Source organism: Streptomyces sp. NPDC021562 (assembly GCF_040640875.1).
GTDB lineage: Bacteria > Actinomycetota > Actinomycetes > Streptomycetales > Streptomycetaceae > Streptomyces.
In genome coordinates, this window is the sequence record NZ_JBFACN010000014.1 from 114731 (window position 1) to 230073 (window position 115343).

The window sequence follows — 115343 nt, forward strand, 5'->3', positions numbered from 1 at the left end:
GGCCGGCCGCCGCGTGCCCCGGCCACGGTCCTGGTCACCGCCCCGCCCGGGTACGCGCTCCGGCTGGCCGGGGACGCGGTGGACGCCTGGCGGTTCGAGAGCTGGGTCGGGCGGGCCCGCACCGCGCCGGCCGAGGAGGCCCGGCGGCTGCTCGCCGAGGCGCTCGGCTGGTGGCGGGGTCCCGCCTTCGCCGAGCACGCCGACGAGGAGTGGGCCGGCGCGGAGGTGGCCCGGCTGACCGGGTTGTTCGCCGAGGCCCGTGAGCTGGCCGTGGCCGCCGATCTGCGTACCGGCCGTGCGGCCCAGGCCGCGGCCGACGCCGAGTCGCTGGTTCTGAACAGCCCGCTGCGCGAGGAGGGCTGGCGGCTGCTCGCCCTCGCGCACTGGGCCTGCGACCGGCAGGGCGAGGCGCTCACCGCGCTGCGCCGCGCCACCGCGGTGCTGCGTGACGAACTCGGCTGCGACCCCGGACCGGCCCTGCGGGAGCTGGAGCGGGCCGTGCTCGACGGGCGCCTCGATGTGCTGCGCGCCGCGGTGCCCGAACCGGTCACCGCCGTGCCCGCGCACGCCGGGCGCGCCCTGTTCGTGGGCCGGGCGAACGAACTGGGCGCGGTGGCGGCGGCCGCGCGGGCCGCGCGGCGGGGCGGCGGGATCGTGCTGGTGACGGGCGAGGCCGGGGCGGGCAAGTCCGCGTTCCTCGACCGGGCGGCGGACCGGCTGCGGCAGTCCGGCTGGCGGGTGGTGATCGGCCGCTGCCCCGAGTACGAGGGCGCACCGCCGGCCTGGGCCTGGGTGGAGGCGCTCGGGGCGCTCGCCCGTGAGGTGCCCCCGGTCCGGCCCGGTGAACTGGCGGTGCTGCTGCCGGAGCCGGAGGGAACGCCCGACGCCGACCGCGACGGGACCACCGACCGCGACGACACCACCGGCCGTCCCGGGGCGCCCGGCCGTGACGAGGCCACCGTCGGCCGGTTCCGTATGCACCGCGCCTTCGCGGCCTGGCTGCGTACCGCTGCCGCGCAGGCCCCTCTCGCCGTCCTGCTGGAGGACCTGCACCGCGCCGACGCCGAGACCCTCGCCCTGGTCGAGGCGGCGGCCGCGGTGACCGGGGTGCCGCTGCTCGTCGTCGCCGCGTACCGGCCCGCCGAGGTCGGCGAACACCTGCTGAAGACCCTCGCCCAGCTCGCCCCGGCCGCCCCGCACCGGATCACGCTCGGCGGGCTGCCGCCACGGGACACCGCCACCCTCGTCGACGCCGTCTGCGGGGCGCCCGTGGATCCGGTGACCGTCGCGGCACTGGCCGAACGTACCGGCGGCAATCCGTTCTACGTCCTGGAGAGCGCCCGCCTGCTGGCCGACGAGGGGGCGCTGGTGGCGGTCTCCGAGGTCCCGCAGGGGGTACGGGACGTGCTGCGCCGGCGGCTCGGCCTGCTGCCGCCCGCCGCCCGTTCCGTCGTCCGGCTCACCGCCGTGCTGGGCCTGGAGGCCGAGGTCGCCCTGCTGGTCGACTGCGCCGAGGCGGCGGAGGAGGAGGAGGTGCTCGAAGGGCTCGACGCCGCGCTCGCCGCCGACCTGCTGACCGAACCCCGTGCCGGGCACGTCCGGTTCGTGCACGCCCTGGTCCGCGACACCGTCTACGCCGACCTGTCCGGCGCCCGGCGCTCCCGGCTGCACGCCCGCGTCGCCCGGCTTCTGCGCCACCACCGCCCCGGGGAACTCGCGGCACTCGCCCACCACTTCGCCCGCTCGGGCAGCGCGTCCGACGCCCCGCTCGCCGTCGACTACGCGCTGCGGGCCGCCGAGGCCGCCGAGCGGCGTTACGCCCATGACGTCGCCGTCGCCCTGATCCAGCAGGCGATCGACACGCACACCGCGGCGAGCGGCCCCGACACCCCGCCCGACCGGCTGATCGAGCTGCTGGTACGGCTGCTGGGCGCGCAGGTGCGCACCGGGGCCACGGACGCCGCCCGCCGCACCCGGCAGCGCGCCGTGGAACTGGCCGAACAGGCCGACCGGGGGGACCTGGTCGCGGCCGTCTACGGCGCCTGGACCGAGCCCGCGCCCTGGCGCAGCCGGCTCGAAGGCCCGTACGACCGGACGACCGTGGCCCGGCTCGAACAGCTCGCGGCCGCGCCCGGACCGGACGGCCCGACCCGCGCCCGTGTCCTTCAGGTGCTGGTCGACGCGGTCGCCGCCGACGACGCCGCCCGGGCCGCGCAGGCGGCCCACGACCAGTTGGCGCTCGCCCGCGCGGACGGCGAACCCCGGCTGCTGGCCGCCGCGTTGATGACCTCGGCACGGCTGCTGCCGCCCGAGACGCGGGCCGCCACACGGCCGCCGCTCACCGCCGAACTGCGGGCCCTCGCCCGCGCCCACGACCTGCCCGCCTACCGCTGGGTCTGCGAGCACCTCGACGCGATGACCGCCGGAGCCGCCAACGACCCCGCCGCCGTGCACCGGCACACCGCCGAGGGCCTGGCCCTGGCCCGCCGCTACCGGCTGGTGTGGGCGCAGGGGCTCAGCGCGGCGACCCGTGCGATGCTGGCCGCCGTCGACGGGCGTTTCGAGGCGGCCGACGCCGACTACGCCGAGGCCGACGCCCTGCTCCAGCGGGTGGGCGCCCACCATGCCGCCGGGCTGCGCACACTGGGCCTGATCACCATGCGGCTCGCCCAGGACCGGGTGGCCGAGATCGAGCCGATGGTGCGGGCCGTGTACGAGTCGGCGGGTGACCCGGTCGCCGTGGCGCACGCGCTGGTCCTGGCGCGTCTGGGCAAGCTCGACGAGTCCCTGGCCGTACCGGTCGATCCGGAGCCGCGGCGCGACCATCTGCACGGCCTGGAGCTCGACTTCCGGGCGCAGCTCGCGGTACTGCACCGGGACCACGGTGCGGCGGCGGCCCTCCTCGGGCATCTGGTCCCGCTGCGCGACCAACTCGCCGGGGCGGCGGGCGCGGCGTACGCGAGCCGGCCGCTCGCCCACGCCCTCGCCGACCTGTACCGGCTGCTGGGCGAGGACCGGGCGGCGGCCGAGGCCTACGCACTGGCCGAACGCACCGCACTCGCCTGGGGTTCGGCCCACCTCGCCGAAAGCGCCCGCCGCGCGGCGACCCACCTGTCGGAGTCCCGAGCCGGCCGCCGCACGTTCCCCACCTGACCGACGCCACACACCGACGACGACCACGTGCCCGCAGTCCACGGGCCGCCGGGTCCCGACCCACCGGGACGACCCCGCCCATCCACCCGCCCGCGAACCCGCCCACCCGCACGCGCGGCCCCATCTCCCGCCCGCCGTGACCGACGCCCGGCCGCCGTTGTCGGCGCCCGGCCGAACGTGCGGCCGGACTGGCCCCACCCTCCGCCACCGAGGCCCACCCCCACGCACGGCCGAACCCGCCCGGCCGCCGTGACCGACGTCCGCCCGCACGCGCAGCCGAACCCGCCCGGCCGTCGTGGGCGGCGTCGGGTGCGCGGGTGGGGTCAGGTGCCGAGGGCTGCGTCGACCACTGCCTTGGCCTCCTCCTGGACCTGGGCCAGGTGCTCGGGGCCCTGGAAGGACTCGGCGTAGATCTTGTACACGTCCTCGGTGCCGGAGGGGCGGGCCGCGAACCAGGCGTTCTCCGTGGTCACCTTGATGCCGCCGATCGCGGCCCCGTTGCCCGGGGCCTCGGTGAGCACCGCGGTGACCGGCTCGCCCGCCAGGGTCTGCGCGGTGACCTGGGCCGGGGAGAGCTTGGCGAGCAGCGCCTTCTCCTCACGGTTCGCGGGGGCGTCGATGCGGGCGTAGGCGGGTTCACCGAAACGGGCGGTCAGGTCGGCGTAGTGCTCGGACGGGGTCCGGTCGGTGACGGCCGTGATCTCGGAGGCGAGCAGGGCGAGCAGGATGCCGTCCTTGTCGGTCGTCCACACCGAGCCGTCCCGGCGCAGGAAGGACGCGCCGGCCGACTCCTCGCCGCCGAACCCGATCGCACCGCTGACCAGTCCGTCGACGAACCACTTGAATCCGACGGGCACTTCCACGAGCCGGCGGCCGAGGTCGGCGGCGACCCGGTCGATCATCGAGGAGGAGACGAGCGTCTTGCCGACACCGGCGTCCGCCGCCCACTGCCCACGGTGGCGGTAGAGGTAGGAGATGGCCACGGCCAGGTAGTGGTTGGGGTTCATCAGACCGGCGTCACGGGTGACGATGCCGTGCCGGTCCGCGTCGGCGTCGTTGCCGGTGGCGACGCGGTACTGGTCCCGCTTCTCGATCAGCGAGGCCATCGCGTACGGCGACGAGCAGTCCATCCGGATCTTGCCGTCCCAGTCCAGCGTCATGAACCGCCAGGTGGGGTCGGTGTACGGGTTGACCACGGTGAGGTCGAGACCGTGCCGTTCGGCGATCCGGCCCCAGTAGGCGACGGAGGCCCCGCCGAGCGGGTCGGCGCCGATGCGCAGCTCGGAGGCCCGGACCGCGTCGAGGTCGAGGACGCTCGGCAGGTCGTCGACGTAGACGCCCATGAAGTCGTACCGGCCGGTGGTGTCCGCGGCGAGCGCACGCGCGTAGGGGACGCGCCGTACGTCCTTCAGGCCGCCCGCGATGATCTGGTTGGCGCGGTCCTGGATCCAGGAGGTGGCGTCGGAGGCGGCGGGGCCGCCGCTGGGCGGGTTGTACTTGAAGCCGCCGTCGGCGGGCGGGTTGTGCGAGGGGGTGACCACGACGCCGTCCGCGAGACCGGTGGTGCGGCCCCGGTTGTGGGTGAGGATGGCGTGCGAGACGGCCGGGGTGGGCGTGTAGCCGTCGGCGCTGTCGATCAGGACGGTCACGCCGTTGGCGGCGAACACCTCCAGGGCGGTGACCTTGGCGGGTTCGGACAGGGCGTGGGTGTCGGCACCCAGGAAGAGGGGCCCGTCGGTGCCCTGGCCGCTCCGGTACTCGCAGATGGCCTGGCTGGTGGCCGCGATGTGGTCCTCGTTGAACGCGGTCGTCAGCGACGACCCGCGGTGTCCCGAGGTGCCGAACGCCACCCGCTGGGCGGGGTCGGACGGGTCGGGGTGCAGCGCGTAGTAGGCCGTGACCAGCCGGGCCACGTCGACGAGGTCCTCCGGAGCCGCCGGCCGGCCCGCTCGCTCATGCGGCATGAGTCCATTCCTCCGCTGTCGTTGCTCGATCACTCACCGCCCATCTTCCCTTGTCAGCGGTGACGCACGCGCGCGCGGGGGCCGTTTCACCGCCGACCGGTGGGCCGAACGCGCGAGGGCCTCCGGACGGTTCCGGAGGCCCTCGCGTCTCGTGGGTCGGTCAGTGCGCGGCGGGCACGGTACGCCGGGCGGCCGCGGCCCTCGCCGGTTTCGGGTTGAGCTGCCGCTCGGCCAACTCGCCGAACAGCAGGCCGAATCCGCTCCACAGCACCACCTGGATGGCGAGCGCCGAGAGCCGGAACCGCCACAGCAGGGTGGCCGGGAAGTCCTTGGGGACCTCGTTGACCACCGGCAGGAACTGGTACGCGAGCCCGATCACGACGACGAAAGCGGTCACCGCGACCACGGTTGCCCACCAGGTGCCGAGGCTCGCCCGCAGCCGCTTGCCGAGGAGGGTGGCGGCGACCGCCAGCAACACGCTGAGCAGCATCATCAGGAAGTACAGCGTGGTGCGCTTGCCGATGGTGTCCGCTTCGCCCACCGACGGCGGGTTGGCCGGGTACTTCAGGAACGGCACCACGTACACGGCGAGCAGCGCGCAGCCGGACAGCAGCAGCGCGGTCGCCCGGGGACCGAACCGGCCGACGCGGCCGAGGGCGAAGCAGTAGGCGAGGGCCGCGATGCCGCCGAAGGCGACCCCGTACACCAGGACACCGGTGGCGAGGCCCGCGGTGGACTGGAGGGAGCGGGAGACGACGACCATCTCGTGTTCGTGCGTGTGGGCGTCCTCGAAGCCGATCGCCTTGTCGACGTAGGGCTCGCCGAGGAGGTAGGCGGCCACCAGGGCGAGCAGCCCGGCGGCGAGGCCGGCGAGCATGCCCCGCACCAGGAGGTTTCGTACCGTTGCGGAGTTCATGGGCTGGACGGCGTCCCTCGCGTCAGTGGCAGGGGAAGCCGAGCAGGTGGCGGGCGTCGTGCACCCACTCGTGGACGTCCGTGCCGCTGAACACGGAGGTGGCGCCCTGCTCGGCGCCGACGAAGTAGAGCAGGACCAGCATCAGGATGCCGAAGAAGACCGCCCAGGGAGCTATCGCGGACAGCGGCAGCTTGGCGGGGACGGCGGGGGTGGTGGCTGTCGGCTGGGCGACGGTCTGCGCCATGGCAGAACCTCCTCTGGGAGTTCGCGTCCCATCTCGGTGGTGCACAGGACGACAGCCACGGGTCTGACTCGCAAGGGCCCGGGGGCTCTTGCATACAGTGGCGCGACCGTGCCGGATTCCCACCGGCTTCCGTCTCGCTGTCGTCGATACCGGACAGACCGTACCGCGTGTCGGAGGGCCGGCCAAGACCGCGTGACCAGGCGTGATCTTCCTCTCGCGCCCGCTCCGGTCCCGTCGGGGGCCTCTCAGGAGCGGGCCAGGCCCAGTTCGCGTGCGCCGAGCGGGGCGAAGAAACGGTCGACGTCGGCCTCGGTGACCTCGTCGAGGGTGGCGGGGGACCAGCGCGGCGCGCGGTCCTTGTCGACGACCTGGGCGCGGATGCCCTCCACCAGGTCAGGGGTGGTCAGGGCGGCGCAGGAGACGCGGTACTCCTGGTCCAGCACCTGCTCCAGGGTGTCCAGTCGCCGGGCGCCGCGGAGTGCGCGGAGGGTGACCTTCAGGGCCGTCGGGGACTTGCCGAGCAGGATGTGCGCCGTCTCCTTCGCCGCCGCGTCACCGTGTGCGAGCAGCCGGCGGACGATCTCCTCGACGGTGTCGGCGGTGTAGCAGGCGTCGATCCAGGTGCGGTGACCGGCCAGTTCCCCTTCGGCCGCGGGCCGTTGGCGGCGGGCGACCGCCTCGGCGACGGGCAGTTCGGCGAGGTCGGCGACGAACGCCTGGAGCGTGCCGGACGGCAGGTGGTGGTCGGCGAGTCCGCACAGCACGGCGTCGGCGGCGCCGATCCCGGCCCCGGTCAGGGCGAGATGGGTGCCCAGTTCGCCGGGGGCCCGGCTGAGCAGGTACGTGCCGCCCACGTCGGGGACGAAGCCGATGCCGGTCTCCGGCATGGCGATCCGGGAACGCTCGGTGGCGATCCGGACGCGGCCGTGCGCGGAGATCCCCACCCCGCCGCCCATGACGATGCCGTCCATGACGGCGACGTACGGCTTGGGGTAGCGGGCGATCCGGGCGTTGAGGTGGTACTCGTCGCGCCAGAACGCGGCCGCGGCGGTGCCGTCGCCGTCGCGGGCGTCGTCGTGGACGGCGCGGATGTCGCCGCCCGCGCACAGGCCGCGCTCCCCCGCCCCGGTGATGACGACGGTCTCGACGGCGGGGTCGTGCTCCCAGTCCGTGAGGGCTTCGGAGATGCGCTCCACCATCGGGTGCGACAGCGCGTTGATGGCCTTCGGCCGGTTCAGGGTGATGTGTGCGGCCCGTCCCTCGACGTGCAGCAGGACGGGTGCTTCGGCGCCGGTCATCCGGACACCCCGGTCAGGCCACGGGCCATGTCGACACGCATGTTCTCGTCGGTTCCTTCCACAAGCTGCCGGAGACGTCGCACTCGAACGATCCTCTCGCGCCGGGTCCGAGAAGCCCTCCCGGATGCCGGGTGAACCGGCAGGGAACTCTTGGTCATGGGTTTGTCTGGACGGCCGTTCGAGTACAGAGGGCTGCCTACCATGAGGCGATCACGAACGGTACGAAACCCGGGAGCTCGGGATGGTGTTGTCCGGCCTCACGCGGAGGTCGTCGCGTCCCTGGGCGGTCGTCGGTGTCACCGTCGCGTGCCTGACGGCCGGGGTGCTGGCGCTCACGCACGGCTCACGCCCGGCGCACGCCGACCCGTCCGCGCTGCCGCACACCCCCGTGGAGGTGTCCCCCAGCCGCTGCGGACGCGGGTGGACCACGCCGGTCTCCGGTGTCCAGGTCTTCGACCTGCACAACCCGACCGACGGTGCCGCCGAGGTCCTCCTGGAGGACCCGAGGAGCCAGGCCGTCTACGGCGAGGTCGAGGGCATCGGCCCCGGCACCACCCGGGAACTCACCGTGCGCCTGGGCAGGGGCGCGTACGCGTTCAAGTGCGTGCCCGACGACGCCGACGCCGTCACCGGCCCCACCGTGCGCATCGGCGGGGGCCGCAGCGGGCCGGCCGCGGCCCCGGTGACCGAGCACGACCTGATCCCGCCGGCGCTCGCCTACCAGAAGTGGGTCGGCACCGGCCTGTCCGAGGTCGTCCGGCTGACCACGGGTCTGCGGGACGCGGTGGACCGCGGCGACCTGGCCGCCGCCCGCACCGCCTGGCTGCCCGCCCACCTGCAGTACGAGCGGATGGGCGCCGCGTACGACGCCTTCGGCGACGCGGACCGGGCGATCAACGGAACGGACGCGGGGCTGCCCGGCGGGGTGCACGACAAGGACTTCACCGGCTTCCACCGCGTCGAGTACGGCCTGTGGCACGGCGAGTCTCCCACCGGGCTGCGGGCCCCGGCGGCCGCCCTGCTGAAGGCGGTCACCGCGCTGCGCGACGACTGGGCGGGGACCCGCATGGACCCGGCCCAGTTGGGACTGCGGGCACACGAGATCCTGGAGAACACGGTGCAGTTCGAGCTGACCGGCCGGACCGACTACGGCAGCGGCAGCAACCTCGCCACCGCCCGCGCCAACCTGGACGGCACCGAACAGGTGCTGGCCCGGCTGCGTCCGGTGCTGGCCGGCCGGTACGCGGGTCTGTCCGGTCTGCGCGGCGCGTTGGACCGGGCCGGCCGGACGCTCGACGGTTTCGGGCACGACGGCACCTGGACACCGCTGGACCGGCTCAGCCGCCGGCAGCGCGAGGACGTCGACGCGGTCCTCGGCGACCTGGTGGAGCGGCTGGCCCCGGTGGCCACCCTGTGCGATCCCCGGAGGACGGTGTGAGCACCGAGGAGAGGACGGGCCCGAGCGGACTCGGCCGCCGCGGTTTCCTGCGGGGTGCGGCCCTCACGGGAGCGGGGCTGGCGGCCGGGGGCGCCGCGGCCCCGGCCGCGGACACCGCCGCCTCCGCCGCCCCGGCCGTCGCACCCTTCCACGGCCCCCACCAGCAGTCCGTGACCGCACCGCCCCGGCGCACGACCGTGTTCACGTCCTTCGACGTCACCGCCGAGGGCCGGGCCGACCTCGCCGACCTGCTGCGCACGCTCACCGACCGGGCCCGTTTCCTGACGTCGGGCGGCACCCCGGACCCGGTCGGCATCACCGCCCCGCCCGCCGACTCGGGCGTCCTGGGCGGCCGCCTTCCGTCCGGAGCCCTGGCGGTGACCGTCGGCGTCGGCGCCTCGCTCTTCGACGACCGGTTCGGCCTGGGCAGGCTGAGGCCGCGTCGGCTGACGACGATGCCCGCCTTCCCGGACGACGACCTCAGGCCCGAGTGGTGCCACGGCGACCTCAGCCTCCAACTGCACGCCGACGACACCGACACGGTGCTGCACGCGTTGCGCGACATCGCCCGGCACACCCGCGGTGGCATGCAGGTCCGCTGGCGGCTGGACGGCTTCTCCAGCCCGCCCCGGCCGTCCGGCACCCCGCGCAACCTGTTCGGCTTCAAGGACGGCATCGCGAACCCCGAGACCACCAGTGCCCGTGAGATGGACCGGCTGGTGTGGGTGGGCAGCGGCACGGGCGAGCCGGAGTGGACGGCGGGCGGCAGCTACCAGGTGGTGCGGCTGATCCGGATGCTGGTGGAGTTCTGGGACCGGGTCTCGCTCGGCGAGCAGGAGCGGATGTTCGGCCGCTCCCGCGAGTCGGGGGCGCCCCTGGACGGCGACGCCGAGCACGACACCCCGAAGTACGCCGACGACCCCAAGGGGGACGTGATCCCGCTGGACGCGCACATCCGGCTGGCCAACCCGCGCACCACGGCCACCGCCGACCAGCGGATCCTGCGCCGGGCCTACAACTACGACCGGGGCATGGACGCCAACGGCAACCTCGACATGGGGCTGCTGTTCAGCTGTTACCAGCAGGACCCGGCCCGGCAGTTCGAGACCGTGCAGAAACGACTCGCCGGGGAACCCCTGGTCGACTACGTCTCACCGTTCGGCGGCGGTTACTTCTTCGCGCTGCCCGGCGTGCGGGACACCGCCGACTGGTACGGACGCGCGCTCCTGACCTGAATCGGTCAACACACGGTCAAGACTTGGCCCAGCATCCCTGACCCGGTGTTCATCCGGCCGCCATCATGACTCCGCCGCGACGCCCGGCAACGGGCGAAGCATCCCTGCTCGTACGACGCAGTGACGTTCATGCCCGGAGGGTGAACCAGCATGGCCAGCACAGGAAGACGAACGGCGATCAGGAGCCTCGGGGCTCTCGCGGGGGCCGCCGCGCTCACGGTCCTCGGGGGTACCGCGCCCAGCTGGGCCGCCGTACCCGCCGGGCACCCGGACGGGACGTCGACCACGACGCCCGTCAAGCACGTGGTCGTGCTGTTCGACGAGAACATCTCGTTCGACCACTACTTCGCGACCTACCCCAAGGCCGCGAACACCGACGGGACGAAGTTCACGGCGGCGAAGAACACCCCGAAGGACGTCGACACCCTCGCGCGCGCCGGGCTGCTGACGAAGAACCCGAACCAGTACCTGCCCAAGCGGCTCACCCCGGCGCAGGCGATGACCTGCGACCAGAACCACTCCTACGGTCCCGAGCAGCTGGCCTACGACGGCGGCAGGGCCGACCGGTTCGTGCAGAACACCGAGGTCGACAAGTGCTCCGGCGGCCTGTTCGGCGAGCCCGGCCTGGTGATGGACTACTACGACGGCAACACCGTGACCGGGCTGTGGAACTACGCCCAGCACTACGCCCTCAACGACCGCTCGTACAGCTCGGTCTACGGCCCGTCCACGCCCGGCGCGCTCAACCTGGTCTCCGGTCAGACGCACGGCGCGGTCTCGGTGGACCCGGCCACCGGCAAGCAGACCCCGACCCCGGACTCGTACGCCATCGCGTCCCCGAACGCCAAGGGTGTCGGCACCGTCGTCAACGACCCCGACCCGGCCTTCGACGACTGCTCCGACAAGGACCACACCAGCACCAGCGCGCTGGCGGCGCTGCGGGGCAGGAACATCGGCGACCTGCTCAACGCCAGGAAGGTGACCTGGGGCTGGTTCCAGGGCGGCTTCCGTCCGTCCACGGCCTACGCCGGCACGTCCGGCTCCCACGCCAAGTGCGACACCACGCACACCAACGTGGGCGGCGCCTCCGTGGTCGACTACAGCCCGCACCACAACCCGTTCTCGTACTACCGGTCGACGGCGAACCCGCACCACGTGGCGCCGAAGAACGTGAACGAGATCGGTCACGACGGCCAGGCGAACCACAACTACGACCTGAGCGACTTCACCGCGGTCGCCAAGGCGGGCAAGCTCCCCGCCGTCAGCTTCCTCAAGGCCGGTGCGTACCAGGACGGCCACGCCGGCTACTCCGACCCGACCGACGAGCAGCACTTCCTCGTCAACGAGATCAACACCATCCAGAGCTCGCCGCAGTGGAAGTCCACCGCGATCATCGTCGCCTACGACGACTCCGACGGCTGGTACGACCACGCCTACGTCAAGCCCCGCAACGGCTCCAAGGACACCACGGTCGGCTCCAACGGCAAGGCCCTCGACAGCGCGGCCTGCCAGTCGGGCCCGGCCGCGTCCGGCGGCTACGCCGACCGCTGCGGACCCGGCACCCGGCAGCCCCTGCTGGTCATCTCGCCCTACAGCAAGGTGAACAAGGTCGACCACACACTGACCGACCAGGCCTCGATCACCCGGTTCATCGAGGACAACTGGCGCACCGGCCGGATCGGCGACCACTCCTTCGACGCCACCGCGGGCTCGCTGACCGGCATGTTCGACTTCAGGCACCCGAACGACAAGCAGGTCCTGCTGAAGTCCGACGGCTCGATCAGGTCCGTCGGCCCGATCCGGCACGTGGCCGCGGTCAGCACGCGGATCACCCCCGGCCCGGCGATGGTGGACACCGCCGCCACGACCGGATCGGGCGAGTTCCCGACGCTTCCGGTGGGCCTCGGGGCGGGCGCCCTGGTGGCCGCGGGCGCCACGGGCACCTACCTGACGCTGCGCCGCAGGCAGCGCACCAGCGTCTGACGCCCACCGCGTCCTGACCCGCTCGGCACGGTCCGCCTCCCCGGACCGTGCCGAGCGGCGTTTCCGCCCGCCGGGGCAGCGACGGGTCCGGGGACGGCACGAGCCGCCTGCGGAGCGTCGCCGCACAGCCCGCGCACGGTGGATACGATGATCCCCGGAACGGACGCCGACGGCGCGCGGCATCGCGCTCCCGCTCGGCCCGGGCACGACGCGAAGGGCGGGGCACGATGGCGGGCGGTGCGAGCGTCGCGCTCGACGACCCGGTGGGCACTTCGCTGCGCGGACGGCACGCCGGGCTCGCCCGTCGGCTCGGCCGGGCCGCCACTTCTACCTGCCGGACGTCGCGACCTTCTGCGCACTGCCCCCCGACCCGGGCCCGGCGGACTGGGCCGACCTCGCCCGGCTGCTGGGCCGGGACGCGTTCGCGGACCTGTTCAGCAGCCCGGCCACCCCGCCGCCGGACTGGGCGCAGGTCTTCGTCCTCCAGGGCCGGCAACTGGTCTGGGCCGGCGACGGGCCGCCCGCTCCCGCCCGCGACCCGGCCGCCGCCGGCGTGGTCGAGCTGGGTGCCGACGATGTGCCGGAGATGCTCGACCTCGTCGCACGGACCCAGCCGGGGCCGTTTCGGCCGCGCACCCGTGAACTCGGCACCTACCTGGGCGTCCGTGAGCACGGAAGGCTGGTGGCCATGGCGGGGGAAAGGCTGCGTCCGCCGGGCTGGACCGAGATCAGCGCGGTCTGCACCGCCCCCGAGGCCCGCGGCCGCGGCCACGCCGCCCGCCTGGTGAGCACCCTCGCCGCCGCTGCCCTGTCCCGCGGCGACCGCCCCTTCCTGCACGTCGCCGAGGCGAACACCGTCGCGATCAGGCTCTACGAACGGCTGGGTTTCACGAGCCGCGCGCAAGTCACCTTCCGGGGTTTCCGCACGCCCTGAACCGACGCCCGCGGTGTGCCGCGCCCCGGGGGTGCCGTCCGCTCGGTGTGCGGTTGTCGTCCGCCGTGCGGCACGGGATGCTGAGGGGGCACGGAGGGAAGCGGTGCCATGGATCGTTTTCCGCATGCTGCCGACGTCGACTTCCACAGCCCCCTGGACCTCTCGAAGGCCGCCGCCGCGGTGCTGGACGCCGAAGGCCGCGTCTGCGGGTGGGGCGTCTGCGCGCAGCGCCTGCTCGGCCACGCGCCCGAGGACGTGCTCGGCCGGCCGGCCGAACGGCTGCTGGCGGCGCCCGGACAGCGGGTGTCGCCGCTGTGCCGGGCGGACCGACCGCGCGGCACCGTCCTGGACCTCTGCCACCGGGACGGACACACCCTGCGCGCGGCCGTGACGTTCAGCCCGCTATCGCACCAGGGCACCGCCGCGACCGTCGTGGTCGCCGCGGAGCTGGAGACGCTGCGCGCCTGGGAGGCACAGCTGGCCCTGCTGCAGGGGATGACGACCGAGTCGTCCGTCGGGCTGACCATCTTCGACACGGACATGAAGGTCGTCTGGGGGAACGCCTCCACCGACCAGGAGCTCGCCGGGGTCGCCCAGTACGTCGGCCGGCCCGCCTCCGACCTGTTCCCCGAGGGCGAGTTCATCTCCCGCCACCACCCTCCCGACGAGGACCAGGTGATGGAGCACGTGCTGACGACGGGGGAACCGATCCTCGGCATGCACTACCGCGGGCGCGCCCCCGCCGACCCCGTCCGTGAGCACGTCTGGTCCTGTTCGTACCACCGGCTGGTGGACGCCCGGGGCGAGCCGCTCGGGCTGTTCGAGGAGTCCCTGGACATCACCGACCGCTATCGCGCCCAGGAGCGGCTGTCCCTGCTGGTGCGGGCGGGCAAGCGGATCGGTGCCTCGCTCGACGTGCGCCGCACCGCCGCGGAGCTGGCGGACGTGGCGGTGCCGCAGCTCGCCGACGAGGTGCTGGTGGATCTGCCGCCCGCGGTCATCGAGGGACGGCAGCCGCCGACGGGCTCCGCGCCGGGGCACAGTCTGCTGCGGATGCACGGCCGGACCCCGGAGGAGTTCCGGACCAGCCCCGTCTCCTATCCGCCCGCGTCACCGCAGGCGCAGAGCCTGGCCACCAGCCGCCCCGTCCTGGACGCCGGCCCGGCGGGGGACGGGTCCGCCGCCCGGCGGACCAGCCTCTACGTCCCGCTGCTCGCCCAGGACGCCGTCCTCGGCCTCGCCACCTTCCGGCGCAGCAGCAACCCCGACCCGTTCGGGCCCGAGGAGCAGACCCTCGCGGTGGAGCTGGCCGAGCGGGCGGCCGTCGGCATCGACAACGCCCGCCGTTACACCAGCCAGCACGCGGCGGCCCTGGTGCTGCAGCGCAGTCTGCTGCCGCAGCGGCTGCCGGAGCAGAGCGCGGTCGACGTGGCGTACCGGTATCTGCCCGCCGACAGCCGGGTGGGCGTGGGCGGTGACTGGTTCGACCTGATCCCGCTGTCCGGGGCCCGGGTGGGGCTGACCGTGGGGGACGTGGTGGGCCACGGGGTGCACGCGGCGGCGACCATGGGCCGGCTGCGTGCCACCGTGCGGACGCTGGCCCTGCTGGACCTGGACCCGGCCGAGCTGCTCACCCGCCTGGACGGTCTGGTCTCCGTGGACGCGGAGCCGCAGGGGGACGACGGGCTGGGCGACGAGGCGCTCGGGGTGACCTGTCTGTACGCGATCTACGACCCGGTCAGCGGCCGGTGCGTCTGGGCGAGCGCGGGCCACCCGCCGCCGGTCGTGGCGGACGCGAACGGCTCGGTGGCGCTGTCCGCGCTGGCCCCCGGGCCGCCTCTGGGCCTGGGCAGCCTGCCCTACGAGAACGTCGAGCTGAGCCTGTCCAACGGCAGCGTGGTGGCGTTGTTCACGGACGGGGTCGTGGAGGACCGGCGCACCGACATCGACAGCGGTATCGACCGGCTCGCCCACGTACTCACCTGGCAGCGCTGTCCGCTGGAGGAGCTGTGCGACCGGGTGATGGCGACGCTGCCGCCCGGGCCGCAGGCGGACGACGCCACCCTGCTGCTCTTCCGGACCCGGCGGCTGAACGCCGGGCAGGTGGCGGACCTGGAGCTGCCCCCGGACCCGGCGATGGTGGCCAGGGCCCGCACGGACACCGAACGCCAACTGGACAGCTGGGGCCTGTCCGACCTGGCGTTCACCGCGGAGCTCGTGGTGAGCGAGCTGGTCACCAACAGCATCCGGTACGCCGACGGGCCCGTCGTGCTGCGGCTGATCAGGGACCGTGCCCTGTTGTGCGAGGTCTCCGACAACGCGCACACGGCCCCGCACCTGCGTCGGGCGCGCCGGGACGACGAGGGCGGCCGGGGCCTGTTCCTGGTCGCCCAGGTGTCGCAGCGCTGGGGCACCCGGTACACCTCGTCGGGGAAGACCATCTGGGCCGAGCTGGCCATTCCCTGACGGCTTCGGCGGCGGGCGGGACGGCCGCGGACCGGCGGCCGCCCCGCTTCGGTCAGCCGTCGATGCGGTGGGTGGTCCAGAACGACGTCAGGTCGGTGCTGGTGGCCGCCTGGGCCGCCGCCTTGAACTCTGCGGTGGTCGAGACGCCGTACCAGTGCGCACTGGCGTAGCTCTTCAGGAGGTTGGTCATGGCGGTGTCACCGATCAGGCGGCGCAGGTCGTGCAGGGCGCACTTGCCGTAGCCGTAGACCACGGTGGAGTAGCGGGAGGAGTGGGCGTCCCAGTACGCCATCGAGTTGGTGATCTTCTCCGCGGACGAGGCCCAGGAGACGTTGTTCCAGCAGTTGGTGCCGGTCAGTCCCTGCGCCAGGTCGGTGGCGTAGTCGGTGAACGCCTCGTCCAGCCAGGGGCTGTTGTACTCGTCGTCACCGACGATCCCGTACCACCACTGGTGGCCGATCTCGTGGGTGAGCGCGGTGGTGCTGACCAGGTCGAGGACGAAGCCCGGGTACTCCATGCCGCCGAACCAGAAGTTGTTGTCGATGACCGCGTCCAGCTCGCCGTACGGGTAGGCCCCGAAGCGGCCGGCGTGCGCGTCGACGGCCGACTTGGCGGTGCTGAGCATCGACTGGGCGCTGGAGGAACTGATGCCGGAGACGGAGTAGATGTTGATCGGGACCCCGCCGGGCGAGGTGCCGGAGATCTTGCTGAACGGACCGGCCGCCCAGGCGAAGTCGCGGACCTTGGCGGCGGTCGCGGTGGTGACGATACGGCCGCCGGCGCCGGGGGTGTCGACGGAGGTGCCGGTCGCCGGGACGAGCAGGCCGCTGGGGTGGTCCAGGGTCACCTTGAAGTCGGCGGCCAGCGAGTAGAAGGACTCGCCGTTGTTGGTGTACGGGTCCAGGTGCCAGCCGGATCCGTCCCGGATGGCGAGGACGGGCAGCGCGTTGCCGATCATGCTGAACGCGCCGTCGTAGCCGAAGCGGTCGGCGCCGCTGGGGACGGTGATGCCGAGGTCGAAGCCGATCGTGGTGCTCTGGCCCTGGGCCAGCGGGGTCGGCAGGGCGACCTGGAGCGCCGTGCAGGCGACCGAGAGCGCGCCCGCGGTGCCGCCGGTGAGGTTGCTGACGGTGATCGGCGGGGCCGAGCAGGTGCCGTGGTAGTTGTCCCACAGCCTGAGGTAGATCTCGCTGAGCGCGGTCGCGGAGGCGTTGGTGAAGGTCACGCTCTCGTGGCCGGTCCAGCTGGTTCCGGTGGAGTTGCTGGTGAGGCTGACGGTGTAGGAGGGCGCGGCCGGGGTGCGGGTGGTGTCGCCCGGGGTGGTGGCGGCCGAGGTGTCCAGGGCGACGTCGTCGAGGACGAAGCTGGTCTGGAGGCTGGAGTCCTCGGTGCCGGTGAAGGCCACGGTGACGGTCTGGCCGGCGAACGCGGAGACGTCGAAGGACTTCTTCACGTACCCGGTGTTCTTGTCCAGGTTGGAGTAGCTCGCCAGGGTGGTGCCGCCGATCTTCGCGGTGAGTTTGTCGTACGCCGTCGAGGACGTCGTCTCGGCGGTGTCGACGTGCAGCCAGAAGGTCAGGGTGGCGGCGCAGCCGGCCGGGACGGTGACGCTCTGCGAGAGGGTGTCGGTGTGGGTGGCGCCGGTGCCGTCCAGCCAGGCGAAGCCGCTGCCGCCGTGGGCGGACTGGCCGGCGCGGGTGGTGATCACACCGGTCGAGGACTGTGTCCAGGGGGACGTGCCGTTCTCGAAGCCGCCGTTGCCGATCAGCTGGGCGGGGGCGCAGGCCGTGGGCTCGGCGGCCGTCGCCGTGGTGCCGGGGAGCAGGGCCGCGACGACTGCCGCGACGGCCAGCGCGCTGGTGACGATGGCCTTGTGGGGGGTCGGTCTCACACGAACTCCTTTACGCCGGCCGGGATTCCGGCCTGCTCGGAGACCGCCCGTCCGGCAGGGGTGCGCCGGGGAGCGGTCACGGGTCACGTGGTGCGCGTCCGAAGCCTGACAGAATTGACCAGGGCATGTCACTAGGTCGCCCGGCGGGGCACTCCGGGAACCCCGGACACACGGACGCCCGGACCGGCCGGTGAGGGCCGGCCCGGGCGTCGTGTGCCGGGCGCTACCGGGGAATCAGACCAGGTCGAAACGGTCCGCGTTCGCGACCTTCGTCCAGGCGGCGACGAAGTCCCGCACGAACTTCTCCTTGGCGTCGTCGCTCGCGTAGACCTCCGCGACGGCGCGCAGCTCGGAGTTGGAGCCGAAGACCAGGTCGGCACGGGTGCCGGTCCACTTGACCGCGCCGGTGGCGAGGTCACGGCCCTCGAACGTGGTCTGGTCCTCGGAGGTCGACTTCCACTCCGTGCCGTAGTCGAGCAGGTTGACGAAGAAGTCGTTCGTCAGCACACCCGGGGTCTCGGTGAACACACCGTGCTTCGACTGGCCGTGGTTGGCGCCGAGCACGCGCAGCCCGCCGACCAGGACGGTCAGCTCGGGGGCGCTGAGGCCGAGCAGGTTGGCGCGGTCGAGGAGCAGGTACTCGGCCGGCAGGCGGTTGCCCTTGCCGAGGTAGTTGCGGAAGCCGTCGGCCGTCGGCTCCAGGGCCGCGAAGGACTCGGCGTCCGTGTGCTCCTCGGTGGCGTCGACCCGGCCCGGGGTGAAGGGCACCTCGATGTCGACACCGGCGTCCTTGGCGGCCTTCTCCACCGCGGCGGCACCGCCGAGGACGATCAGGTCGGCCAGGGAGACCTTCTTGGCGCCGGTGTTGAAGTCGCGCTGGACGCCCTCCAGGACGCGCAGCACCTGGGCGAGCTGGTCGGGGTCGTTGACCTCCCAGCCGCGCTGCGGCTCCAGGCGGATGCGGGCACCGTTGGCACCGCCGCGCTTGTCGCTGTTGCGGTACGTCGAGGCCGACGCCCAGGCGGTGGAGACCAGCTGCGAGACGGTCAGACCCGAGTCGAGGAGCTTCGCCTTGAGCGCGGTGACGTCGGCCGCGTCGATGGCCTCGCCCTCGGCCTCGGGCAGCGGGTCCTGCCACAGCAGGGTCTCCGCCGGGACCTCCGGGCCGAGGTACAGGGACTTCGGGCCCAGGTCACGGTGGGTCAGCTTGTACCAGGCGCGGGCGAACGCGTCCGCGAACTCCTCCGGGTTCTCGTGGAACCGGCGGGAGATGGGCTCGTAGATCGGGTCGAAGCGCAGCGACAGGTCGGTGGTGAGCATCGTGGGCAGACGCTTCTTCGACGGGTCATGGGCGTCCGGGATGATCGCCTCGGCGTCCTTGGCGACCCACTGCTTGGCGCCGGCCGGGGACTCGGTCAGCTCCCACTCGTAGCCGAAGAGGATGCCGAAGAAGTCGTTGCTCCACTGGGTGGGCTTGGTGGTCCAGGTGACCTCCAGGCCGCTGGTGATCGCGTCGCCGCCCTTGCCGGTGCCGTAGGTGGACTTCCAGCCCAGGCCCTGCTGCTCGATCGGCGCGCCCTCGGGCTCGGCGCCCACGTGATCGGCGGGGCCGGCGCCGTGCGTCTTGCCGAAGGTGTGGCCGCCGGCGATGAGGGCGACGGTCTCCTCGTCGTTCATCGCCATCCGGCGGAACGTCTCACGGATGTCGCGGGCCGCGGCGATCGGGTCCGGGTTGCCGTTGGGGCCCTCCGGGTTGACGTAGATCAGACCCATCTGGACGGCGCCGAGCGGGCTCTCCAGGTCACGGTCGCCGGTGTAGCGCTGGTCGTCGAGCCAGACCTTCTCGGGGCCCCAGTAGACGTCGTCCTCGGGCTCCCAGACGTCCTCGCGGCCGCCGCCGAAGCCGAAGGTCTTGAAGCCCATGGTCTCCAGCGCCACGTTGCCGGTGAGGACCATGAGGTCGGCCCAGGAGATGGACTGGCCGTACTTCTTCTTGACCGGCCACAGCAGACGGCGGGCCTTGTCCAGGTTGACGTTGTCCGGCCAGCTGTTGAGCGGGGCGAAGCGCTGCTGGCCGGCGCCGGCGCCGCCGCGGCCGTCGGAGATGCGGTAGGTGCCCGCGCTGTGCCACGCCATCCGGATCATCAGCGGGCCGTAGTTGCCGAAGTCGGCCGGCCACCAGTCCTGGGAGTTGGTCAGCACCTCGGCGATGTCCCGTTTGACGGCCGCGAGGTCGAGGGCCTGGAACGCCGCGGCGTAGTCGAAGCCCTTGTCCAGGGGGTTCACGACGTCGGTGTTCTTGGCGAGGATCTTCAGGTTGAGCCCCTCGGGCCACCACTGGCGATTGCCGCCGCCCTGGGTGGGGTGCGGGGCGCGGTCGTGCGCGACCGGGCACTTGCCCGCGGCGTTCTCCTGGGTCTCGGACATGGGGGAAATCCTTCCGGAAGGGGCGGATCGACGTACTCAGGAACTGACGGTTGAACAGGCGGGGCACAGGCCCCAGTAGATGACCTCGGCCTCGTCGATCGCGAAGCCGTGGTCGTCCGAAGCGGTCAGGCACGGCGCCTCGCCGACCGCGCAGTCCACGTCGGCGACGGCACCGCACGACCGGCACAGGACGTGGTGGTGGTTGTCGCCGACGCGTCCTTCGAACCGGGCCGGGCTGCCGGCCGGTTCGATGCGCCGTATGAGTCCGGCCGTGGTGAGCGCGTGCAGCGCGTCGTACACGGCTTGGAGCGATATGTGGCCCACCCTGTCGCGGACGCCCGAGGCGATGGCCTCGACGTCGAGGTGGTCGCCGTGCCGGACGGTCTCCAGCAGCGCGACGCGGGCGGCCGTCACCCGCAGGCCGGCACCGCGCAGTTCTTCGGCGGTCGTCGGGGGCTGGGATGCGGTCATGGCGACTACCTAACCTCAAAAACACGAATGATTCAAGAAAACAATCCACTCAAGTCTGGTGACGAACCGGCCAACGCCCGGCGCGCCGCCGCACCAGACCCGGCCATCGCCCGGCTTTGCCGACTCTTTACAACCCCGCCGGGGTGCGGGTCGTCTCTCCGCTCGATTCCGTCACACAGCCCGCGCCGACCGGTGCGGGCCCACGAAAGAGAGCGTCCTCATGCGCCGAACCGTCCTGAGCGCCACGGCCCTGGCCTGCACCGCCGTGCTGGGCACCACCGTGCCCGCGTTCGCCGCCGCCACCGCCCCGAGCCCGGTCGCCAGCGCCGTGCCGACCACCGCCCCCTCCCCCGTCCCGTCCGACGCGCGGTCCGCCGAGCCCACCCGGGCGGCGACCCCCGTGCCGACCCGTGACGCCCGTCACCTGCCGGCCCGTGGCTCACGTCAGGTCGCCGCGGTGCCGCAGGGCGCCCCCGACACCGGCGTGACGGAGTCCTCCTCCGGCTCCGGCTCCGACGGCGCGCTGATCGGCACGGGGGCGGGCGCCGTCGTGCTCGCCGCGGGCGCCGCGGTGTTCGTCGTCCGCCGCCGCCGGGCGACCGGGGCATGACCCCGCTCTCCAGGCGCGCCCTGCTCACCGCCGCGACGGCCTCGCTGCTGGCGGGCTGTGCGGGGCAGACGCCGCACCGGACGGCCACCGCGGTCTCCCGGCAGCGGCCGCCCGCGCCGTCGGCCACGGCCACCGGCTCCGCCGCCCCCGCCCCGCTCGGCCGTTCCGTACCGGTCCGGCTGCGGGTCCCGGCGATCGGGGTGGACACCCCGCTGCTGCGGCTGGGCCTGGCGGCCGACGGCACGGTGCAGGTGCCGCCGGTCACCGCGCACGACCGGGCGGGCTGGTACCGCTACTCCCCCACCCCGGGGCAGGTCGGCCCGTCGGTGATCCTCGGCCACGTCACGGTCGGCTCCTACGGGGACGGCGTCTTCCGCCGCCTCGCCGAGCTGCGCGGCGGCGAGCAGATCATGACGCGCCTGGAGAACGGCAGATCGGCGGTGTTCACGGTCCGCGAGGTACGGACCGTGGCGAAGGCGCACTTCCCGACGCGGGAGGTGTACGGGGACGTGGACCGCCCGGAGCTGCGGCTGATCACCTGCGGCGGTCAGCGCACCGGGAACGGCTATCTCGACAACGTGATCGTCTTCGCGGCCCTGACCCGCACGGCACCCTGAACCCGCCGGCACGGATGCGGGACCGGTGGAACGTTCGCCACCGGTCCCGCATCCTCCCCGGCGAGCCCCTTCGACCCTGGAGAACGTTGAAACGGTCCCGTGACACGACGGCCTCGGAGCTGTTCGCCGCCCTGTATCCGCGCCTGGCCGGCTGGTGCCGCCGCCTCGTCGACGACGACGAGACGGCACACGAGATCGCCTCGGAGGCGTTCACCCGGCTGTGGGCCCGGTGGACGAAGGTGGAGGAGCCCCGTGGTTTCCTCTACGTCACCGCGGCCAACCTCGTCCGGGACCACTGGCGCAAGCTGGAGCGCGAGCGGCGCACGGTGCGCCGCGTCGGCTCCGAGGCCGCGACCCGCCCGCACGCCGAGCAGGCGGACCCCTCGGTACGGCTGCTGGTGCAGTCGCTGCCGGAGCGGCTGCGGGTGCCGATCCTGCTGCACTACTACGCTGACATGCCGATCCGGGAGGTGTCCGAGCTGACCGGGCGCAAGGAAGGAACCGTCAAGGCCGATCTGCACGCGGCCCGAGAACTGCTCCGCGGCCACCTGAGGAGAAGCCTTGACCACACGCTTTGACGACGAGCCGGAGTTCGGCGGCCCGGACGATCCGCTCGCCGTCATCCTGCGGCCGCCTGCCGCCCACCTCGGGCCCCCGCCCGGCCGGTACCAGGAGATCCGGCGCGCCGCGGGCCGCCGCCGGCTGCTGCGTACGGCTGCCGGAGCCGGGTTGACCTGCGCCGTCGCCGCCTTCGTCGCCATGTCGCTGCATCTGGCGGCGCCCGCGGCGCCGACGACGCCCCGCGACCCGCTCGCGCCCCCGGCCGTCAGCCCGGCCGCCCCGCAGCGTCCGCGGACCTCTCCGACACCCGACGCCCCCCGGCCGAGCCCGAGCGTCGCGCCGACGCGCGGGGGCACCTCGCAGCAGCCCACGCCCGCCCGGCCGACGCGGGGCGCCGTCACGAGGTCACCCGCCTCCGGACGGTCCGCGACCCCGACGGCGGCCCGGACCGCCCCGTCCGACAGCCGCCCGAGCGCCGTCGCCACCCCGGGCCGCTCCTAGCGGCGTCAACCCGGCGGCAGGCGGGTCACACGTTCGTGCCCGGGGGTTTCGGCGCGTCGTCGGCGGCCCGAAGGCGCGGGTCACGGCGTCGCGGCGGGCGGCGCGGCGCCGTCCGCGGGCCCCTGGGCACGTCGGCCGCCCGGGTAGGGTCGCACCCGCCCGTCCGGCCGCTGCGGCCCGAATGGCCGAGGCCGTCCCTCGGCGTTGGTGTGATGTTTCGTACGTGACCGGAATGAACGGTGTGGAACGGGCAACGTTCCGTTTCATGCTCCACGCCCGAAACCTCCGGCAGGTGACTCGATGACGACGGCGACCAAGGCCTCCCCGACCGCTCCGGCCGCCGCGCCGCCGTCCCCCGCCCAGCCGTCCGCCCCGGCTCCACCGCTGCCGTCCCTCACCGGGCTGAGGTGGATGGCCGCGCTGCTGGTCTTCGGGCTGCACGTGCACAACTTCCGCTATTTCGGGGGCACCGGCGGCCGTCTGATGTCCTGGGGTTTCGAGGCGGGCGCGTCGGGGGTGTCGTTCTTCTTCATCCTGTCCGGGTTCGTACTGATGTGGTCCGCGCGGCCGGGGGACCGGGCGCCGCGCTTCTGGTGGCGGCGGGTCGCCCGGATCTACCCCGTGCACCTGGTCACCGTCGTCCTCGCGCTGGTCATGGCGTTCACGCTGCCCCGCCAGCCGCGCCCGACCCTCCCGCAGGGTCTGGCCGACGTCTTCCTGGTGCACTCCTGGTGGCGTCCGTGGTGGCAGACGCTGGACCCGGTCAGCTGGTCACTGGCCTGCGAGGCCTTCTTCTACGCCGCCTTCCCGCTGCTGGCGCTGGTGCTGCGCCGGCTGGGCGGGCGGGGCGCGACGGTGCTGGCCGCGCTGTCCGTCCTCGCCGTGCTGGCGCTCGCCTGGACGGACGCGCACCACTGGTGGGACCAGCCGATCAGTTCCTTCCCCGCGGCCCGGCTGCCCGAGTTCGTGCTGGGTGCCGCCGTCGCCCGCCTGGTGCTGCTGGGCCGGTGGCGCGGCCCCGGCCTGGAGGCCTCGCTGGCGCTGGCCGTCATCGGCTACTTCCTGGTCCCCCAGGTCACCGACGACTACGCGGCCACCGCCTGCACCCTCATGGGCTTCGCCGTGCTCATCCCGGCGGCGGCCCAGGCCGACCTGCGCGGTCTGCCCTCGATGTGGCGCCGCCGCCGGCTGGTGCGGCTGGGCGAGTTGTCGTTCGCGTTCTACATGGTCCATCTGCTGGTGCTGCGGGCGGGCACCCACCTGCTCGGCGTCCGCCCGCGCCTCGACCTGCTCACCGGCACGGCCGCCGCCCTCGTCGCCTTCACCGTGTCGCTGGGCCTGTCCTGGCTCCTCTACGAGGGCGTGGAGGGCCCGGTGCGACGGCTGCTGCTGCGGCTCCCGGCACGGCGGAGGGCGACGGCCTGACCGGTCACGGGAACGAGGTCACCTTGGACGGGGTGGTGCTGGTCCCCGAGGTGGGTGATCCGGTGGTGTTGACGACGTGCGCGTACTGGCCCATGCCGCCGAGGGAGATCACCAGCAGGTCGTGCATCCTGATCCCCGGACCGGTCGGCACCTGGAAGCCGTTGGACTGGACGATCGTGGGATCGGCCGTGTAGTTGCAGTAGCTGCCCAGGCCCCAGGCCTCGTGCGTGCCCACGGTGTCGGCGACCTTGTAGGCCGCGTAGCCGACCACGCCGTCGTGGGTGACGGCGGCGGCGTTCGGGGCGTCGTACGCCTTCTCGTTCTGGAAGAAGATCGTGCGGCCGCGTTCGCCGTTCCAGTAGACGTCGTACTTGTTGAAGTGCTCGACGAACAGGCCGGTGGCGAGGACGTCGTTGCCGTTGACGCGCAGGCCGTAGTCGGCCCGGTTGGTGGTCCAGCCGACTCCGCTGCCGTGGTCGGCGCGCCAGAGCCAGGTGTGGTCGATGATCACGTTGTTGCTGTTGACCACGACGGAGTTGGTGGCGAGGCCGGGTCCGGCGCCGCCGATGCGGACGAACACGTCCTGCATGGACGTGGGGTCGGCGGAGTGGTCGGCGGTGGAGCCGGGGGTGCCGATCCGCAGCAGGGTGTCGGAGTTGACCGGGCCCGCGTCGATGAGGAACCCGGCGAGCCGTACCCCGTCGACGTCGGCGACGTGCAGGGCGTCGACGCCGTTGTCGGGGACGAGGGTGGCGAGACCGAGGCCGAGGACGACGGTGTCGGCCCGGGTGACGTCGATGGTCCGGTCGAGGTGGTAGACGCCGGGCGTGAAGAGGAGGTTGAGGCCCTGGGCGAGGGCCTGGTTGATGGTGGCGGCGGTGGCGCCGGGCTTGACGACGTAGAACCGGTCCAGGGGGAGGGAGGTGCCCGCGTTCGCCGGCCAGGAGACGCCCCGTGCGTTGGTGCGCTTCGCGGGGACGAAGACCTTGTAGGCGCCGCCGTCCAGGTACAGGAACGGCTTCTCCCGCGAGGCGGGGGTGGTGTCCAGCGTGGTGTACGGACCGGAGTCGAAGTTGCCGGCCGGGGCGCCCTGGACGCCGGAGAAGGTCATGTTCCACACGCCGTTGGTCCAGCCGCCGACCGAGCTGTCCCGGGTGTACCACTGCTGCTGGGAGTACGGGCCGACGGTGCCGTCGATCTTCGAGTCGGCGATGTAGCCGCCGGAGGCCCAGCCGTAGCCGTTCGGCGCGAGGTTGAGGCCGCCCTTGACGTGGATGCGCCGGAAGGGGGCCGCCTGAGCCACGGCCCACCGGTCGGTGCCGCTCGACGGCGTGATGGCGAGGTTCTCCGCCGAACGCCAGAAGTTCTGCGTGGCGTTGCCGTTGAACCAGCCGGCGTCGACCGTGACGTCACCGTTGATCTGGGTGTCGTCGGGGTTGAGGCCGAGGCCGGAGATCGAGGTGTAGAAGCCGATCTGGGCGTTGATGCCGTTGTAGGTGCCCGGCTTGAGCAGGAACTGGTAACGCCCGGTCCCGAACTGCGCCGACTCCTGCTGGGCGAAGACGGAGTCGAACTTCGCCTGGAGGTTCGGCGTGGACGGGTCGACGACGATGACGTTCGGGCCGAGGTCGCCGCCGCCCTGGACCGGGGGTGTGCCCGTGGTGGTGCCGTACACCTGGAACTCCCACAGGGAGTAGCCCCACTGGGTGGCGCGGTGCACGCCCTGCATGCGGACGTACCGGCCCTGTCCCGAGACGTCGAGGGTGTCGGTGCCGCCGTCCCCGCCGGTGACGGTGGCGAGGTCGGTCCAGTTGCTGCCGTCGGCGGAGATCTGGACCTTGTAGTCCTTGCCGTACGCGGCCTCCCAGTCGAGGACCACCCGGGTGACGTTCGCGGTGGCGCCCAGGTCCACCCGGAGCCACTGGTCGTCGGAGAACGCCGACGACCAGCGGGTGCCGAGGTCGCCGTCCACCGCGTTCCCCGCGGCGGTCGCGGCGTTCTCCTCGGCCGAGGCGGTGGCCGTCCTGCCCTGCGAGAGCGGGACGTCGGCGGCCCGCGCCGCCGGCGCGTGGGCGGTGGGCAGGGCGAGCAGTGCTGCCATGGCGGCGAGCACCACGCCCAGGGATCTCAGTCGTCTCATCAGCGGCTCCCTGTGGTGGGCACGGGGCACGCCTGCGAACCGGCGGACCCGCGTGCTTAGTTCAGGATTTGATTTAAGTGCTGAGACAAACGGGCGGCAAGTCTTCGGCAACAGAATTCTCGACGTCCGACCTCTGGCTGGGGACTCCTACCGGGCGGTATACAGACCCCCGACACACGCGTGCGGGCCGCCCGTCGGGACCGGTTCCGCGCGCGTCCCGGTTCCAGGGGGGATCCTCATGTCGTACAGCAGACCGTCGCAGGGTGCACAGGGTTCGGCGAGAAGGCGCCGGCGGCGGGCGGCCGTGGGCGCGGCGCTGGGCGGCTGCGCCCTGGTGGCCGCGTCCACGACACCGGCCGCGGCGCACGGCGGCGGCCACGGCGGTGACCGCGGTACGAGCTACGTGGCGCTCGGCGACTCCTACACCTCGGGGCCCCTCATCCCGACCCAGGTCGACGCGGACTGCGCCCGCTCCGACCACAACTACCCCTCCCTGGTGGCGGCGGCCCGCGAGGTCACCGCGTTCAAGGACGTGAGCTGTTCCGGCGCGACGACCGCGCAGATGTGGCAGACCCAGGGCACGAACGGGCCCCAGCTCGACGCCGTGCAGCGGGACACCGACCTGGTCACGGTCCAGATCGGCGGCAACGACATGGGGTTCGGCTCCATCATCGCCACCTGCGCGGGCCTCAGCTCCAAGGACCTCACCGGCGACCCCTGCCGGCAGTACTACACCGCCTCCGGCATCGACCAGCTGGTGCTGGCCGTCGCGCGGACCGCGCCCAAGGTCGACAAGGTGCTGCGGGCCGTGCGCGCCCGGGCCCCGCACGCCCGGATCCTGGTCGTCGGCTACCCCGACCTGCTGCCCGACGACGGCAGCGGCTGCTACCCGACGGTGCCCTTCGCGGCCAAGGACTTCCCCTACCTGCGCGACACCGAGAAACGGCTCAACCTGGTGCTGCGCCTGGTCGCCGCCTGGAACGGCGCCCGGTACGTGGACACGTACGGCCCGACCGTCGGGCACGACATGTGCAAGGCTCCCGCCGACCGCTGGATCGAGCCGCTCCGGCCGGCGTCGCCCGCGGCCCCCGCGCACCCCAACGCCAAGGGCGAGGCGGTCATGGCCCAGGCCGTCCTGGACCGGCTGGAGAGGCGCTCCTAGCGGGCCTCCCACGGTCGCGGGCCGGGGAGGTGGCGGGCCGTGCCGGTCCGCCACCTCGCCGCCGTCCGGCCCCGTGGGAGGGACCTCGCGGCGGTTCGCGATAGGTTGACCTGCATGAGCGACAACGTTTATTTCGACATCTCGATCAACAACGAGCCGGCCGGCCGGATCGTGTTCCGCCTGTTCGACGACGTGGTGCCCGAGACGGCCCGCAACTTCCGCGAGCTCGCCACCGGCCAGCACGGCTTCGGCTACGCCGGTTCGGGCTTCCACCGGATCATCCCCCAGTTCATGCTCCAGGGCGGTGACTTCACCCGGGGCGACGGCACCGGCGGCAAGAGCATCTACGGCGAGAAGTTCAAGGACGAGAACTTCCAGCTCAAGCACGACCGTCCGTTCCTGCTGAGCATGGCCAACGCGGGCCCGAACACCAACGGTTCGCAGTTCTTCGTCACCACCGTCGTGACCGACTGGCTCGACGGCAAGCACGTGGTCTTCGGTGAGGTCGTCGAGGGCCAGGACCTGGTCACGAAGATCGAGGGCTACGGCACCCGCAGCGGAGCCCCCAAGGGCAAGGTCGAGATCACCGCGAGCGGCACCGTCTGACGGCAGGCCCGGGTACGCGACGGTGACCGGGCGCCCGCCCGGTCACCGTTCGTCCTTCGCGTCGTCCTGCGCGCGCCGCAACCGCTCCACCACCGGTGGCGCCCGTCCGGCCGGGGTGTCGTGCGCGGTGAGGTGTTCCAGCGCCTGGGCCAGTTCCTCGCAGGCCTCCGCGACGGAGAGCCTGGTGTTGCGCTGCTCGGTGATCACGACCGACAGCAGCAGCGCGGTCAGGGCCATGGAACCGTTGAACAACTGGAGCTTGACCATCACCTCGACGGGGGACAGCCCGGCGAACGCGCCCACGCCGTCCGTGGCGGCGACGGTGGCCAGGACCGAGGTGAACAGGGCGCACAGCATGCTGCCTGCCAGCCGGAACCGCAGCGCGCCCCAGATCAGCACCGGGTAGGCGAGGAAGAGCGCGGCCAGCGAGCTGTGCGTGGCCACCGGGATCAGGACGACGGTGGCGACCGCGAGACCGAGGGCTTCCTTCCAGCGGCCGAGGCGCGGCGGCCGACGGGCTTCGAGGAGCAGCAGCAGGACCGGGGTGACGAGCAGGACGCCCATCGCGTCACCGACCCACCAGGCCAGCCAGCTCGGCCAGAAACTGCTCGCGGCGACCTTGCCGACGAGGAGCAGGGAGACCATGCCGACGACGGAGCTGACCAGCATGGCGGTGAGCGCCCCGAGGAACACCAGGGCGACGCCGTCCCGCAGTCGGCTCAGGTCGGTGCGGAAACCGGCCCGGCGCAGCAGCAGGCAGGCACAGACCGGGCCGCCCGTGTTGCCGATGAGGATGCCGACGGTGTCGGGCCCCGGCGGGCCGAGCGACAGGACGAGCAGCAGCGCGCCGAGCGTGATGCCCGGCCAGCAGCCCAGGCCGAAGACCAGCAGGCAGGCGAGCGCCACGCCCGTCGCCGGGAAGACCGGGGTGAAGACGGCGCCCTCGACGGTGAGCCGGCGCAGCAGACCGAGCCGGGCCGACCCGTAGTAGCAGGCGGCCACGGCCAGCGTCCGCAGGACGAGGACGGCCGGTCGGCGCAGTACGCGGAATGCCACCACAGCAGCCATCACACACCGCGGCGGCCGGGTCGGCGAGGCGAGGGCCGTCCGCGGGCCGTCGCTCCCGGTCCTACGGCGTGTAGTCGAGGCCGTCGTGGCCCACGACCAGGACGGCCGCGTCGTCCTCGTGGCCGACCTGTTCCGCGCCCTTGATCACGGCGGCGGCCAGGGACCGCGCGTCCAGACGGGCGACGGCGGCGACACCGGCCAGGCGCACCACCTGGTCCAGGCCCTCCTCGATGTTCATCGCCGGCCCTTCCACCACACCGTCCGTGAGCAGCACGAACATCCCGCCGGTGGTGAGCCGGAACCGGGAGACCGGGTACGCGACGCCCGGGTCGATCCCCAGGGGCGGTCCGCCCTCGTCCTCGCCGATCCCGGACTTGCCGTCGGCGGTGGCCCAGACGAAGGGGATGTGCCCGGCCCGGGCGCTCTCCAGCAGCCCGGTCGCCGGGTCGAGCCGCATGAAGATGCAGGTGGCGAAGAGGTCGCTGCCCAGGGACAGCAGCAGGTCGTTGGTGCGGGCGAGCAGCTCGCCCGGCTCCCCGGTCACCGAGGCGAGCGCCCGCAGACCCGCCCTGACCTGGCCCATGAAGGCGGCGGCCTCGATGTTGTGGCCCTGGACGTCGCCTATCGACAGCCCGATACGGCCGTCGGGCAGGGTGAAGGCGTCGTACCAGTCACCGCCCACGTTGAGTCCGTAGCAGGCGGGCGCGTAGCGGACGGCCACGTGGACGCGCGGGGTGTCGGGCAGTTCCCGGGGCAGCATGCCGCGCTGCAGGGCCACGGCCAGTTCGACCTGCGAGCGCTGGTACTCGGCCCGCTCGCGCGCCTGGGCGGTGAGCGACCTGAGTCTGACCAGGAGCTCGTCGTCGTCCGTCGAGCGGTTGCGGGGCATGGATCACTCCGGCCCAGGCGGCACCCCTTACAGGGCATACCGCCTAATTTTCGCCTTTACAGGATCATAGTGCGCATGCCGGACGAGTGAGCGCGCCCGGACCGCCGGGCCGTGGCCGGGGCGGCGTGCTCATTCCCGGTGCAGGCCGTCGGGCCCGCGGGACGCCCGCAGGGTGCCGACCGTCCGGAGCAGCCGGTCCGCGGGGTCGCGCAGCCGCGGATGGGCGAGGACGGTGTTACGCAGACCGCGGACGGGGCGGCGCCACATCCGGTGCGCCGCGGCCACCGGGTGACCCCGGGTGGCGAACCCCTCCCCCACCCGCAGCTCACGGGTCTTCAGCCAGTCCTTGTACTCCTTGTCGCCCCGGCCCAGGTCGACGAGGGTGACACCACCGCGCGCCGCGGCCTCGGCGGTCCGCAGATGCATCATCAACCCGGGCGAGTAGTAGCGCAGTTCCGGGTCGTAGGCGGTGAACCAGGCGGCGAGCACGGTGGCCGACCGGGGACCGAAGTGCGCGGCCACCGGCCGGTCCCCGGCGTAGAGCACGGACAGCACCCCGGTGAAGTGCTCCTCGCGGACGTGGAAGAGGTGGTCCACCAGGTCGACGATCCAGGGGCGGGCGAAGCGGTCCATGCGCCCCGTCCGCCGGTACTGGGCGGACTTCCAGCGCATCAGCGTGCGCAGGGCCGCCGGGTCGCGCTCGTCGAACTCGAAGCGCAGCTCGCCGAGGTCGCGGCCGATCCGGCGCTCCTTCTTCAGCGTGGTCTTGGCCAGTCCCGGGTAGGTGGCGCGCAGCCACTCGGGGTATCCGCCGTCGCCGGGTTTGACGTCGATCACCGGGGAGGCGAAGGTCCCGGTGACATGCGGGGCGAAAGGTGTCTGCTCGCTGACCAGGTGGTCGAACTCGAAGATGGCCAGCCGGCAGGCGCTCAGCAGCGCCTGGGCGTCCCAGGTGACTCCGGGCCGGTGCACCAGTGCCTGGCAGTCGGAGAGCCCGAGGCCGACGGCGCGGCCGACACCGAGGGCGGTGCGCTCGTAGGGGAGGAACCCGACGGGTTCCCCGTCCTCGCGCAGGACCGCCACCCGCACGCCGGAACGGTGCTTGCCGACACCGATCGCGAACTCCGGCGCCAGAAAGGGATTGGCGTACTCCGGCGACTCGTCCATCGCGCGGTGCCAGGCCCGGCGCAGCGACTGGGTCAGCTCGCCGGGTCTGTGGATCGTGATGTCCACCTCGGACTGGCCTCTGGTTCTCATGACCGACCGCTCCCCCCATAACGCGTGTCGTCGCTCAAACGTCGCGAAACAGTACGCGCGCTGTCAAGAGTGCCACCCCCAGGGGGAGACGGAGGGCGAACACCTCATTTCGGTGGTGCCACGACCGGCCAACGCAAAGAAGTTGCATGGTCTAGTCCAATATGGGCTTTGGTCCAGTCCAATTCATTGACGTGGTCGCGTCACCTCTGGAAGCTGGGGCGACTCCCCCACCCCTGGAGGCAACCGATGAGAACCCTTCGCGCATGTCTGGGCGCGGCGGCGGCCGTCGCGCTCGCCGCCGCCGGCACCACCGCGCTCGTCACGACCGACGCCTCGGGCGCGACCACCGCGCTGAGCAACCGGTGGTACGCCGCCGCCCCCTACCTGATGCCGCTGGACAACGACCCGCCGGACCCGGCCGCCATCATGGACGCCACCGGCCTCAAGGCCTTCCAACTGGCGTTCGTCCTGGCCCCGAACGGCGGCGGGTGCTCGCCCACCTGGGGTGGCACCGCGGCGGTCTCGTCCGACACCGCGGTCCAGTCGGTCATCGACACCGTCCGCGCCAAGGGCGGTGACGTCTCGGTCTCGATCGGCGGCTACGGCGGCACGAAACTGGGCCAGACCTGCGCGGACGCCTCCGCCACGGCCGCGGCCTACCAACAGGTCGTCACCAAGTACGGGCTGCACGCGATCGACTTCGACCTGGAGGAGCCGGAGTACGAGAACACGGCCGCGATCAGGAACGAGATCGGCGCCGCGAAGATCCTCCAGCAGAACAACCCGGGCCTGTACGTCTCGGTCACCACGCCCGGCACCGCGGACGGCACCGGCTGGTTCGGCAAGCAGATGCTGCTGGAGGCGAAGTCCCAGGGGTTCACCCCGAACAACTTCTCCATCATGCCGTTCGACGGCGGGTTCAACGGGGCGGCGAGCCAGACCGCCGCGCTGACGAACTTCAACTCGATCCTGCAGTCCACCTTCGGCTGGGACCAGGCGACCGCCTACGCCCACGAGGGCTTCTCCGGCATGAACGGCCGTAGCGACAGCGGCGAGTACTTCAGCCAGGCCGACTTCCAGACCGTGCTCGACTACGCCACGAGCCACCACATGGACCGCTTCACCTTCTGGTCCCTCAACCGCGACCGCCAGTGCACCCCGGCCGACAACGGCGGCCGCACCTCCGGCACCTGCTCCAGCGTCGCGCAGAACTCCTGGGACTTCGCCAGGTACTCCGTGCAGTTCGCCGGTGTCACCCCGCCGACCACCACCCCCACCCCCACGCCCACCCCGACACCGACCCCCACCTCCTGCAAGACCGCCTGGAGCGCGACGGCGGTCTACGTGAAGGACGACGAGGCCTCGTACGGCGGCCACAACTGGAAGGCCAAGTGGTGGACCCAGAACGAGGTGCCCGGCGCCTCCGAGTGGGGCCCCTGGCTGGACGAGGGCGCCTGCTGAACCTCTTGACGAGGTTGGTCCGGACCTTTAGCTTCTCGGGTCATCGAAGGTTATGGATGCGGCCGGAGTTCACATGAGTGAACATGCTCCGGGCGCGTCCATCCGGCGGAAGGATCCCCCCACATGTCCCGTTCCCGGCTGCCCGCGGCTCCCGTCGCCGCGGGCCTGGCCCTCGCCCTGACCGTCCTGTTCGGCGGCAGCGCGCACGCGGCGAACCCGAAGGTCGCCCCCGGCGGCAACTTCGACCTGTCGACCTGGCAGCTCCAGGAGCCGGTCGGCTCCCCCGGCTCGCCGACCACCATCCCCTCGTCCCGGCTCCAGGGGGCGAACGGCTACCAGGACGCCTACTTCTACACCGACACCCGGGACGGCGCGATGACCTTCTGGGCGCCCGAGAAGGGGGTCACGACCCCGAACTCCAGCTATGCCCGCTCCGAACTGCGGGAGATGAACCGGGACGGCTCCGCCGCGAACTGGGCCCTGAGCGGCAGCCACCGGATGAGCGCGACCCTGCGGGTGGTCTCGGTGACCAAGAACGTCTGCGTGGGCCAGATCCACCTCGGCACCGGCGGCTCCTCCACCAAGCCGCTCATCGAGCTGTACTACCACTCCGACGGCGACATCGTGCTCGGCACCGAGAACTCCCCCGACGGCGGCCAGACCCCCCATACCGTCGGTCACGTGTCCCTCGGCAAGACCTGGACCTACACCATCGCGGTCTCCGGCGGCAACACCGTCGACCTGACCGTCAACGGCACCACCACCCACTACGCCATCCCGTCCTCCTTCACCCCGTACCGGCAGTACTTCAAGGCGGGCTCGTACAACCAGTCGTCCTCCGACAGCACCACGAACGGGGCCCGGGTCGCGTTCTACGGCCTGACCGTCGCCCACGGGTGAGCCCCGGCGCCCTTACGCCGCAAGTGGTACATCCGCAGTGACGGTCGTAGCGTCGAAGGGAGGCAACTACCGGCAACTACGGCGGTACGGGCGGGAGCGACCATGCGCAGACCAGTGCTGGGAACGGTGATCGGACTCGGGGCGGCCCTGCTGCTCACGGCGGGCATGACGACGGCCTCCGCGACGCCGCCGACGCCGGCCGCGCCGCGGGCGGCCCGGCATCCCGTGCTCGTCGACTGCCTGTGGCACCAGCGGTACCGGCCGACCGACTTCATCCTGGCCTGCGGGGACGGCAACAGCGTGCTCGCCGGTATGCACTGGGTCCGGTGGAACGACACCAGCGCGGTCGCGCAGGGCGTGAACTGGGTGAACGACTGCAAGCCGTACTGCGCGGCCGGCACCTTCCACCGCTACCCGGTGACGGTGCGGCTCGACCGCCCGACGGCGTGGAAGAAGCACCCGGACGTCCAGCAGTTCACGCGGCTGAGCCTGGCCTACTCCGGCGCGAGGCCGGAGGGATTCTCGCAGGTCATGACCATCCCCCTGTGGAACTGAGCGAAGCCGTCACCCGGCTGCGCGGCATGCGGGGCCAGGCCGTGCGCCGGGCGGGCGACGTCCCGGCCGGGGCTGACCTCGAACGCGGCCGGGGAGCCGTCATTTTGGTGTGACCGGTACGCCGGAGCCCTGCGCTCCCGTCGAAAGAGGTCACATGCCCCGATTCCCCCGCGCGGCCGTGGTCGCCCCCGCCGCGCTCGTGATCGGCCTGCTCGCGACGGCTCCGGCCGCGAGCGACGAGCCGCTGGTCTCGAACGCCCGTGTCGTCGCGCACTTCGACCTGGCCGCCGGCCAGACCCCCGAGAACGTCGTCGCCGAACGGGGCGGCTCGGTCGACGTGTCCTTCGCGTTCGCCCGGCAGGTCGCCAGGGTCACCCGGGAGCGCCGGGTACGCGTCCTCGCCACCCTGCCTGCCGAGCGCAGCCCCCGCACGCCCCTGCTGACCAGCGCCGTCACCCTCGGCCTGGCCCGCGCCCACGACGGCACGCTGTACGTCAACTACGCCACCGGCACCGACAGGACCGGCATCTGGCGCGTACCGGCCGGCGGCGGCACGCCCGAGCAGATCGCCGAACTGCCCTCGGACGGCCTGCCCAACGGTCTGGCCCTCGACGAGCGGCACGGTGTGCTCTACGCCGCCGACTCGGTGCTCGGCACCGTGTGGCGCGTCCCGCAGGCGGGCGGCGCCCCCACGGCGTGGGCCACGGGCAGCGCCCTGGCCCACCTGCCGGGTCCGGCCGGCGGCTTCGGTGCCAACGGCGTCAAGGTCCACAAGGACGCGGTCTGGGTGACCAACAGCGACCTGGGAACCCTGCTGCGCATCCCGGTGGGCGACGACGGCTCGGCCGGGCCCGTCGAGACGCGGGCGACGGGCCTCGCGGGCGTCGACGACTTCGTCTTCCCCGGGCACTCCGACCTCGTGCTCGCCGCGCTGAACCCCTCCAACGAGGTCGTCCAGGTCCGCCCGGACGGCACCCGCGCCACCGTCCTCACGGTGCAGGACGGCCTGTCCAACCCGACCTCGCTGGCGGTACGGGGCCGGGACGTGTACGTGGCCGGCGCCGCCTACTCCACCCAGCGCGACCCCAACCTGCTGAAGGCGAGACTGCGCGCCCACTTCGTGCGCTCGTGACGGGGGCGCGGGGGGGGGGGGGGGGCCGGCGGGGGGGCGGGGGGGGGGCCCCCCCCCCCCCCCCCCCGCGCCCGCCCCCCCGAGGTCCGAAGGCCGCCCGCGCCCCGGGCGACTCGGGGCGTCCGCGCCCGGCGGGGTGGGCGGGACGCTAGGCGCGGCGCGCTGGTCCCGGGCCGGGGTCAGCCGCCGTTCCGGTCGGTCGTCTCCGCCGCGGAAGCCACCGGAGCCGTGGCGGTCGCGGTGCCGGTGTCCGGGGTGCCCTGGGAGGTGACCACCTTCGAGGGGCGGCCGCCCCGGTCCAGGATGCCTCCGGTGACGGCCAGGGCGAGGCCGGCCAGGGCGAGCGCGGCGCCGACCAGGTCGGGCGCGGCCCAGCCCCAGCCCGCCGAGATGACGAGGCCGCCCAGCCAGGCGCCGGCCGCGTTGGCCATGTTGAACGCGGAGTGGTTGGAGGCCGCCGCCATCGTCGGCGCGTCCTTCGCGTTGATCATCAGCAGCATCTGGACGGGCGTGGTGATGAGCGCGCCCATCGCGCCGATGAGGGTGACCGTCACCAGGGCGGGGACCGTGCTGTGGACGGTGAAGTAGAAGGTCACCAGCGCGGCCGCCAGCAGCACGATCCCGGCGTAGAGGGTCGGGCGCAGGGCGCGGTCGGTGAGGGGACCGGCCACCAGGGTGCCGACGGTCATGCCGACGCCGTAGAGGGCGAGGACCAGGGTGGTGGAGGAGTCGGAGATGCCGGTCAGATGGGTCAGCATGGGGACGAGGTAGCTGTAGACGGCGAAGAAGCCGCCGAACCCCACGACGGCGGTCGCCAGTCCGATGAAGACCTGCCGGTTGCCCATCGCCCGCAGTTCCTGGCGGATGCCCGCCTGCGGTCCGCGCGGCTGGTGCGGTACGAGGAGGGCGAGCGCGGCCAGCGCCACCAGGCCGATGACGGCGACGGCGCAGTAGGCGTAGCGCCAGCCCAGGTGCTGGCCGAGGGCGGTGCCGGCGGGGACGCCGATGATGTTCGCGATGGTGAGGCCCAGGAAGACCCGGGAGACGGCGCGTGCGGCGCGGTCGGGGGCCACCAGCCTGGAGGCGACGACCGCGCCCACGCCGAAGAGGGCGCCGTGCGGCAGTCCGGCCAGAAAACGGGCGGCGAAGAGCAGGCCGAAGTTCGGGGCGAAAGCGGACGCCGTGTTGCCGACCACGAACAGCCCGGTCAGCAGGAGCAGCAGCCGCTTGTGGGGCACGCGCGCGCCGATGCCGGTCAGTACGGGGGCGCCGACGACGACGCCGAGAGCGTAGGCCGACACGAGGTTGCCGGCGTGCGGCACGGACACGCCGACGCCGTCCGCTATCTGGGGCAACAGTCCCATGGTGGCGAACTCGGTGGTGCCGATGCCGAACGTGACGACGGCGAGGGCCAGCAGAGCCAAAGGCATGGTGAGCGGGAAGACCTTTCGAAGACGGTGGTCCGGGGACGGGCGGCGGGGACGGGGCTCCGCAGGCGCTTCCGCCTTCGGAGCCGACGGCGCCGAGCGCCCTTGCCCAGCAGACCCCAAGAACGTTGCAGCGGGATGACGCGCGCGCACATTCCTGGATTGCCGCTCACAACGCGGTGACCTGCGTCACCCGGGTCCGGTCACGGGAGTCCGGACGGCACGCCGGGATGCCGGCTGGAGCCGTACCCCGACAGACCCCTGCTCGCCGTCCCCGGCCACCCACATGGGTGACTGTTCGTCACATCCTGTGCCGGGAACAGGAATTCAGCCTGAACGACTGGCGCACCACACGTGCCACCGGGTATCTCATGCCTCTGACAGCGTGGGCACTCCGTGCCCTGCCAGAGTGAAGGGATCCCCCGTGCGTCTGCGCCCCCTGCGCGTCCTGTGCTGTTCCGCCGTCCTCGCCCTGTCGGCGCCCGTCCTGCTCCCGGGCACCGCGTCGGCGGCGGTGCCCACGTCCTCGGTCTACCTCCAGAACTACGTCACCGGCCTCGACGCGGCCGACAGTGGCGGCACCGTCGTGGCCCACAACCCCAAGGGCAACGAGGACCACCAGCAGTGGACACCGGTCGCGGTCGGCGGCGGCTACCAACTGCGGAACACCGACGAGTCCGGCACCTGCCTCGGCCGCAGCGGCACCGCCGCGGTGACCGCCGCCTGCGGCGCCGACGGCACCACCTGGAGCGTCACCGCCGGCACCGACGGCACCTACACCGTCACGGTCCCGGGCACCGCGCAGTACCTCACCGCTTCGTCGTCGGACACCGGCGCCGTACAGCTCGGCTCCGCGGGCGACCTCGCCCGCTGGTACCTGACCCCGGTCTCCTACGCCACCTCGGCGATGCCCTCCGCCGACACCCGCACCCTCGACCAGGTCACCTTCCTCACCGCGCACAACGCCTTCGCCAACGGCGCCGACGGGAACTTCGCCTCCTTCCCCGTCAACCTGTTCCCGAACCAGAACTACGGCATCAGCCGCCAGCTGAGCGACGGCGTGCGCGGCTTCATGCTCGACGACTACACCGTCTCCGGCCAGGCCGTCCTCTGCCACAACAGCTGCGACGGCGTCAGCAGCCCCGTGCCGCTCGCCACGGACCTCCAGCGCATCGTCGACTTCCTCAAGGCCCACCCGGGTCAGTTCGCCACGGTCTTCCTGGAGGACTACGCCTCCTCGGACGTACTGAAGTCGTCACTGGCGTCCGTCAACGGACTCTACGACCTGCTGTACCGGCCCGACCAGGAGGGCGCGGCCACCAAGGGCTGGCCCACGATGGCCGATCTCGCCGCCCGCGGCAAGCAGCTCCTGATCTTCAGTGACCGCACCCGCGCGAGCGACACCGCGAACGGCTGGACCACCCGCGACACCTTCGGCGTCATGTACCAGCGCGAATGGACCGTGGAGAACTACTGGTCCATGGGCGGCGGACTCGGAGACTCCGACTGGTCCTGCTACAGCCGCTGGGGCACCGGCAGACCCCTCACCACCGACTCCCCCGCCTTCCACCCGCTGTTCGTCATGAACCACTTCCGGGACTACCCCATCGCCTCCACCGCCGCCACGGACAACGGCAAACTCCTCAACCGCGCCCAGAACTTCTGCACGCCCGCCGCCCGCAAGAAGCCCAACTACGTCGCCGTGGACCGCTACGACACCGGCTCCCCCACCCCGCTCTCCGCCGTGGGCACCCTCAACACCTACATACTCACGCCGGGCCAGTGAGTGAACGGCCGGTCCGTCCTCGCGGGCGGCCCGGCCGTCGTCCCCGTACACATTCCCACCCCCGGCGAGCCCCGGAAAGGGTCGTCATGGCCGAGTTGACCCGTCGCAGACTCCTGGGCTCCGCCGCGGGCGCGCTCGCCGGCGCCGCGGCCCTCACGCTGCTGCCGCCCAGCGTCCAGAAGGCCGTCGCCGCCGGTCCCCCGCGCGGCGGCTCCCCGTACGACATCGAACACGTCGTCATGCTGATGCAGGAGAACCGGTCCTTCGACCACTACTTCGGCACGCTCCCCGGCGTCCGCGGCTTCGCCGACCCGCACGCGCTGAAGCTGGCCGACGGACGGCCCGTCTTCTACCAGCCCGACGCCGCCAACCCCAGGGGCTACCTGCTGCCGTTCCACCTCGACACGCGCAGATCCAGTGCGCAGGCCATCCCCTCCACCAGTCACGCCTGGTCCGTGCAGCACCAGGCCTGGAACAACGGCAGGATGGACCGCTGGCTGCCCGCCCACCGCGCGGCCGACGGTGCCGCCGCCCCCTATGTCATGGGCTACTACACCCGCGAGGACATCCCCTTCCAGTTCGCCCTCGCGGAGACCTTCACCGTCTGCGACCACTACTACTGCTCCGTCCTGGGACCCACCTGGCCCAACCGGCTGATGTGGATGACCGGGAGCATCGATCCGGCCGGCACCCACGGCGGTCCGGTCATCGGCAACGTCGCCCCGACGCCGTACCGGTGGACCACGTACGCCGAGCGGCTGCAGGCCGCGGGGGTCAGCTGGAAGGTCTACCAGCAGGAGGACGACTACAGCTGCAACGTGCTGGAGCAGTTCGCCGCGTTCCGGCAGGCGCGGCCGGGCAGCGACCTGTACGAGCGCGGGGTGCGCCCGCAGCCCGAGGGCACCTTCGAGGACGACGCCCGCAACGACCGCCTGCCGGACGTCAGCTGGATCATGCCCACCAGCCACCAGTCGGAGCACCCCGACTACCTGCCCGCCGCCGGCGCTGACTTCGTCGCCGCGAAGATCGAGGCCATCGCCGCCAACCCCGAGGTGTGGCGCAAGACCGTCTTCATCCTCGCCTACGACGAGAACGACGGCCTGTTCGACCACGTGGCACCGCCCACCCCACCGGCCGGCACCCCGGACGAGTTCGTCCAGGGACTGCCGATCGGCGGCGGCTTCCGGGTCCCCGCCGTCATCGTCTCCCCCTGGACCGTCGGCGGCTGGGTCGCCTCGGAAGCCTTCGACCACACCTCCGCCCTGCGGTTCCTCGAACGCCTCACCGGCGTCGAGGAACCCAACGTCAGCCAGTGGCGCCGGCACACGTTCGGCGACCTCCTCTCCGCCTTCCGCTTCCGCGACGCCCGCCCGCGGCCGCCGCGGCTGCCGCACGACACCGCCGAACAGCTGGCTAAGGCGAAGGAGGAGGTCGCCACCCTCCCCAAGCCCGCCCTGCCGGGGGCCGACCAGATCTACCCCCGCCAGGAAAAGGGCCACCGCCCGCACCTCTGACCTGCCAGCATGTGTGCATGACAACATCACACGGAACTCCCGTCACCGGGACGGTGAGCACGCGATGAGAGCGGTCCGGTTCCACGGCTACGGCGGAGTCGAGGTGCTGCGGGTCGAGGAGGTGGCGCGGCCCGTGCCGGGCCCCGGGCAGGTACTGGTCGAGGTCCGGGCCGCCGGGATCCAGCCCGGCGAGGTGATGATCCGCGAGGGGGCCCGGCACGGACGCTGGCCCGCGACGTTCCCCTCCGGACAGGGCAGCGATCTCGCCGGTGTCGTGGCCGAGACCGGTCCCGAGGTCCGCGGTTTCGCGGTGGGCGACGAGGTCCTCGGCTTCACCCACCGGCGGGCGAGCCACGCGGAGTACGTCGTGGTCGACGACGTGAACCTGGTGTCCCGGCCGAAGGGACTCGACTGGGACGTGGCCGGCTCGCTGTACGTGGCCGGCACCACCGCCTACGCCACCGTGTTCGCGGTGGACCCCCAGCCGGGCGACACCGTCGTGGTGTCCGGTGCGGCGGGCGGGGTCGGGGCGCTCGCCGTGCAGCTCGCGCGGCGGCGTGGTGCCACCGTCATCGGGCTGGCGAGCGAACGCAACCACGCCTGGCTGACGGATCACGGCGTCGTCCCCGTCAGCTACGGGGCGGGCGCGGCGGAGCGGGTCCGGCGGGCCGCGGACGGGCGCGTCGACGCGTTCATCGACACCCATGGCGACGGCTATGTGCGCATGGCCGTGGACCTCGGGGTGCGGCCGGACCGGATCAACACGATCCGCGACTGGTCCGCCGCGGGCGAGGTGGGCGCGCGGACCTACGGGGAGGGCTCGGCGGCGTGCGCGGTCGTCCTCGGCGAACTCGCCCGGCTGGCCGGACGCGGGGAACTGGACGTGCCGATCGCCGGCTCCTACCCGCTGGAACGCGTCCGGGACGCGTTCCGTGAACTCGAAGGGCGGCACGCCCAGGGCAAGATCGTGCTGCGGCCGTAACGGGCGGCCGGGGCACCGCCGGAGCGGTGAAGTGCGCGTTCACCCGGTGGCGGCGGGCGTCGGGTCCCCGGCGAGCGGGGTGCTCGGGGCATCCTGGATGCATGATGGTGCTCGCCGTGCTCTTCGCCGTCCTGGGTGCCGTCAGCAATGCGACGGGCACCGCGTTCCAGCGCAAGGCCGCCTCCACCCTGCCGGGCCGTACCGGACTGCGCCTGCTGCTCGCGCTGGCCCGGCGGCCCGCCTGGGCCGTCGGGATCGCCGGGGTCACGGGAGCCGCCGTCTTCCAGGCACTCGCCCTGGTCAACGGTCCGATGGCGCTGGTGCAGCCGCTGTTCATGCTGGAGCTGCCGTTCGCCCTGCTGATCGCCGTGCCGTTGTTGCACCGCCGGCCGAATCCGGCGGGCTGGTGGGCGATCGCGGGCGTGGTGGCCGGTCTGGCCCTGCTGCTGGCCTCGGCCGCACCGCACGGGGGGCGGCAGCAGGCCCCGATGACCCGTTGGATCCCGGTGCTGGTCCTCACCCTGGGCGCCATCGCCGTCACCGTGCTGCTGGTGAGGTCGTCCTCGTCACCGCTGTTCCGCGCGGCGGCCCTGGCCACGGGCGCCGCGGTCGGCAACGCGCTGGCCGCCGCGTTCATGAAGTCGGCCACCGACCGCCTCGCCGACGCGGGTCTGCCGGCCTTCCTCACCACCTGGCAGACGTACGCCTGCGCGCTCACCGGGATCGCGGCGCTGATGTTCCTGGAGAACGCGCTGCAGGCCGGTCCGCTGGTCGCCTCCCAGCCGGCGCTGACGATCGGCGACGCGGCGGTGAGTCTGACGCTGGGGGTCATCCTGTTCGGCGAGTCGGTCCGTACCGGCTGGTGGCTGCTGCCCGAGGCGATCGGGGCGGGCCTGATCCTGTGGGGCGTCGTCCGGCTCACCCGGGTCGTACCGCACCTCAAGGGCGTCGTTCGGTGAGGCCGGCTCCGCGACCGTGACGCCGCGAGGGGGCACCGTCCGGTCCCCGGCCGTTCAGTGGCTGTTACACACACCCGCCGTGTGCCGGTGCCGGGGGCGGTGGCATGATCACCGGGTGAGGTGGAGGAACTCGTTCGGCGCCGGACGCGCCGACCCGACACGCCGCGATCCGGCGTCCCTGATCACCGAGTTGCCCTTCCATCCTCCCGGAAGGGGAACAGAAGTGTCCGTGTTTCAGCGCATCCTGGTCGCCGTCGATCCCAGCCCCGCCCGCGGCTCCGCCGTGCGACTGGCCGGTGAGCTGGCGCAGCTGACGAACGCCGAGGTCCGCGTCGTGCACGTCATCACCTCCGCCGTCTCCGTGTCCGCGGTCGTCGCCCTGGAGGACGACACCGAGGCGAAGGCCGTGCTGGAGGAGGCGCTGGCGGATCTGCGCGAGCGGCGGATCAAGGCCGAGGGAACCCTCCTGCGGGGACTGACCACGCAGGTCGCGGAGGTCATCTCGGAGACGGCCGAGGAGTTCGGTGCCGATCTCATCGTGCTGAGCCCGCACCACCGCAACGCCGTCGAGGCGCTGTTCGACCCGCGGGTGAGCGACGCCGTCGCGCACCGCACCGCGACGGCGGTCCTGCTCGCCCCGGCGGGCGACGCCAAGGCCTGACCGGCACGGCCCGCACCCGCGGGACCGCCGCGGACACCGCACCCTCGGGCCTGCCGCGGACGCGGTGTCCGCGGCAGGCCCGGCGGCGGCTACCGCCGCCGCCAGGGCAGCGCCTCCTGCTCGCCGCTGTCGGCGTCCATCCGCCGGAGGGCGGCGCTGATCGACTCGCCGATCACGGCGAACTGGGTCACCTGCTCGGCGGTGAGGGCGTCGAAGACGACGCGGCGGACCGCCTCGACATGACCGGGAGCCGCCCGCTCCAGGAGGGCCAGACCGGCCGGGGTCAGGACGGCCAGCTGGTTGCGGCGGCTGGCCGGGTCCTCGCGGCGGTCGACATAGCCGGCCTCCTGGAGGCGGGTCACGGCGTGGGTGAGGCGGCTTCGGGTGATCTTCAGCCGCTCGGCCAGCTCGGACATGGTCAGGCTGTGGTCCTCGACCGAGGACAGGTGGGCCAGCAGGGAGTAGTCGGCGTGGGTCATCCCCGCGTCGCGCCGCAGCTGACGGTTCAGGTGGTCGGACAGGTGCGTGGAGAACTGGACGTAGGCCAGCCACGCCCGTCGTTCCTCGGGATTCAGCCAGCGGGGCGTCGCATTCATGGACGCACCCTAACGAAGGGCGTTTGAACGTTCACACCTCGCCCTGGGCCGCCGTGCCCGGCGCACCGCACGGCGGGCGGCGGGCGGCGAGGGACGCCGCCCGCTCCGGCTCCCGTCAGTGCGCTGCCGTGTCCCGGGCGCCCACGTACTCGGCGAGGTGCCGGCCGGTGAGGGTGGCGCGGGCGGCCACGAGGTCGGCGGGGGTGCCCTCGAAGACGATGCGGCCGCCGTCGTGGCCGGCTCCGGGGCCGAGGTCGATGATCCAGTCGGCGTGCGCCATGACCGCCTGGTGGTGCTCGACGACGATGACCGACTTGCCGGAGTCGACCAGCCTGTCGAGCAGACCGAGGAGTTGCTCGACGTCGGCGAGGTGCAGGCCGGCGGTGGGCTCGTCGAGGACGTAGACGCCGCCCTTGTCGGCCATGTGCGTGGCCAGCTTGAGGCGCTGGCGCTCACCGCCGGAGAGGGTGGTCAGGGGCTGGCCGATGGTGAGGTAGCCGAGGCCGACGTCGCGCAGCCGCTGGAGGATGCGGTGGGCGGCCGGGAGGTGCGCCTCGCCCGCGCCGAAGAACTCCTCGGCCTCGGTCACCGGCATCGCCAGCACCTCGCTGATGTCGCGCCCGCCGAGCCGGTACTCGAGGACGGACGCCTCGAACCGTTTCCCGTCGCACTCCTCGCAGGTGGTGGCGACACCGGCCATCATCGCCAGGTCGGTGTAGACGACTCCGGCGCCGTTGCAGGTGGGGCAGGCGCCCTCGGAGTTGGAGCTGAACAGGGCGGGCTTGACGCCGTTCTCCTTGGCGAAGGCCTTGCGGATCGGTTCGAGCAGCCCGGTGTACGTCGCCGGGTTGCTGCGCCGGGAGCCGCGGATGGCGCCCTGGTCGACCGAGATGACGCCGGCGCCGGCCGGGATCGACCCGTGCACCAGGGAGCTCTTGCCCGAGCCCGCCACCCCGGTGACGACGGCCAGCACCCCGAGCGGGATGTCGACGTCGACGCCCTGGAGGTTGTGGGTGGCGGCGCCGCGGATCTCCAGGGCACCGGTGGGTTCCCGGACCGTCTCCTTCAGCGAGGCGCGGTCGTCGAAGTGGCGGCCGGTCAGGGTGCCGCCCTTGCGCAGGCCCTCGACGGTGCCCTCGAAACAGACGGTACCGCCGCCCGCTCCGGCGCCGGGGCCGAGGTCGACGACGTGGTCGGCGATCGCGATGACCTCCGGCTTGTGCTCCACGACGAGCACGGTGTTGCCCTTGTCGCGCAACCGCAGCAGCAGGCCGTTCATGCGCTGGATGTCGTGGGGGTGCAGGCCGGTGGTGGGCTCGTCGAAGACGTAGGTGACGTCGGTGAGCGAGGAGCCGAGGTGGCGGATCATCCTGGTGCGCTGGGCCTCGCCGCCCGACAGGGTGCCGGCCGGCCGGTCCAGGGAGAGGTAGCCGAGCCCGATCTCCACGAACGAGTCCAGGGTGTGCCCGAGCGTCTCCAGGAGGGGGGCCACCGACGGCTCGTCGAGGCCCTTGACCCAGACGGCCAGGTCGCTGATCTGCATCGCGCAGGCGTCGGCGATGCTGATCCCGTCGATCTTCGAGGAGCGGGCGCCCTCGCTCAGCCGGGTGCCGTCGCACTCGGGACAGGTGGCGAAGGTGACCGCACGTTCCACGAACTCGCGGATGTGCGGCTGCATCGACTCCTTGTCCTTGGAGAGCATCGACTTCTGGATGCGCGGGATCAGCCCCTCGTAGGTCATGTTGATGCCCGCGATCTTCATGCGGGTCGGCTCGCGGTGCAGGAAGTCCTGGAGTTCCTTCTTGGTGAACTTGCTGATCGGCTTGTCCGGGTCGAAGAAACCGGACTCGATGTAGAGGCGGGAGTTCCAGCCGCCGCCCTTGTAGCCGGGGACGGTGATCGCGCCCTCGTTGAGGGACAGGGTCTCGTCGAAGAGCTCGGTGAGGTCGAGGTCGGTGACGGCACCGCGGCCCTCGCAGCGCGGGCACATGCCGCCGGTGATGCTGAAGCTGCGGCGCTCCTTCACCTTCTGCCCGCCGCGTTCGACGGTGACGGCGCCCGCGCCGCTGATCGAGGCGATGTTGAACGAGAACGCCTTCGGCGAGCCGATGTGCGGTGTGCCGAGCCTGCTGAAGAGGATGCGCAGCAACGCGTTGGCGTCGGTGGCGGTGCCGACGGTGGAGCGCGGGTCGCCGCCCATCCGCTGCTGGTCGACGATGATCGCGGTGGTCAGACCGTCGAGGACGTCGACCTCGGGGCGGGCCAGGTTCGGCATGAAGCCCTGGACGAAGGCCGGATAGGTCTCGTTGATCAGCCGCTGGGACTCGGCGGCGATGGTGTCGAACACCAGCGAGCTCTTGCCCGAGCCGGAGACACCGGTGAAGACCGTCAGCCGGCGCTTCGGGATCTCGATGCTGACGTCCTTGAGGTTGTTCTCACGGGCACCGTGCACCCGGATCAGGCCGTGCGTGTCGGCCACGTGCGGCGTGGACGTCTGCGTCCCGGTCGTTCTGGCCATGCTCAAACCCGTCTCCATCCACTGCGCGGTGCCTCCGTCGATGCGGCCACGCTAGCCGGGGTGGAACCGTGGTGCTTCTCCATTCCTGACCGGATCCCGGGCGCGCTCGCGCCACGCCTGCCTGGTCCCCCAGCACGTCCGCGCCGCACGCCCGGCACACCCGCCCGACCGCCCCGGCCGCCGAGCGGTGCCGGGGAGGCGGCGCCACCCGCTTCCCGAGCTTTCCGTCACCGCCGTCACCGGGATCATGCGCACGTGCGGGCAGCCGACCACGCCACCCGCCGGGCGGGCGCGGGCGGCCGCGCCCGCCCACCGGGCCGGCCCCATGCCGTCACGCGGAAGCCCCGGTCGGTCGCCGAGCGTCTCGGGCCGTCCGGCCGTGACCCTCGCCCGGCACCCCGCCCGGCAACGCCCATGCAGCGCCCGCGCAGCGTCCGGCTACGAAGACTTTGCGTTCTCGCGGGGCGCCCATGAACCAGCCGCCACCTGCTCGAAGTCCGCTTTGTCTGCTCGTCCCGCCCGTCGGTAACGGTGAGTTCACCCGGCTCCTCTTCCTCGGCGGTCTACGCGCGTGGTGTCATGCCCACGCTCGCCCACCCCCCACGTGAGCGTCAACTCGCCTAGGAGTCACGCATGCTGTCGAAGCTTCTCGGTCGCGCCGGTGTCGCCCTGGCGGCCGGCACCGCCGTGGTCGCCACCGCGGTCCCCGCCGACGCCGCGAGCTACACCGCCTTCTCCTTCTCGCTCGGTACCAGCGAGCCCACGATCTACGACTTCATCAACTCGGCCACCACCTCCGTCGACATGACGATGTACGAGCTGGAGGACACCACGGCCGTCAACGATCTCATCGCCCTGAAGAACAAGGGCGTCACCGTGCGGGTGATCCTCGACAACGCCCACCGCAGCGCCAACAGTTCCGCCTACACCGCCCTCACCAACGCGGGAGTGGGCGTGGCGTGGTCGCCGTCCGCCTTCGTCTACACGCACCAGAAGACCATCACCGTCGACGGCACCAAGTCGCTGGTCCTCACCGGCAACCTGACCTCGCAGTACTACTCGACCGGCCGGGACTACGGCGTCTTCACCGACGACACCCGGGACGTCGCCGCGATCGAGAAGGTCTTCAACGCCGACTACGCCGGCACCTCGATCACCCCCACCGACGGCGACCACCTGCTCTGGTCCCCCACCGACTCGCGCAGCCGTCTGCTGACCGTGATCAACGCCGCCGCCAAGACCCTCGACGTGGAGGAGCTGGAGTTCAGCGACAGCACGGTGGCCAACGCCATCGTCGCCAGGGCCAAGGCGGGCGTGAAGGTGCGGGTCGTCCTGGAGACACCGGGCGACTACGCCAGCGAGGTCTCCGCGGTCAAGGCCGCCGGCGGCACGGTCGTCGGCTACTCCGACCCCAACGGCTTCTACATCCACGCCAAGGCCATGGTCGCCGACTACGGCCTGTCCACCCAGGAGGTGGAGGCCGGTTCCATGAACGTCAGCAGCAACTCCCTCTCCAGCAACCGCGAGTTGGGCATCATCCTCACGGGCACGGGGGTGGCGCAGCCGGTGGCCACGACCATCGAGACCGCGTTCAACAGCGACTACGCGGGCGGCACCGCCGCATAGCGGAGCGGTTCTCCCCCGCCCCGGTGCGCGCCGAGGCGCCACCGGAGCGGGGCTCGCCCGCGGCGGCCGGGCCGCCGCCGAGCTCGCGGCTCCCGTACGCCGCCACGCGACACGCCCAACGTTGTGCACATTCTTGACGACGGTCACATGCAAACCTAACTTCGCGGTGTCGGCCCTCCACCCTGGCGCAAGGAGCCCGAGCCCCGTGCCGTACCGCATCCGCAGTCGTCCGCTCCTCGCCCTCGCGGCCCTGCTGCTCGCCGCCGCACCGACACCGGCACCGGCCGCCCACGCCGCCGAAGCGGCCCACGTCGAGGGCACGTTGCCGTCCGGCGCGCTCTACGTCCTCGATGTGCCGGGCCGTTGGAACGGCACCGTGCTGCTGTACAGCCACGGCTACACCCCCGCCGGGGTGGACAACCCGGCGCGCGACGCACCGGACGACGCCACCCGGTCGCTGCTGCTGAAGGAGGGGTACGCACTCGTCGGCTCGTCGTACGCCAGTACCGGCTGGGCGGTCACGGACGCGGTGCCCGACCAGCTCGCCACGCTCGACGTCTTCGCCGGCCGCTTCGGCACGGCGCGGCGCACCATCGCCTGGGGCACGTCGTACGGCGGCCTCGTCACCACCACCATCGCCGAGCGGCACCCGGAACGCATCGCCGGCTCGCTGTCGATGTGCGGTCTGGTGCAGGGCGGGATCGCCACCTGGAACAGCATGCTGGACGCCGTCTTCGCCCTGCGCACCCTGCTCGGCGGCACCAGCGGCTCGGGCATCCGGCTGACCGGACTGCGGGACGCCGGCGACGCGGCCGCCCAGGCCGGGGACATGACCGCTCTGGTCGCCCAGGCGCAGGGCACCGCGACCGGCCGGGCCCGGATCGCGCTGGCCGCGGCCCTGTACGACGTCCCCGGCTGGAACGACCCCGAGACGCCCCGGCCGGTGCCGGACGACTGGGGCGCCCAGCAGGCGGCCCAGTACTGGGCCGCTCTCGGCCTTGTCGAACTCCCGGCCTTCCGCTGGCGCCAGGAGGCGGAGAGCCGGGCGGGCGGCAACATGTCCTGGAACACCGGCGTGGACTACACGGCCGTGCTGCACGACTCGCCCTACGCGAAGGAGGTTTCGGAGCTCTACCGCGCCGCCGGCCGGTCCCTGCGGTCCGACCTCGCCGAGCTGGCCGCAGCGTCGCGCATCTCCGCCGACCCCGGGGCCGTCCACTGGATGAGCGGTACCAGCGTGTTCAGCGGCCGGCTCAGCAAGCCGCAGCTCGACGTCCACACCACCGGCGACCCACTGATCCCCGTCCAGGCGGAGAGCGCCTACCGGCGTGCCGTCGCGGTCGCGGGCCGGACCGCCCTGCTCAGGCAGCGCTACGTGGACAACGCCGGGCACTGCACGTTCAGCCCCGGCGAACAGGTGGCCGCGCTGCACGCCCTGGAGGACCGCATCGCCTCCGGCCACTGGAAGGGCAGCGATCCCGCCTCCCTCGACGCCCGCGTCGGCGCCGCCGACCCCGCCTCGGCGGCACGCTACACAGCGTACGAGCCGAGCGCCTTCCCCCGTCCGTACGACCTGGCCGGCCCCCGTGCCCCGCACCGGGAGCAAGGCCGTACGGCCCGTCGTACGTCCGGCCGATGGCCGTAATCTTGCGCACGTGAACGCCGAGACCGCACCAGAACCCCTGGACTCACCGCAGCCCCGCCCGCAGTCGCTCCTGCTCGCCTTCTTCGGAAACCACGTGCTGGAGCAGGGTCCGCTGGGCGTCTACTCGGGCAGCATCATCACGGTCCTCGGCCGGGCGGGCGTCGGCGAGCAGGCCGTACGCTCCACGCTCACCCGCATGGTCAACCGCGACCTGCTGCGACGGCAACGGCAGGGCCGCAAAATGTACTTCGGCCTGACGCCCCTCGCCGCGCAGATCCTCCACGACGGCCGACGGCGCATCTGGGAGACGGGCGCCGTCAACGACGACTGGGACGGCTCCTGGACCCTGCTGGGCTTCTCGCTGCCCGAGTCCTGGCAGCGCCAGCGCCACGACCTGCGCTCACAACTCGGCTGGTCCGGCTTCGGACCGCTCTACAGCGGGCTGTGGATCGCGCCGGGCCGGGTCGACGTCTCCGCCGTGGTCGCGGAACTCGGGCTCTCCGCGCACGTGAAGATCTTCCACGCGCTGGCCGACGAGGCGACGGACATCGACGTGATGATCCGCGACACCTGGGACCTGGAGTCGATCGCGGCCCGCTACGAGGACTTCCGCGCCCGCTGGGAGGCCTGGCGGGCCGGCCCCGACGACGACGCGGTCGTCACCCGGCTGCGGCTGGTCAGCGAGTGGCTGGACGTCATCCGCACCGATCCGCGGCTGCCCGCCCGGCACCTGCCCGCCGACTGGCCGGCGCACGCGGCGGAGGCGACGTTCCACCGGGTGGCGGCCGAGACCGAGGCGCCGGCCCGACGGACGGCCGCCGACCTGCTGGACACCACGCCCCTGTGACCCTGCGGACCGGCACCGATCATGGGGCGATCTATGCTGCTGGGAGCGGGAAAGCCGCCGGAGCGGGTACCCGTGGCCGGCATCGTTTTCCGTCCGTCTCTCCCGAGGAAGCCCGTTGAACTTCTGGTCGATCTATGAGCACGGTTTCGCGCGCGTGGCAGCGTGCACGGGCCACACCGTCATCGCCGACCCGCGCGCCAACGCCGAGGCGGTCCTGCGTCAGGCCCGGCGCTGCGCCGAGGACGGGGTCGCGGTGGCGGTCTTCCCGGAGCTCGGCCTGACCGGTTACTCGATCGAGGACCTGCTGCTCCAGGACGCGGTCCTCGACCAGGTCGAGGAGGCACTCGCGACAGTGGCCGCCGGCTGCGCCGACCTGCTGCCGGTCCTCGTCGTCGGCGCCCCGCTGCGCCACCGCAACCGGATCTACAACTGCGCGGTGGTGGTGCACCGCGGCCGGATCCTCGGGGTCGCGCCCAAGTCGTACCCGCCGAACTACCGGGAGTTCTACGAGCGGCGGCAGATCGCGGCGGGTGACGACGAGCGGGGCGGCACGATCCGGATCGGCGGCGAGAGCGTGCCGTTCGGGGTGGACCTGCTCTTCGAGGCGTCCGACGTACCCGGTCTCGTGGTGCACGCCGAGGTCTGCGAGGACATGTGGGTGCCGGTGCCGCCGAGCGCGGAGGCAGCGCTGGCCGGGGCGAACGTCCTGGTCAACCTGTCGGGCAGCCCGATCACCGTCGGCCGGGCGGAGGACCGGAAGCTGCTGTGCCGCTCGGCGTCGCAGCGCTGCCTCGCGGCGTACGTCTACGCGGCGGCCGGTCTCGGCGAGTCGTCCACGGACCTGTCCTGGGACGGCCAGACCATGATCTACGAGAACGGTCAGCTGCTGGCGGAGACGGACCGGTTCCCCCTCGACGACCAGTACGCGGTGGCCGACGTCGACCTGGACCTGCTGCGCCAGGAGCGGGCCCGGATGGGCTCCTTCGACGACAACCGGCGCACCCACGCGGCGCGCACCGGCGACTTCCGGACCGTCTCCTTCCGGCTCGACCCGCCGACGGCCGATCTGGGCCTGCGCCGCCGGGTGGAACGCTTCCCGTTCGTGCCGGCCGATCCCGAACGGCTTGCCCTGGACTGCTATGAGGCGTACAACATCCAGGTCGCGGCGCTCCAGCAGCGGCTTGCGGCGATCGGCGGCCCGAAGATCGTGATCGGTGTCTCCGGCGGTCTCGACTCCACGCACGCGCTGATCGTGGCCGCCCGGGCCATGGACCGCGCCGGCCGTCCGCGCAGCGACATCCTGGCCTTCACCCTGCCCGGCTTCGCCACCGGCGAGCACACCAAGGGCAACGCGCACCGGCTGATGGAGTCGCTCGGCGTGACCGCGGCCGAGCTGGACATCACGCCGACCGCGCGGCTCATGCTCCAGGAGATGGGCCACCCGTTCGCGGCCGGTGAGCCGGTGTACGACGTCACCTTCGAGAACGTGCAGGCCGGGCTGCGCACCGACTACCTGTTCCGGCTGGCCAACCAGCGCGGCGGCATCGTCCTCGGCACCGGCGACCTCTCGGAGCTGGCGCTCGGCTGGTCGACGTACGGCGTCGGCGACCAGATGAGCCACTACAACGTCAACTCCGGTGTGCCGAAGACGCTGATCCAGCATCTGATCCGGTGGGTCATCAGCAGCGAGCAGTTCGACCCGGAGACCGGCAGGACGCTGGCCGCGATCCTCGACACGGAGATCAGCCCGGAGCTGGTGCCGGGTGAGGAACTGCAGTCCACCGAGTCGAAGATCGGCCCGTACGCGCTGCACGACTTCACCCTGTACCAGGTGCTGCGACACGGTTTCCGGCCGTCGAAGATCGCGTTCCTGGCCTGGCACGCCTGGCACGACCGGGAGTCCGGTGCCTGGCCGCCCGGCTTCCCGGAGTCCGAGCGCAAGGCGTACGACCTGGCGGAGATCCGGCACTGGCTCGACTACTTCTGCCGTCGCTTCTTCGCCTTCGCCCAGTTCAAACGCTCGGCGATGCCCAACGGCCCGAAGGTGTCGGCGGGCGGCTCGCTGTCGCCGCGCGGTGACTGGCGCGCCCCTTCCGACAGTTCGGCGCGGGCCTGGCTGCACGACCTGGACCGCGTTCCGGAACGGTGACCCGGAGCCAGGAGGGGACGCGCGTGCGATGTGGCGCCCGTCCCCCGACCGGGGTAAGCTCGATCTTGAGCGAGGCACTCAAGTACGAGTGAAACGCGTTGCGTTGGTGGTCCAAGGAAAGACGCCCCGCTTCCTGCGGGGAAATGCAGGTGCAAGGCCTGCCCGGCGCTCCGAGCGAAGAGCTCCGCCCCTGATCGGTCAGGGGCGGGGCTCTTCCGCTGTGCTGTCGACGGCTGCGCTTTCGGTTGCCGGGACGCACCCTGACGGGTGAACGTCCGGCTGGAGTCGTCCAGCTGAACAAACCGGCTGGTCAAGGCCTTTCCCGTGGGCGACGGGGACCGCGCGCCGCGGGCCGAAGCGGTTGCGGTGGCCTGCCCCGCTTCCCACCGTGGGCACAAGGACAGCAGTCTCGAAAGGAACCCCATGCGCGCCCTAGTCTCCCGCGGCCTCCTCGTCTCTCCCCTGGTCTGCGCCGCCCTGGTATGCGGCCCGGCCGCCGCCGACGCTGCCGCCGCCGACGCCGGCCGAGCAGCGCCGGGGCCGGGCGTCGCCCAGCAGGTCCCGCCGGCCGGTACCGACCTCGCCATGCTCCTGGACCGGCTCGACGCGACGCACGGCTCCCGTCTCGTCTCCCCTTTCCTCGCCACGGTGCCCGGCCTCGCCGAAGCACACGGGGGCCGGCTCGACCCGGCGACCGCCGCCGCCTACGCGCAGGCGGTACGCAAGTGGAGCGACTCGGTCCGGGAAAGCATCGAGGCCGCCGCCGGCCGGGCCGCCGGGCACCGGACAAAGACGCGTGCCGCCGACCCCGTGACGGACCTGGTGAACGCGATCCAGGCCGCCGTCGGCAAACTGCTCACCTCGCTGACCTCGCTCGACCTGGGCGGAGTGATCAGCGCCGTCACCGGACTGCTCGCCCCCGTCCTCGACGCGGTCACCGGGCTCCTCGGCAGCGTCGTACCCGCACTGCCCGCACTGCCCGCAGCGGACACCGTCACCTCCACGGCGACGACCGTCGCCCCCTGAGCAGATGACCTGGGCCCGGCCCCGGAAGGGAGACGACTCCCGGCCGGGGCCGGCGTCGTGCACACGTCCGCGGCGGTCGTCAGGCCTCGTTCCAGCCCGGGGCCGTGCGCAGGACCCGCTCCGCGACCCGCAGGAGCGCCGCGTCGTCGGGCGGCACGTCGTCCTGGCGCCAGATCGCGACCTCGTACGAACCCATCCCGTCGTCCTTCCCGTGCTTCGAGACCAGGACGCAGCGCGCCGTACCGCCGGGGCCCGAGCGCGCCCTGCCGCCGGCCAGGTCGAAGCCGATGGAGATGGTGGGGCTGGAGTAGAGGACGGCGGGGTGGCCCAGCACGCTCGTCCTCCTGGTGCCGCCGAGCACGTCGCCGGTCTCGGAGACGGACAGGTCGTCGTAGGCCGCCGACAGCTTCACGTAGTACGTCTTCAGGGTCACCGTGGCCTCGGGCGCGGGGATCCTGGTGCCGCCGGCGAGTGTGATCCAGTCCCCGCTGCCGTCGGCGGTCTCGATCCGCTCACCGGGCGTGCCCAGCAGCGCCGGGAGGTCCGGGCGGTTCAGCAGCGCGCACAGGCGGGCACCGGAGACGTACCGGGCCGGCAGCCGGTCGTGCGAGGTCGTACAGGTGGCCGGTGCGCTGCCGGTCTCCGTCTGGTGGACGAACCGCTTCTGGACCCACAGCGCGCCCACCACGACGGCGAACAAGGCCACTGCGGCCACCACTTGGACCACCGGTCTGCCGGCTTTTTCGGGCTCGCCGAAACCCTCGCCCATGTCCCCCACCCCCGCTGTGCTCCGTTTCGGCTCAGTGTCGCCGGTCGGGCCCCTGATCGTCGTGCCCCTGCTCCTGCGCCCAGGTGATCGCCCATTCGTCGAGCGGACGGAGGGCGTGCCTGAGCGCTGTGCCCAGCCGAGTGAGCTCGTAGCCGTCGTCCGAGGAGGAGATGATCCCGCTCGATGTGAGTTCACGGAGCCGCTGGTAGAGGACGCTGGACGACATCCCTTCGCACCGTGCCAGCAGCGCGCGGGCGCCGAGCGGGCCCGTACGCAGTTCCCAGATGATCCGCAGCGCCCACCGACGGCCGAACAGGTCCATCGCGGCCATGAGGGGACGGCCGGTCGTCGATCCACGAACCGGTGAGCCTGGACGCGGTGTCGGCATACCCCTCCTGGGCCTTGCGTTTCGTTATTCGAAACACTAGCATCCACTCGGCGTTTCTGATTCCGAAACGAACTCGACGGGAGAACCGATGTCGCCGACAGCCCTGCCGGACCCGCCGCGCGCGGCAGGCCGTCATGCATAGGTTGCTGGTCCTGTATGCCAAGCCCGCCGACCCTGACCACTTCCGCGACTACTACGTGACCAACCACCTTCCGCTGGTCGCGAGTTGGCCCGGGCTGCTGGCGTGGCGCTACAGCTTCGACGTTGCGGCGACCCAGGGAGAAGCGCCGTATTTCGCGGTCTTCGAAGCCGACTTCGCCGATGCCGCCGCCATGACCGCGGCGCGGGCTTCGGCGCACGGCCGGCGGGTGGCCGCCGATGTCGCCCACTACGCCACCGGCGGTGCGGTCGTCATCCACTATCCGGTGCAGGACGGCACCGGCTGAGGCAGGACGGTACGCTCCGGGCCGGGTTCGGGCCGATGTCCTGGCGGGATGTCACGGTGGTCGATGCGTGCGTGCGGCGCGACGGCCGGGGCGGCAGTCCCACGGCCGTCACCGACGACGACCCGGCGGCGACGGACGCGGACCGGCGTGCGGTCGCTGCCGCGGCCGGCACCTCGCACGCGGCGTTCCTCGGCCCGGGGCGGACGCCGGACGGTGGCCGGCCGGTCCGGTTCTTCACCGCCACCGCCGAACTGTCCGGCTGCGGCCACGGCACCGTCGCCGCACAGGCCGTCCGGTTGACCCGCGCCGCGCTGGGCGAGCTCGACGACCGCCAGCACACCGGAGGGCGCACGTTCGACACCGTCGCGATCCGCCGCCCCGCCGGCATCGAGGTGTGGTTCGACCAGGGCCTCGTCGCGCTGCGCCACCCGGCACCGGACGAGCGCGCCGCGTTCGTCGCCGCGCTCGGGCTCACCGCGGACGACCTGCATCCGACGGACACGCCACGGATCGCCGCGCCCGGCGCACCCCGCATGCTGGTACCGGTCCACGACCGGTCGGCGCTGCTCCGAGTCCGCCCACACCTCGGCGGGCTGGCAGCGGTGTGCCGGCGGTACGGGCTCCTCGGCTGTTTCGTGTACGTACCGCCGGTGGGCGATGGGCCGGGTGCGGCGCGGATGTTCGCGCCGGCGATCGGTGTCGACGAGGACGTCGCCAACGCCAACAGCACCGGGTGCCTGGCCGCCCACCTGCTCGACACGACGGGGGCACGGACGCTCGCGATCGAGGTGGAGCAGGGCGACGCCCTCGGTCGACCGGCCGGCGTGCTCGCTTCGGCCCGACGCGGACCGGCGGGCATCACGACCCGGGTCGGCGGGCTGGCGGTGGTCCGCGACTCCCACCGATGAGCAGACCCCGCGCTGCCGAGGCCGTCGACGGCTGCCTGGCCGACTGCGCCCGCTGCCCGCGGGCCAACGGCGTGCCGGTACCGCAGACCGCCCGGAAGCCGGTCGTCACCGCGGGCAGGAACAAGGTCCGGCGGCCCTCGGTCGCCACCGCCCACCGCATCCTCGCCGCCGATGTCCGTGCGGTGGGCGAGTGCCGTCGAGGCATCCCGCTGGCCAGGGCCTCCCCCGGGAGTGTTTGATGGCGGCAGCACGCTTCATCCCGGAGGAAGCAGAGGGGGACGCGGTGACCGACGGGCGGGTCGTCGAGGCGCACGGGAGTGCCCTGGTGGTGCGCCGCGCGCCACGGGAGCGGGCTCGCGCGGCGGTACTCGTCCTGCACGGCGGGCAGGAGAACGGGCGGCGTCCGGCGCGTCCCTGGCAGCCGGCGGCCCTGCGCATGCGCCCCTTCACCGGGGTCGCCGCCTCCGTCTCCTCACCGCGTGACGTGCTGGTCGGACAGGTGCGCTACCGCTACCGGGGCTGGAACGACGCCGCCGACCCGCTGCACGACACCCTGCGTGCCCTCGACGAACTGCGCGGCCTGGCCGGGGACGTGCCCGTGGTGCTGGTCGGGCACTCCATGGGCGGCCGGGCTGCGCTGCGCGCCGCCGCCGACCCCGCGGTCCGCGGCGTGCTGGCGCTGGCGCCCTGGTGCCCGCCCGGCGACCCGGTGGACGGTCTCGACGGCACCCGCATCCTCGTCCTGCACGGGGACCGCGACCACACCACCGAGCCCGGCGAGTCGGCGGCGTACGTACGGCACGCCCGCGAGGCCGGGGCCGAGGCCGGGATGGTGCTGCTGAGGGGCTGCGATCACGCGATGCTGCGCCGCAGCCGCGACTGGCATCGCGCCTCGGCGGCGGCCGTCAGGACGTTGCTGCGGCCCGAACGTGACCTCGACGGATGGGCGGCGGAGGCCTGCACGGCGGACGGACCGCTTCTCCGTTGAGACCGGCCCTGATAGGGTGCCGCACCCGCGCGACACCCCCACCGGCTCCGCTCAGAGGACTGATGATGCCGCACAGGCACTCGCCCATGTTTGTCACGTACCTGACAGTCGTGTTCCTCGTCGTCGCCCTTCTTCCGACCGCCCTGGCCCGCCAGGCCTCGGCCGCCGAAGCCTGGCGGGGGCCGCTGTCCACGCGCGGCCGCTACATCGTCGACGCCGACGGGAACCGCTTCCGCCTGAAGGCCGCCAACTGGGACGGCGCCCAGGGTTCCTGGACCGGCAGCGGCAGCGTCACCGACCCCGCGAACCACCACGCCGGCCAGGACTCGTACGGCATCCCCCTCGGCCTGGACCGCGCGCCCCTCCCGCAGCTCCTGTCGGACTTCACGGCGCTCGGCATCAACAGCGTCCGGTTGCCGTTCTCGAACGAGATGATCCGTACGACCGCCCCGGTGCCGGACGCCGCCGTCACCGCCAATCCGCAGCTGCGCGGGAAGACCCCCCTGGAGGTCTACGACGCGGTCGTCACCGCCCTCACCGGCGCCGGGTTCGCCGTCATCCTCAACAACCACACCAACACCTCCCGTTGGTGTTGCGGCGTCGACGGCAACGAGCGCTGGAACAGCAGCCAGTCCACGCGGCAGTGGGCCGACGACTGGGTCTTCATGGCCCGGCGGTACGCCGCCAACCCCCGTGTCGTGGGCGCCGATCTCTACAACGAGGTGCGCCGGGACGTACTGGACGACCCCAACTGGGGTCTGGGCGACGACCACGACTGGTACGCGGCGGCCCAGCTCGCCGCCGACCGCATCCTCACCGAGGGCGATCCGAACCTCCTCATCGTCGTCGAAGGCATCAACTGGACCGGCCTCCCCGTCGACGGGCTCCCGCACGGCCGCCCCGTGCTCACCCCCGTCCGGACCCTCTCCCACACCCTCGTGAACGCCCACAAACTCGTCTACTCGGCCCACTTCTACGGCTACACCGGTCCCCGGCACAGCGGTGCCACCGGCATCGGCGAGACCAGTGATCCCCGTTACCAGGACCTGACCCGCGACGAGCTGTACCAGGCGCTCGCCGACGAGGCGTTCTTCGTCACCGCCGAGGGCAAGCACTACACCGCGCCCGTGTGGGTCAGCGAGTTCGGCATCGGGGCGAACGAGACCGGCACGGCGGCCCGTACCTGGTTCGGCGCCATCACCGACTACTTCGCCGACCACGACACCGACTTCGCCTACTGGCCCCTGGTCGGCTGGGAGGGCCACGACGACTGGGCGCTGCTGCGGTACGACACCGCCGGGCACCGCTCCGGCATCCTGGACGGCGGGGACTGGCGAGCCGCGGCCTGGGCGCACCTGATGAACTCGACCGGCCGCACCGGGTACGTCGCACCGGGGGCGACCTGGCGCATGCTGTCCACGGACCACGGCGACCAGGTGGAGTCCCTGCTGGTGCGGGCCGGCGGCGACTGGGACCCGGGCGCCTACAAGGCGGCCTGTCCGGACGGCCTGCGGCTGGTCGGGCTCGCGCACTCCGGCGGGCGCGGTCTGTGCACCGACGTGGGCGCGGGTGACCTGCGGGCGGCGGGCAATGCCGAGACGGTGGTCACGGACGAGCGGTACGTCCCGGCGGGCGGCGACTGGGCGTCCGGTTACACCAAGTTCCAGTGCCCGGCGGGCCAGTTCGTGATCGGCTACAGCCGTCGGGGCGAGCGGGTGTCGGCGGTGCTGTGCGTGCCGGCCCGCGCGGCGTCGAGCGCGAGCGGCCGGACGCTGTGGTTCGACCGGTCCGACAACCGGCCCGCCGACGGCGCGGGCGACGACTTCGCGTACGGCGCCTACAAGGGCCAGTGCGAGGCCGGCGAATACATCGCGGGCGTCGCGTTCACCACCCGCGTCGGCAGCACCCAGGGCCCCGCCGCCGTCCTGTGCACCCCGCTGCCGTCCTGAGCAGGCCCGGTCACGAACGCCGGGCGGGGCGACGCAAGCCGGCCCACCCGGCGTACCGCCACGCGGGAGCGGTCACGGTGTCAGTTCGCGCGGGCCAGTCGCTCGGCCGGTGCCGGTGCGTGCAGGTCGTCGGGGGGCGGAGCTGTGCCGGGGTTGTCGGCGGCGGCCGCGAGGATGGACTGCTGGAGGCGGCGCAGGCGGGCCGACGGCTCCAGGCCGAGATCCCTGACCAGCAGGGTGCGCAGCTGCTGGTAGACGCCGAGGGCCTCGCCGCGCCGGCCGGAGCGGTAGAGGGCGAGCATGAACTGGGCGTGCAGGTTCTCGTGCGTGCGGTAGCGGCTGGTCAGGACGGTGAGTTCGGCGAGCAGCTCCCGATGCCGGCCGAGCCGCAGGTCCGCCTCGATGCGCTGGTCCAGCGCGCAGAGCCGGCTCTCCTCCAGCCGCCGTGCCTCCACGGCCAGGTGGGCGCCGGTGGACACGTCGGCGAAGGGCGGCCCGTTCCACAGGTCCAGCGCCTGGCGCAGCACGCGGGAGGCGCCCGGGAAGTCCTCGTCGTCCATGGCACGGCAGCCGAGCTCGCACAGCCGCTCGAACTCACGGATGTCGCTGCGGCCGCCGCCGGTGGCGAGGAGGTAGCCGCCCGGGAGGGTCACCAGGACGTCCTTCGCCGAGCGCGCGTCGGCGCCGTCCGCTCCGGCGTTCCGGCGCAGGGCGGTCGCGATGTGCTCCCGTAGCTGGAGCACATAGGTCTGGAGCGTGGTGCGGGCACTGCGCGGCGGGGTGCCGGCCCAGAGTTCCTCGATGAGGTCCGCGACGGGCACCACCTGGTCGGCGCGCAGGGCGAGCAGGGCCAGCACCTGACGTGGCTTCGGCGCGGTCGGGGCGATGGAGATCCCGTTCTCCGTCACGTCGAGTGCACCCAGCAGCCCGATGTCCACCTGCGTCTCCCTGGTCCTGTCAACCGGCACCCCGCCAGTAGAAAACAGCGCATCCGGTCTGTCAACCGACGGGCGGCCGGGCGGATTTCTCCTCCGCCCCCGCGAACGACGGTACCGGCACGTCGGACCCGCCGAACGGCGAACCCGCAGTACAGCAGGGCCGGTTCGACCGTCGGCCGCGACCGGTCGGGGCACTGGCCCGGTCTCCGAGCGGCGGGACGCTCCCACGCGAAGACCGACCGAATGACACCATTCGGTCGGTTACTTGACCGTGTACGCCCTCAACTGCCCCTTGCGCCAAGCCTCATGGGACGACGACGAAGACCGCAGCGCCGCCATCGCCCGACCGGTCCTGACGGATCCCTGACCGCTCGGATCGGCCCTACGCACGTCAATGACACGCTCGGCGTCGCTTGTCGTATGGTTCGACCAAGTTTTGGCCAACGTGCGTCGTTATCGTTTCCACCCACATGCCGGTGGGAGAGACTCACCCGCGGAGGGGGGACGCGCACGGCCGTTTCACGCCGACCGTGCCATCCCGCGGTGTCGCGTCACCTTGGGGAAGGCGGCGCGCAGACCAGCGGAGGATTGCATGACGCAGTCGCTTCCGGGGCAGCGCCCTGCCCAGGAGCAGGCGTTCACCGGGCGAGGACGGCCACCGGTCGTCGTGGTCGGCGCCGGGCCGTACGGACTGTCGGTGGCCGCGCATCTGCGGGCGGCGGGAACGCCGGTCCGGGTCTTCGGTGAGGTGATGGGCAGTTGGCGGCATGCCATGGCCACCGGGATGTTCCTGAAATCGACGCCGGACGCCACCGACCTGTCGGCGCCGGAGCCGGGGGGCAGGCTGGCGGACTTCCGGCGCGAGCACGGTGAGCCGGAGCTGACCGAGCTGACCCCGATCCCGTGCGATGTCTTCGTACGGTACGGGCAGTGGTTCCAGAAGCGGTACGTCGGTGAGGTCGAGCCGGCCCGGGTGACGTCGGTCGAGCGGGCCGCGGCGGGACCCGGTTTCGTGGTGCGGGCGGACGACGGGCAGGAGTTGGCGGCCTCGGCCGTGGTGGTGGCCACCGGGCTGAACGGACTCGCCTACGTCCCGGCGGAGTTGCGGCGGCTCGCACCCGAGGGACCCGGCCCGCACGCCGCCGTGTCGCACACCAGTCACCACACCGATCTGTCGTTGTACGCGGGGCGGCGGGTGGCCGTCGTCGGCGGCGGGCAGTCGGCGCTGGAGAGTGCCGCGCTGCTGCACGAGGCCGGTGCCACGGCACAGGTCCTGGTGCGTGAGCGGACGGTGCTGTGGGGCATGGTCCCGGAGCCGGCCCGGTCCTGGCCCCAGCGGCTGGCCAAGCCGGCCTCCCCGCTGGGCACGGGCTGGGTGCTGGCCGCGGTGTGCGCGTCACCGGGCGGGGTGCGGTTCCTGCCCGCGTCCGCCCGGCTGCTGCTGTTCCGGCGTGCGCTCGGGCCCTCGGGCGGGTGGTGGCTGCGGGACCGGGTGATGGGTGTCGTACCGGTGCACACCTCACGGCGGGTCACCGCCGCCGTGGTCCGCGGGCCGGAGGTGCACCTGGACGTCGTCGGTCCCGGGGGGCGGCGCGACGCCCTGACCGTGGACCATGTGCTGGCGGCCACGGGTTACCGGCTGGACCTGGACGCCCTGCCCTGTCTGTCCGCGTCGGTCCGGCATGCCGTGGCGTGCGTGCCGGGATCGCGGGCGCCCGCCCTGCGGGGGTCGTTCGAGTCCTCGGTGCCCGGCCTGTACTTCACGGGCTCGCTCGCGGCCCCCATGTTCGGTCCGATGATGCGGTTCGTGGCGGGGACCGAGTTCGCCGCCGTCCGGATCGCCCGGCATCTCAGGACCCGCTGAGGGCCCGTCAGCGACGCCGGGCGCTCGGGTCCCGGTCAGCGGGAGAGCCGCCTGGACTCCGTCACGTATTCGTGCCGTCGCCGCTCCGCTGGAGCGCCTGGTACGCGGATGTCCATGCGGCCCCCGTCCCCTGCTCCCCCGCCGTCGTACCTGTCGGCCGTCCGGGAGCCGGGTTCAGAACGGCACGGACGGTTTGTCAGACCCGGTCCCGTACGGCCGGTGCGCCCTCGCCTCGGAGTTGCGGCAGCACCAGGGACCAGAACTGCTCGACGTGCTGGGACGGGCCGCGGTCGCGGTCGGTGGCCCCGCTCAGTTGGAACCCGACGGTGGCGGCCACTATCACCGCGGCGGCCCGCTCCGGTGAGACGCCCTCGGTCAGTTCGCCTTCGCGCTGCGCCCGCAGCAACTGTTCGCAGACCCAGGCGCGCCACCAGCAGTCGAAGCCGGGGCCGCCGTTCTTCCAGGACGGGTCGACGCCCAGTCTGAAGCCCGCGCGGACGACGACATCGACGGCGACCGCGACGAGGAGGTCCCGGGTGACCGTCACCAGCAGTTGCAGCGCCGAGGTGGTGGACTGGCGCCGGTCGGCGACCAGTTGCTCGGCGGAGCGCCGCGCCTCGCTCTCCACCTCGACCGCGAGGGCGTCCTTGCTGGGGAAGTGGAAGTGCAGCGCTCCGGCGCTCACTCCCGCTCGTCGGCAGATGGCGGGCAGGGAGGTCAGTGCGTAACCGTCGTCGGAGAAGATCTCGGCAGCGGCGAGAACGAGGGCCTGGCGGGTCCTGGCCGCCCGGAGCTGCTTGACCATCGCGTCCCCCTGTTGATCCGCGCGATCCGAAGACCTTAGCAAAACAGCGTGATCGGTAGGTTTGCTGTCACCGGGAGGCCGGACTTCCTCCCCACGATCTCCCCGAAGCCTCCAGAGGAACCGTTTCTTCGGGTCACGAACCACACGGGCGGTCCCCTTCGAGGCGGGTCACGCCTCGGTGTCCACCAGGGGTTTGCGCTCCTGCGCTTCCTGTCGACGCCGCTCGACTTCCTCGACGACGCGGGCGCCCCGGTCGGGCGCGGTGTCCAGCCTGATCAGGGCCGCGGGCGTGGCGATGGCCGGGAGCACATGGTTGTAGAGGACGGAGATCCGGTCATTGAGATCCGTCCAGTCGGAGACCACCTCCGACATGAACTGGGTGCCGATCCAGGCACCGAGGAAGCACTCCGCCGTCTCCTGGGGCGTGACGTGCGGCAGCACCTCCCCGCGTTCCTTGGCCTCCACGAGCTTCTCGGTCACCAGCTCGGTCCAGGCGGGCCAGGCACTGCCGAACAGCGAACGCCCCTGGAGGTCCGCCGACAGCCGTATGCCGGCGAGCAGGATGACCTCCTTGGGGATCCGGTGGGCCAGCGTCATGCCGATGTCCACCCACTCCTGGAGCTTCAACTCGCGCGGTACCCAGTAGTCGTCGCTGATCTGGGCGTTGATCACACCCCGCGCGAGGGCTTCCTTGGAGTCGAAGTGGAAGTAGAGGGCGCCCTTGGTGACTCCGGCCCGGTCGAGGATCTCGGCGATCGTCGCCGCCGTGTACCCGCGCTCGGCGAAAACCGCGGCAGCGGCCTCGACAACAGCACGTCGGGTCCGGATCGCACGCTCCTGACGCGCCATGGACCCCTCCTCGGTCAAAAGAAAACCGGCCGTGACGTACCTTACCCCAAACGGAGGTCGGTATTTCGGCCGGAGAAGGCCGATTACCGGCCGGTCCCGCACCGGCGCGGACACGTCGGAGCGGGACCGCCGAAAGCAGTTCACCAGGCGGTGCGTCCACCGTCCACGGTAAGGGTGGCACCCGTGACGAAGCTCGCCCGGTCACCGCACAGCCAGGCCGCGGCCTCCGCGACCTCCTCCGGGTCGGCGGCGCGTGCCTGCGGGGCGGAGCGGTAGGCGCGGGCCTCGTTCTCGGGTGACTTGGCGAACCAGTCGTCGATCATCTCGGAGCGGGTCAGGCCGGGGGCGATGGCGTTGACCCGGATGTGGTGCGGGGCGTACTCGACGGCGGCCGCCTTGGTCAGTCCGATGACGGCGTGCTTGGAGGCGATGTAGGGGGCGGCCGTCGAGGAGGCGACCAGGCCGCCCACGCTGCTGGTGTTGACGATCGAGCCGCCGCCGCTCTCCAGCATGGCGGCGATCTCGTGGCGCAGGCAGTTCCACACGCCCCGCACGTTGGTCTCGGTGACGCGGTCGTAGTCGGTGTCGTCGATGAGGTGCATCGGGGTCTTCGGGAGCGCCACGCCGGCGTTGTTGAAGGCCGCGTCGAGACGGCCGTACCGCTCGACGACGAACTCGACGGCGCGCCGGACGTCTTCGCCGTCGCGCACGTCGAGGGTGCGGTGGCTCGCCTCGGTGCCCTCGGCGCGCAGCGTCTCGGCGAGGGCGCGCAGCCGGTCCTCGCGGCGGGCGGTGACGACCACGGTGGCGCCCTGCCGGGCGAACACCCGGGCCGCGGCGGCGCCGATGCCGCTGCTGGCGCCGGTGATCAGGGCGACCCGGCCGGCGAGGTCCGCGCCCTGCGCCGCGGTCACCCGGCCGCCTCGGCGAGCGAGCCGGCGTCCTGCCAGACGGTGCCCAGGCCGGCCTCGCGGTCGAGGGTGCGCAGGCGCCGTTCGTCGATCTCGGCGAGGCCGCCGACCAGGTGCCGGACGCCGAGGTCACGCATCAGCTCCCGCTGGAAGCCGTGTGCGAAGGTGCTGGGGTGGCCGACGAACGGGACGTCCAGTTCCTTCGCGTGGGCGGCGAAGCGGGCCACGTCGTCGATGAAGAGGACCTGGTGGAAGTCCAGGCCGAAGTGGTCCTGGACGATCTCCCGGATGCCGGGGCGGACGGCGTCGGTGCAGATGTAGCGCGGGGCGGTGAACAGGTGCTCCCAGGCACCGAGATGGCGGCGGAAGTGGTCCTCGTCGAGGCCGCCGTAGCAGACGACGTCCAGGCCCAGGGCACGCAGCCGGTGCAGGAGTTCCTCGGCGCCGTCGAGGGTGTGGACGGGGTGGGTGCGCAGGTACTCCTCGCGCTCGGCGAAGTAGTCGGCGATGGCCTCCTGCTCGCTCACGCGGGCGCCGGTCTCCGCCAGCAGGACGCGGGCGGCCGCGAGCCGGGACTGCGAGAACAGCCGCTGCTCCAGCTCCCGGGTGTACGCACCGCCGTACTTGAGGACGAGCCGGTGCAGGACGGGGCTGAAGCTGTCGTTGAGCAGGACGCCGTCGATGTTGACGGCGGCGAGGCGCAGGGTGCGCAGTGGTTCCATCGGGTCTCCTTCTCGCTGACCGTTCGACCATCATGCAGGTGCTGTCGAGACCGGAGGGGGGCGGCGGGGCCGCGGGCGGGGCCGGCACCCCTCGCGGCATGGCCGAAAGAGACCGCGGGTCAGGTTTCGGCGGGGCCGGCTGCACCCGCCACCCGCAGGGAATCAGCCGACGACATCCGCCAGTTGGTCCGTTATTCGCCGTGCTTTCTGCATGATTGAGCGTGAAAATATTGGCCAAACCACTACCGAGCGGAGCCGTGCATGGATCGAGTCGAACCACGCTTGGTGAATCCTTTACCTGGTGGCCGACCCGAGAAAACCGGTAGGTCCGTATCTTATAGGCGTCGAACGGAGCTTCCAGCCAACGAAGAGCTTTCCGACGGGGGGTCGTCAATGAGCCTGTCCGCCAGCGAGATCGGAGTCGGTCTGCCCGCACTGCCCCGACTGACCACCACGGTCCCGAAGGAGTACGTCCACCGGGCGTCCCTCGCCGAGGTGTTCCTCAGCGGTTGTACCGCCCAGGACGAGGGAGTGCGGTTCTCGCTCACCGGACAGTGGCCGCGCGCCCACACGTTCTTCAACAGCGCCGATGGTTCGAGTCACGACCCGCTGCAGGCCGCAGAGACGTTTCGACAGGCCGGCATGTTCGTGACGCACGCGGAGCACGGGATACCGCTCGGCCATCACTTCGTGCTGTGGTCGCTCAGCTGCCACACCGACCTGGAGCAACTGCGCATCTCCTCCCGCCCCACGGACTTCGACCTGGAGGTGACCTGCCCGGACGCCGCGCCGCGCGGCAGGACGTCCGGGCGCCGGATGGGCATCCGGTTCGCGCTGTACAGGGACGGGAGACCGGTGGCCCACGGGGACGGGCTCTACTCCATCGTCAGTCCGTCCGTCTACACCCGGCTGCGCGCCAACCGGCCGGGCGGAGGCGGGACTTCGGAGGAGACCGTGGCCGCGGCCGAACGGATGGCGCCGTCCGTGGTGGGCCGCACCTCCCCCGCCGACGTGGTGCTCACGCCCACCGGCGAACCGGACCGCTGGCTGCTCACCCCGGACCTCGGGCACCCGATCCTGTTCGACCACGGCGGCGACCACCTGCCCGGCATGGTGCTGCTGGAAGGAGCCCGGCAGGCGGCCTGCGCCCGGCTGGCGCCGCGCACGCTGATACCGGCGAGCACGTCCACGGAGTTCCACCGCTACGTCGAACTCGACAGCCCCTGCTGGATCGACGTGACGAGTGTGACGTCCCACGGCGACGGCACGGCGACCGTGACGGTCGTCGGCCGGCAGGACGGCGAGACCGTCTTCGCGTCCACCGTGAGCGGACCCGTCGTCCAGGGGTGACCACGGCACGGCGGCCCGCACACCCCCGGCAGGGCTGCGCGGGCCGCCGCCGACGTGCGGGGTCAGCGGCGCATGTGCCGACCGTCGTCGCCGCGGTGGTTCCCGCCGCGCTCGTCCCCGCGGTGGTTCCCGCCCCGCTCGTCCCCGCGGTGGTTCCCGCCCCGCTCGTCCCCGCGGTGATTCCCGCCCCGCTCGTCCCCGCGGTGCTCACCACCGCCCGCGTCGCGGTGGCGGTGGCCCCAGGTGACGGAGTCGACGAGGTCCCGGTGGTCGTCCCGCAGGATGACGGTGTCGGCGTTGCGGTTCCACACGGAGTCACGCCGGTCCTGGTACAGGTCCTTGTCGGTGTCGCGGCCCACTCCGGTGTGGACACGGACCGTGGCACGGCCGGCCAGCCGGTAGTGGTGGAAGGTGTAGGTGCGGCCCGACGCGTCGGCCAGCGTCCAGCCGCTGAGGTTGACGTCCCGGCGGGTGGTGTTGGTGACGTCCACCCACTCCCGGTTCAGGGCGCGGTTGGAATGGACCTCACGGCCTTGGACCTCGTGCTGTACGGCGCTGATGACGACCTGGCCGCGGTGCGGGGTGGCAGCGGCGGCCGGCAGGGCCAGCGCTCCCACCAGGGCGGCCGCGACGGCGGTGGCGGAGCCGAGACGGCGGGCGGTCACGGTAACGGAATCGGACACTGAGTCCCCCTTGCAGGGTGTGCGGGCTGGCGGCCGGGCGGCCGCGCACTCACACCCTGCAACTCTGCCGATGGTGATGTGGGACACACACCTGACCCATTACGGATCCGACACTTTGTCATGACTCTAAGATGCACGATGCATTTAAAGGGTGAATGTACGGAATTGACGTCTCAAAGGGAGTGAAAACCCCGCAGGCAAAGGCCACGAGCACCCCCGGGACATCACAACGCACCCCGACAGCAGAGGGCACGTCACCCGAAAGTGAGTAACAGCCACCTCTCCGGCCATACCGAAGTCGACCTTCTCGGCGTCACGTGGAATTCGCCGATTCATGGGTCGTCGACGGGGTGCGGAGAAAGCGTTTACCGCTACGTTTTGCCTTGCCTTTTGGCATGCCCACAACCTTCAGCGCACCCCTCCCCGTAGGAGACACCCCATGCGCAGACTCGTTGCCTGCCTGGCGGCCGCGGTCGCCACCCTCGGCGGGCTCACGGCGACGGCCACCCCGGCCGCGGCGGCCGGCTCGGGCACGTTCAGCGTGCTCACGTACAACGTCGCCGGGCTTCCCCAAGGTCTGTCGAGCGCACCCACGCCGCGCGACCCCAGCACCACGGAGATCGGCCGGCGGATCGCGCCGTACGACATCGTCAACGTCGAGGAGGACTTCAACTACCACGCGTACCTCTACGCCACCGACACCCACCCGTACCGCACGGCGACCAGCGGCGGCGCGGGCATCGGCAGCGGACTCAACACCGTCTCGAACTACGCCTGGGACGGCGACGACTTCGAGCGCGTCGGCTGGAACTCCTGCCAGATCGACTCGGGCGACTGCCTCACGCCGAAGGGCTTCACCTTCATGCGCGAGCGGCTCGCCGAGGGGGTCTACGTCGACTTCTACAACCTGCACACCAACGCGGGCACGAACGACGGCGACGAGGCCTCCCGGGCCGCCAACCTCGACCAGCTGACCTCCTTCATCAGCACGCACTCGGCCGGCAACGCGGTCGTGGTGATGGGTGACACCAACACCCGCTACACCCGCTCCGCCGACACCATCGCGGAGTTCGCCTCGGCCAACGGGCTCACCGACGCCTGGGTGCAGCTGATCCGCGGCGGCAGCGCGCCGGCCAAGGGCAGCGACGCGCTGGTCTGCGACCAGTCCGGGGCGACCGTGCCCAACACCTGCGAGGTCGTGGACAAGGTCCTGTACCGCGGCAGCAAGCTGGTGAACCTGAAGGCCACCTCGTACAACAACGAGCACGCCAAGTTCCTCACCGGCGACGGCCTGATGCTCTCCGACCACGACCCGATCACGGTCGGCTTCTCCTGGTCGCAGAACTCCGACTTCCAGCTGAGCGACCAGTTCGGCGGTCCGCACGGCGACTACTACCAGGACATCGACAAGGTGGCCGCCGGCGCCCGTGCCACGACCGTCTCGCTGCGCTCCGGCTCCCGCGTCGACCAGGTCGGCATCACCCTCGCCGACGGTACGGCGCTGACCCACGGCGGCACCGGCGGCACGGCGTCCTCGCTGACGCTGGGCAGCAACGAGTACGTGACGACGGCGAACCTGTGCGAGGGCAAGTACAACAACACCACCCGCATCTTCTCCGCGAAGTTCACCACCAACCTGGGCCGCACCCTCGCCGGCGGTACGACGACCTCGGACTGCGTGACCCGCACCGCCCCGTCCGGCTGGCAGATCGCCGGCTTCCACGGCCGCTCCGGCGACGAGCTCGACAAGGTCGGCTTCATCTACACCAAGCGCTGACCGCACCGGGCCGGCCGGCGGACACCACCGGGGTTCGCCGGCCGCGCATCGGTCATACCTTGCCCGTGGGTCCTTTGCCTTCTTTTTACCTCTACGGTGGACAGGGTATCTGTGCTACCCATGAGATGTGCGGTGCGGGATCTCGGGGCCCGGCCGCGTGGACTCGGGAACACCGTCCGGCCTGCGCCGGAGTCAGCGAGCTGCGTGAGCTGCATGGACCCCCACTCCTCGTCTTCCGCCGGTTCGCCGTTCGACCTGGTCAGCGGCGCCCTGGCGGACTACGTTCCGAGGGCCGGACCGCCGGTGACGCGGTCCTCGGGAACCGGCGGGGAGGGCGACGGCCGGGAGCAGATCCTCGGCGTGGTCAGCCTCGACGCGGAGCTGAGGATCACCGGGTGCAACCTGGACGCCGCCCCCTTCGCGGGGGTGAGTGCCAGGACCGGGGCCCCTTTCGCGGAGCTGCTGCCGGCCGGGGACGTACCGACGGTCACGCAGCGGCTGCGGAGGGTCCTGGAGACCCGGGAGGCGCACGTCGCGCGGGTCCAGCGGCTGCGGCGGGACGACGGCACCGAGCTGGTCGTCTCGATGAGCATCCTGCCCGCCGCGCCGCCGCACGAGGGTCTGACCGTCTCCCTGATCGCGATGGCCAAGCGACTGCACCTGTACGCTTCGGCCGCCGCGATCGGGACGTCCCTCGACATCGGGGAGACCGCCCAGTCCCTCGCCCAGTCCCTGCTGGCCTGGGGGGACGTGGCCGCCGTCGACCTCGACTACGCCGTGTGGACCGGCGAGGCGGTCACCGAGCAGACGCACGAGCGCATCCGGCTACGGCGGGCGGCCCTGGCGCCGGACCGGGCCTGGCCCGACGGTTATCTGACCCCCGGCGACAACCTGCCCCGCGAGGCCAGCCGCCTGCTGGCCGGTGCGGTCATGCGTGACGACGTCCCGCAGGCCGTCGTCATCTCCGACCGTAGGGCGATCGAACAGGCCCTCGAGGACGTGCGGCTGGTGCGCGCCCTGGTACCCGGCGACCGCCCGGTCAGCGTCGCCTGCATCCCGCTGGTCGTGGAAGGACCGGGCGGCACGCCGGGTCCCATCGTGCTCGGGGTGACGGAGATCTGGCGGCGCCCGGACCGGCCCTTCGGCGACGGGGAGCTGCTCGACCTGCAGGAACTCGTGGCCAAGACCGCCCGGCACGTCGACCTCGCCCGCCAGCACCAGCGGGAGCACGCCCAGGTGCTGGCGCTGCAGCGCCGGCTGCTGCCGCGGGCGGGCAGCGACACCATCGAGGTGGCCAGTGTCTACGAGCCCACCACACCCGACAGTGCGGGCGTCGGCGGCGACTGGGTGAACAGCTTTCCGCTGCCGGGCGACCGTACCGCGCTGGTGGTCGGTGACGTCGTGGGACACGGTCTGGGGGCCGCGGCGGCCATGGGGCAGCTGAGCATGGAGGCCCGTGCCCTGCTGTCGGCGGGGCTGGGTCCCGGGGAGGTGCTGGAGCGTCTGGACGAGACGGTCACGTTGCTGGACGACACGGACGCGGGCCTGGCCGCCGGATACAGCGCGCTCGGTTCGACGTGCTGCATCGCGGTCTACGATCCGGTGGACCACCGGGTGGAGCTCTCCAACGCCGGCCACCTGCCCCCCGTCCTCGTCCGTCCCGACGGGTCCGCCACGACCGTCGCGGGCCAGCCGCACCCGGCGCTGGGTGCCGAGTTCGTGGTGCGGGAGCCGTTCGAGGTGCACGAGTTCGCCGTGCCGCCCGGGTCGCTCCTCGTCCTCTACACCGACGGCCTGGTGGAGGATCCGGCCGCCTCCATCGACGAGGGCATCGGCCGGCTGACCGACCTGGTGCGCGAGGTGCACCCCTGGGACGACCTGCAACAGGCCGCGCGCCGCGTGGTGGCCGGTCTGGCGCCGCGGGGGCACCTGCGCGACGACGTGACCCTGCTCCTGGCCCGGATGGCCGGCCGCCGCGGCCGGGACACCGCCACCTGGCACCTGCCGGCCCGCGAGGACACGGCCGGGCACGCCCGTGCCCTGGTCTCCCCTCTCCTGCGGCGGTGGCACACCACCGGCCACGCCCGGGACGACGCCCTGCTCGTGCTCAGCGAACTGGTCGCCAACGCCGTCCGGTTCGGCACCGGGCCGGTCACCGTGCGGCTGGTGAAGTCACGGGGACGGCTGTCGTGCGAGGTCGCGGACAACGGCAACGGCCGGCCCCGGCTGCGCCGCGGTGAACCCCTCGACGACGACGGGCGGGGACTGCACGTCGTCCACAAGCTCACCACCCGCTGGGGGGTGCGGTGGACCGACACCGGCAAGGCCGTCTGGGCGGAACTGGAGACCTGACGCCCGGGCCGACTCGCTGGGTGACGGCATTCCGGCCGCGGCGGAGCGGCCGGGACAAGGGCAGTGCCGGTCGGCGGTCGGCGGTCGGCGGTCGGCGGTCGGCGGTCGGCGGTCGGCGGTCGGCGGTTACAGCCACTCCCCCTCGACAGCGGTCGCGGTCAGGCCGGGCGCGGCGGCGTACAACACCGTACGGCTGCCTGCCTTCTGGCCCGCGTCGTACGCGCGCCGCAGGATGTCGAGCACGGCGGCGCCGCCGCGGTTGCCCGTGGTGTAGCTGTCCCGGCTGTGGGCCAGCAGCCCGGCCGGCCACCCGTCGGGCATCGTCTCCTCCATGTACTCCAGCACCCGTGTTCCGCCGGGGTGCGCGAGCAGCAGGTCGGGATGCCAGGGCCGGGCATCGTCCTGGTGGCGCTCGCGCAGCCACCTCCACATCCCGGCGACCGTCCGCTGCACGGCACGGGGCCCACGGCGGTCCATCACGAAGTGCGTGCCGTCGGCGCGGGTGTCCAGCCGGTGGAGGTCGGTGGTGTCGGACAGGGTGTGGTGCCAGACCGCGTCCAGTCGCAGGACCGACTCGGCCCGGGGGCGCCCGGTGACCACGACGGCGACGGCGGTGTCCGCGAACAGCAGTCGTACGATCAGCGATTCGAGCGTGTCGTCGGCGGGCTGGTAGGTGGTGCTCAGCGCCTCCGATATCACGACCAGCACCACCCGGTCGGGCTCCGCGGCGACCAGGTCGGCCGCCAGCGCCAGCGACCGGGTGCCGGCGATGCAGGCCCACTGCGTGGCCGGCAGCAACAGCACGTCGTCGCGCAGCGGGAGGCGGTTGAGCAGGGACAGGTCCAGCCCCGGCAGGGCCGGGGTGGTGGAGTGGCTGGTGATCACGCAGTCGACGTCGCCGGTGTCCAGTCCGGCGCTTCGCAGGGCCTCGCGTGCCGCGCGCTCCCCGTACGTCTGCACGGCGGCCCAAGCCGGCGCGGTGCGCTCCTGGATGGTCTGCGGCGCCGGTACCGCCTCCAGCGCGGCGATCGCCCGGTCCACCTCCGCGTCGGTGAACCCGCTGCGGGCCAGTGCCTCACGCGCCGGGCCGGGGCCCGGAGTTCGCAGACCCGTCCCGGCGCCGGGTGCGGCGGCCGCCGCCAGTGGCAGCATCCACCCCCGGGTGGCGATGCCGGTACTCGCGGCGATGCCGTCGATGCGCGACAGCCACGGCGCCCGCGGGTGCCGGTCGCGCACCTCCGCCAGGATCTCGTCGGTCCGCACGGCGTGTTCGCCGTGCACTACGGCAGGAGGACACAGACAGGCGCCCATAGCACGCCTCTTTCTCAGGAAACCCCCGGATGGCGTCAAGTGTCTGAAATCTGCCTGATTCGGGAGAGCAGGTCAAGCCTCGGTCCGTCACGAACCCTGCGACAGCGCGCCGTTGGGGGTCGGCAAGCGCTGGCGGCATAATCGATCGCACGCGGCACCCGCGAAGTCGTCACCGACCTGTGGTACATGCGCTGACCACCGATGGTTTTAATTGAGATTTGTACCACTTCAGGGAAACCGCTTCACTCAAACACTGCTCGAAGCAGATCGCTGGGTGTTAGAACATGGCCACAGAACGTCGGGCCCCGAACGGTCCCGCGCACCCTCCCTGTTGTGAAATGGGACGATCTTGTCCAAGCTCAGACCCCTGACCGGCAATTGGCGCGTCGCAAGACGCCTCCAGGCCATTCTGCTCATCCCCGTGCTGGTCGCCCTCGGGCTCGGCGGCATCCGGGTGAAGAACTCGGTGGACACTCTGCGCGACGCCAACGACGCGGTACGCGTGGCGGAGTTGGTGCAGGCGGCGAACGCCTACGCCAGCGACGCGATCAACGAGCGGGACGTGTCGGTGATCCCGCTCCTGGAGGGCAAGCGGAACGAACCCGCCGTGCTGGCTGCGCGCAAGGTCACCGACGCCGACGCTCAGGCCTTCGACCGGGCGGTGGCGCGGGCACCCCGGACGGCGGGCCTGGACCGGCGGATCGCCCTGGTGCGGGAGGGCGAGAAGCAGCTGCCGACGGTACGTGCCGCCGCGTTCACGGCCAAACTGACCGGCGTGCAGACGGAGGAGAGCTATCACGCCGTCCAGCACCCGCTGATGGAGATCTCCAACGAACTCGGCTTCGGCAGCGACAACCAGGCGAGCTTCGGACGCACCCTCTACGCCGTGTCCCTGACCCAGGCCGCCGAGTCCCTGGTGCGTTCCATCGGCACGCATCTGCTGGTGGAGGACCGCACGGCGCTCGGGCCGGGCGAACTCCAGAACCAGCTGTCCTCGTTCAGTTCCTACGCCTACCTGGAGCAGGTCGGCCTGCAGGAGTACGCGGGCGCCGGCACCACCGGGGACATGACCCGGCTGCGGGTCGCGCTGGCCGACGCGCAGAAGAAGGGGGCGGCGCAGACGGCCAAGGCGGCCCAGGAGGCGAAGGCCGTGGGCCGGACGTTCGTGGCACCGCCGGACCGGGCCACGATGATCAGTGAGATCGCCGGCGGGAAGTCGACGCAGGAGCTGGCCGCCGAGGGCATCACACCCGAGTCGTTCTTCGCCGCGCACGCGCTGGTCTTCGACGCCTACCGGGGGATCGAGATCCACCTCACCGACACGGCGCTCGCCGACGCCCGCAGCATCGCCGGCAAGGCCCGCCGGGGCGCGATCACGAACGGCGCGCTCGCGCTCAGCGCCGTCCTCGCGGCGTTCCTGCTCGCTGCCTGGGTGGCCCGTTCCATGAGCCGTGGGATGCGGCGGCTCAGCGCCTCGGCGATCGAGATCGCCGAACAGCGCCTCCCGGCGGTCATCAACCAGCTGTCCCAGGCCGTGCCCGGTCAGGTGGACACCAAGGTGACACCGATCCCGATCACCACCACCGACGAGATCGGCGAGGTCGCGCGGGCCTTCGACCACGTGCACCGGGAGGCGGTCCGGCTCGCCGCCGAACAGGCCCTGCTGCGCGGCAACATCAACACGATCTTCACCAACCTGTCGCGCCGCAACCAGTCGCTGATCGAGCGTCAGCTCGCCATGATCACCGACCTGGAGGAGCGCGAGGCCGACCCCGAGCAGCTGGCCAACCTGTTCCGCCTCGACCACCTGGCCACCCGGGTCCGCCGCAACGGCGAGAACCTCCTGGTGCTCGGCGGCGAGCGGCCCACCCAGCAGTGGGACCACCCGCTGCCGCTGGTCGACGTGATCCGGGCGGCCGCCTCCGAGGTGGAGCAGTACGAGCGGATCGAGCTGGCGGGCGTCCCGGAGGCCGAGGTCCACGGGCGTGCCGTCACCGACCTCGTGCATCTGCTCGCGGAGCTGCTGGAGAACGCCACCGCCTTCTCGTCGCCGCGCTCGACGGTCCGGGTCACGGCGACCCGGCTGCCGGACGCCCGCATCATGGTCGAGATCCATGACAAGGGCATCGGTCTGATGCCGGAGGACTTCGCGGGGATCAACCACAAGCTGGCCAACCCGCCGACCGCCGACGCGGACGTCTACCAGCACATGGGCCTGTTCGTGGTGGGCCGGCTGGCCGACCGGCACGGCATCCGGGTGCAGTTGCGCCCGGCCGCCGGCGAGTCCGGCACGACCTCGCTCGTCATGCTCCCCGCCACCGTCACCTGGCACAGCGGTCCCGAGTCCGACGCCGACACGCTGGCCCTGGCGACCGTCAAGGCACGCGCCTCGTCCGCGCTCGACGCCCTGCTCGCGCAGGCACCCGCCGACCCGTTCGCGGCGCACGAGGCGTGGGACGACGGCATCGTGGTGCCGAGCCCCGCCGCGGCACCGAGCGGACGGTCCGGGACGGCTCCGGCGGCCGGCGCCGCCGAGGCACCGTCTGCGAGCGGCGAGCCCGGGTCGGCCGGCCGTCCGCCCGGCCTCCCCCGGCGTGTCCCGAGGCGGAGCCGGGGACGCGCCGAGAAGGACTGAGGCGCGGGACGGTGATCAGGGGGGTGGCTCGGGGCGCAGGGCCCGCGTCACCGCCCAGATCACCGAGATGAACGGCACGGCCACCACCGCCCCGATCACCCCCGCGACGATGCTGCCCGCGATGACGGACACGGCCACGACGAGAGGGTGCAGGCGTACCGCCCAGCTCATCACCAGGGGGTGCAGCAGATGCCCCTCCAGTTGGCCGATGACGACGATCAGCACCAGGACGGCGGCGGCCGTGAGGGGGCCGCGCCCGGCGAGGGCGACCACGGTGGCCACGCCCAGCGCGACCGGTGAGCCCACCAGCGGGACGAACGCGGCGAAGAACTCCAGCAGCGTGAGCGGCAGGGCGAGCGGCACCCGCAGCACGAGCAGGGCGATGCCGACGAGTACGGCGTTGGTGGCGGCCACGATGATGATGCCGCGGGTGTATCCGGCGAACGTCCGCCAGGCCGCCCGGCCCGCCCGGTCCCAGGCGGGGCGGGCGCCGACGGGCAGCAGTTCGCTGCTGGCCCAGGCCCACAGCCGTTCGCCCGAGTGGATGAAGAAGACCGAGGCGAAGAGCGCGAGCGCGACGCCGGTGACCAGTTCGACCAGTGTGCCCAAGCCGCTGACCGCACTGTTGACCAGGTTGGCGCGGTGCGCCTGGACATAGTTGACGATCTCCTGTTGCAGATGCGACAGGGCGCCCGGGCCGAGCCGGAAGGGCGGGCGCTGGAGCCAGACCTCGATACGGTGGATGCCGCCGCGGAACTCGTCGGCGAGCGTCGTCGACTCCTCGGCGACCGCGTTGCCGACCAGGGCCAGCAGTCCGCAGAGCACGAGGATGCTGCCGACCAGGCTGACGGCCACGGCCAGCGGTCTGGGCAGCCACCTGCCGAGCAGGTCGGCGAGCGGGCGCAGCACCGAGGTGACGACCAGGGCCAGGAACAGGGCCGTGGCGATCAGCTGGAAACGGCCGAGGACGCTGAAGACGCCGTAGACGACGACGCCGACCACGATGAGCCGCCAGGCGTACGCGGCGGCGATCCGCAGGGCGGGCACGACGACCGCGCTGACGGAGGCGGTGGCGCGCGGGTCGCGCGCCCGCTTCGGGATCCACACGGCGCGCGCGGCCCGGCTGCCCGGCGCCGTGCCGCGCGCCCGGCCCACCCGGCCCCGCCCGCCCGCACCCGCCACCGCGCCTCCCGTTGCCGACCTCCGCCTGCACAGCACGTTAGGGGCAATCCGGACACCGAGCGGCGTCCACTGCGCCAAGGGGGTCAGTGCGCGCCGCCCCGCCGCCACCACCGACCCCGGCCGCGCGGGCCGCCGCGTCCCGCCGGTGGCCCGACCGGACGGGTCAGTGCGCCGCGGCCGTCGTGACGGCTGTGCGGGCCGCGCGTTCCACCAGGTGGACGCCGTCCGGCATCGACGTGTTGCCGTCGGAGAGGACGGCGACGAGGTAGTGGTGTCCGCCGGCGGTGACGCGGCCGACGCTGTTGATGTCCCACAGGCCGGTGGTGGTGCGCATGAGCCAGCCGTTCTTCAGCGCCCACTCGGTGTCGGCGGCGGCGGAGACGCCCCAGGACTGCTCGTCGGCGATCTGGGTCATCAGGGTGCGGATACGGCTCCGGGACGGCTCGTCGAGGGGCGTCGAGCCGGTGCCGAAGATCGCGCGCAGCAGCCGTATCTGGTCCCCCGCCGTGGTCCGGGTCAGCCCCCACCTGCCGTCCGGGCCGCCCGTGGTCGAGGTCAGGCCCAGCCGTTTGTTGGCCGCCTCCAGACCGGGGGCCCGGCCGATGGTCCGCCACAGCGCGTCGGCGGCGGCGTTGTCGCTGGTGCGGATCATCGCCTCCGCCTGGGCGCTCTCCCGTGCGGTGAGGTCGCGGTGGTCGTCCCGGGCGTGCAGCAGCAGCGCGGCGAGGATGTCGACCTTGACGATGCTGGCCGTGTCGTACGCCGCGTCGTCACCGTAGAGGGCGGGGTCCCGGTCCGTGCCGTCGAGGTCGAGGACCGCGGCGGTGACCCGCGACGCGCCCTGCGCCCGCACCGTGGTGCGGAAGTCGGCGGTTCCGGAGCCGGTCCCGGTGCCCGACGCCAGGGCCGCCGGTGCGGCTGCGGCGAGCAGGGTGACCACGGTGACCAGGACGGACAGGGTTCGGTTGAGCATCGCGGAGCGCCTCGGCAGTTCGGATCGGAGGGACACAGGACTGCGAACGTAGACAGAGGACCCGGGGCCGCGACATGACCGCCGCCACGGCGCCACCTGTTTGTGAGCAGGACGACAGGAACGGAACCGGACTCCCCCAGGCCTCATCCGGAGCTGTCCGGGGGAAGAATGTGAAAGGAGCGGCGGACCAGCCCCTGGGAGGTGCCATGAGCACATCGGCGGAACCGCGGGTCAGCGGCCTGGAGGTGCGGTCCATCGACTACGTGCCGCTGGACGAGCGGCACGGCAAGCTGTGGCACCTGGGCCCGCTGTGGTTCATGTCCAACGCGCAGATCGCCACCCTGGCCGTGGGGCTGATCAGCATCACGGAGGGCGGCAACCTGATCTGGTCGTTGCTGGCGATCGTCGCGGGCACCCTGATCGGCACGTTCTTCATGGCGTTCCACTCGGCGCAGGGCCCGCAGCTCGGCCTGCCGCAGATGATCCAGTCGCGACCGCAGTTCGGCTACGTCGGTGCGCTGCTGGTGTGGCTGTTCGCGTACGTGCAGTACGCGGGCTTCAACGTGTTCAACACCATCCTGGCCGGTGAGTCCCTGCACGCCACGCTGCACGGCGGGGTGAAGCTGTGGGTGGTCGTGGTCACCGCGATCGGCCTGGTCGTGGCGCTGGTGGGTTACGACATCATCCACAAGGCCGAGCAGTTCCTGACGTACGCCTTCCTGGTGATCTTCGGGATCTTCACCGTCGGTGTGCTGGTCACCCTGCACTACCCGGCGGGCTCCTTCGACCTCGGCGCCTTCCGGGCCACGCCGTTCCTGGCGCAGTTCGGCGTGGTCGCCGGTTACCAGATCAGCTGGGCCATCTACGTCTCGGACTACTCGCGCTACCTGCCGCCGGACGTGACCGTCCGCAAGACGTTCTACTGGACCTACTTCGGGTCGGCGCTCGGCGGAATCTGGCTGATGGTGCTCGGCACGCTGCTGGCGGCCTGGGCAGGCGACAGCTTCGACACGATCCGCTCCATCAACGCCGCCGGTGACAAGATCTTCGACGGCTTCGGCGCGGTCGTGCTGCTGTTCGCCGCGCTGGGCCTGATCTCGGTCACCGCGTTGAACATGTACGGCGGCTCGCTCACCCTCATCAGCGCCCTGGACTCCTTCAGACGGGTCCGTCCGACGCTGGGGGTGCGGCTGGCCACCCTGATCGTGACGGCGGTGCTCTCCCTGATCGGAGCGCTGGCGGCGACGGCGAACTTCCTGACGAACTTCAACAACTTCCTGCTGCTGGTGCTCTACCTGTTCATCCCGTGGACCTCGGTGAACCTCATGGACTACTACGTGGTGCGCCGGGGCCACTACGCCATCGCCGAGATCTTCAAACCCGACGGCATCTACGGCCGCTGGGGCTGGCAGGGGATCATCTCCTACCTGGTCGGGTTCGCCGTGATGATCCCGTTCTTCTCCGTCGGCACGCTCTATGTCGGACCCGCCGCCCGGGCTCTGGGCGGCGCGGACATCTCGCTGTTCATCGGGTTGCCGGTGTCGGCGGTGCTGTACTGGGCGCTCACCCGGTCGATCGACGTCGCGGAGGAGACCCGGATCGCCGAGGCGGAGGCCGCCGCGCTGGAACAGGCGGCCCACGAGCACCGCGAGCCGTAGGGGGTCCGCCGGGCCGGCTCGCGCGCGACCGTCAGGTCAGTACGCGGAGTTGACGTTGTCGATGGAGCCGTAGCGGTGCGCGGCGTAGTTGGCGGCCGCGGTGATGTTGGCCACCGGGTCGGTGACGCTCTGCGCGGTGCCGGCGACGTGGTAGGCCTTGAAGGTGGGGTCGATGACCTGGAGCAGGCCCTTGGACGGGGTGCCCTGCTTGGCGTTGACGTCCCAGTTGTTCTGCGCGGTGGGGTTGCCGCCGGACTCGCGCATGATGTTGCGCTTGAGGCCCTCGTAGCTGCCCGGGATGCCCTTGGCCTTCATGATCTGCAGCGACTGCTTGATCCAGCCGTCGAGGTTGTTGGCCTTGCCGCCCTGCTGGGAGGCGGTGCGGCCGGTGTCACCGGAGGCCGTGGCCGCGGTGGCGGTGTGCACCTGCGTCGCCTCGGCGGCCTGGGCGTTCGCCGGCATCAGGGTGAGCGCGGCGGCCGCGGCACCGGTGGTGGCGAGGCCGGTCAGGCCGATGGTGCGGAGGCGGGCGATGCGGGTGCGGTTGATCAGGGTCATGTGAAGGAACTCTCCGGTGGGGGACGGCGTCGGCGCCGGCCGCTGTGAGCGGCGGCGTGGGCGGAGCCCGTGCTGCCGGCGGGAGGGGACGGACCCCGCGGTGATCCGCTCGGTCCATCGCCTGTCTCCCGGCGACGACAGCCATGGTTAGCGGCGCCTGCGGCCGGACGCAAAGATGTGACGTACTACCCGCTTTCGTACCTGCAAGCCGAAATGACCGATATGTAGGACTTCTGGCCTGTTCAGTGGCATCCGTCGGTACGACGACGCATAGGATGTGATCTGCCTCCTATGGGTGGCATCACGCTCCGGGGCCCTCCAGAGCCCCGTCAGCGCACCGTCGGCAGCCCCTGCGGCACCGGCTTCCACCGCAGGTGGACTCCGTTCTCCCCCGGCTGGTCCCCCCGCAGCAGCGACAGGCGGGGGCGTACGGCGTCGGTGCGGGCGGTGGGGGGTCTGCGGCGTCCGGCGCGGTAGGGGGCGGGCCAGTCGGCCGCGGCACCCGTGTACTCCTGCTCGGCGGCCGCGTGCAGGGTCCAGTGGGGGTCGTAGAGGTGGGTGCGGCCCAGGGCGCAGAGGTCCGCGCGGCCGGCGAGCAGGAGGGAGTTGACGTCGTCGGGGGAGGCGATGGCGCCGACGGCGATGACGGCGGCGCCGGTCCCGGCGGCCGCCTGGTGGCGGATGCGGTCGGCGTAGGGGGTCTGGTAGGAGCGGCCGTAGGCGGGCTGTTCGTCCTTGGTGACCTGCCCCGTGGAGACGTCGATGACCGCGGCGCCGTGGGCGATGAAGGCGCGGGCGATGGTGACCGCGTCGTGTTCGGTGGTGCCGTGCGGGGCCCAGTCGGTGGCGGAGATCCGCACGCCGACGGGTCGTTCGGCGGGCCAGACGGCGCGGACGGCGTCGAAGACCTCCAGGGGGTAGCGGAGCCGGTTCTCCAGAGGACCGCCGTACGCGTCGGTGCGGTGGTTGGCGAGCGGGGAGAGGAACGAGGAGAGGAGGTAGCCGTGGGCGCAGTGCAGTTCGAGGAGGTCGAAGCCCGCGTCGGCGCCGCGGCGGGCGGCTGCCACGAACTCGGCGGTGATCGCGTCGAGGTCGGTGCGGGTGAGCTCGCGGGGGGTGGGTGAGCCGGGGCCGTAGGGCAGGGCGGAGGGGCCGACGGTCCCCCAGTTGCCCTCGGGGAGGGGTTCGTCCATGCCTTCCCACATGAGGCGGGTGGAGCCCTTGCGGCCGGAGTGGCCGAGCTGGAGGCCGATACGGGCGGTGGTGCGGGTGTGGACGTAGGAGACGATGCGCTGCCAGCTGTCGCGCTGCGTGTCGTTCCACAGGCCCGTGCAGCCGGGGGTGATCCGGCCCTCGGGTGACACGCACACCATCTCGGTCATGACCAGGCCCGCGCCGCCCATGGCCCGGGAGCCGAGATGGACGAGGTGGAAGTCGCCGGGGACGCCGTCGGTGGCGGAGTACATGTCCATCGGGGAGACGACCACCCGGTTCTTCAGCTCCAGCCGCCCGATGCGCAGCGGCTGGAACATCGCGGGGACGGTCCCCGCACGGCCCTGCGCCGCGGCGAAGGCGGCGTCGACGCGGTCGGCGAACTCCGGGTCGCGGGTGCGCAGGTTGTCGTGGGTGATGCGGCGGGAGCGGGTCAGCAGGTTGAAGCAGAACTGGACGGGCTCCTGGCGTGTGTACATGCCGATGTTCTCGAACCACTCCAGGGATGCCTGCGCGGCCCGCTGGGTGGACTCCACCACCGGCCGCCGCTCGGCCTCGTACGCGCGCAGCGCGCTGTCGACGTCGGCGTGCTCGTGGAGGCAGGCGGCGAGGGCGAGGGCGTCCTCCATCGCCAGTTTGGTGCCGGAGCCGATGGAGAAGTGCGCGGTGTGCGCCGCGTCGCCGAGGAGGACGAGGTTGCCGTGGTGCCAGTGCCGGTTGCGGACGGTGGTGAAGCTCAGCCACTTCGAGTTGTTCGCGAACACCTCGTGCCCGGCCAGTTCCGGGGCGAACAGCTCTCGGATCCGCTCGACAGCCGGCTCGTCCGACTCCCCGGGTCCGACGGCGGTGTGCCCGGTCGCGTCGAAGCCGGCCCGGCGCCACACGTCCTCGTGCATCTCCACGATGAAGGTCGAGCCGGTCTCGGAGTACGGGTAGCCGTGGACCTGCATCACCCCCCATTCGGTGTCCTTGACGAAGAACTGGAAGGCCTCGAAGACCCGGTCGGTGCCCAGCCACATGTACTTGCTGTGCCGCCGGTCCAGCGACGGCCCGAACACGTCCGCGTACGTCGCGCGCACACCGGAGTTGACCCCGTCCGCCCCCACCACCAGGTCGTACCCGGCCCGCAGCGCGGCCACCTCCGGGGCGGCGGTCGAGAAGCGCAGGTCGGCGCCGAGCCGCAGGCAGCGCTCCTGGAGCAGGTGCAGGAGTTCCCTGCGGCTCATCGCGGCGAATCCCTGGCCGCCCACGGTGTGGCTCTCGCCCCGGTAGTGGATGTCGATGTCCGTCCAGCGGGCGAACCGCCGGGACATCGCCTCGCTGAAGACGGTGTCGGCGTTCTCGATACCGCCGAGGGTCTCGTCGGAGAACACGACGCCGAACCCGAAGGTGTCGTCACGGGCGTTGCGTTCCCACACGGTGATCTCATGGGCGGGATCCAGCTGTTTCATCAGGGCCGCGAGGTAGAGACCTCCCGGGCCGCCGCCGACGATCGCGATCCTCACGGGAGTTCCCCTCGCTGCTCGGCGTCGATGATCCTGCGCAGGGCGAAGCGCTGGAGCTTGCCGCTGGTGTTGCGCGGCAGGGCGTCGTGGAAACGCACCTCGCGCGGGTACTTGTAGGGCGCCAGGACCTGCTTGACGTGGTCCTGGATCTCCCTGGCCTTCGCCGCGTCCCCGGCCACGCCCTCGCGCAGCACGACGAACGCGCAGACCACCGAGCCGCGTTCGGCGTCGGGGCGGCCCACGACCGCCGACTCCACCACGTCGGGGTGGGTGTCGATGGCCGCTTCCACCTCCGGGCCGCCGATGTTGTACCCGGAGGAGACGATCATGTTGTCGCTGCGCGCGTGGTAGTAGAAGTAGCCGTCCTCGTCCCGGTGGAAGATGTCCCCGGTGACGTTCCAGCCGCCGACCACGTAGTCCTGCTGGCGTCTGTCGTCGAGATAGCGGCAGCCCACCGGGCCGATCACCGCCAGCCGCCCCGGCTCACCGGGGCCCAGCTCCGCGCCGTCCAGGCCGAGGACCGTCGCCCGGTACCCGGGCACCGGCCGGCCGGTCGCTCCCGGGCGGATGTCGTCGCCGGCCGCGGAGATGAAGATGTGCAGCAACTCGGTGGCGCCTATGCCGTCGATCACCCGCAGTCCGACGGTGTCCCTCAGCTCCTGCCAGGTCGTGAGGGGTATGTGCTCGCCCGCCGACACCGCGGCCCGCAGCCCGGCGAGCCGGTGCACCTCGCCTTCGCGCACGATCGCCTTGTAGGCGGTGGGCGCGGTCGCCAGCACGGTGACGTCGTGCCGCTCGACGAGGTCGGCCAGCCCGGCGGGTGCGACCGTCTCCGTCAGCAGGGCACAGGCGCCGGCCCGCAGCGGGAAGACGACCAGCATGCCGAGGCCGAACGTGAAGGCGAACGGCGCGGTGCAGGCGACCAGATCGTCCGGGCGCAGTCGCAGGACGTGCCGCCCGAAGGTGTTGTCTATCGACAGGAGGTCCCGGTGGAAATGCATCGTGATCTTCGGGACACCGGTGCTCCCGGACGTGGGGCCGAGGAGTGCCACGTCGTCGGCGGCGGTGTCGACGTTCGTGAACTCGCCCGGCTTGGCGGCGCACCGGGCCACCAGGTCGTCGGCGCCCGGACCGCCGTACGCGACCAGGCGCAGGCCGGGCAGGGCGGTGCGGACCTCGTCGGTGAAGCGGTGGTCCACCAGGGCGACGGACGGTCTGGTGCGCTCGGCGATCGGGACGATCTCCCGGGCCCGCAGCGCGGCCATGGTCGTCACCACCACCCCGCCCGCCTTCAGGACTCCGAGCCAGCAGGCCACCGTCCACGGCGTGTTGGGCGAGCGCAGCAGCACACGGCCGCCCGGCACCAGGCCCAGATCCTCGGTGAGGACCCGGGCGACCTGGTTGGCGCGGGTGCGCAGGTCGCCGTACGACCACACCTCGCCGGCCGCGGTGCGCAGCGCCGGACGGTCGGGCCCGTACGACGCGACGGGCACGTCGATCAGTTCGGCCGCCGCGTTCAGCCGCGCCGGGCAGGCCAGTTCGGGGGTGGTGAACTCGATCACCGGCCACAGGTCGGGGGGCGGGAGGTGGTCGCGGGCGAAGGTGTCCAGGTGCGAGGTGGGTGAGAGCGGAAGTGACAACGCGAGGATCCTTCCGGTGGCCCGCCGACGGCGCCCGGCGGGCGGCTCAGGCGGGGCGGATCATGCCTTCCTGGACCACGGTGGCCAGGTGGCGGTGGTCGCGTGTGAAGAAGCGGCCCGTGCCCAGGCCGCGGCCCGCGTCGGCGGCCACCGCTTCCTGGGCGTACAGGAGCCAGTCGGCCGGCGGCGCCGGACGGTGGAACCACATGGCGTGGTCGAGACTGGCGGTGACCAGGCCGGGGTCGGCCCAGGCGAGGCCGAGGACCCGCAGGACGGGTTCGAGGACGGTGTAGTCGCAGACGTAGGCGAGGGCGGCGAGGTCGCGCTGGGCGTCGGTGAGTCCCTCGACGGGGCGCAGCGCGTCGAACGGCCGCAGCCAGACGGCCTGGTGCGGCAGCCGGTCGCCGTCGACGGTGAGGTAGACGGGGCCGGGGACATGGCGCATGTCGAAGCCGCGGCCGCCGCACCAGTAGGCCCTGGACTCGGCGGTCATGGTGCCGCCGGTGCGGTCGGCGAGGTACTCGGCCGAGCTGGGCAGGCCCTCGGGGCCGGGGACCTGCTCGTCGAACTCCGTGTGGAACGACGCCCCGGGCTCCCCCGCGGCGAAGTTGGCGAGGCAGACGTAGAGCACCTTGCCGTGCTGGTAGCCGCGCACCTGGCGGGTGCTGTAGCCGCGGCCGTCGCGCAGTACCTCCACCTCGTAGCGGACCTCGGCGCCGACGTCGGCCGGGCGCAGGAAGTAACTGTGCATGGAGTGCAGGGACTTGCCGTCGGTCACCGAGCGCATCGCCGCGGCGGCGGCCTGGGCGACGAGGTCGCCGCCGTAGGCCTTGGGCCAGGGGCAGGGCTGGGTGGTGGCGGTGAAGGCGAGGTCGAAGTGGTCCGGCCGGGCCGGCTTCAGGGTGAGGGCCGCCGTGACGATCGCGGAGGTCGGTGCGGCCGAGGCGGCGGAGGCGGCCGGGGTGGCGCTCACCGGTTCAGCCAGTCGCGCAGGTCGGCGTCGGCGACGTCGGGCAGGTTCACCACGATGTTGTCCGGGGTCCGGGTGGTCATCCAGACCAGCGGCCTGGTCCGGGAGAGGTTGCACTCGACGTGCGGCATGAAGGGCGGGACGAAGACCCAGTCGCCCTCCGCCATGTCGACGTAGTCCTCGAACCTCTCGCCGAAGTAGATACGGGCCCGGCCCGACAGGACGTAGCCGCCGGTCTCGGCCTCGCCGTGGTGGTGGTTGACCGAGCGGTAGCCGGGTTCGTTGCTGACCTTGCCGTACCAGAGCCGGCGCGCCGGGGTGTGCTGGGCGCTGACGCCCGACACGCGGACGGCGCCGCCCGAGTCGGCGGTGTTGACGTCCTCCAGGCCGGCGCGGGTCACGACGGGCGCGACGATCCCGTCGGCCGGACGGTACAGCGCGTTGTCGCTCTGCGGCTGACGCCGCGGGTCGGGCTCCATGGAATCGGCTCCGTTTCCGTGGCTTGGTCGGTACCTCCGCGGGCCTACCGGGGGCCGGAACAGGACTGCGGCCTATCTCGTATCTTTCACGGTCGTCATTTATTGTCAACATGGCTGGCCGTGCGGCCGGCGCCGGACACCACCGAACCGGAGGCCCCATGACGCCCGTCGCCGTGAACCCGCCCGAACTGCCCGCGCCGAGCGGCTACTCGCACGGGACACTCGCGGGGAACACGCTCCACCTGGGCGGCCAGACAGCCCTCGACGCCGACATGAAGATCGTTCCGGGTGGGATCGTGGAGCAGTTCCGCCAGGCCTTCGGCAACCTGCTCACCACGCTGCGCGCGGCAGGCGGCGAACCGCGGGACCTGGTGAGCGTGACGATCTATCTGACCGACATCCCGGACTACCAGGCGCACGGCAAGGAGATCGGCCGGGCGTGGCGGGAGCTCGCGGGCCCGGTGTATCCCGCGATGGCGGGTATCGGCTGCACCGCGCTCTGGCAGCCCGAGGCGCTGATCGAGATCCTGGGCGTCGCCGTGATCCCGGAGGAACGGCTGGTCAGGCCCGGCTGTGGATGACCGCCAGGGCGTGTTCGCGCGCGGGCTCCCGGAGCGTCCTGTCGAGCTCCGCGAAGAGCGCGCCGGCGGTCTCGCCCTCCCAGCCCGGCGGCAGCAGGGCGAGCGGCAGGCCGGGGTCGCGGTACGGAAGCCTGCGCCACTCGGTGAGCATGGGCAGATAGATCCCGAACGCCTCCCGGGGACGGACGGCGCCGGTCGCGGCGCGCTCGCTCACCGGGCGGTAGCGGGCCAGGAAGTCCGTGTAGAGCGCGGCGAGCTCGTCGAGGTCCCACCATGCGCGGACCTTCGCCGACAGGTCACCGAAGGCCACGTGGTCGCCGGTGAAGACGTCCACGTACGGCGTCAGTTCGAGCCGTCGCAGGGTGCGGCGGGTCTCCTCGGCGAGGATTCCCGGGGCCACCCAGACACCGGGGGCCGCGGTGCCGAACCCCAGCCGGGTCAGGGCGGTGCGCAGGGCGTGGCGCCTGTCGCGCTCGGACTCGGGCACGGAGAACACGACGACCAGCCAGCCGTCGTCGGCCGCGGCCCGGGTCCGCTCGAAGATCCGGACATCGCCCTCCGCCAGCACCTCCAGCGTGCCCTCGGAGACGGCGTACCCGGCGACGCCCCCGCGCCGCCCGCCGTGCAGCACCCCGCGTCGCTTCAGCCGGGAGACCGCGGAACGCACGGCCTGCCCCTCCACGCCGAGGTCGGCCATGAGACGTATGACGGAGGCGACGGAGAGCCAGTCCTGCTCACCGCGCGCGTACAGCGCGAAGAGGGTGATGATCAGCGGGCCCAGCCGGCTGTCCCGGCCGCCCGCGCCGACGGCGGCGGACGACGAGGACCCGGCCCGCGCTGTCATGCTCTCCCGCCTCCGGCCGTCGTCACCTGCGAACCCTCCTGATCGCCGAGCAGCCTACCGCGCGGGGCGGCCGACGGCGGGCGTGACCGGTACGGCCCAAGGGCGGGGGACTGCGGGGCGCCCGAACCGGGCATCGTCATCATCCGTACCACGGTTGTCGCAGGTGTCTCTGGTACTTCTGGTGCCTGCGTTGTCTCTGCCGCCTCAGTTGGGGAGTCCGACATGACCACACCCCGGGACCTGTTCCTCGTCACCGTGTACGACGCCGCCGCCCGGCCAGTCGAACAGGGTGACCTCTCCCTGGCACTCGCGGGAGCCGAACTGGTCGATCTCCTCGCAGCCGGGGCGGTCACCCTCGACGGCGATCTCGTCGTCCCCGCTCCACAGGGCGGCACGGGAGACCGGCTCCTGGACGAGGCGGCCGCGGCGCTGCGGCAGGAGGCGCCGTACGAGTCGGTGGAGGACTGGCTGTGGCGCCGCGGGCGCGGCCTGGGCGCCGCCTACCTCGACGAACTGGAGGCGGACGGCACGGTGGTCGCCCAGCAGCGGCGCCGCTGGCTGCCGCTGCCGACCGGACGCACGGAGCCGTCAGACTCGCCGGAGCGCGCCGCGGCCCACGAACGCTGGACGTCGGGCGAGCCCGTGCTCGCCGCCCTGGCGGCCGCCGTCGGGATCCAGGACGAGGCGGCCGAGGACCTCGTCGGCGCGGCCCCCGAGGCGACCGTCACGGTGGTGGCCGCCGTGAACGACGCCGTGACGGAACTCGCTGCCGTACGGCAGCGCCGGGAGATCGAGAACGCGGCCTTCGACAACGTCTGGCGGGGCCTGTGACGGTCGCCGCTCCCGTGCGGCCCGGGGAGTGCACGAGGCGGGCGCTCACTTGAGGCCGCTGAGCATGACTCCCCGGACGTAGTACTTCTGCAACAGGAGGAACAGGACCAGCACCGGCAGGGTGCTCAGGACCAGGCCGGCCATGACGATGGGCATCGTGCGGGCCGGGTCGACGTAGTCCTGCAGGAGCTGGATGCCGACGGGCAGGGTCATCACGTCCGGGTTCGCGGTCGACACGAGCAACGCCCAGATGTACTCGTTCCAGGCGTCGACGAAGGTCAGCAGGCCGAGGGTGAGCAGGACCGGCCTGGTCTGCGGAAGGACGATCCGCCACCACACGGTGAACTCGCCGGCGCCGTCGATGCGCGCGGCCTCCAGCACCTCGTCCGGGATCGAGATCATGAACTGGCGCGTCAGGAAGATCCCGAAGCTGCTGACGAGGAACGGCACGGCGAGCGCGACGATGCTCACGGTCAGCCCCGCGCCGCCGCGCCCGAGCAGGTCGTTGCCGCCCGCCAGCGGCCAGTGCACCAGGATCAGGAAGTGCGGGACGAAGAACAGGAACGGCGGGAACATCATCGTCGACAGCACCAGGCGGAAGACCAGGTCCCGGCCGGGGAAGCGGAGTTTGGCGAGCGCGTAGCCCGCCAGTGAGGACGTGAGCAGCACCGAACCGGTGATGACGGTCGTGGCGACGACGCTGTTGCGGAAGAGCACCGGCAGGTCGAGCTGATGGACCGCCGCCCGGTAGTTGGACAGGTCGAACGCCCTGGGCAGGAACCGGTACGGCAGCGTGCCGGCCTCGTCCGGTCCCTTGAAGGACGTCATCACCATGTCCGCGAACGGCACCACCGTGAGGACCGCGCCGGTCACCACCAGCAGGTACGACAGCCAGGGGAAGGGCCGGCGGTTCACGCCTCCTCCCCCGTGCGCCGGAAGAGCCACAACTGCACCAGCGTGACGGCGAGGACCACCGCGAACAGCACGAAGGCGGCGGCGCTCGCGGTGCCCCAGTCGCCGTAGGAGAACGCCTGCCGGTACATCTCGAGCGCGGCCACGTCGGTCGCGTCGCCCGGTCCGCCCCTGGTCATCACGGTGATCAGCGCGAACGACTGGAGGCCGGTGAGGAACTGGGTGACGCACACGAACATCAGGGACGGCCGCAGCAGCGGCAGCGTGATCTTCCAGAAGACCGTGCCGGGGCCCGCGCCGTCGAGGGCGGCGGCCTCGTAGTAGGTCTCGGGGACGGACTTCAGCCCCGCCGTCAGGACGAGGACCGCCGAGCCGACGGAGGCCCAGGACTGTACGACGACGACCGAGGGCAGCGCGGTGTCCGGGTCCTGGAGGAACGCCACCGAGCCGAGTCCGAGGGCGTTGAGGACGCCGTTGACGAGGCCACCGGGCTCGTACATGTACTTCCACACGTTGCCGACGGCGACGACGGTCGTGACGATCGGCAGGAAGTACAGGGTGCGCCACAGCCCTTGGAACCGCAGCTTGTCGATGCAGGTGGCGACGAGCACGGAGCCGGCGAGCGAGAGCACCACGGTGCCGAGGGCGAACAGCAGCGTGTTGGTGAGCACCGGCGTCAGGAACGTCGAGCCGGCCGCGAACAGAGCGGCGAAGTTGTCCCACCCCACCGGTTCGATGTCACCGAGGTCGAACCCGGCCCAGCGGGACGTCGACAGCAGCAGCGCGAAGCCGAGCGGGAGGACCAGGAACACGGCGAAGAACAGCAGCGCCGGGGTCAGGAAGAGATAGGCGACGACGGTCTGGCGGCGCTGCCCTCGGCCGCGGGTGCGGGTGCGGGTGCGGGTGGCGGGGGCGCCGGGTGCGGCGGGTTCGGCCGGCCGCGGGGCCAGGGTGGCGTTCACCATGACCGGGACACCTCCTGGTCGACCTGGCGGCGGGTGGTGCGCAGGGCCTCCTCGACGGACTGCCGGCCGGTCCACAGCGCCTCGATGTTCTTGCGCAGCAGCGACTTGGCCTGCTGCGCGCCCGGTACGTTCGGCTCCGGCACCGCGTAGGCGAGCGCGTCCCGGAAGGGCCGCAGGTTGGGATCGGTGGCCGCCCCGAGCAGGGTCCGCATGTCGTCGGCGCGACCGGTCAGCGAGCCGACCGACACCTGAAGGGCACTCATCCGGGTGGCACCGCGCACCTTCTCGGTGTTGAGCCAGCGCAGGAACTCCCAGGCCTCGCGCGGGTGCCGGGCGGCCGTGTTCACGCCCAGCATGAAGCCGGTGGCGAGGGTGGCGCGGCTGCCGCCGGTCTCCGGGAGGGGCACGGGCACGACTCCGACATCGCGGTAGGCCGTGCCCATCAGCGACTTGAGGTTCGCCGTCCACCAGCCGGCGCTGATCACCATGGCCACCTGCCCGGACGCGAACGCCTGGTAGACGTTGACACCGGGGTCGCTCGCGCCGCTGGTGACGAGGCGGTGCTCCAGGTCGAACACGGCCCGGCCGGGTGCCGAGTCGAGCTCGGTGCGTCTGCCGTCCGCCGAGACGAACCGCCCGCCGGCGGCGTTGAGCAGCGCGAGGGTCTGGCCGACGGTGGTGGAGTCGTCGAAGGTCGACAGCCCGAAACCCTGGACCAGCGTGTTGCCGTACCGGTCCCGCCGGGCGGTGCGGCAGGCCGCGTCCTCCAGCTCCCGCCAGGTGCGCGGCGGCCCTGCGACACCGGCCTCGCGCAGCAGCCGCCTGTTGTAGTAGAGGGCGTAGGTCTGCATCTCGGTGGGATAGCCGTAGACCGTGCCGCCCACCGAGGCGGAACCGACCGCGGCGGATCCGTAACCGCGCCGGATCTCCTCGGCGTGCCCGGGCGGCGCGGGCCGCAGCACCCCGGCCCGGACGAGCTGGCCGTTCCACAGGCAGTACGGGTGCAGGAGGTCGGCGCCCTGCCCGGCGGCCTGCCGGACCATGACCGTGGTCAGCAGATCCGTGAACTCCACCGCCTCGGTCGCCACCTTGACCCGGTCGTGGGTGGCGTTCCACTCGTCGACCGGGCCCCGCAGGGCCTCCTTGAGCGCCCCGCTCGCGTAGTGGGAGAGCAGGGTGAGGACGATCGGGTCGCCGGGCCGTCCGGTGCCCCGGGACGGTGCGGCGCAGCCGGCGGCGAGCAGCGCCGAGGGCAGGACGAGCGCGAAGTGACGGCGGCTCGGTGCCCGGCTCACCGGGCGGCTTCCCGGCGCATCACCCGGAACACCCGGGTCGTGGTGAAGCCGGCCTTGCGGTACAGGTGCCCGGCCGGGGACTGCGCGCCGGTCCACAGGAACCACGCGGAGTGCGCCCGGCGCGCCCGCATCCGCTCCAGGACCAGGTGCAGGAGGACTTCACCGAGTCCGGTGCCCCGCATCTCCTCCAGCACCCCGATGGGCCCGAACCGCTCGTCCACCGAGTCGAACGCGCCGTGCATCGCCCAGCCGACCATGCGGCCCGCCGGGTCGCGTGCGGTGACGATCCGGTCGAGCGGGGTGCCCGCCGTCAGACACGCCCTGATGGTGCAGGCCCAGTCCGGCCCGAAGTGGCTGCCGGCGAGGGCGAGGAGATCCACCAGGTCGTCGTCGGCCGGGGTGCCGAACCGGTGGCCACGGGCGGTCAGTTCGCCCGCGCGGCGCAGGACGTCGGCCGGGACGCGGTAGCCGACCAGGGCACGGTGCATCGCCGCCGCCTCGTACAGCGCCCGGAAGCCCAGCGAGTCGAGGAGCCCGGCCGCCTCCGGGTAGGCCTCGGCGTCCAGGCCGGGGAAGACGTAGTTCGGGGTGTACGAGGAGAAGTCCACCCGGGTCCGGCCCTGGCCGGCGAGCCAGTCGAGGGCCTCGGTCAGCAGGCGGCGGCCGAGGCCGCGGCGACGGGCGTCCGGGGCGACGAAGAAGAACGGGATCCAGCCCTGTTCGGGCTCCAGGTCGGTGCCGGACATCGGGGTCAGCCGGCGCACCGCGTAGGCGGCGCCCAGGACACGGTCGCCGTCGGCGGCGATCCGCAGTCCGGCCGGGTCGAAGTTGGGGTCGAGCAGCACCAGGGTGCGGAAGCGGTCCGCGGTGATCGGGTCGGCGGGCGCGCTCCGGGCCCACGCCTCCACCAGCCGGGGGCCGTCGCCCGACCGGAAGCCGCGGATCCCGACTCGGGATGTCGTCGTGGGGTGGGTCATCGACGGGTGGTCCTTCCGAGGGAGCGGGGAGCTGCGTGGTCTCAGGGCGACGACGGGCCGGCCTCAGCGGTACAGCAGTACGTCGTCGCCGGCCCATCGGCCGGGCGGGACCGGCGGTCCGCACAGCGGGAGCGGGTCGTCACCCGCGTCGACGGCGCGCCGCAACCGGTCGGATCCCCACAGCAGATCGATGAAGGGACGGCGGCCGGTCTCCTCCGCCCCGGTGTCCTCGGCCCCGGTCTCCTCGGCACCGGTCTCCTCGGCACCGGTCTCCTCGGCACCGGTTCCGTCCGCACCGGCGCCTTCGGCACCGCTCCGCACCGCCGCTCCGCACTCCCCCGGCTTCCAGGCGAAGTCGTCCGGGTACAGCCGCCGGAGCGTGGCGAGCATGGCGACGGCGGTGCGTACGGGTGCGAACGTCGCCCGGTCGGTGACGTGCAGCTGCACTCCGCGCAGGGGCCTTCCGGCGTACCGGTGGCAGGCCGGTACGAACCGCAGCTCCCGGAAGTGCACGCCGGGCAGGGCGAGTTCGGTGAGCGCGGGCGCGAACCGCCGGTCGAGGTACGGGGCGCCGACGATCTCGAAGGGCTGTGTGGTGCCGCGGCCCTCCGAGAGGTTCGTCCCCTCGAACAGGCAGGTGCCGGGATACACGAAGGCGGTGGCGGGTGTCGGGATGTTGGGCGAGGGCGCCACCCAGGCCAGACCGGTGTCCTCCGCGGTCATGGCTCGGTGCCAGCCCAGGGCCTCGATCACCGTCAGGTCGACCGGCCCGTCCGCGATCTGCGGCACGGCCGAGGTGTTGAGATGTCTGGCGAGTTCGCCGCAGGTGAGACCGTGCCGGACGGGGACGGCGGCGCGTCCGACGAAGCTGGAGCAGTCCGGTTCCAGCAGCGGACCCTCGCTGACGAGTCCGCCGAGCGGATTCGGCCGGTCGGCGACGACGAACCGCACGCCCGTACGGGCCGCCGACGCCATCAGGTCGAACATGGTCCACACGTAGGTGTAGTACCTGGCCCCGATGTCCTGGAGGTCGAGGACGAGGGTGTCCACACCGCTGTCGATCAGCAGCTTGTCGAGCCGCTCGCCGGCGCGGCCGTAGGTGTCGTACACCGGGAGCCCGGTGTCGGGGTCCCGCCGGACGGCGTCGCTCTCACCGGCCTGGCCGGTCCCGTACAGTCCGTGTTCCGGACCGAACAGGGCGACCAGCGGCACCCCGGCGTCGAGCAGCGCGGGCGCGGCGGGACGCAAGTCGGGCAGGACTCCGGTGTGGTTGGTGACCAGTCCGACGCGGCCGCGCCCGACCGGTTCGGGCTCCGCGTACAGCCGGGCGATACCGGTGGTCACCGCGCAGCGGTCGTGCGTGCTCATGTCCTGCCCCGTCCGACGGTGACACCCCTTCGCAACAGTGGTCGGAATCTACCCTTACGTCCCGTTGTTCGCGGTACCGAATCGCCGACGGCCTTACGCGTCACCGAGGTTGAGCGTGCGGTCGCGGCCGGGCGCCACAACACGCCGACCGGCGTCGCCCGCACGTGGGAAGTTTCCGTGTCGGCGGGGCCTCCGGGTGGGGTGACGGTGTGTGATGGCCGCGGGCTCCGGTCCTTCCGGCGCCCTTTCTTCACCGTTGTCACCGTTCACGAAGGACATCACGATGCGCCTCTGTCGTCCGCTCGCCGTCGCTCTCGGCGGGCTCGCCCTCACCGTCCTCACCATGGGTCCGGCGGCCGCCGCCCAGGGGACCTTCGTCTGGGTCGGCCCGAAGGGCAAGGCGTACGCCGTCCAGAACCCGCCGGACCGCAAGTGCCTCGACATGGCGCAGGAGGCGCGCGGCCCGCAGAACTCCACGAAGAAGGCGCTCGTCGTCTACAGCAAGGCGAAGTGCAAGGGCACCGCGCGCAGGATCGCCCCCGGCCACTCGGCGCCCGCCGGCGTCCACTTCGCCAGCGTGGTCTTCAATCCCCGCTAGCGCTCGCCTCGGTGCGCCCGCCGTGCCCGCGCCCGCCGCGTCACAGGGGGGCGCGGGCCACCGTCATGATGTAGGCGCCGAACAGCAGGGAGACCGTGGCGAGGGCGCCCACGACGAGGACGGCCTGGGCGGGTCGCAGCCGCCAGCTCCTGACCAGGGCGCGGGCCAGCGGGATCAGCAGGGGGAACGCGGGGAGCAGGAAGCGGGGCTTGGAGGCGAAGGAGCCCGAGCCGCCCACCACGACCAGGACCAGCACCCCGGCGAAGACCACCAGGACCAGCGGGGCACGGTCCAGGCAGAGCAGGCAGAACAGCAGGACACCGGCCACGACGATCACCAGGGCGGCGGCGTAGACGAAGCCGCCGCCGTGCACCAGCAGGCCCTTCACGAACAGCAGGGACCCCCGGCCGAAGTCGAAGCGCGAGTTCCAGGCCTGCTGCACCCCGAAGTAGCCCCCCAGCAGGTCGCCGGTCCGGTGTCCCACCCACAGGACGTAGCCGAGCCAGCCGACCGGGGCCGTCAGGCATCCCACCCAGAGCCGGGGCGTGACCCGGCCCCGTCGCCGCACCGCCTCGTGGGCGCCCGCGACGACGACCGCGGCGGCGACCGCGAAGCCGCTGGGCCGGGAGAGACCGGCGAGCGCGGCGAGACCGCCGGCCCACAGCCAGCGACCCCTGAGGACGCTGTACAGGGACCAGGCCGCGAGCGCCGAGAAGAGGGACTCGGTATAGGCGATGGTCAGTTCGACCGACTGGGGGAGTACGGCCCACAGAACGACGAGCGCCGTGGCGACGCCCCGGCCGTACACGAGGTCGCCGACGCGGTAGACGCCCCACGCGGCCACCACGGCGGCGAGGCCGGCGAGCAGCAGCGCGGCCCTGCCGGGCGAGAGCGGCAGGACCGTCGTCAGGGCGCGGATGAGCCCGGGGTACAGCGGGAAGAACGCCCAGTCGCTCTGTACGGCTCCGTGGCGGGTGATCTCGATCAGGTCGCCGTAGCCGTGCGCGGCGATGTGCTGGTACCAGCGGGCGTCCCAGGCGTGCGCGAGGTTCCGCAGGAGCGGGTGCCCCGTGGCGTGGTTGGCCAGGACGACGACGGCGGCCCCGGCGAGCCGGACCGCCACGAAGAACGTCAGGGCGGCCCGCAGGCCGGACGGGGTGCGGCCGAGGGACGGCAGGAGGGCGGGGCGCGTCAGGGCGACGGGGCCCGACCGCGGTACGGATGACGTGCTCACGGTCCGACCATCGGCAGCGCAGCGCGACCTCGCAACGCGACACGGGGGTTTCTTACGGTCTTCCGCACCCGTTCAGACCCACGCGACCCGCATCACATGCGCACCCCCTTGATCGATCATCCGACGGTCTGTTTACCATATGAGCGCCACTCAGCTCGATCGAGAGATGCAGGTCTGTGACTGTCAACGAGGACTCGTTCACCAACTGGAAGAACCGTGAGGAGATCGCGGAGTCGATGATCCCGCTCATCGGGAAGCTGCACCGGGAGCGGGACGTGACGGTCCTGCTCCACAGCCGCTCCCTGGTGAACAAGTCGGTGGTCAGCATCCTCAAGACCCACCGTTTCGCCCGCCAGATCGACGGCGCCGAGCTCTCGGTCACCGAGACGATGCCCTTCCTCCAGGCGCTCACCACGCTCGACCTCGGGCCCTCCCAGATCGACCTCGGCATGCTCGCGGCCAAGTACAAGGCCGACGACCGCGGCCTGACGGTGGCGGCCTTCACCGCGGAGGAGGTCGCCGGCGCCACCGGTGCCGACAAGATCGACCGGCGTGAACCCCGTGACGTCGTCCTGTACGGCTTCGGCCGCATCGGCCGGCTGGTCGCCAGGCTCCTCATCGAGAAGTCGGGCTCCGGCAACGGTCTCAGGCTGCGGGCCGTCGTGGTGCGCGGCGGCGGCGCCGAGGACATCGTCAAGCGCGCCTCGCTGCTGCGCCGCGACTCGATCCACGGGCAGTTCCAGGGCACGATCACCGTGGACGAGGAGAGCAGCACGATCCTCGCCAACGGCAACGAGATCAAGGTGATCTACGCCGACGACCCGTCCGCCGTGGACTACACCGAGTACGGCATCCGGAACGCCATCCTCATCGACAACACGGGCAGGTGGCGGGACCGCGAGGGCCTGTCGAAGCACCTGCGTCCGGGCATCGACAAGGTCGTGCTGACCGCGCCGGGCAAGGGCGACGTCCCGAACATCGTGCACGGCGTCAACCACGACACCATCAAGCCGGACGAGCAGATCCTGTCCTGCGCGTCCTGCACCACCAACGCGATCGTGCCGCCGCTGAAGGCGATGGCCGACGAGTACGGGGTGCTGCGCGGACACGTGGAGACGGTCCACTCGTTCACCAACGACCAGAACCTGCTGGACAACTACCACAAGTCGGAGCGCCGCGGCCGGTCCGCGCCGCTCAACATGGTCATCACCGAGACGGGTGCCGCCTCCGCCGTCGCCAAGGCGCTGCCCGACCTCGAGGCGCGGATCACCGGCAGCTCGATCCGGGTGCCGGTGCCGGACGTGTCGATCGCCATCCTCAACCTCCAGCTGGGCCGCGAGGCGACCCGCGCGGAGGTCCTCGACCACCTCCGCGAGGTGTCGCTCACCTCGCCGCTCAAGCGCCAGATCGACTTCACCACCGCCCCGGACGCGGTCTCCAGCGACTTCATCGGCTCGCGCCACGCCTCGATCGTCGACGCCGGCGCGCTGAAGGTGGAGGGCGACAACGCGATCCTCTACCTCTGGTACGACAACGAGTTCGGCTACTCCTGCCAGGTGGTCCGGGTCGTCCAGTACGTGTCCGGTGTCGAGTACCCGACGTACCCGGCGGCGACGGCGGTCTGACGCCTCTCGCCCCTTTCCGGCCCGGCCCTTCCACGAAAGGGCCGGGCCGTCCGCGCTCTTGACGCACCCCCGGCTCGATGACAGTTTTTTATCGATACAACCGGTCCAGCGGACGCTGTTCTGTATATCGAACATCTCAGTCGGTCAGGAGTGCCCGTGTCCACAGCCACCGCGATCATCAACCTCGACATCGAGGGCCCGACGATCAGCCGCCATCTCTACGGCCACTTCGCCGAGCACCTCGGCCGCTGCGTCTACGGCGGTTTCTGGGTCGGCGAGGACTCCCCCGTCCCCAACGAAGGAGGCATCCGGCTCGACGTCGTCGAGGCCCTGCGCGCCCTGGACATCCCCAACCTGCGCTGGCCCGGGGGCTGTTTCGCCGACGAGTACCACTGGCAGGACGGCATCGGCCCGCGCGAGCGGCGGCCCTGGATGGTCAACACGCACTGGGGCAACGTCGAGGAGAACAACCACTTCGGCACCCACGAGTTCATGGCCCTGTGCGAACTCCTCGGCGCCGAGCCGTACATCAGCGGCAACGTGGGCTCCGGCACGGTCCGCGAGATGAGCGAGTGGGTGGAGTACCTGACCCGGGACGGCGACAGCCCGATGGTGCGGCTGCGCAAGGAGAACGGGCGCGAGGAGCCCTGGCGGGTGACGTACTGGGGCATCGGCAACGAGACCTGGGGCTGCGGCGGCAACATGCGCGCCGAGTACTCCGCCGACCTGGCCCGCCAGTACGCCACCTACTGCCGCGACCACGGCGACAACAAGCTCTACCGCATCGCCTCGGGCGCCTCCGACGCCGACTACAAGTGGACCGAGACCCTGATGCAGCAGATCAGCTGCTTCGGCTGCGAGGCCACCCCCAAGACCTTCTTCCAGGGCCTGTCCGTGCACTACTACACCCTCGCGGGCCCCTGGGAGGCCAAGGGCAGCGCGACCGGCTTCGACACCGACGACTACTACCGCACCATGGTGTCGGCCCGCCGGATCGACCGCATCCTCACCGGCCACTCCACGGTCATGGACGTCTACGACCCGCACCGCACGGTCGGCCTGGTCCTGGACGAGTGGGGCACCTGGTGGGACGTCGAGCCGGGCACCGAACCGGGGTTCCTGTTCCAGCAGAACACCCTGCGGGACGCGCTGGTGGCGAGCACCCACTTCGACATCTTCCACCAGCACGCCGCCCGCCTGCACATGGCCAACATCGCCCAGACCGTCAACGTCCTCCAGGCGATGATCCTCACCGACGGCGACCGCCTGGTCCGGACCCCGACCTACCACGTCTTCGAGATGAACAAGGGCCACCAGGACGCCACCTCGCTCCCGGTGCACGTCCGCGCCGAGGGTGCCCGGCGCCGGGTCGGGGACGCGGAACTGGACACCCTGTCCGCCTCCGCCAGCGTCAAGGACGGCAGGGTCCTGATCTCGGTGAGCAACCTCGACGCCGACGAGCCCGCCGAGCTCCTCCTCGACCTGCGCGGCGGCACCCTCGCCGACCCGACCGCCCGCATCCTCACCGCGGACAGGCTCCAGGCCCACAACACGCCCGAGGCGACGACGGTGGCGCCCAGGGAGTTCGACGGCCTCTCCGGCACCGCCGGCGGTCTCCGGCTCACCCTCCCGCCCCACTCGTTCGTCACCGTCCAGGCTCCCCTGCGCCGGCACTGACACCCAGGAGCGCGTACATGACCCGACCCGCACGTCCGCTGCCCGCCCGCCGGCTGCGTCCGCCCATGGGCTGGAACAGCTGGGACTGCTACGGCACCACCGTCACCGAGCAAGAGGTCCTCGCCAACGCCGAGTTCATGCGCGACCATCTGCTCCCGCACGGCTGGGACACGGTGGTCGTGGACATCCAGTGGTACGAGCCCACCGCCCGCGCCCACGGCTACAACCCGAACGCGCCGCTCGTGCTGGACGAGTACGGCCGCCAGCTGCCCGCGCCGAACAGGTTTCCCTCCGCGGTGGGCGGCGCCGGGTTCGGGCCGCTGGCCGCACGGGTGCACGCCATGGGGCTGCGCTTCGGACTGCACATCATGCGGGGCATCCCCCGCCGGGCGGTCGAGGCGAAACTGCCGGTGCTGGGGACCGGGTTCACCGCGGCCGACGTGGCCGACACCGACTCGGTGTGCCCCTGGAACTCCGACAACCACGGCCTGAACCACGACCACCCCGGCGCCCAGGCCTACTACGACTCCCAGGTCGCCCAGTTCGCCGCGTGGGGCGTCGACTTCGTCAAGGCCGACGACATGCTCTTCCCCTACCACGAACGGGAGATCGCCGCCTACGCACGGGCCGTCGAACGCAGCGGACGGCCCATAGAGCTGAGCCTCTCCCCCGGCACGGACCTGTCCGTGGCCCGGCTGGACCACCTGCGGGAGCACGCCACGATGTGGCGGGTGTGCGACGACCTGTGGGACCGCTGGGAGGACGTCGAGGCGCAGTTCGCGCGCATGGCGCGCTGGGCCCCCTGGCAGCGGGAGGGCGGCTGGGCGGACGCGGACATGCTGCCGCTCGGGCACATCGGCATCCGCGCCGAGCGGGGCGCGGACCGCCTGTCCCGCCTCACCCGCCCCGAACAGGTCAGTCTGCTGACCCTCTGGCTGGTCTCGCGCTCCCCGCTGATGATGGGCGGCGACCTGCCCACCAGCCCGCCCGAGACGATCGAGCTGCTCACGAACGACGAGGCGCTCGACGTCCTGTGGCACAGCACCGGCAACCGGGAGGTGCTCCGGGAGGGGGACCTGGTGCTCTGGACCGCCCGGGACACCGACGGGCACACCCGGTACGCGGCGGTGTTCTCGCTGGCCGCCGAGGCACGCCGCTTCGAGGTGCCGCTGGGATCGGTCGGAGCCGGGCCCCGCGACCGGGTCCGCGAGCTGTGGACCCGTACCGACATCCCGCACGACGGCCGGTACCTGGTCGCCGAGCTGCCCGCCCACGGAGCCGCCCTCTATCGTCTTGCCGAGGACGGCAGGCGGGAGTGAGCGTGGCGACGATCCAGGACGTGGCGAAGGCGGCCGGAGTCTCGGCGATGACCGTCTCCAACGTGATCAACGGCCACCCCCACGTCCGCCCGGCCACCCGGGAGCGCGTCCTGGAGGCGATGACCCGGCTCGACTACCGGGTCAACGTCGCCGCCCGCAACCTGCGCAAGGGACGCACCGGGACCATCGGCCTGGCCGTCCCCGAGATCAACCGCCCGTACTACGGCCGGCTGGCCGCCTCCCTCATCACGGCGGCCGGCCGGCACGGTCTGCGGGTGAGCATCGAACAGACCGGGGCCCGCCGGGAGAGCGAACTGGCGGCCGTGTCCCTGTCCCGCAACCGGCTCTACGACGGACTCATCCTCAGTACGGTCGGGATGGACCGGGCCGATCTCGAGGCGCTGGAGGTCGACCATCCGGTGGTGATCCTCGGCGAGCGGGTCTTCGGCGGCCCAGCCGACCACGTCGCCATGCCGAACGAGGCGGCCTCGGAAGCGGCGACACGGCACCTGCTGGAACGGGGCTGCCGTCGGATCGCCGTGGTGTGCGGACGGCTGGACGGCGAGGTCGGCGTGTCGAGCCGGCGCCACGCGGGATACCTGCGGGCGCTGGCCGCCGCGGGGCTGCCGGCGGATCCGGACCTCGTCGTGACGGTGGAGTCGCTCACGATGGGGGAGGCGGCCCGCCGGATGCGCGAGAAGGTGACGGGCGGCCTCGATGTCGACGGGGTGTTCTGCGTGACCGACACGGTGGCCATGGGCGTCCTGCGCGCTCTCGCCGACACCGGGGTGCGGGTGCCGGAGCAGGTCAGGGTGATCGGCTTCGACAACGTCGACGAGAGCGCGTACCTCGTCCCCTCGCTGTCGACCGTCGACCCGGACCACGACCTGATGGCCGACCGCGCGGTCGCCCTGCTGGCCGCGCGGATCGACCGTTCCGGGCCCGGTCAGGAACGGGAGGAGTTCGTCAGTCCCTTCCGCCTGGTGGTGCGGGAGTCGACGGGCGGCTGAACCCCACGTTCGCGCGTTCGGGGTCAGACGAGGTGGGCGAAGACGACCAGGTTCTCCGTGTAGTCCTTGACGTCGTGGTCGTAGTCTCCCGCGCAGGTGATCAGCCGGGCCTCGGGGCGGCTGGTGTCCGCGTAGACGCGGTCACTGGGGAAGTCGTCCTTCGGGAAGGTCTCGGCGTCGTCGACCACGAACTGAGCCGTCGTGCCGTCGGCCCGGTCCACCGTGAAGCGGTCGCCGCGCTCCAGTTCGTCCAGTCTGACGAAGACGGCCGCCGACACCTTGGTGTCGACGTGGCCCGCGATGATCGCGGTGCCCGCCTCACCGGGCGCGGCGCCCTTGGAGTACCAGCCGACGAGGTTGGTGTTGTCGGCGGGCGGCGGTTCCAGCTGGCCCGAGGGACTGATGGTGAGGGCGGTGAAGGGGGCGTCGACGGAGATCTTCGGAATGAGCAGGCGGGTGGGTACGGACCGGGGCAGCGCCGCACGGGTCCGCTGCGGATCGGCCGAGGGGGCGGCGCCGGTGCGTCCGGCCGGGACCCCGCCGCCGGCGTCGTCGGACGCCTTGTCGTGTCCGCCGATCAGCGCCACGGCCAGCAGCACCAGGGCGGCACCCCACACGGGCAGCAGCCCGCCGCGCCGGGTGTCGGCCGCGGCGGCCGGGTCGCCGGCGTCAGGGGCGCCGGGGTCAGGGGCGTCGGCGTGCGAAGAGGAAGGGCCAGCTGCCATCGGGGTCACCTTTCTGGGGCACGGCAGCGGGAGGGGCGGGAGACGGGACCCGCGGTGCCGTCGGCGTGTCGAGCGCCGGCGGCGGCCGCGGCCCCGTATTCCTATGCCCATCAGGACACGGGCCCGGTGACTCTCCTGCGCCGCAGCGCGTAGGCACCCGAGGCCGCTACGCCGAGGACGGCCAGCCCGCCGGCCGTGACACCGGGCGTGGCGAGGGCGCCGCCACCGGTGTGCATGCCGCCGTGCGGACGGTCGCTCTCCTCGTCGTCACCCCACGAGGAGCCCTCGTTCTTCCCCCGGTCCCCCTTGTCTCCCTTATCTCCCTTGTCTCCCTTGCCGCCCTGCTCGTCGTCGCCCTTGCCCTTGTAGGTCTCGGGGTCGAACTTGCTGTCGCTGCTGCTGTAGGAGCTGTCGTCACGGCCCCCGTCGTCGCGGTCCCCCGAACCCGCGGCCTGCGCGGTGGGAGCGGCGAACGCCAGGGCCGCGGTGGCGGCCGTCGTCGCGAGGATCATGCGGGCAGAACGCATCTCTATGTCCTTCCGCCGTGGCCGGGCGCCGATACTCCATCAGCTGAAACGACCCGGCTCCGACATGAACCACCGTCAGTCAGTCCCGTGCCGCGCACCATCCGGGCCGCCCATCCGTGGCGCCGACACGCCCAACACCGCCCGGCCGGGCCAATCCCGCGGCGGGGCGCACCGCCGTTCGGGCGGACTCGGGCCGGCCGTCGGCGTGTCACCGCCGGCGGACCGGGACGGCCGGAACGGGCGTATTACACCCTGACGAGGGATAAGCGACTGCTTTGGGCTGAGAAACATGGGACTCTTCGCTAAGTTCCGATGAGTACCACAGGGGGGTTATCGCCTTAATGAACCGCATGCGCACGTCCTTGGGAGCCCTGAGCGCCGTCGGCGCCGTCACCGCCGCCCAACTCGGCCTCGCCGCGGGCGCGTCCGCGCTGGCCGAGGCACCGCAGAGCACCGGCTGCCCGGTCGACATCGTCTATCCGAGCCGCTTCTACGCGAACTCGGGCAACTGGGTGACCAACGGCGGCCTCTCCTTCGCCGTCAAGAACAAGAGCGCCGCGAAGAACTTCACGAAGGTGACGTTCACCGTGACGGTCGTCAGGAACATCCGCTTCGGCACCGCCGTACCCACGGGCGGCAAGGTCACCCACCGGACGTCGACGACGGTGTCGGTGTCCACGGCGACCCTGAGGAAGAGGACCAGCCTCGGGGTGCGGGTGCGGTCCCACCTGCTGGACACCCACACCTACGAGGTGAAGTTCGCGCTGCACGGCACAGGTTGGACCTGCGCCGTCGACCAGGGCACCTGGGGCTCCTGACACCCGCAGCGCCCCGGCCGGGGCGCCTCAGCCTCCCGGCCGGGGGCGGCCCGTACCCTGGTGGCCGTGGTCGACGGCGACGAAGGTCCGGACGCGGCGGCCGCCCGGCTCACCGGGCGGCCGGTCTCGGCCCGGCGGGCACGGTCCGGCAGCCTGACAGAGGTGCAACTGGCGGACGGCCCGGCCGCCATGGTCAAACACGACGAACGATCCGGTGCGGTACGGGCCGAGGCGGCCGGGCTGCGCTGGCTGGCCGCGGCCCGGGCGGTCCCGGTGCCGGAGGTGCTCGGGCACGACGAGCGGTGGCTGGTGACCGAACTGGTCGGCACCGGCCCCCCGAGCGCCGAGGCGGCCACCCGATTCGGCCGCGCACTGGCCGCCCTGCACGCCTGCGGAGCCCCGGCCTTCGGGGCGGCACCACCGCACGGCCCGCGCGAGGCCTGGATCGGCCTCGCCCCGATGCGCAACGAACCCGGCGCCGACTGGCCGCACTGGTACGCCGAGCACCGGCTGCTGCCCTACCTCCGCGAGACGGTCGACCGCGGGACCCTGCGCCCCCGGGAGGCCGCGGTGGTCGAACGGGTCACCGAGCGACTGCCGGAACTCGCCGGGCCGGCCGAGCCGCCCGCTCGGCTGCACGGCGACCTGTGGAACGGCAACGTGCTGTGGGGCGCCGACGGCACGGTCCGGGTGATCGATCCGGCCGCGCACGGCGGTCACCGCGAGACCGATCTGGCGATGCTCCGGCTCTTCGGCTGTCCGCATCTGGACCGGATCCTGGACGCCTACCGGGAGATCGCGCCGCCTGCCGACGGCTGGACCGAGCGCGTCGGCCTGCACCAGCTGTTCCCGCTGTTGGTGCATGCCGCCCTCTTCGGGCGGAGCTACGCCGAACAGGCCCTCGCGACATCCCGCAGAATCGCGGGCATTTGACGCCGTCAGGCGTCGGACCGGCATGTGAAATCGGCCACTTGTGGCGACGATCGGGCGTTGTTTCCTTAACAAGCTCTTAATTGGGGCTGAGATTACGGAGAGTAAGGAAACCAACCACGCGTTCGAATCGTATAAGTGCATGGAAGAACGAAACAGGGAGAGACCATGCAACCGTTCGCGCTCAACTACGCACGCCCCGCTGTGCAGTTGGACGTCACCACTCCGTACGCGTATGACTCCGGACTGCAGTTGAACGTTCTCCACGATGGCCGGATCGCAGCCACCGATCACGCAACGCTCAGAGCCCTGGGGACCACGACGTCCACGGCGGGTTCCAAGACGCACTTCGACGACTGAGCGCGGCACCCGACGATGACCGTGCTCATCCTGACCAGTGACGAGGACGTGACGGCGGACATGGTGGTCCTCCGGCTGCACGAGGCATCCGTGCCCGTCGTCCGCCTCGACCCCGCCGACCTCACCAGCGGGGTGGCCCTGTCGGGCGAGTATGTGCAGGGCGTCAGCCGCGGACATCTGTCCGTGAACGGGCGCCTGGTGAGTGTGGACGGCCTGCGCTCCATCTGGGTGCGCAGGCCGGGGGTGGCGGCCTCCCGGGCCGCCCAGCCGTCGGCCTGGCTGTCAGAGGAGTCCGCGCAGGCGCTGTACGGCATGCTGCGCGGGACCGGGGCGCGCTGGATGAACCATCCGGACGCGGCCCGCCAGGCCCGCCACAAGCCCTGGCAGCTGCGACTGGCCCAACGCAGCGGACTCGCCGTGCCCGCCACGCTGATCACGACGTTCCCGCAGGCGGCCCGGGAGTTCGCGGCGCGGTTCCCGGACCTGGTGGTGAAGCCGGTTTCGGGGGCGCACCCGCAGGAGCCGCCGCGAGCGGTGCCGACCAGCAGGGTGGCGCCGGACACCGACTTCGCGGCCGTGGCGTTCGGGCCGACGCTGCTGCAACGGCGGGTCGCCAAGCGGGCCGACATCCGGCTGACGGTGGTCGGCGAGCGGCTGCTGGCCGCCCGCAAGCCGGTGCACCCGGACGCCCACCCCGACGACGTGGACGTCCGGTTCGCCCCGTCCGTCTCGCCCTGGCAGGAAGCGGAGGTGCCCCCGCGAGTCGCCGAGGCCGTTCACACGTATATGAAGGACGCCGGGCTGGCCTACGGTGCCTTCGACTTCGCGGAGGACGCCGACGGCATCTGGTGGTTCCTGGAGTGCAACCAGTCGGGCCAGTTCGGGTTCGTCGAGATGGACACCGGGCAGCCCATCGCCGAGAGCATCGCCGGGTGGCTGGCGGACGGCGCCGGGCGGTCCCGGGCCTGTGCCGGCGGCGGGCGGCGCACGGCCCCCTGACGGCCCGGGCGACGGTGTGGAGCAGAGCACGGAGAAAGGAACGGAAGATGCGCATCGGACTGCTGGGGACGGGACCCTGGGCGCGGGCGGCCTACGCCCCCGCGCTGGCGGGACACGGCTCGCTGGACTTCGCCGGGGTGTGGGGCCGCCGCCCGCAGGCCGCGGCGGAGCTGGCGCGGGAGTACGGCGTCCGGGCGTACGACGACGTGGACGCGCTGTTCGCCGACGTCGACGCGGTGGCGGTGGCGCTGCCGCCGGCCGTGCAGGCGGAGCTGGCGGTGCGGGCCGCGCGGGCCGGCCGCCATCTGCTGCTGGACAAGCCCCTCGCGATCGGGGTCGCCGAGGCGCGGGCGGTGGTGGAGGCGGCCGAGCGGTCCCGGGTCGCCTCGGTGGTCTTCTTCACCACCCGGTTCCAGCAGGAACCGGAGCGGTGGATCGGCGAGCAGGCCGCCGCGACCGGCTGGTTCACGGCTCGGGCACAGTGGCTGGGCTCGCTGTTCACCGGCGAGAGCCCGTTCGCCGACTCTCCGTGGCGCAAGGAGAAGGGAGCGCTGTGGGACGTGGGTCCGCACGCCCTGTCCGTGCTGCTGCCGGTGCTGGGCGACGTACGGCGGGTGGCGGCCGCCGTGCACGGCCCCGCGGACACCGTCCACCTCGTCCTCGACCACGCCACCGGGGCCTCCAGCACGGTGACGCTGAGCCTCACCGCGCCCCCGGCGGCGGCCGGTGCGGACGTGGAACTGCGGGGTGAGACGGGGGTGACGCTGCTGCCGAGGAGCGCGGAAGGCGCGGTGCCCGCCCTGACCAGGGCCGCCGACGCCCTGCTCGGCGCCGTCCGCACCGGACGCGCGCACCCGTGCGACGCCGTGTTCGGCCTGCGGGTCACCGAGATCCTCGCGGAGGCGGAGACCCTGCTGAGCAGGGACGTCGACTGACGGTCCGCGTGTGCTGCCAGGCGCCGGTGGGACCGGGCAGGGGCACGGGCGTAACTTGGGGATGTGACATCGGTGCGCGGCTGGTCGCCGCGCGGCTACCGGGACGGTCGTGGCTGGCTGCAGGGAGCGCCGCCGCCGCGCTGGGTGCGGGTGCTGCCCGTCGCGCTGCTCGCGACGGTGACCATGGCGACACTGATCAGCCCGGACGGCCACGACTTCGGTTTCCTGCTGGGAGCCATCCCGCCGCTGGCCGTCCTCTCCTACGGGCCGCTGGCGACGGCCGTGCTCAGCGTCCTGGTGGTGCTGCTGCTCAACGTGCCCGCCACCCACCTCAACCTGCCCGGCGACACCGACCTGCTCACGATCACGTTCGTGGCGGTACTGAGCGTGTTCGTGTCCTATGTGCGCAGTCACCGCGACGCCCAGCTGCTCACCGAGCGGGCCGTGGGAGAGGCGGTGCAGCGGGCCGTGCTGCCGCCGTTGCCGGAGCGGGTCGGGGCGGTGGGGTGCGCGGGGCTGTACAGGGCCGCGCAGCACGGCACGCTGGTCGGCGGGGACTTCTTCGACGTGCGCGACGGGCCGTACGGGGTGCGGGCGGTGATGGGGGACGTACGGGGGCACGGGCTGGCCGCCGTCGCCACGGTGGTGGGGCTGCTCGGCGCGTTCCGGGAGGCGGTGCTCGACCAGCCCGACCTGGAGGCGGTCGCGGCGCGGATGAACCGCCGGCTGCTGGTGGACTCGGACGGTGTGCCGAACGCCGAGCTGTTCGCCACCGCCCTGCTGCTGGAGTTCTCGGCCGATGCCCGGTCCGTTCGGATCGTCGCCTGCGGTCACCCGGCACCGGTGCTGCTGCGCGACGGCCGGGCCCAGGAACTCACCGTCTCGTCGGCGGCTCCGCTGGGGCTGGGCCTGGCGGGGGTGCAACCGCCGAAGGAGATCACGGTCGAGCTGGGCCGCGGCGACCGGCTGTTCATCGCCTCGGACGGGGTCTGGGAGGCCCGCGACCGGGCAGGGCGCTTCTATCCGCTCCCGGCGCGGCTGGCCGGGTTCACCGGCACGGACACCGAGCTCACCGAGGCGGTGTGGGCCGACCTGATCCGGGGCTGCGAGGTCCGTGACGACGCCACCATGCTCGTCCTGACGCCCTTCATCGGCTGAGGGACACCGCGCCCGTCGACGCCGGATCCCCGGGCGACGCGTCGGCATCGGCACGGGCGCTCGGTGTTCGAACAAACACCCCAAAACGCCACGGTTCGCCACCCCTTCCGCCACGTAGAAATATCTACCAGCATGCATACGCCGGGTTGGCGGACCGACGTACCGAGTGCCGGAGCGGTGGATGACGAACACGATGTGGATGCAGGGCGTGGAATGGCTCGCGGCGGCCGCGGCGGACCCCCGGACGTGCAAGTGGGAGTGGGACCACGGGGAGGGCGTCTCGCTGCTGGAGGCGGGCCGCTTCTGGGACGTGCTGAGCGTGCCGGACCAGCTCGGCCTGCTCGCACTGGAGCTGCTGTGGCGGCCGTCGCTGCCGGTGCCGGGACCCACCCTGGTGGACAGTGCGGCGCACCGGGTCGGCTTCTTCGTGCCGCCCGATCCGTCCGGCGGATGGATCGGCGCCGGTCTGCGCTACGCGACCAAGGGGTCGTGGGTGGCCGCCCCGCCACCGTACCGGGCCGGACGCAGCCTGGAGTGGCTGGTGCCGCCCGACGGGGCCGGCACGCTGCACTCTCCGGGCAGGCTCGAACTGGCGCTGCGCGAGGCCAACGCCACGCTCGCGGTGCTGCGGCCGGTCAGCCACGAGTAGCGGGCCGGCCGGCGGGCGGCCCCCGGCAGACGCCCGTATCCTGTGAACCCAGGGTTCCGACGTCCGACCCCACCGCACGGTCACCCCATGTGCTGGAAGTCAGCCCATGTCCTGCTCACCCGCCAGGCTGCGCGCCTGGGCCGCGGTCGCCGTCCTGCTGGGGACACTGACGGTGCCGCTCGCCACCGCACCCCCCACCGCGGCGGCCCTGTCCGCCGCCGCGCGTTCTCCCTCGCCCGCGCCGTCGCCCTCCGGGCGCCCTGACGTGCGGGCCATGACTCCGGCCGTGGCCCGCCGGCTCGACACGGCCGTCCAGCAGGTCATGCGCGAGGCGCGGGTGCCCGGCGTGATCGTCGGGGTCTGGACTCCCGGGCAGCCCGACTACGTTCGCTCCTTCGGGGTCGCGAACAAGGCGACCGGGCAGCGGATGTCGCCCGGCCTCTACATGAGGATCGGCAGCGAGACCAAGATGTTCACCGTCACGGCGGTGCTGCAACTGGTCGACCAGGGCCGGGTCGGCCTGGACGACCCCATCGGGAAGTACCTGGGCGGCGTGCCGAACGGCGACCGGATCACCGTGCGGGACCTGGCGGGGATGCGCAGCGGACTGTTCAACTACTCCGAGGACGACGACTTCTTCAAGGCGCTCACCTCGGATCCGCAACGCGCCTTCACCCCGCGGCAGTTGCTCGCCTACTCCTTCAGACATCCGGTGATGTTCCAGCCGGGGACGAAGTTCTTCTACTCCAACACCAACCTGATCCTGCTCGGCCTGCTCGTCGAGAAGGAGAGCGGACAGCGGCTCGGCGCGTACATCGGGCAGCACGTCCTCGCCCCGGCCGGCATGAACCATACGGTGTTCCCGAGCGGGAACGCGTTCCCCACCCCGCACGCCCAGGGCTACACCGACCAGACGGCGGACGGGCGGGTGGCGGAGACCGCCGACTGGAACCCGTCCTGGGGCTGGGCGGCCGGCGCGATGATCTCGGACCTGGCCGATCTGCACCTCTGGGCCCGTACGGCGGCCACCGGGGTCTACCCCGACGGCAGCACCATGGTCGGCCCGGCCACCCAGAAGCAGCGGCTCACCACTCCCCCGACCGGGATCAAGGGCGCGGGGTACGGCCTCGGCATCTTCGACGTGCAGGGCTGGATCGGGCACAACGGCTCACTGCCGGGCTACGAGGCACTGACGGTGTACCTGCCGTCGGCGCGCACCACGGTGGCCGTACTGCTGAACACCGACATCGCCTACCGCGGCGACATCGAGCCCAGCACCCTGTTCGGCCGGGCGATCACCCGGATCATCTCCCCGGCCCACGTCTACGACCTGCCGGCGCCGGCCTCGGCCACCCGGTGACGGCTCGGCCACTCCGGAGGCCAACTCGTCGTCTACGCACGGCATTTCCGACACTTGACACAGAAGCGAACGGTCGGCGGCCGGATTCGAAGTGATGTGTCGATTCACCGTGCGGGGCCGGTCAATGACGGTGTGTACTGTGCTGCGAGCGCCACATGGGAGGGGCCCGCGGGGGGCTCCCCCTGCCCACTGCTGCCCTACCCCCTGGAATCCGACTCCATGATCCAATTACCGGAACTGGTGGCCGGTGGTCTCGCCGCCGGAACGCTCTGCGCGCTCGTCCTCGGCGCCGGTCTGTGGCGCTCCCGCCGCCAGAACGCCGCGCTGCGGGCCGAGGTCGCGGAGTCGCACGCCCGGCTGGAAGGCGCCGAGGGCGCGTTCCTCACCGAGATCGAGCATCTCGCCGCCCGCCGGATGCCCGCCGCCGCGGCCCAGCTGGCCCATCCGCACCTCAAGGTGCCGGGACCCGCCCGGCAGCACACGCCGGGCACTCCCACGGGGATCGCCCTGGAGTACGTGCTCACCGCGCTGCGCGAGGAGCTGACCGCGCAGCGGGTCCGGATCGACGCCGCCGCCCAGGCCGGACTGCGCGGTGCGACCCGGGAGATCCAGGCCGCCCTGTACCGTCTGCAGGACGCCCTGCGGAGTCTGCAACAGCGCTACGACGACCCCGAGTTGGCGCAGACGCTGTTCGCGCTCGACCATGAGAACGAACAGTCGCTGCGGCGGGCGCAGGTGGCCGCCGTGGTGTGCGGGGGCTGGGTGGGCCTGGCCCGCGAGGAGTCCCACGTGGTGGACGCCGTGACCGGCGGCCAGGCCCGGCTCGCGGGGTACCAGCGGGTCAGGGTGCACAACCATCTGGAACCCGGCACCGCCCTCGTGTCGCACGCGGTGGAGCCGGTCGCCGTCATCGTCGCCGAGCTCCTCGACAACGCGCTGCGCCACTCGGCGCCGGACACCGAGGTCCTGGTCAACCTGGAACACGTCCACCACGGGGTGTGCGTCACCGTCGACGACGCGGGCCTCGGCATGACGCAGGACGAACGGGCCCGCGCGCAGCGGCTGGTGGCGGGCAGCGACCCGGTTCTGCTGACCGACCTCGGGGATCCGCCGCGCATGGGCCTGGCCGCGGTGGGCCAGCTCACCCGCCAGTTCGACCTGCACGTCGACCTCACCTCCCCCTCTCCTTACGGCGGGGTGCGCGCGGTGCTGCGGGTGGACAGTCACCTGCTCTGCCGGATCGACCCCGGCGAACGTCCGCCGGCGGCCAGCGCGCCACGCTCGACCCGCGAGCATGCACGGCGAACGGCCGCGACCGAGAAGGCCGTCCACGCAACGGCCGCCTTGGAGACACCCGCACACGAAGCACCCGCACATCAGTCGCCTGCGCCCGAGACAGCCGCGCATGGAGCGGCCGGCCCCGAGACGTCCGTGCACGAGACACCCGTGTCCGAGAGGCCCGTGTCCGAGAGGCCCGTGTCCGAGAGGCCCGTGTCCGCGACGGCCATACGCGAGGCGCCAGTGCGCGAGTCGACTGCGCGGGAAGCGGCCGTGCCCGAGACAGCCGTGCATCACACACCCGTGCGTGAGGGTGGCGTCCGTGAGGCGGGCGGGGGCGAGGCGGTGCCGGGCGGGGGGTCCTTGTCCCGTGCGGCCGCCGCGGCTCCGGCACCCGGGTCCGACGACTCCGGTTCCGGCGCCGAGCACGCGCGCGCCACCGCTCCCGCCCCCGGCCACCAGGACCCTGGGGACCTGGGCGGGCTGCCGCGGCGGCGCCGTCGTACCCCTGCGGCCCCGCCCGGCGCACCCGCGCCGCAGCCGGCCGCGCGCCGCCCCGAGGAGGCCGCCGCCGCGCTCGCGGCCCTGCAGTACGGCACCGCGGCGGCACGCGGACCCCAGCGGGCCACCCCGCCCGATTCCCACCGGACCGACGACGAAGGAGCAGCGGACTGATGACCAGCCGCGACACGGGCGACACGGCATGGGTGCTGGACCCCGTCCTGCAGGTACCGCACGTACTGGCCGCCGTCCTGCTCACCCGGGACGGCCTCGCGACCGGTCACACCGACGCTCTGTCCCGGGCGAGCGCCGAGCGGGTCGCCGCGATCACCAGTACCGTGCAGGGCGCCTGCCGGGCCGCGGCCGCCGCCTTCGCGGACCGTGACCGGGCCGAGGTACGCCAGGTGGTCATCGAGTCGGACCACGGCTACGTGCTGATCGTGCCGACCGCCCACGGCACCTGTGTGGCCGCCTACGGCGACCCGGAGGTGCGTCTGGACCTGCTGGCGCACCGCGTGCACTCGCAGGTGGCCCGGCTGGGTGAGAAGGCGATGGCGGCCGCGCCCAGAGGCTCCGACGGCGGCGCGCCGGCATGACCGGCCGTCGCGGCGGCCGCCCCCTGGTCCCCGCGTACCTGTCCACCGGCGGGGTGGCCCGGCCCAGCCGTCCGCATCTGGAACGGCTGACGGTGCTCACCCACGTCGGTTCGCCCCTGCCCGCGGGGCTGCCGGCCGCCGAACAGGCGCTGCTGGAACTGCTGTCCGGCGGGGCGCTGACCGTGGTGGAGGCGGCGGCGCTGCTGCGGCTGCCGTTCTCCGCCGTCCGGGTGCTGGCCGCCGACCTCGTCGACCGCGACCTGGTCCGGGCCCGCGCGCCGATCCCGCCCGCCGAACGGTTCGACCCCGACCTGCTGAAGAGAGTGGCCGATGGCCTGCGCGCCCTCAAGCACCGGTGAGCTGCCCCGCACGGGCGGCCCACACCTCCCCGACTCCGCCCGCGACCTGGTGAAGATCCTGGTGACCGGGCCGTTCGGGGTGGGCAAGACGACCCTCATCGACTCGGTGTCGGAGATCCGCCCGCTGCACACCGAGGAGCACCTCACCGAGGCCTCGGCGCACGTCGACGACCTCGACGGGGTGCGGGAGAAGGAGACCACCACCGTCGCCATCGACTTCGGACGGATCAGCCTGCCCGGCGGGGTCGTGCTGTACCTGTTCGGGACGCCGGGACAGGACCGGTTCCGGACGCTGTGGCAGGACGTGTCTTACGGGGCGCTGGGCGCGCTGGTCCTGGTGGACGGCCGCCGGATCGACGCCTCGTTCGACGTGCTGGGCCTGATCGAGGAGGCGGGGCTGCCCTACGCGGTCGCCTTCAACGCGTTTCCCGACGCCCCGGACCACTACACGAGCGAGCAACTGCGTGCCGCCCTGGACCTGGCGCCCGGCACCCCGCTGGTGACCTGCGACGCCCGGGACGCCGACTCCTCGGTCGACGCCCTGCTCGCCCTCGTACAGCATCTGATCGACGACCGGCCCGCGGAGGCCCGATGACCGCGCAGCAGTCCTTCACCGTCTCCGCCCCGGTGTGCCTGTGGGAGGACGGCTTCGCCCGCAACCCGCACGGCTACTACGCCGCCCTGCGCGCCCAGGGCCCGGTCGGCCGGGCGGAACTCGCGCCGGGTGCCCCGGCGTACGTCGTCACGGAGCGGCGCGCCGCCCTGGACGTGCTGCGGGACGTCGAGACCTTCTCGCACGACCCGCGGGCCTGGGAGGGGACCGTCCCCGAGGAGTCCCCGCTGCTCGGCATGATGCGCTGGCGGCCCAACGCGCTGTTCTCGGACGACGACGCGCACCTCCGCTACCGGACCACCCTCATCGACGTGTTCGACCTGATCGAACCGCACGACCTGCGGGCGCTGGTGCACCGCGCGGTACGGCTGCTGGTGGACCGGTTCGCGCCCCGCGGCGAGGCGGACCTCGTCACCGACTTCACCCGCCCGCTGATGGCGCTGGTGTTCAACAACCTGTTCGGGCTGCCGGACAGCCAGGGCGACCGGCTCAACGAGGGCGTCCTGAAGATGATGGAGGGCGGTGCGCGGGCGGCCGAGGGCGAGGCGGAGTACGCCGAATACGTGCTGCGGCTGGTCGCCGCCAAGGTCGCGGAGCGCGGCGAGGACCTGCCGAGCATGCTCCTGGACCATCCCGCAGGACTGACCCAGGAGGAGGTCTCCTGGCAGGTGTTCCTGACCCTGGGCGCCGGGTACGAGCCGACCACGAACCTGGTCTCCAACGCGCTCTCCCGGATCCTCGGCAACCCGCTCTACTACTCCACGCTGACCAGCGGCGCCCGCCCGGTCATGGACGCGGTGGTCGAGGTGCTGCACCACGAGACCCCGCTGGCCAACTACGGCATCTACTACGCCCGTCGGGCGGTCTCCTTCCACGGGGCCTGGATCAGGCCGGCGGTCCCGGTGGTGGTCTCCTTCGGTGCCGTGGGGCTGTTCGCCGAACGGGAGACCACCGGCGGGCCGCGGGCCGGGGACGCCTCGCACCTGTCGTGGGGCGCGGGCCCGCACGCCTGCCCGGTCCGCCACCACGCGCTGCTCATCGCGACCGAGGCGGTCGAGCGGCTCATGCTGTGGCTGCCCGACCTCGAACCCGTCCTGCCCCGCGAGCGGCTCAGCTGGCGGCCCGGGCCGTTCCACCGCTCGCTGACGTCCCTGCCCGTCCGGTTCAGCCCCCGCTCCCCCGACCAGCCTGGAGAGACGCCGTGACCGTCACCGACCGCATCGCCCTCGACCCGTTCGGCTCCGACATCCCCGCGGAGAGCGCGCGGTTACGCGCCCTCGGCCCCGTCGTGCCGGTCGAGCTGCCCGGCGGCATACCCGCCTGGGCTCCCACCGGCTACGACGTGCTCAAGGAGCTCATCCTCGACCCCCAGGTCAGCAAGGACCCGCGCAAGCACTGGCGCCTGTGGCCCGAGATCTCCGAACACCCCTCCTGGGGCTGGATCCTGGGCTGGGTCGGCGTGATCAACATGCTGTCCGCCTACGGCCCGGACCACACGCGGCTGCGCAAGCTGGTGGCACCCAGCTTCACGCACCGCCGCACCGAGGCGATGCTGCCCCGGGTCACGGCGATCACCGGGGAGCTGCTGGACGCCATGGCCAAGGCCGGCGCCGACGGCTCGGTGGTGGACCTGCGCGCCGCTCTGGCCCATCCGCTGCCCATGCGGATGATCTGCGAACTCTTCGGCGTCCCGGACGAGATGCGGGACGACACCGCCGCGCTGATCGCGGCCATCATGGACACCTCCGACCCGAGCCCGGAGCACGCCGCGTCCGTGCAGGAGCGGATCGGTACGGTCCTCGGCGGGTTGATCGCGTACAAGGTGGAGCACCCGGGCGACGACATGACCACGGAGCTGATCCGGGTCCGCGACGAGGACGGCGACCGGCTCGGCGACGAAGAGCTGCTCCACACCCTGCTGCTGGTGATCGGCGCCGGGTTCGAGACCACGGTCAACCTGATCGGGAACGCGGTCGTGGCGCTGCTGACCCGGCCCGTGCAACTGGCCGCGGTGCGCTCCGGGACGATCGGCTGGGACGCCGTGATCGACGAGACCCTGCGGGTGCATCCCTCGATCGCCTCGTTGCCGCTGCGGTTCGCGGTGAGCGACCTGAAGGTCGGCGACGTCACGATCGCGGCCGGGGACGCGATCATCACGACGTACGCGGCGGCGGGTCTCGACCCGGCGCGCTACGGGCCGGACGCCGCCGTGTTCGACGCCGCGCGGGGCGCCGACGACCATCTGTCCTTCGGGATCGGGGTGCACCGCTGCATCGGCGCGCCGCTGGCCAGGGCGGAGGCGCTGGCCGCGCTGCCCGCCCTGTTCGACCGTTTTCCCGGGCTGCGGCTGGCGGTGGGCGCGCAGGAGCTGCGTCAGGTGCCGTCGTTCATCGCCTTCGGCTGGCAGGAGGTCCCGGTCCGGCTGGGGGTGTGAAACCGCAGGTGGCGGGGGCGGCGACCGGACCCCCGTGCCGGTCGGGCCCCCGCGCAAGGTGAACCTACGTGCGGATCCGGCCGTTGGGTACCGCGCCGATGCCTGTTCGGGTGGACGAAGGACTCACCTGTGCACAGGTGAGTCCGGTTGGCCCTGGTTCGCCCGGAGCAGGACGGGTGCCGTGAGGTCGCCGAGGGCGAGGTGGGCGAGGACGACCTCGTAGAGGTCGGTGCCGGAGGCCAGCAGCTGGCGTTCCAGGACGGGTTCGGCGCCCCGGACGTGTTCGCGGACCGTCTGGGCGTGCACGCCCAGGGACTGGGCGGCGCGTTCGGCGTTCCCCCCGGCGGCGATCCAGGCGCGCAGGGTGCCGCGCAGGTCCCGGCCGTCCCGGGCCAGGCGGTCCAGCAGGTCCTGGGCCCAGGCCCGCAGCGCGGGTCCCGCCAGCAGGTCGCCGAGCCGGACCGGGGTGGAGTGCCGTGCCGCCCCGGCGGGTTCCTCCGTGCGGGCCGCCTCGGTGTTGAGGGCCAGATGGGTGGCGGCCCGTACGGTGAGGTCGGAGAAGTCGGCGCCGAGCAGCGTCTCGACGCGGTCCATGCGGGCGCGGACCGTGTTGCGGCTGACGCCGAGGACCTTGGCGGCGCTCACGGCGGTGAACTCCAGGCCGAGGCGGGTGGTGGCGAGCAGTTCGGCCCGGGTGTGGTGGGGCAGGTCGTCGAGGGGCCGGAGCACGGCGGAGGACCAGGCGCGCAGTGCGGTGGGGTCCATCAGCCGGGCGGGGTGGGTGCGTTCGGCGTAGACGGCGGCCTGGTCGGGGCGGAAGTGGGCGACGGCGAGGGCGCTGACCGCCTGGCCGTAGGCGGTGGCCGTCTGCGCGAGGCTCTGGCGGACGCTGCCGCCGAGGAAGGTGCCGGGGCGGCCGTGGACGAGCGTGCGCAGCGCTTCCCCGGTGGCCGGGGCGGGGCTGAGGACGATGACGTGGCCGTCCATGGCGGGGCAGCGTACG

The 115343-nt window shown here is 72.4% G+C and carries 99 protein-coding genes, 1 pseudogene and 1 riboswitch (2 of these 101 running past the window's edge); of the genes and pseudogenes, 60 read left to right on the forward strand and 40 right to left on the reverse strand.

Annotated features, from left to right (window positions below):
* Window positions 1-3153: the 3' portion of a BTAD domain-containing putative transcriptional regulator gene (locus tag AB0G52_RS22810; RefSeq protein WP_361338183.1), read on the forward strand. 168 nt of this gene lie to the left of the window's left edge; the window shows 3153 of its 3321 coding nt (coding positions 169-3321); the start codon falls outside the window, past its left edge; it ends in the stop codon at window positions 3151-3153.
* A 323-nt stretch (window positions 3154-3476) separates the two neighbouring features.
* Here AB0G52_RS22810 and pgm read toward each other — a convergent pair whose 3' ends face one another.
* The 4 genes from pgm to AB0G52_RS22830 form a co-directional block, all read right to left on the reverse strand.
* Complete coding sequence (pgm, locus tag AB0G52_RS22815; RefSeq protein ID WP_132890729.1) at window positions 3477-5117, reverse strand: phosphoglucomutase (alpha-D-glucose-1,6-bisphosphate-dependent); 1641 nt, start codon at window positions 5115-5117, stop codon at window positions 3477-3479.
* Between the two features lie 160 nt (window positions 5118-5277).
* On the reverse strand, window positions 5278-6033 hold the full coding sequence (locus AB0G52_RS22820; protein ID WP_361338185.1) for a CbtA family protein: 756 nt from the start codon (window positions 6031-6033) through the stop codon (window positions 5278-5280).
* Between the two features lie 22 nt (window positions 6034-6055).
* Window positions 6056-6277 carry a CbtB-domain containing protein gene (locus AB0G52_RS22825; protein WP_132890727.1) on the reverse strand — a complete coding sequence of 74 codons (222 nt, stop codon included), beginning with the start codon at window positions 6275-6277 and terminating at the stop codon, window positions 6056-6058.
* A gap of 36 nt (window positions 6278-6313) precedes the next feature.
* Window positions 6314-6454: riboswitch (cobalamin riboswitch) on the reverse strand.
* Window positions 6455-6522: 68 nt separating this feature from the next.
* Window positions 6523-7575, reverse strand: a complete 1053-nt coding sequence (locus tag AB0G52_RS22830) for an enoyl-CoA hydratase/isomerase family protein (protein WP_361338187.1) — start codon at window positions 7573-7575, stop codon at window positions 6523-6525.
* 241 nt (window positions 7576-7816) lie between these two features.
* Between AB0G52_RS22830 and AB0G52_RS22835 the strand changes: the two genes are divergently transcribed.
* The 5 genes and pseudogenes from AB0G52_RS22835 (at window position 7817) to AB0G52_RS22855 (ending at window position 15631) form a co-directional block, all read left to right on the forward strand.
* Window positions 7817-9013 carry an EfeM/EfeO family lipoprotein gene (locus tag AB0G52_RS22835; RefSeq protein ID WP_361338189.1) on the forward strand — a complete coding sequence of 399 codons (1197 nt, stop codon included), beginning with the start codon at window positions 7817-7819 and terminating at the stop codon, window positions 9011-9013.
* Window positions 9010-10248 carry an iron uptake transporter deferrochelatase/peroxidase subunit gene (gene efeB, locus AB0G52_RS22840; protein WP_361338191.1) on the forward strand — a complete coding sequence of 413 codons (1239 nt, stop codon included), beginning with the start codon at window positions 9010-9012 and terminating at the stop codon, window positions 10246-10248. Before AB0G52_RS22835 ends, efeB begins: the two co-directional genes overlap by 4 nt.
* Window positions 10249-10398: 150 nt before the next feature.
* Complete coding sequence (locus tag AB0G52_RS22845; protein WP_361338193.1) at window positions 10399-12231, forward strand: alkaline phosphatase family protein; 1833 nt, start codon at window positions 10399-10401, stop codon at window positions 12229-12231.
* Window positions 12232-12458: 227 nt separating this feature from the next.
* Window positions 12459-13165 (forward strand): annotated as a pseudogene (locus tag AB0G52_RS22850) (GNAT family N-acetyltransferase).
* A gap of 108 nt (window positions 13166-13273) precedes the next feature.
* Window positions 13274-15631, forward strand: a complete 2358-nt coding sequence (locus tag AB0G52_RS22855; RefSeq protein WP_361338195.1) for a SpoIIE family protein phosphatase — start codon at window positions 13274-13276, stop codon at window positions 15629-15631.
* Between the two features lie 52 nt (window positions 15632-15683).
* On the opposite strand, the gene AB0G52_RS22860 is transcribed toward AB0G52_RS22855, so the two are convergent.
* The 3 genes from AB0G52_RS22860 to AB0G52_RS22870 all read right to left on the reverse strand — a co-directional run bounded on the left by AB0G52_RS22860 (window position 15684) and on the right by AB0G52_RS22870 (window position 20420).
* A complete protein-coding gene (locus AB0G52_RS22860; protein WP_361338197.1) occupies window positions 15684-17522 on the reverse strand; it encodes a M1 family aminopeptidase in 1839 nt (612 codons plus the stop codon).
* 234 nt (window positions 17523-17756) lie between these two features.
* Window positions 17757-19949 carry a catalase/peroxidase HPI gene (gene katG, locus AB0G52_RS22865; RefSeq protein WP_132890719.1) on the reverse strand — a complete coding sequence of 731 codons (2193 nt, stop codon included), beginning with the start codon at window positions 19947-19949 and terminating at the stop codon, window positions 17757-17759.
* A gap of 36 nt (window positions 19950-19985) precedes the next feature.
* Entirely contained in the window at window positions 19986-20420 is a 435-nt protein-coding gene (locus tag AB0G52_RS22870) for a Fur family transcriptional regulator (RefSeq protein WP_358980775.1), read from the reverse strand.
* A 220-nt stretch (window positions 20421-20640) separates the two neighbouring features.
* Here AB0G52_RS22870 and AB0G52_RS22875 point away from each other — a divergent pair, with 220 nt between their 5' ends.
* The 5 genes from AB0G52_RS22875 (at window position 20641) to AB0G52_RS22895 (ending at window position 24134) form a co-directional block, all read left to right on the forward strand.
* Window positions 20641-21030, forward strand: a complete 390-nt coding sequence (locus tag AB0G52_RS22875; protein ID WP_361338199.1) for a sortase-dependent protein — start codon at window positions 20641-20643, stop codon at window positions 21028-21030.
* On the forward strand, window positions 21027-21647 hold the full coding sequence (locus AB0G52_RS22880; protein ID WP_132890716.1) for a class F sortase: 621 nt from the start codon (window positions 21027-21029) through the stop codon (window positions 21645-21647). The genes AB0G52_RS22875 and AB0G52_RS22880 overlap by 4 nt, the downstream gene beginning before the upstream one ends.
* A gap of 86 nt (window positions 21648-21733) precedes the next feature.
* Entirely contained in the window at window positions 21734-22225 is a 492-nt protein-coding gene (locus AB0G52_RS22885; RefSeq protein WP_361338202.1) for an RNA polymerase sigma factor, read from the forward strand.
* On the forward strand, window positions 22209-22709 hold the full coding sequence (locus AB0G52_RS22890; RefSeq protein ID WP_361338203.1) for a hypothetical protein: 501 nt from the start codon (window positions 22209-22211) through the stop codon (window positions 22707-22709). The genes AB0G52_RS22885 and AB0G52_RS22890 overlap by 17 nt, the downstream gene beginning before the upstream one ends.
* Window positions 22710-23009: 300 nt before the next feature.
* Window positions 23010-24134 (forward strand): acyltransferase, encoded by a 1125-nt coding sequence (locus tag AB0G52_RS22895; RefSeq protein ID WP_132890713.1) that lies wholly within the window; start codon window positions 23010-23012, stop codon window positions 24132-24134.
* 4 nt (window positions 24135-24138) lie between these two features.
* On the opposite strand, the gene AB0G52_RS22900 is transcribed toward AB0G52_RS22895, so the two are convergent.
* Entirely contained in the window at window positions 24139-26274 is a 2136-nt protein-coding gene (locus tag AB0G52_RS22900) for a discoidin domain-containing protein (protein WP_132890712.1), read from the reverse strand.
* A 238-nt stretch (window positions 26275-26512) separates the two neighbouring features.
* Here AB0G52_RS22900 and AB0G52_RS22905 point away from each other — a divergent pair, with 238 nt between their 5' ends.
* Window positions 26513-27436 (forward strand): SGNH/GDSL hydrolase family protein, encoded by a 924-nt coding sequence (locus AB0G52_RS22905; protein ID WP_132890711.1) that lies wholly within the window; start codon window positions 26513-26515, stop codon window positions 27434-27436.
* Window positions 27437-27550: 114 nt separating this feature from the next.
* Complete coding sequence (locus tag AB0G52_RS22910) at window positions 27551-28042, forward strand: peptidylprolyl isomerase (RefSeq protein ID WP_132890710.1); 492 nt, start codon at window positions 27551-27553, stop codon at window positions 28040-28042.
* Window positions 28043-28084: 42 nt separating this feature from the next.
* On the opposite strand, the gene AB0G52_RS22915 is transcribed toward AB0G52_RS22910, so the two are convergent.
* From AB0G52_RS22915 to AB0G52_RS22925, 3 genes are all read right to left on the reverse strand, one after another.
* Window positions 28085-29110, reverse strand: a complete 1026-nt coding sequence (locus AB0G52_RS22915) for an MASE1 domain-containing protein (RefSeq protein WP_207921818.1) — start codon at window positions 29108-29110, stop codon at window positions 28085-28087.
* Between the two features lie 61 nt (window positions 29111-29171).
* Window positions 29172-29999, reverse strand: coding sequence for a PP2C family protein-serine/threonine phosphatase (locus AB0G52_RS22920; protein ID WP_132890708.1), 828 nt, complete (start codon window positions 29997-29999; stop codon window positions 29172-29174).
* A 129-nt stretch (window positions 30000-30128) separates the two neighbouring features.
* On the reverse strand, window positions 30129-31256 hold the full coding sequence (locus tag AB0G52_RS22925) for a GNAT family N-acetyltransferase (protein WP_132890707.1): 1128 nt from the start codon (window positions 31254-31256) through the stop codon (window positions 30129-30131).
* 246 nt (window positions 31257-31502) lie between these two features.
* Here AB0G52_RS22925 and AB0G52_RS22930 point away from each other — a divergent pair, with 246 nt between their 5' ends.
* The 5 genes from AB0G52_RS22930 (at window position 31503) to AB0G52_RS22950 (ending at window position 35304) form a co-directional block, all read left to right on the forward strand.
* Window positions 31503-32717, forward strand: a complete 1215-nt coding sequence (locus AB0G52_RS22930; RefSeq protein ID WP_361338207.1) for a carbohydrate-binding protein — start codon at window positions 31503-31505, stop codon at window positions 32715-32717.
* Window positions 32718-32840: 123 nt separating this feature from the next.
* Entirely contained in the window at window positions 32841-33617 is a 777-nt protein-coding gene (locus tag AB0G52_RS22935) for a polysaccharide lyase family 7 protein (protein ID WP_132890705.1), read from the forward strand.
* A gap of 102 nt (window positions 33618-33719) precedes the next feature.
* Window positions 33720-34172, forward strand: a complete 453-nt coding sequence (locus AB0G52_RS22940; RefSeq protein WP_132890704.1) for a hypothetical protein — start codon at window positions 33720-33722, stop codon at window positions 34170-34172.
* On the forward strand, window positions 34163-34285 hold the full coding sequence (locus tag AB0G52_RS22945) for a hypothetical protein (protein ID WP_361338210.1): 123 nt from the start codon (window positions 34163-34165) through the stop codon (window positions 34283-34285). Before AB0G52_RS22940 ends, AB0G52_RS22945 begins: the two co-directional genes overlap by 10 nt.
* A gap of 41 nt (window positions 34286-34326) precedes the next feature.
* Window positions 34327-35304, forward strand: coding sequence for a hypothetical protein (locus tag AB0G52_RS22950; RefSeq protein WP_132890703.1), 978 nt, complete (start codon window positions 34327-34329; stop codon window positions 35302-35304).
* A 179-nt stretch (window positions 35305-35483) separates the two neighbouring features.
* On the opposite strand, the gene AB0G52_RS22955 is transcribed toward AB0G52_RS22950, so the two are convergent.
* Entirely contained in the window at window positions 35484-36734 is a 1251-nt protein-coding gene (locus tag AB0G52_RS22955) for an MFS transporter (RefSeq protein WP_132892681.1), read from the reverse strand.
* Window positions 36735-37161: 427 nt separating this feature from the next.
* On the opposite strand from AB0G52_RS22955, the gene AB0G52_RS22960 reads away from it, so the two are divergent.
* From AB0G52_RS22960 to AB0G52_RS22980, 5 genes are all read left to right on the forward strand, one after another.
* Window positions 37162-38517: an RICIN domain-containing protein gene (locus tag AB0G52_RS22960; RefSeq protein ID WP_361338326.1), complete on the forward strand. Its 1356-nt coding sequence runs from the start codon at window positions 37162-37164 to the stop codon at window positions 38515-38517.
* 86 nt (window positions 38518-38603) lie between these two features.
* Window positions 38604-40031, forward strand: coding sequence for an alkaline phosphatase family protein (locus tag AB0G52_RS22965; protein WP_361338212.1), 1428 nt, complete (start codon window positions 38604-38606; stop codon window positions 40029-40031).
* Between the two features lie 64 nt (window positions 40032-40095).
* Complete coding sequence (locus AB0G52_RS22970; protein WP_361338214.1) at window positions 40096-41013, forward strand: NADP-dependent oxidoreductase; 918 nt, start codon at window positions 40096-40098, stop codon at window positions 41011-41013.
* 101 nt (window positions 41014-41114) lie between these two features.
* Entirely contained in the window at window positions 41115-41972 is an 858-nt protein-coding gene (locus tag AB0G52_RS22975; RefSeq protein ID WP_132892688.1) for a DMT family transporter, read from the forward strand.
* 223 nt (window positions 41973-42195) lie between these two features.
* Window positions 42196-42633 (forward strand): universal stress protein, encoded by a 438-nt coding sequence (locus tag AB0G52_RS22980; RefSeq protein WP_361338216.1) that lies wholly within the window; start codon window positions 42196-42198, stop codon window positions 42631-42633.
* A gap of 89 nt (window positions 42634-42722) precedes the next feature.
* On the opposite strand, the gene AB0G52_RS22985 is transcribed toward AB0G52_RS22980, so the two are convergent.
* Window positions 42723-43229: a MarR family transcriptional regulator gene (locus tag AB0G52_RS22985; RefSeq protein ID WP_132892692.1), complete on the reverse strand. Its 507-nt coding sequence runs from the start codon at window positions 43227-43229 to the stop codon at window positions 42723-42725.
* A gap of 115 nt (window positions 43230-43344) precedes the next feature.
* A complete protein-coding gene (locus AB0G52_RS22990) occupies window positions 43345-45747 on the reverse strand; it encodes an excinuclease ABC subunit UvrA (RefSeq protein WP_361338218.1) in 2403 nt (800 codons plus the stop codon).
* A gap of 633 nt (window positions 45748-46380) precedes the next feature.
* On the opposite strand from AB0G52_RS22990, the gene AB0G52_RS22995 reads away from it, so the two are divergent.
* From AB0G52_RS22995 to AB0G52_RS23015, 5 genes are all read left to right on the forward strand, one after another.
* Window positions 46381-47373, forward strand: coding sequence for a phospholipase D-like domain-containing protein (locus tag AB0G52_RS22995; RefSeq protein WP_361338220.1), 993 nt, complete (start codon window positions 46381-46383; stop codon window positions 47371-47373).
* 205 nt (window positions 47374-47578) lie between these two features.
* Window positions 47579-49018 carry an alpha/beta fold hydrolase gene (locus AB0G52_RS23000; RefSeq protein WP_361338222.1) on the forward strand — a complete coding sequence of 480 codons (1440 nt, stop codon included), beginning with the start codon at window positions 47579-47581 and terminating at the stop codon, window positions 49016-49018.
* A gap of 10 nt (window positions 49019-49028) precedes the next feature.
* Window positions 49029-49865 carry a PaaX family transcriptional regulator C-terminal domain-containing protein gene (locus tag AB0G52_RS23005; RefSeq protein WP_361338224.1) on the forward strand — a complete coding sequence of 279 codons (837 nt, stop codon included), beginning with the start codon at window positions 49029-49031 and terminating at the stop codon, window positions 49863-49865.
* A gap of 115 nt (window positions 49866-49980) precedes the next feature.
* Entirely contained in the window at window positions 49981-52014 is a 2034-nt protein-coding gene (locus tag AB0G52_RS23010; RefSeq protein WP_132892702.1) for an NAD(+) synthase, read from the forward strand.
* A gap of 423 nt (window positions 52015-52437) precedes the next feature.
* On the forward strand, window positions 52438-53040 hold the full coding sequence (locus AB0G52_RS23015) for a hypothetical protein (RefSeq protein ID WP_361338226.1): 603 nt from the start codon (window positions 52438-52440) through the stop codon (window positions 53038-53040).
* Window positions 53041-53119: 79 nt separating this feature from the next.
* Here the strand turns inward: AB0G52_RS23015 and AB0G52_RS23020 are convergent, their stop codons facing one another.
* Together AB0G52_RS23020 and AB0G52_RS23025 are read right to left on the reverse strand one after the other, a co-directional pair.
* The gene (locus AB0G52_RS23020) at window positions 53120-53809 is read right to left on the reverse strand and encodes a DUF6215 domain-containing protein (RefSeq protein ID WP_361338228.1); all 690 of its coding nucleotides are present in this window, start codon (window positions 53807-53809) and stop codon (window positions 53120-53122) included.
* Between the two features lie 31 nt (window positions 53810-53840).
* Entirely contained in the window at window positions 53841-54140 is a 300-nt protein-coding gene (locus AB0G52_RS23025; protein WP_361338230.1) for a winged helix-turn-helix transcriptional regulator, read from the reverse strand.
* Between the two features lie 191 nt (window positions 54141-54331).
* Here AB0G52_RS23025 and AB0G52_RS23030 point away from each other — a divergent pair, with 191 nt between their 5' ends.
* The 5 genes from AB0G52_RS23030 (at window position 54332) to AB0G52_RS23050 (ending at window position 58488) form a co-directional block, all read left to right on the forward strand.
* Complete coding sequence (locus AB0G52_RS23030; RefSeq protein ID WP_132892710.1) at window positions 54332-54643, forward strand: EthD family reductase; 312 nt, start codon at window positions 54332-54334, stop codon at window positions 54641-54643.
* Window positions 54644-54678: 35 nt separating this feature from the next.
* Entirely contained in the window at window positions 54679-55551 is an 873-nt protein-coding gene (locus tag AB0G52_RS23035) for a PhzF family phenazine biosynthesis isomerase (RefSeq protein WP_361338233.1), read from the forward strand.
* Window positions 55548-55790, forward strand: a complete 243-nt coding sequence (locus AB0G52_RS23040) for a hypothetical protein (RefSeq protein WP_361338235.1) — start codon at window positions 55548-55550, stop codon at window positions 55788-55790. The genes AB0G52_RS23035 and AB0G52_RS23040 overlap by 4 nt, the downstream gene beginning before the upstream one ends.
* Complete coding sequence (locus AB0G52_RS23045) at window positions 55790-56539, forward strand: alpha/beta fold hydrolase (RefSeq protein WP_361338237.1); 750 nt, start codon at window positions 55790-55792, stop codon at window positions 56537-56539. The genes AB0G52_RS23040 and AB0G52_RS23045 overlap by 1 nt, the downstream gene beginning before the upstream one ends.
* Window positions 56540-56625: 86 nt before the next feature.
* Window positions 56626-58488 carry a cellulase family glycosylhydrolase gene (locus AB0G52_RS23050; protein ID WP_361338239.1) on the forward strand — a complete coding sequence of 621 codons (1863 nt, stop codon included), beginning with the start codon at window positions 56626-56628 and terminating at the stop codon, window positions 58486-58488.
* Between the two features lie 80 nt (window positions 58489-58568).
* Here AB0G52_RS23050 and AB0G52_RS23055 read toward each other — a convergent pair whose 3' ends face one another.
* Window positions 58569-59426: an AfsR/SARP family transcriptional regulator gene (locus tag AB0G52_RS23055; RefSeq protein ID WP_132892714.1), complete on the reverse strand. Its 858-nt coding sequence runs from the start codon at window positions 59424-59426 to the stop codon at window positions 58569-58571.
* A 592-nt stretch (window positions 59427-60018) separates the two neighbouring features.
* Between AB0G52_RS23055 and AB0G52_RS23060 the strand changes: the two genes are divergently transcribed.
* Window positions 60019-61290, forward strand: a complete 1272-nt coding sequence (locus AB0G52_RS23060; RefSeq protein ID WP_361338241.1) for an FAD-dependent oxidoreductase — start codon at window positions 60019-60021, stop codon at window positions 61288-61290.
* A gap of 196 nt (window positions 61291-61486) precedes the next feature.
* On the opposite strand, the gene AB0G52_RS23065 is transcribed toward AB0G52_RS23060, so the two are convergent.
* The 4 genes from AB0G52_RS23065 to AB0G52_RS23080 form a co-directional block, all read right to left on the reverse strand.
* Window positions 61487-62095, reverse strand: coding sequence for a ScbR family autoregulator-binding transcription factor (locus tag AB0G52_RS23065; RefSeq protein WP_132892718.1), 609 nt, complete (start codon window positions 62093-62095; stop codon window positions 61487-61489).
* A gap of 168 nt (window positions 62096-62263) precedes the next feature.
* A complete protein-coding gene (locus AB0G52_RS23070; protein ID WP_132892720.1) occupies window positions 62264-62944 on the reverse strand; it encodes a ScbR family autoregulator-binding transcription factor in 681 nt (226 codons plus the stop codon).
* A 140-nt stretch (window positions 62945-63084) separates the two neighbouring features.
* Window positions 63085-63858, reverse strand: a complete 774-nt coding sequence (locus AB0G52_RS23075; protein ID WP_361338243.1) for a glucose 1-dehydrogenase — start codon at window positions 63856-63858, stop codon at window positions 63085-63087.
* On the reverse strand, window positions 63855-64577 hold the full coding sequence (locus AB0G52_RS23080; RefSeq protein WP_361338245.1) for an HAD family phosphatase: 723 nt from the start codon (window positions 64575-64577) through the stop codon (window positions 63855-63857). Before AB0G52_RS23080 ends, AB0G52_RS23075 begins: the two co-directional genes overlap by 4 nt.
* Window positions 64578-64970: 393 nt before the next feature.
* On the opposite strand from AB0G52_RS23080, the gene AB0G52_RS23085 reads away from it, so the two are divergent.
* The gene (locus AB0G52_RS23085; RefSeq protein WP_132892726.1) at window positions 64971-65927 is read left to right on the forward strand and encodes a ScbA/BarX family gamma-butyrolactone biosynthesis protein; all 957 of its coding nucleotides are present in this window, start codon (window positions 64971-64973) and stop codon (window positions 65925-65927) included.
* Between the two features lie 62 nt (window positions 65928-65989).
* Here AB0G52_RS23085 and AB0G52_RS23090 read toward each other — a convergent pair whose 3' ends face one another.
* Window positions 65990-66610, reverse strand: coding sequence for a lamin tail domain-containing protein (locus AB0G52_RS23090; protein WP_361338247.1), 621 nt, complete (start codon window positions 66608-66610; stop codon window positions 65990-65992).
* Window positions 66611-67049: 439 nt separating this feature from the next.
* On the opposite strand from AB0G52_RS23090, the gene AB0G52_RS23095 reads away from it, so the two are divergent.
* Window positions 67050-68387 (forward strand): jacalin-like lectin, encoded by a 1338-nt coding sequence (locus AB0G52_RS23095; protein WP_361338249.1) that lies wholly within the window; start codon window positions 67050-67052, stop codon window positions 68385-68387.
* A gap of 213 nt (window positions 68388-68600) precedes the next feature.
* Window positions 68601-70739 carry a SpoIIE family protein phosphatase gene (locus tag AB0G52_RS23100; protein WP_361338250.1) on the forward strand — a complete coding sequence of 713 codons (2139 nt, stop codon included), beginning with the start codon at window positions 68601-68603 and terminating at the stop codon, window positions 70737-70739.
* A gap of 126 nt (window positions 70740-70865) precedes the next feature.
* On the opposite strand, the gene AB0G52_RS23105 is transcribed toward AB0G52_RS23100, so the two are convergent.
* Window positions 70866-72050 carry a type III polyketide synthase gene (locus tag AB0G52_RS23105; RefSeq protein WP_132892731.1) on the reverse strand — a complete coding sequence of 395 codons (1185 nt, stop codon included), beginning with the start codon at window positions 72048-72050 and terminating at the stop codon, window positions 70866-70868.
* A gap of 349 nt (window positions 72051-72399) precedes the next feature.
* Between AB0G52_RS23105 and AB0G52_RS23110 the strand changes: the two genes are divergently transcribed.
* A complete protein-coding gene (locus AB0G52_RS23110) occupies window positions 72400-74685 on the forward strand; it encodes a nitrate- and nitrite sensing domain-containing protein (RefSeq protein WP_361338252.1) in 2286 nt (761 codons plus the stop codon).
* 15 nt (window positions 74686-74700) lie between these two features.
* Here AB0G52_RS23110 and AB0G52_RS23115 read toward each other — a convergent pair whose 3' ends face one another.
* Both AB0G52_RS23115 and AB0G52_RS23120 read right to left on the reverse strand, forming a co-directional pair.
* Window positions 74701-75792, reverse strand: a complete 1092-nt coding sequence (locus AB0G52_RS23115) for an AI-2E family transporter (RefSeq protein WP_207921894.1) — start codon at window positions 75790-75792, stop codon at window positions 74701-74703.
* A 238-nt stretch (window positions 75793-76030) separates the two neighbouring features.
* On the reverse strand, window positions 76031-76840 hold the full coding sequence (locus AB0G52_RS23120) for a serine hydrolase (RefSeq protein WP_361338254.1): 810 nt from the start codon (window positions 76838-76840) through the stop codon (window positions 76031-76033).
* A 206-nt stretch (window positions 76841-77046) separates the two neighbouring features.
* Between AB0G52_RS23120 and AB0G52_RS23125 the strand changes: the two genes are divergently transcribed.
* Window positions 77047-78498 (forward strand): cytosine permease, encoded by a 1452-nt coding sequence (locus AB0G52_RS23125; protein ID WP_132892739.1) that lies wholly within the window; start codon window positions 77047-77049, stop codon window positions 78496-78498.
* 36 nt (window positions 78499-78534) lie between these two features.
* Here the strand turns inward: AB0G52_RS23125 and AB0G52_RS23130 are convergent, their stop codons facing one another.
* The 5 genes from AB0G52_RS23130 to AB0G52_RS23150 form a co-directional block, all read right to left on the reverse strand.
* Window positions 78535-79056, reverse strand: coding sequence for a transglycosylase SLT domain-containing protein (locus tag AB0G52_RS23130; RefSeq protein WP_132892740.1), 522 nt, complete (start codon window positions 79054-79056; stop codon window positions 78535-78537).
* Window positions 79057-79385: 329 nt separating this feature from the next.
* Entirely contained in the window at window positions 79386-81773 is a 2388-nt protein-coding gene (locus tag AB0G52_RS23135; RefSeq protein WP_361338256.1) for a bifunctional salicylyl-CoA 5-hydroxylase/oxidoreductase, read from the reverse strand.
* Entirely contained in the window at window positions 81770-83413 is a 1644-nt protein-coding gene (locus AB0G52_RS23140) for an AMP-binding protein (protein ID WP_361338257.1), read from the reverse strand. Before AB0G52_RS23140 ends, AB0G52_RS23135 begins: the two co-directional genes overlap by 4 nt.
* A gap of 46 nt (window positions 83414-83459) precedes the next feature.
* Window positions 83460-84386, reverse strand: a complete 927-nt coding sequence (locus AB0G52_RS23145) for an acyl-CoA thioesterase domain-containing protein (RefSeq protein WP_132892745.1) — start codon at window positions 84384-84386, stop codon at window positions 83460-83462.
* Entirely contained in the window at window positions 84383-84862 is a 480-nt protein-coding gene (locus AB0G52_RS23150) for a cupin domain-containing protein (protein ID WP_361338259.1), read from the reverse strand. The genes AB0G52_RS23145 and AB0G52_RS23150 overlap by 4 nt, the downstream gene beginning before the upstream one ends.
* 158 nt (window positions 84863-85020) lie before the next feature.
* On the opposite strand from AB0G52_RS23150, the gene AB0G52_RS23155 reads away from it, so the two are divergent.
* On the forward strand, window positions 85021-85443 hold the full coding sequence (locus tag AB0G52_RS23155; RefSeq protein WP_361338261.1) for a RidA family protein: 423 nt from the start codon (window positions 85021-85023) through the stop codon (window positions 85441-85443).
* On the opposite strand, the gene AB0G52_RS23160 is transcribed toward AB0G52_RS23155, so the two are convergent.
* The gene (locus AB0G52_RS23160; RefSeq protein ID WP_361338263.1) at window positions 85424-86287 is read right to left on the reverse strand and encodes a PaaX family transcriptional regulator C-terminal domain-containing protein; all 864 of its coding nucleotides are present in this window, start codon (window positions 86285-86287) and stop codon (window positions 85424-85426) included. The two genes, AB0G52_RS23155 and AB0G52_RS23160, sit on opposite strands and share 20 nt — an antisense overlap.
* Before the next feature lie 222 nt (window positions 86288-86509).
* Here AB0G52_RS23160 and AB0G52_RS23165 point away from each other — a divergent pair, with 222 nt between their 5' ends.
* Window positions 86510-87118, forward strand: a complete 609-nt coding sequence (locus AB0G52_RS23165; RefSeq protein ID WP_132892752.1) for a GPP34 family phosphoprotein — start codon at window positions 86510-86512, stop codon at window positions 87116-87118.
* A 45-nt stretch (window positions 87119-87163) separates the two neighbouring features.
* Here AB0G52_RS23165 and AB0G52_RS23170 read toward each other — a convergent pair whose 3' ends face one another.
* From AB0G52_RS23170 to AB0G52_RS23190, 5 genes are all read right to left on the reverse strand, one after another.
* Complete coding sequence (locus AB0G52_RS23170; RefSeq protein ID WP_132892754.1) at window positions 87164-88033, reverse strand: carbohydrate ABC transporter permease; 870 nt, start codon at window positions 88031-88033, stop codon at window positions 87164-87166.
* On the reverse strand, window positions 88030-88995 hold the full coding sequence (locus AB0G52_RS23175) for a sugar ABC transporter permease (protein WP_361338265.1): 966 nt from the start codon (window positions 88993-88995) through the stop codon (window positions 88030-88032). Before AB0G52_RS23175 ends, AB0G52_RS23170 begins: the two co-directional genes overlap by 4 nt.
* Complete coding sequence (locus tag AB0G52_RS23180; RefSeq protein ID WP_361338267.1) at window positions 88989-90290, reverse strand: ABC transporter substrate-binding protein; 1302 nt, start codon at window positions 90288-90290, stop codon at window positions 88989-88991. The genes AB0G52_RS23175 and AB0G52_RS23180 overlap by 7 nt, the downstream gene beginning before the upstream one ends.
* Entirely contained in the window at window positions 90287-91267 is a 981-nt protein-coding gene (locus AB0G52_RS23185) for a GNAT family N-acetyltransferase (RefSeq protein ID WP_361338269.1), read from the reverse strand. The genes AB0G52_RS23180 and AB0G52_RS23185 overlap by 4 nt, the downstream gene beginning before the upstream one ends.
* Before the next feature lie 63 nt (window positions 91268-91330).
* A complete protein-coding gene (locus AB0G52_RS23190; RefSeq protein WP_361338271.1) occupies window positions 91331-92635 on the reverse strand; it encodes a DUF1343 domain-containing protein in 1305 nt (434 codons plus the stop codon).
* Between the two features lie 283 nt (window positions 92636-92918).
* On the opposite strand from AB0G52_RS23190, the gene AB0G52_RS23195 reads away from it, so the two are divergent.
* Window positions 92919-93233 carry a hypothetical protein gene (locus AB0G52_RS23195; protein WP_132892764.1) on the forward strand — a complete coding sequence of 105 codons (315 nt, stop codon included), beginning with the start codon at window positions 92919-92921 and terminating at the stop codon, window positions 93231-93233.
* Window positions 93234-93273: 40 nt separating this feature from the next.
* On the opposite strand, the gene AB0G52_RS23200 is transcribed toward AB0G52_RS23195, so the two are convergent.
* On the reverse strand, window positions 93274-94467 hold the full coding sequence (locus AB0G52_RS23200) for a hypothetical protein (protein ID WP_361338273.1): 1194 nt from the start codon (window positions 94465-94467) through the stop codon (window positions 93274-93276).
* 176 nt (window positions 94468-94643) lie between these two features.
* Between AB0G52_RS23200 and AB0G52_RS23205 the strand changes: the two genes are divergently transcribed.
* The 4 genes from AB0G52_RS23205 to AB0G52_RS23220 all read left to right on the forward strand — a co-directional run bounded on the left by AB0G52_RS23205 (window position 94644) and on the right by AB0G52_RS23220 (window position 100098).
* The gene (locus AB0G52_RS23205; RefSeq protein WP_361338275.1) at window positions 94644-96092 is read left to right on the forward strand and encodes a glyceraldehyde-3-phosphate dehydrogenase; all 1449 of its coding nucleotides are present in this window, start codon (window positions 94644-94646) and stop codon (window positions 96090-96092) included.
* Window positions 96093-96248: 156 nt separating this feature from the next.
* A complete protein-coding gene (locus AB0G52_RS23210) occupies window positions 96249-97769 on the forward strand; it encodes an alpha-L-arabinofuranosidase C-terminal domain-containing protein (protein ID WP_361338277.1) in 1521 nt (506 codons plus the stop codon).
* 17 nt (window positions 97770-97786) lie between these two features.
* A complete protein-coding gene (locus AB0G52_RS23215) occupies window positions 97787-99088 on the forward strand; it encodes a glycoside hydrolase family 27 protein (RefSeq protein WP_361338279.1) in 1302 nt (433 codons plus the stop codon).
* A gap of 2 nt (window positions 99089-99090) precedes the next feature.
* Window positions 99091-100098 carry a LacI family DNA-binding transcriptional regulator gene (locus tag AB0G52_RS23220; RefSeq protein WP_132892771.1) on the forward strand — a complete coding sequence of 336 codons (1008 nt, stop codon included), beginning with the start codon at window positions 99091-99093 and terminating at the stop codon, window positions 100096-100098.
* Between the two features lie 23 nt (window positions 100099-100121).
* On the opposite strand, the gene AB0G52_RS23225 is transcribed toward AB0G52_RS23220, so the two are convergent.
* Together AB0G52_RS23225 and AB0G52_RS23230 are read right to left on the reverse strand one after the other, a co-directional pair.
* Window positions 100122-100823: a class F sortase gene (locus tag AB0G52_RS23225; protein WP_132892773.1), complete on the reverse strand. Its 702-nt coding sequence runs from the start codon at window positions 100821-100823 to the stop codon at window positions 100122-100124.
* 110 nt (window positions 100824-100933) lie between these two features.
* On the reverse strand, window positions 100934-101350 hold the full coding sequence (locus AB0G52_RS23230; RefSeq protein ID WP_132892775.1) for a hypothetical protein: 417 nt from the start codon (window positions 101348-101350) through the stop codon (window positions 100934-100936).
* A 350-nt stretch (window positions 101351-101700) separates the two neighbouring features.
* On the opposite strand from AB0G52_RS23230, the gene AB0G52_RS23235 reads away from it, so the two are divergent.
* From AB0G52_RS23235 to AB0G52_RS23300, 14 genes are all read left to right on the forward strand, one after another.
* Window positions 101701-102168: a hypothetical protein gene (locus AB0G52_RS23235; protein ID WP_361338282.1), complete on the forward strand. Its 468-nt coding sequence runs from the start codon at window positions 101701-101703 to the stop codon at window positions 102166-102168.
* Window positions 102169-102234: 66 nt separating this feature from the next.
* Window positions 102235-103101, forward strand: a complete 867-nt coding sequence (locus AB0G52_RS23240) for a fructosamine kinase family protein (RefSeq protein ID WP_361338284.1) — start codon at window positions 102235-102237, stop codon at window positions 103099-103101.
* A gap of 165 nt (window positions 103102-103266) precedes the next feature.
* Complete coding sequence (gene tgmA / locus AB0G52_RS23245; protein WP_089102565.1) at window positions 103267-103458, forward strand: putative ATP-grasp-modified RiPP; 192 nt, start codon at window positions 103267-103269, stop codon at window positions 103456-103458.
* 15 nt (window positions 103459-103473) lie between these two features.
* Complete coding sequence (gene tgmB / locus AB0G52_RS23250; protein WP_132892781.1) at window positions 103474-104457, forward strand: ATP-grasp ribosomal peptide maturase; 984 nt, start codon at window positions 103474-103476, stop codon at window positions 104455-104457.
* Window positions 104458-104504: 47 nt separating this feature from the next.
* Window positions 104505-105392, forward strand: coding sequence for a Gfo/Idh/MocA family oxidoreductase (locus tag AB0G52_RS23255; RefSeq protein ID WP_132892783.1), 888 nt, complete (start codon window positions 104505-104507; stop codon window positions 105390-105392).
* 63 nt (window positions 105393-105455) lie between these two features.
* On the forward strand, window positions 105456-106550 hold the full coding sequence (locus tag AB0G52_RS23260; RefSeq protein ID WP_165939526.1) for a PP2C family protein-serine/threonine phosphatase: 1095 nt from the start codon (window positions 105456-105458) through the stop codon (window positions 106548-106550).
* 181 nt (window positions 106551-106731) lie between these two features.
* The gene (locus AB0G52_RS23265; protein ID WP_132892784.1) at window positions 106732-107199 is read left to right on the forward strand and encodes a hypothetical protein; all 468 of its coding nucleotides are present in this window, start codon (window positions 106732-106734) and stop codon (window positions 107197-107199) included.
* Window positions 107200-107305: 106 nt separating this feature from the next.
* Window positions 107306-108559 carry a serine hydrolase domain-containing protein gene (locus AB0G52_RS23270; protein ID WP_361338288.1) on the forward strand — a complete coding sequence of 418 codons (1254 nt, stop codon included), beginning with the start codon at window positions 107306-107308 and terminating at the stop codon, window positions 108557-108559.
* A gap of 219 nt (window positions 108560-108778) precedes the next feature.
* Window positions 108779-110512 (forward strand): ATP-binding protein, encoded by a 1734-nt coding sequence (locus AB0G52_RS23275; RefSeq protein WP_361338290.1) that lies wholly within the window; start codon window positions 108779-108781, stop codon window positions 110510-110512.
* Complete coding sequence (locus AB0G52_RS23280; RefSeq protein WP_361338292.1) at window positions 110512-110934, forward strand: roadblock/LC7 domain-containing protein; 423 nt, start codon at window positions 110512-110514, stop codon at window positions 110932-110934. Before AB0G52_RS23275 ends, AB0G52_RS23280 begins: the two co-directional genes overlap by 1 nt.
* Window positions 110931-111293, forward strand: coding sequence for a DUF742 domain-containing protein (locus tag AB0G52_RS23285; protein ID WP_132892790.1), 363 nt, complete (start codon window positions 110931-110933; stop codon window positions 111291-111293). Before AB0G52_RS23280 ends, AB0G52_RS23285 begins: the two co-directional genes overlap by 4 nt.
* Complete coding sequence (locus AB0G52_RS23290) at window positions 111265-111888, forward strand: ATP/GTP-binding protein (RefSeq protein WP_361338294.1); 624 nt, start codon at window positions 111265-111267, stop codon at window positions 111886-111888. Before AB0G52_RS23285 ends, AB0G52_RS23290 begins: the two co-directional genes overlap by 29 nt.
* Complete coding sequence (locus AB0G52_RS23295; protein WP_132892793.1) at window positions 111885-113111, forward strand: cytochrome P450; 1227 nt, start codon at window positions 111885-111887, stop codon at window positions 113109-113111. The genes AB0G52_RS23290 and AB0G52_RS23295 overlap by 4 nt, the downstream gene beginning before the upstream one ends.
* On the forward strand, window positions 113108-114340 hold the full coding sequence (locus AB0G52_RS23300; protein ID WP_132892795.1) for a cytochrome P450: 1233 nt from the start codon (window positions 113108-113110) through the stop codon (window positions 114338-114340). Before AB0G52_RS23295 ends, AB0G52_RS23300 begins: the two co-directional genes overlap by 4 nt.
* 123 nt (window positions 114341-114463) lie before the next feature.
* Here the strand turns inward: AB0G52_RS23300 and AB0G52_RS23305 are convergent, their stop codons facing one another.
* A protein-coding gene (locus AB0G52_RS23305; protein WP_132892797.1) for a PucR family transcriptional regulator crosses the window boundary here: on the reverse strand, window positions 114464-115343 show its 3' portion. Its footprint extends 650 nt past the window's final position; the window shows 880 of its 1530 coding nt (coding positions 651-1530); the start codon falls outside the window, past its right edge; its stop codon occupies window positions 114464-114466.

Bases quoted from the DNA above. Each gene is read 5' to 3' on its own strand.
- AB0G52_RS22975 (WP_132892688.1), top strand. From the start codon at position 41,115: ATGATGGTGCTCGCCGTGCTCTTCGCCGTCCTGGGTGCCGTCAGCAAT.
- AB0G52_RS22870 (WP_358980775.1), bottom strand. From the start codon at position 20,420: ATGACCGCATCCCAGCCCCCGACGACCGCCGAAGAACTGCGCGGTGCC.
- AB0G52_RS23295 (WP_132892793.1), top strand. From the start codon at position 111,885: ATGACCGCGCAGCAGTCCTTCACCGTCTCCGCCCCGGTGTGCCTGTGG.
- AB0G52_RS23105 (WP_132892731.1), bottom strand. From the start codon at position 72,050: ATGGGCGCCTGTCTGTGTCCTCCTGCCGTAGTGCACGGCGAACACGCC.
- AB0G52_RS22820 (WP_361338185.1), bottom strand. From the start codon at position 6,033: ATGAACTCCGCAACGGTACGAAACCTCCTGGTGCGGGGCATGCTCGCC.
- AB0G52_RS23235 (WP_361338282.1), top strand. From the start codon at position 101,701: ATGCGCACGTCCTTGGGAGCCCTGAGCGCCGTCGGCGCCGTCACCGCC.
- AB0G52_RS23275 (WP_361338290.1), top strand. From the start codon at position 108,779: ATGATCCAATTACCGGAACTGGTGGCCGGTGGTCTCGCCGCCGGAACG.
- AB0G52_RS23085 (WP_132892726.1), top strand. From the start codon at position 64,971: ATGAGCCTGTCCGCCAGCGAGATCGGAGTCGGTCTGCCCGCACTGCCC.
- AB0G52_RS23125 (WP_132892739.1), top strand. From the start codon at position 77,047: ATGAGCACATCGGCGGAACCGCGGGTCAGCGGCCTGGAGGTGCGGTCC.
- AB0G52_RS22905 (WP_132890711.1), top strand. From the start codon at position 26,513: ATGTCGTACAGCAGACCGTCGCAGGGTGCACAGGGTTCGGCGAGAAGG.
- AB0G52_RS23065 (WP_132892718.1), bottom strand. From the start codon at position 62,095: ATGGTCAAGCAGCTCCGGGCGGCCAGGACCCGCCAGGCCCTCGTTCTC.
- AB0G52_RS23175 (WP_361338265.1), bottom strand. From the start codon at position 88,995: ATGGTGAACGCCACCCTGGCCCCGCGGCCGGCCGAACCCGCCGCACCC.
- AB0G52_RS22985 (WP_132892692.1), bottom strand. From the start codon at position 43,229: ATGAATGCGACGCCCCGCTGGCTGAATCCCGAGGAACGACGGGCGTGG.
- AB0G52_RS23070 (WP_132892720.1), bottom strand. From the start codon at position 62,944: ATGGCGCGTCAGGAGCGTGCGATCCGGACCCGACGTGCTGTTGTCGAG.
- AB0G52_RS22855 (WP_361338195.1), top strand. From the start codon at position 13,274: ATGGATCGTTTTCCGCATGCTGCCGACGTCGACTTCCACAGCCCCCTG.
- AB0G52_RS23190 (WP_361338271.1), bottom strand. From the start codon at position 92,635: ATGAGCACGCACGACCGCTGCGCGGTGACCACCGGTATCGCCCGGCTG.
- AB0G52_RS23095 (WP_361338249.1), top strand. From the start codon at position 67,050: ATGCGCAGACTCGTTGCCTGCCTGGCGGCCGCGGTCGCCACCCTCGGC.
- AB0G52_RS22830 (WP_361338187.1), bottom strand. From the start codon at position 7,575: ATGACCGGCGCCGAAGCACCCGTCCTGCTGCACGTCGAGGGACGGGCC.
- AB0G52_RS23165 (WP_132892752.1), top strand. From the start codon at position 86,510: ATGACCACACCCCGGGACCTGTTCCTCGTCACCGTGTACGACGCCGCC.
- AB0G52_RS23100 (WP_361338250.1), top strand. From the start codon at position 68,601: ATGGACCCCCACTCCTCGTCTTCCGCCGGTTCGCCGTTCGACCTGGTC.
- AB0G52_RS22935 (WP_132890705.1), top strand. From the start codon at position 32,841: ATGTCCCGTTCCCGGCTGCCCGCGGCTCCCGTCGCCGCGGGCCTGGCC.
- AB0G52_RS23255 (WP_132892783.1), top strand. From the start codon at position 104,505: ATGCGCATCGGACTGCTGGGGACGGGACCCTGGGCGCGGGCGGCCTAC.
- AB0G52_RS23045 (WP_361338237.1), top strand. From the start codon at position 55,790: ATGGCGGCAGCACGCTTCATCCCGGAGGAAGCAGAGGGGGACGCGGTG.
- AB0G52_RS22965 (WP_361338212.1), top strand. From the start codon at position 38,604: ATGGCCGAGTTGACCCGTCGCAGACTCCTGGGCTCCGCCGCGGGCGCG.
- AB0G52_RS23025 (WP_361338230.1), bottom strand. From the start codon at position 54,140: ATGGCCGCGATGGACCTGTTCGGCCGTCGGTGGGCGCTGCGGATCATC.
- AB0G52_RS23265 (WP_132892784.1), top strand. From the start codon at position 106,732: ATGACGAACACGATGTGGATGCAGGGCGTGGAATGGCTCGCGGCGGCC.
- AB0G52_RS22940 (WP_132890704.1), top strand. From the start codon at position 33,720: ATGCGCAGACCAGTGCTGGGAACGGTGATCGGACTCGGGGCGGCCCTG.
- AB0G52_RS23080 (WP_361338245.1), bottom strand. From the start codon at position 64,577: ATGGAACCACTGCGCACCCTGCGCCTCGCCGCCGTCAACATCGACGGC.
- AB0G52_RS22915 (WP_207921818.1), bottom strand. From the start codon at position 29,110: ATGGCTGCTGTGGTGGCATTCCGCGTACTGCGCCGACCGGCCGTCCTC.
- AB0G52_RS23285 (WP_132892790.1), top strand. From the start codon at position 110,931: ATGACCGGCCGTCGCGGCGGCCGCCCCCTGGTCCCCGCGTACCTGTCC.
- AB0G52_RS23230 (WP_132892775.1), bottom strand. From the start codon at position 101,350: ATGCGTTCTGCCCGCATGATCCTCGCGACGACGGCCGCCACCGCGGCC.
- AB0G52_RS23195 (WP_132892764.1), top strand. From the start codon at position 92,919: ATGCGCCTCTGTCGTCCGCTCGCCGTCGCTCTCGGCGGGCTCGCCCTC.
- AB0G52_RS23040 (WP_361338235.1), top strand. From the start codon at position 55,548: ATGAGCAGACCCCGCGCTGCCGAGGCCGTCGACGGCTGCCTGGCCGAC.
- AB0G52_RS22900 (WP_132890712.1), bottom strand. From the start codon at position 26,274: ATGAGACGACTGAGATCCCTGGGCGTGGTGCTCGCCGCCATGGCAGCA.
- AB0G52_RS22920 (WP_132890708.1), bottom strand. From the start codon at position 29,999: ATGCCCCGCAACCGCTCGACGGACGACGACGAGCTCCTGGTCAGACTC.
- tgmA (WP_089102565.1), top strand. From the start codon at position 103,267: ATGCAACCGTTCGCGCTCAACTACGCACGCCCCGCTGTGCAGTTGGAC.
- AB0G52_RS23225 (WP_132892773.1), bottom strand. From the start codon at position 100,823: ATGGCAGCTGGCCCTTCCTCTTCGCACGCCGACGCCCCTGACCCCGGC.
- katG (WP_132890719.1), bottom strand. From the start codon at position 19,949: ATGTCCGAGACCCAGGAGAACGCCGCGGGCAAGTGCCCGGTCGCGCAC.
- AB0G52_RS23130 (WP_132892740.1), bottom strand. From the start codon at position 79,056: ATGACCCTGATCAACCGCACCCGCATCGCCCGCCTCCGCACCATCGGC.
- AB0G52_RS22930 (WP_361338207.1), top strand. From the start codon at position 31,503: ATGAGAACCCTTCGCGCATGTCTGGGCGCGGCGGCGGCCGTCGCGCTC.
- tgmB (WP_132892781.1), top strand. From the start codon at position 103,474: ATGACCGTGCTCATCCTGACCAGTGACGAGGACGTGACGGCGGACATG.
- AB0G52_RS23150 (WP_361338259.1), bottom strand. From the start codon at position 84,862: ATGGAGCCCGACCCGCGGCGTCAGCCGCAGAGCGACAACGCGCTGTAC.
- AB0G52_RS22970 (WP_361338214.1), top strand. From the start codon at position 40,096: ATGAGAGCGGTCCGGTTCCACGGCTACGGCGGAGTCGAGGTGCTGCGG.
- AB0G52_RS22990 (WP_361338218.1), bottom strand. From the start codon at position 45,747: ATGGCCAGAACGACCGGGACGCAGACGTCCACGCCGCACGTGGCCGAC.
- AB0G52_RS22835 (WP_361338189.1), top strand. From the start codon at position 7,817: ATGGTGTTGTCCGGCCTCACGCGGAGGTCGTCGCGTCCCTGGGCGGTC.
- AB0G52_RS22895 (WP_132890713.1), top strand. From the start codon at position 23,010: ATGACGACGGCGACCAAGGCCTCCCCGACCGCTCCGGCCGCCGCGCCG.
- AB0G52_RS23035 (WP_361338233.1), top strand. From the start codon at position 54,679: ATGTCCTGGCGGGATGTCACGGTGGTCGATGCGTGCGTGCGGCGCGAC.
- AB0G52_RS22845 (WP_361338193.1), top strand. From the start codon at position 10,399: ATGGCCAGCACAGGAAGACGAACGGCGATCAGGAGCCTCGGGGCTCTC.
- AB0G52_RS22925 (WP_132890707.1), bottom strand. From the start codon at position 31,256: ATGAGAACCAGAGGCCAGTCCGAGGTGGACATCACGATCCACAGACCC.
- AB0G52_RS23270 (WP_361338288.1), top strand. From the start codon at position 107,306: ATGTCCTGCTCACCCGCCAGGCTGCGCGCCTGGGCCGCGGTCGCCGTC.
- AB0G52_RS23020 (WP_361338228.1), bottom strand. From the start codon at position 53,809: ATGGGCGAGGGTTTCGGCGAGCCCGAAAAAGCCGGCAGACCGGTGGTC.
- AB0G52_RS23215 (WP_361338279.1), top strand. From the start codon at position 97,787: ATGACCCGACCCGCACGTCCGCTGCCCGCCCGCCGGCTGCGTCCGCCC.
- AB0G52_RS22950 (WP_132890703.1), top strand. From the start codon at position 34,327: ATGCCCCGATTCCCCCGCGCGGCCGTGGTCGCCCCCGCCGCGCTCGTG.
- AB0G52_RS23160 (WP_361338263.1), bottom strand. From the start codon at position 86,287: ATGACAGCGCGGGCCGGGTCCTCGTCGTCCGCCGCCGTCGGCGCGGGC.
- AB0G52_RS22880 (WP_132890716.1), top strand. From the start codon at position 21,027: ATGACCCCGCTCTCCAGGCGCGCCCTGCTCACCGCCGCGACGGCCTCG.
- AB0G52_RS22910 (WP_132890710.1), top strand. From the start codon at position 27,551: ATGAGCGACAACGTTTATTTCGACATCTCGATCAACAACGAGCCGGCC.
- AB0G52_RS23050 (WP_361338239.1), top strand. From the start codon at position 56,626: ATGTTTGTCACGTACCTGACAGTCGTGTTCCTCGTCGTCGCCCTTCTT.
- AB0G52_RS22955 (WP_132892681.1), bottom strand. From the start codon at position 36,734: ATGCCTTTGGCTCTGCTGGCCCTCGCCGTCGTCACGTTCGGCATCGGC.
- AB0G52_RS23030 (WP_132892710.1), top strand. From the start codon at position 54,332: ATGCATAGGTTGCTGGTCCTGTATGCCAAGCCCGCCGACCCTGACCAC.
- pgm (WP_132890729.1), bottom strand. From the start codon at position 5,117: ATGCCGCATGAGCGAGCGGGCCGGCCGGCGGCTCCGGAGGACCTCGTC.
- AB0G52_RS23155 (WP_361338261.1), top strand. From the start codon at position 85,021: ATGACGCCCGTCGCCGTGAACCCGCCCGAACTGCCCGCGCCGAGCGGC.
- AB0G52_RS23280 (WP_361338292.1), top strand. From the start codon at position 110,512: ATGACCAGCCGCGACACGGGCGACACGGCATGGGTGCTGGACCCCGTC.
- AB0G52_RS23015 (WP_361338226.1), top strand. From the start codon at position 52,438: ATGCGCGCCCTAGTCTCCCGCGGCCTCCTCGTCTCTCCCCTGGTCTGC.
- AB0G52_RS23060 (WP_361338241.1), top strand. From the start codon at position 60,019: ATGACGCAGTCGCTTCCGGGGCAGCGCCCTGCCCAGGAGCAGGCGTTC.
- AB0G52_RS23185 (WP_361338269.1), bottom strand. From the start codon at position 91,267: ATGACCCACCCCACGACGACATCCCGAGTCGGGATCCGCGGCTTCCGG.
- AB0G52_RS23120 (WP_361338254.1), bottom strand. From the start codon at position 76,840: ATGCTCAACCGAACCCTGTCCGTCCTGGTCACCGTGGTCACCCTGCTC.
- AB0G52_RS22825 (WP_132890727.1), bottom strand. From the start codon at position 6,277: ATGGCGCAGACCGTCGCCCAGCCGACAGCCACCACCCCCGCCGTCCCC.
- AB0G52_RS22875 (WP_361338199.1), top strand. From the start codon at position 20,641: ATGCGCCGAACCGTCCTGAGCGCCACGGCCCTGGCCTGCACCGCCGTG.
- AB0G52_RS23290 (WP_361338294.1), top strand. From the start codon at position 111,265: ATGGCCTGCGCGCCCTCAAGCACCGGTGAGCTGCCCCGCACGGGCGGC.
- AB0G52_RS22995 (WP_361338220.1), top strand. From the start codon at position 46,381: ATGCTGTCGAAGCTTCTCGGTCGCGCCGGTGTCGCCCTGGCGGCCGGC.